We start from the raw sequence: 111,917 nt of genomic DNA on the forward strand, positions 1-111,917 counted from the left end.
CCACCGATTCGGTCAACCCGTCGACCGTCTCGCGCACGCTGGCCGACGCCGCGCCTTGAGTGCCGTGCACCGCGAGAAACGCCTTCATCAGTGCAACCGCGATCTTGTTCGGCTCGAACGACACGACCGCGCCGTTGCGGCGAATGATCTGGTAACCCTGATAGACCGAGGGCACGGGGTTCGCAGCAGCCATCGGACGAAGCGCAGCGGCAGTGGACGAGATCGCGGGAGAAACGGTTTGCATGGATGCCCTCTTGGGTTGGATACACCGCCGTGGTAGCGGGCTTGATCTGTTCTTGTTCTCGCGCCGTGCTTACGGGCGATGTGCAGTGAAATACCGGCCCGCGACCCGAGACTGCGGGCCTCGAACCGGCGCTTCACCGGAGCGCCGAAGGTGGCCGCACCGGGCGCCGCCTCGTGCAACGAAGCAGGGGGTGTCGGGCAGTCCGGGCGCGCTCATGGGATCGGCTTTTGGCACAGCGTTGACGTGCTGAAGCATAACACGGTCACACACTATATCTGGGGTCTCAGAGCGCAACAAGCACTAGCTGTAGCGTATGAACCCTGATGCGAAGCACACCACACTTCGTGAAGAAATTGCCTTGCCGGCACTGACGCGTGCTCAACCCGAAGCACGCACCTCGTCCGGAAAACACCGCTCGGGCCAGGCCAGTGCGGCCTTCAGCCGAGGCCATTCGAAACCCGGCCCGGGGTCCTGTTTGCGGCCCGGTGCGACGTGCTCGTGCCCGGCCAGCGCGCTGATCGGGTAGTGCCGCGCCAGCGCCTTCACCAGTGCCGCCAAGGCCTGGTACTGCGGCACCTCGAAGAGCCCGCCTTCCAGCCCCTCGAGTTCGACACCGATGGAGAAGTCGTTGCAGTCCGTGCGCCCTCTCCAACTCGATGCGCCGGCGTGCCAGGCCCGGTCGTCACATGAAACGAACTGCAACAGTCGGCCGTCGCGGCACACCAGAAAGTGAGAAGACACCTTCAAGCCGCGAATCTGCTCGAAGTAGGGATGAGCGCTCCAGTCGAGCCGGTTCGTGAACAGGCGCTCGATCGCGTCGCCACCGAACTCCCCCGGGGGCAAGCTGATGGAGTGGATCAGCACAAGCTCGACCGCCATGCCTGCCGGCCGCACGCCGAAGTTCGGCGACTCGCAACGCTCTGCTTTCTGCCACCAACCGCCCTGCCACCTCATCAGGCTCAATCGCGTTCGGGGCTGCCGGCGTCGCCGCCCACGTTGACGTTGAGGCGCGCCATGCGGTAGCGCATCTGGCGCAGTGACAGGCCCAGGCCCGCGCCCGCCGCGGTGCGGTTGAAACGGTGCTGCTCGAGCGCTCGCACCAGAATGTCGCGCTCGACGTCGTCGAGATAAGCCGCCAGGTCGTGCGGCAACGGCTCCTCGATCGGCAGCATCGGCGCCAATGCACGGGTGGCCTGCAGCACCTCGGCATCGGTCTGCCCCATGATTCGTTCGAGCTCGAGCGCCGCCGTGTCTGTGAACACCGACTCGGGCAGGCCCAGGTCGAAGACGTCGATCACCTCGCCGCCCGACAACGCCACCGCGCGGTGCAACAGGTTCTCGAGTTCGCGCACATTGCCCGGGAACGAATAACGTTCCAGGTGCACCAGCGCCTCGCGTGTCAGGCGCGCCGGGCTGGCCACACCGGCATCTTTGGCGATGCGCTCGAGCACACGTTCGCTGATCGAGGGCAGGTCTTCGAGGCGCTCGCGCAGCGGCGGCACACGGATCTGGATCACGTTCAGGCGGTAATAGAGATCCTGGCGGAAATTGCCGGACAGCACCTCCGCGCCCAGGTCTTTGTGGGTTGCACTGAGCAGGCGCACATTGACCGGCACTTCACTCACGGCGCCCACCGGCCGCACCGAACGCTCCTGGATCGCACGCAGCAGCTTCGACTGCATCGGCAACGGCAAGTCGCCGATCTCGTCGAGAAACAGCGTGCCGCCGCTGGCCGCCTGGAAGAACCCGGCGCGGTCTTCCATCGCTCCGGTGAACGCACCTTTGCGGTAGCCGAAGAACTCGGCCTCGAGCAGTTGCTCGGGGATCGCGCTGCAGTTGACGGCGATGAAAGGCTGGCCATTGCGCACGCTGACCTCGTGGATCGAGCGCGCCACCAGTTCCTTGCCGGTGCCCGATTCGCCATGCACCAGCACCGGCGCCATGCTGCGCGCCACTTTGTCGACCAGCGAGCGCACCTGTTCCATCGCCGTGGACTGGCCGGCCATGCGCTGCAGTGCCGCGCTGCCTGAAACCACTGCCGGCGCGGCCACCACGGGCCGCGGAGGGCGCGGCGCCACCACGCCGCCTTGCTCTGACGGCAGGGTCGCGGGGTCCATGGTCGGCACCACCACACTGCCGCGGCCGAGAGCCGAGGCGACCACCGCCCGAAACTGCTTCAGGTCGACCGGCTTGGTCAGGTAGTCGTAGGCGCCGGCCTTCAGTGCCTCGACCGCGTTCTCGGCCGAGCCGTAGGCGGTGATGACGATGGCCTTTTCGCGCCTGCCGCTCTCTTCGAGCCAGCGCAGCACGTCGATGCCGGTGCCGTCGGGCAGGCGCATGTCGGTGATGACGGCGCTGTAGGTGCGGTCCTTCAGGTGCAACAGCGCGTCTTGCACTGTGCCCGCCGTCTCGATGTCGTAGCCCTCGCGCAAAAGCGTGAGCTCGTAGAGAGTGCGAAGGTCGGGTTCGTCGTCAACGACCAGCAGACTGAAGTGCGAAGCGGTGGTCATGAGGTGAGGTGTTGGCGGGCTTCGGCGGGGGTGAGCGCTCGGCGCCGCATCTCGACGAAGAACTCGTTGCGCTGCGATTCGCCGGCGGCACGCAGCCGGTAGTCAAGGCTGGCACCGTAGCGTTCGCACAGTTCACGGCAAATATACAGGCCCAACCCGGTGCCACGGCTGCGGGTCGAGAAAAACGGCTCGAAGAGATAAGGCTCCACGTCGGGCGGAATCGGTGCGCCGTCGCTGGCCACGCTGAGAAAGGCCTGCGCTGCGTGCCGCGAGTCGAGCCGCAGGTGAATCGCCCCCGGCGACTGGCTGGCGTAGCGCCGCGCGTTGTCGAGCAGGTTGACGAGCACGCGGCGCAGGTGCTCGGCGTCGAACACCACACCGAGCGGCTCATCGGGCACCTCGATGCGCAGCACGCTGCCCTCACCCAGGCCCACCCCGGCCGCACGCGCCCACTCGGCGCACACCGCCACGACCTGAGCCGTGGCGTCGATGGCGCCGACTTCCTGCACCGCGCCCGGGGCCACCTCCATCACGTCGTCGACGATGCGCTTGAGGCGCTCGACGTTGTCGCTGACCATGCTCATCAGACGCTGCTGCGCCGGGTCGGCCACGTCTTCGAGCAGCAATGCGTTGGCCTGCGAGATGGCGGCCAGCGGGTTGCGGATCTCGTGCGCAATGCCGGCCGACATGCGCCCCATGGCGGCGAGTTTCTCCTGCCGGCTGCGCGCCTGCATGTTGCGAACATCCTCCAGGAAGAGCACGCAGAATTCTTCGGTCGCCTGCGGCTCGCGTTTGCGCGTGAAGCGGATGCGCGCGCGCAAGGTGCGCTGCAGGCCGGCCTCGAAACGCAGCACGACATCGCGCCCCGCTTCGGGCCACGAGGCTTCGACGAAGGCCCGTTCCACGGTACCGACCAGCGAGCCCCAGGCCTGCACCCCACGGAGCTGGAACGGCGCCGGCCGGCTCATGCCGCTGGGCGCGAGCAGCGCGCGCGCGGCCGGGTTGGCGGCGCGCACCCGGCCGCGCCGGTCGACGACAAGCACGCCTTCTTCCATCTCCTCGATCACGAGCCGGTTGAGTTGCGCCTGCTGGCGCGCCAATTCCATGCTGCCGCGGGCTGTCAGTTCTTCGCGGGCCAGGCGGCCAGCGAGTTCCCCGGCCAGCACCGTGATCACGAAAAACCCGCTGCCCGCCAGACCGGCCTGCGTGATCTGCAGCGCGCTGTCGCCGCCCGAGTAACGTGCCAGCCAGGCGGTGACGAGCAGGGCCAGCGTCACCGCCGCCGTGGTGGCCAGCGCCAGGATTCGCGGCGTCAGAACACCGGCCATCAGCACCGGCATCACCAGCAGCGCCAGGTAGTTGAGGCTCGCCACCGGCGCCAGCACGTGCAGCGCCATGAAGCACACCAGGTCGACGCCGATCGTCGCCACCCACTGCGGGCCACGCAGACGCACCAAGGCCGGCGGCCCCGCCGTCGGGCGGTAGCGCGGCAGCAGCCACAGGCTGATAGCCAGCGCGGCATACGCCACGCTGGTGACGATCACCGGGTAAGTGGGCCGTGAACCGAACAGCCCCGCCGCCCCCAACGTGGCGACCAGCGCCACGCCGAGCGCGGCACGCGCGGCAATAAAGGTGCGGTAGATGCGCTCGAACGCACTCGTGCCCGACTTGATGGCACGTGCCGCCTGACGCGAAAGAAAGCGCGAGTCCTTGGGAGGCGAGGCCGCCTGGTGCAGCCCGTTCGTGAAGTGCGATTCGTCGTCGGTCGCAGCTTCGTCATGAAGCTCGGTGTCGGACCCGAAAGCGCCGAACCACGACTCTTCGGCGACCACGGGCTTGCGACCGCTGGGCCGGTCCGAAGAGCGCCGCTCGGCCGTGTTCATGCCTCGGGGTGAGCGCGCTCGAACGCGGCGCGGTGCGCATCGCCGCAGAACACACCGCCTTTGCCGGGCAGCGCTTCATCGCGTGGCAGGTGCACGCCGCAATGGGCGCAGGCCAGCATCGGCTGCGGCTCGGCGGCCGGGTTCTGCGGCCGGGCGCCGGGTGGCGGGCCACGGCGGCCGCCCTGCCCGCGCCGCAACAACCACAGCAGAACGAACGCGGCGATCACGAACAGGAAGATCTTCATATCAGTGCGCGTTTATGCCGCGGACCCACGGTGCAGCAGCACCTCGAGCACGAAGCGCGAGCCAACGTAGGCCAACAACAGCAGCGCCGCGCCCGCATAGACCCAACGCGTGGCGGCCGGCCCACGCCAGCCGAAAGCCCTGCGCCCGGCCAGCAGGCCCGCGAACACGACCCAGCCGAGCATCGAGAACACGCTCTTGTGGTCCCAGCGCCAGGGGTTCGCAAACCACGCACCGAGCAACAGCGCGGCCGACAGCACTACGAAGCCCGCCGCCACGAAACGGAACGTCAATCGCTCGAGCCGCAGCAAGGGCATCCCCTTCATCGGCGTGGCGACAGCACCCGCCGCCGGCCGCATCTGGCGCTCGGCGCGGGCCAGCATCGCCGCATGCAGCACCGCCGCACCGAACAGGCCATAAGACGCGATGCCGAGCACCCAGTGCAAAGGCGCCCAGCGTGAAGCCACCTGCGGCCGAACTTCGCCTGGGAAGACCCACGCCAGCACGACGACGACGATGCCGAGCAGAGCCAGCGTGCGCCGCGCACCCGGCAAGGGCACGAATCGGCTTTCGACGACGTAGACCGCGAGCACGAGCCACAGCGTCATCGACAGCGCCGGGGCGAACCCGAAACGGGCCACCACCACGTCGCTGCCCAGCCCGGCGATGTCGACCACGATGGCGACCGCATGCGCGACCCAGCCCGTCAGCAATGCGCCACGCAATGCGCCACTGAAACGTTCGTTGAGCCCCACCGCCAGGGCATAGGCCAGCGCCGCCAGCAGGCTGGGCAGGCCCAGCGCCAGCGCGGCTGCGCTCGCAGCAGGGGTACCGAACGATAGAATCATGATGACAGTGTACTTTCGTGCCTGCGCTCTCAAGGCTCGTCCAACACCGAATGGCTTCCACCCTCACCGACCGCCTGAGTCGGCTCGTCAAGACGATGCGCGGCCAGGCCCGCATCACCGAAGACAACGTGCAGGACATGCTGCGCGAAGTGCGCATGGCGCTCCTCGAAGCCGACGTGGCGCTGCCGGTCGTGCGCGACTTCATCGCGCGGGTGAAAGACAAGGCGCTCGGCGCCGAGGTGGTGGGCTCGCTCACGCCTGGCCAGGCTCTGGTCGGCATCGTCAACCGCGAACTCGCGGCCACGATGGGCGAAGGCGTCTCCGACATCAACCTCGCCGCACAGCCGCCGGCCGTGATCCTGATGGCCGGGCTGCAAGGCGCCGGCAAGACCACGACGACCGCCAAGCTCGCCAAGCACCTGATCGAGAAGCGCAAGAAGAAGGTGCTGACGGTCTCGGCCGACGTCTACCGCCCGGCCGCGATCGAGCAGTTGAAGATGGTGACGAAGCAGGCCGGCGCCGAATGGTTCGCGTCGAGCGCTGAAGACAAGCCGCTGGCCATCGCGCTGGCCGCGCTCGACTACGCACGCAAGCACTACGTCGACGTGCTGCTCGTCGACACGGCCGGCCGCCTGGCCATCGATGCCGCGCTGATGCAGGAGATCACCGAACTGCACGCCGCCCTGAAGCCTGTCGAGACGCTGTTCGTCGTCGACGCCATGCAGGGGCAGGACGCGATCAACACCGCCAAAGCCTTCAAGGAAGCGCTGCCGCTCACCGGCATCGTGCTGACCAAGATGGACGGCGACTCGCGCGGCGGTGCAGCACTCTCGGTGCGGCAGATCACCGGCGCGCCGATCAAGTTCGCCGGCGTCAGCGAGAAGATCGACGGCCTCGAGGTGTTCGACGCGCAGCGCCACGCCGGCCGCGTGCTCGGCATGGGCGACATCGTCGGCCTCGTCGAAGAGGTGCAAAAAGGCGTCGACATGGCGGCGGCGCAGAAGCTCGTCGAGAAGGTCAAGTCGGGCGACACCTTCGACCTGAACGACTTCCTGTCGCAGATATCGCAGATGAAGAAGATGGGTGGCCTGTCGGGCCTGATGGACAAGCTGCCGAGCCAGATGACCGGCGGCAAGATGCCGGGCCAGGCCGACATGGACCGCGCCGAGCGCGATGTGCGCCGCATGGAAGGCATCATCTGCTCGATGACCCCGCTCGAACGCCGCAAGCCCGACCTGCTGAAAGCCACGCGCAAGCGCCGCATCGCCGTCGGCGCCGGCGTGCAGGTCCAGGACGTGAACCGCCTGCTCAATCAGTACGAGCAGATGCGCGACATGATGAAGAAGATGAAGGGCGGCGGCATGATGAAGATGATGAAACGCATGGGTGGCATGAAAGGCATGGGCGGCCCCGGAGGCATGCGCTGACAGGCGCACGTCGGTCAATGCCCCACAAGGGCAAGGAGAAGTGATGGATTTCTGGCTGATTGGGCTTCTGGTCGTTCTGGCCGCCCTGGTGGGTGTGTGGTGGCTGCGCCGGCGCGAGTCGGGCGGCGTGCGCGAGGCCGCCGCGGAAGATCGCATCGACACGCTGACGGGCTGGCCGCCGCAGGCCACGCGCGTGATGACCACGCCCGAGCGCATCGCTTTCGGCACGCTGGTTCGGGCGCTGCCCGAGTACATGATCCTGGCGCAGGTGCCGCTCTCGCGCTTCTTGAGCGTGCCCAAGCGCAACTCGTATTCCGACTGGCTGCGCCGGCTCGGTTACCAGAGCGTTGACTTCGTGGTATGCGACATGACCTCGCAGGTCATCGCGGTGATCGAGATCCAGGGCGCCGACAACCGCAACAGCGAACGCGCGCGCAAGCGCCTGTCACGCATCGGCCGTTCGCTCAAGGCCGCTGCGATCCCGATGCACGTGTGGACTGAAAACGTGTTGCCCTCGGTCGATGCCGCTCGCGAGGCGATCTTGCCGCGGCCGACCGCCACGGCCACCGATGCGCCGCCGGTGCAGTCGCCGCTCAGCGGCCCGGCATCGATGGCCTTGGGCAAGTCGAACGACCTGTTCCTGGACACCGACCAGAACCCGGTCCGCGACGACCAGATCGAGGCCCCGCCGTCGACCTGGTTCGACGAGTTCGATTCCGGGCCCACACCGCTGCAAAAGCGCTGAACGGGCGCGCGGCCGGGTTCAGGCCAGCAGTGCCTGCGCGAACTCGCGCGCACTGAAAGTCTGCAGGTCTTCGAGCTTCTCGCCCACGCCGATGAAGTAGACCGGCAGCGGCCGGCCACCGCCACGCACCCGCTCGCGCGACCACAGCGCCACCGCTGCGAGCACGCCGCCCTTCGCCGTGCCGTCGAGCTTGGTGATGACCAACCCGGTCAGTTGCAAGGCCTCGTCGAAGGCCTTCACCTGCATCAGCGCGTTCTGCCCGGTGTTGCCGTCGACCACCAGCAGCACCTCGTGCGGCGCATCGTTCTGCGCCTTGGTGATGACGCGGCGAATCTTCTTCAGCTCTTCCATCAGGTGCAACTGGGTCGTGAGCCGGCCGGCCGTGTCGGCGATGACGACGTCACAGCCGCGCGCCTTGCCGGCGACGACCGCGTCGAAGGTCACGGCCGCCGGGTCGCCATCTTCCTGGCTCACGATCTCGACCTGGTTGCGCCCGGCCCACACCGCGAGTTGCTCGCGGGCCGCAGCGCGGAAGGTGTCGGCCGCGGCAAGCAACACTTTCTTGTGGGCATCGGCCAGGTGGCGCGTCAGCTTGCCGATGCTCGTCGTCTTGCCCGCACCGTTGACGCCGACGACCATGATCACCGTCGGCCGGTGTTCGCCCACACGCAGCGCCTGTTCCAGCGGTGCCAGCAAGTCGGCCAGCGCGTCGGCGAGCAGACCCTTCACGGCCTGCGGGTCGGTGACCTTGGCTTCCTTGACACGGCGTTTCAGGTCGATGAGCAAGAACTCGGTGGCCATGACGCCGGCGTCGGCCATCAGCAGCGCCGACTCCAGTTCTTCATAGAGCGAGTCGTCGATCTGCGTGCCGGTGAACACCTGCGCGATGCTGGAGCCGGTCTTGCGCAAGCCACCGCGCAGCTTGTCGATCCAGCTGCGGCGCTCGGGTTCGGGCGCGGCCGCCACCTCGACAACGGGCAAGGGCGCAGCCGCGGAAGGCGCCGCTTCGGGAGCCGGCTTTTTCTTGAAGAAGCTGAACATGCTGGGAGTTTCGATCCGGGCGATGGAGGTCAAGCCACCGGAAACTGCGATGCCGTTTCACGGCGGGCAAAGCGGCGATATAATGGAGGGCTCAGGCGCTTTAGCTCAGTCGGTTAGAGCGACGGAATCATAATCCGCAGGTCCGGGGTTCGAATCCCTGAAGCGCCACCACCGTTCAACGAAGCCCTGCAGGCCACCGTCTGCAGGGCTTTTTGTCGTCTGGGGCATCTCCGTGCCAGGCCTTGCCCTATCCTGATCGAAAACCGGCATCAGGATCCCTCATGAACGCTCCCGCCCGCTTCGAGCTCTATTCGTTCTGGCGCACCTCGGCCACCTACCGCGTGCGGGTGGCCTTCAACCTGAAAGGCGTGCAGCCGCACGAGCGCAACGTCAACATCGACGCCGGCGAGCAGCGCAGCGAGGCGTTCCTGAAGATCAACCCGCTCGGCGCGATTCCGGCCCTGCTCGACAACGAGGCCGGCGCCAACGCCGTGCCCATGACCCAGTCGCTCGCGATCCTCGAGTTCCTCGACGAAACCTACCCGAGCCCCGCGCTCCTGCCCAGCGACCCGCATGGCCGCGCCCGCGTGCGCTCGCTGGCCGCGATGCTCGTGGCCGACACCCACCCGCTGATCACGCCGCGCATCAAGAAATACCTGACGACCACCGGCGGCTTCGACGACGCGGCTTGGCGGGCCTGGCAGATCCAGTGGTTCACCACCGGCCTGCAGGCCTTCGAGCAGCGGCTCGCGAGCGAACCAGGGACCGGAACGTACTGCCACGGCGAATCGGTGACGCTGGCCGACATTTGCCTCGCCAGCATCATCGTCGTGATGCGCGTGTTCAAGATCGAGGTGGCGAACATCCCGACCGTCACCCGCATCATGGCAAGCTGCGAACAGCTCGAAGCCTTCGCGAAGGCCGCGCCCGCGCGTCAGCACGGCGCGCCGCAGCCCTGAGGCGTCGTTCAGCCCAGGCCCTTGTTCGGGTTGATCAGGAACTTCACGCCCGTGGCGCGCTGCCCGTAGACCGCGATCATCTCGGGTTGCAGCACTTCGGCGAGTGACACCTCCTTCGCGTAGTGGCTCGCGAAGGTCGTCTTGAGTTCGGCCGCGACCCGCTGCTTCAGTACCTGAGCAGCAGCCGGCCCGATCTTCTGCAGGAACGGGAACAGCAGCCAGCCACCCATGCCCCAGGTCATGCCGAAATTGCGGTTGAACTCGGTCGGGCCGGTGTCCAGACCGCCGTAGATGTAAACCTGCTTGTGCGTCGTCGAACCGTAGCGGCTGTATTCCTTGGCCGTGCGGTTCAGCGCCGCTTCCATGCAGCCGAGGATCTGCCCGGCGAGCTTGCCGCCGCCGGTGGCGTCGAACGCGATCGTCGCGCCGGTGGCCACGAGGGCATCGGTCAGGTCTTGCAGAAAGGTCGGCGTGCCGGCGATGCACACGTGGGCCGCACCCATCGCCTTCAGCAGATCGGCCTGTTCCTGCTTGCGCACGATGTTGACCAGCGCCACGCCGTCGGCCTGGCAGATGCGGTTGAGCATCTGCCCGAGGTTCGAGGCCGCCGCCGTGTGCACGAGCGCCGTGTGGCCTTCGCGCCGCATCGTCTCGACCATGCCGAGCGCGGTGAGCGGGTTGACGAACGACGAGGCGCCGTCGGCCGGTGTGGCGCCCGCCGGCAGCACGAGGCACTGGTCGGCCGCGATGCAGCGGTACTGCGCGTACATCGCGCCGCCGAGCACGGCCACGGTCTTGCCCAGCAGCGCCCGCGCCGCGTCTGACGAGCCCGCCGCGACCACCACGCCCGCCCCTTCGTTGCCGACCGGCATCGACGCCTCCATGCGGCCGGCCATCGCTTTCATCGCGCCGTCCGGAATGCGTGCGGTGACCACCGGTTGTTCGGGCGAACCCGAGGCTTTCACCGTGTTCATGTCGGCCGCGCCGAACAGCAGGCCCAGATCCGACGGGTTGATCGGCGACGCTTCGATGCGCACGAGCACCTCGTTCGCACTCGGCACGGGCACGGGCACGCTGGCGAGCGACACCTCGAGCTCACCACTTTGTTTGACGAGTGAGCGCAACTGCAGCGCAGTGGCGGGGATGTGGTTCTGGCTCATGCCTTGTCTCCGTAAGTCTGTCGCGCGGAGTGTAGGCCGCACCGGCACAAGCTGCTGTCAAGCGGCCATGCCCGCCCCGCGCCGATGCGACCTACTTGGACAGCGCGAGCTTGATGCCGAAACCGATCAGGAACACGCCCGCCAGCTTTTGCAGCGCGCTCGACACCACCGGGTTCGCGCGCATGCGCTCGGCCAGAAAGTGCGTGAGCGCCACGACGATCAGGCCGTAGGCCAGCGTCAGCACGGCGATCGTGAGCGCCATCGCACCGAAGGTCAGCACGCCCTGGTGCCGAAGCGGGTCGACGAACAGCGGAAAGAACGCCATGTAGAAAACGATCGCCTTCGGGTTCAGCAAGGTGATGAGCAAGGCCTGCCTGAAATAGTGGCGCGGCTGGATGTTGAGCACCGGCGCGTCGCCGGGCTTGGCCAGCAGCATCTTCGCGCCGAGCCAGGCAAGGTAGACGGCACCGAGCCACTGCACGGCGCGGAACGCCGGCGGCCAGGCGCTCAGCAGCGCCGCCACGCCGGCCACGGCCATCCACATCAACACCTGGTCGCCGGCGATCAGGCCCAGCGTGGCGGCCACTCCGCCGCGAACGCCACCTTTGCCGGTGGAGGTGATCAGCGCCAGGTTGCCCGGCCCGGGGATCAAGAGAAAGACGATGACCGCGGCCACGAACGCGGCGTAGTCGGCAATTCCGAACATGAGGCTGCTCCCGTCGAGCCAAAGCGCGATGCTACGCGAGGCACGCTGCGTTAAACTGCGCCGCCTTTCGACCCCCTCTACAGCCACTGGATGAACACCATGTACCGCTGTCTCTTCGCCGCCGTTGCCACGGCCGCCCTGGTGGCGCCTGCCGCTGCGCAGATGCAACGCCACTTCCCTGCCACCGCGCTGCGCGGCGTGATCGTCGTGGGCAGCAGCTCCGACATCAAGCTCAACGGCCGCGCGGCCCAGTTCGCCCCGGGCGTGCGCGTGCGCGACCAGAACAACATGATCCAGCTGACCGGCGCGCTCGCCGGCCAGCGATTGCGCGTGAACTACACCATCGACACCAGCGGCTTGGTGAAAGACGTGTGGGTGCTGCGCCCCGAAGAAGAAGCGATGTGGCCCTGGCCCACCACGCCCGAGCAGGCCCAGAGCTGGTCGTTCGACCACGGCGCGCAAGTCTGGACCAAGCCGTGAGCGCGGCGGACGTCACGGGCCCGAGCGCTCGGCCGCCCGGAGCCGGGCCCGATCCCCTCGGGGCCTCATCAGGCAAGAAGGTCTTCATCAAGACCTTCGGCTGCCAGATGAACGAGTACGACTCCGACAAGATGGCCGACGTGATGCGCGCGGCGCAGGGCTACGAGCCGACCTCGAACGTCGACGACGCCGACCTGATCCTGTTCAACACCTGCTCGGTGCGCGAGAAGGCGCAAGAGAAAGTCTTCAGCGACCTCGGCCGCGTGAAACACCTGAAGGCCAAGGGCGTGCTGATCGGTGTGGGCGGTTGTGTCGCAAGCCAGGAAGGCGACGCGATCATCCAGCGCGCGCCGTATGTCGATGTGGTGTTCGGCCCGCAGACTCTGCACCGCCTGCCCGAGCTGCTGAACCAACGCGCAAAGCAGATGCGCCCGCAGGTCGACATCAGCTTTCCCGAGATCGAGAAGTTCGATCACCTGCCGCCGGCGCGCGTCGAGGGCGCGAGCGCCTTCGTCTCGATCATGGAAGGCTGCTCGAAGTACTGCAGCTACTGCGTCGTGCCGTACACACGCGGTGAAGAAGTGTCGCGGCCGTTCGACGACGTGCTGGTCGAAGTGGCGAACCTCGCGGAACAGGGTGTGCGCGAGGTGACGCTGCTGGGCCAGAACGTGAACGCCTACCGCGGCGCCATGGGTCGCGGCGCCGACATCGCCGACTTTGCCTTGTTGATCGAGGCCGTGGCCGCCATTCCCGGCATCGCCCGCATCCGCTACACCACGAGCCACCCGAACGAGTTCACGCAGCGCCTGATCGACGTCTACGCGCGAGTGCCTCAGCTCGTGAGCCACCTGCACCTGCCGGTGCAGCACGGCAGCGACCGCATCCTGATGGCGATGAAGCGTGGCTACACCGCCATGGAGTACAAGAGCACGATCCGCAAGCTGCGTGCGGTGCGGCCCGACATCTGCCTGTCGAGCGATTTCATCGTCGGCTTCCCCGGCGAAACCGAGGCCGACTTCGGGCAGATGATGAAGCTCATCGACGACGTAGGCTTCGACTACAGCTTCAGCTTCGTGTTCAGCCCGCGGCCCGGCACGCCGGCGGCCAACCTGCGTGACGACACGCCGCAGAGCGACAAGCTCAAGCGCCTGCACCACCTGCAGAAGGTGATCGACGACAGCGCGCGGCGCATCAGCGAATCGCGCCTGGGCACGGTTCAGAAGCTGCTGGTCGAAGGCCCCTCACGCAAGGACCCGAGCGAGCTGACCGGCCGCACCGAGTGCAACCGCATGGTCAACTTTCCCGGTGGGCCGAACGCGGCACGGCTGGTCGGGCAGATGGTCGACGTGACGATCACCGGCCTGAACTCGCATTCGCTGCGAGGTGAAGTGCTGCAACCCGAACCAGAAGCGGCGTTGGCGGTCTGAGCCCGAACCCTCAGCGCCGGCGCGGCCCGAAACCGGCCCACCAGACGCCGAGCGCGCAGGCCAGCACCATCGCGCCGTAGGTCAGCATCTTGCCGTCGCTGCCGAACACGATCAGCCCGGCCAGCAAGGCCAGCGCCGATGCGGCCATGGCCCAGCCGCCCAGCCGCTTCAGGCTCGCGCCCTGGAGGCTCCGACGCCACAGCAGCTTGGCCATCAATGCCGTCAGCAGGCCCACGCCGACCGCCGGCGCGAAGAAGTTCAACAGGTGCCACAAGGCATCGATCGGGCCCACGCGGGAGATCCTTTGATGAGGCGGAATGGGTGGCCGACACAAGGCCTTGATACGGATCAAGCGCCTTGCGAGGCTTTTGACACTCCGACACCCCTGCGGAGCCGACGAATTTTATAATCTGGCAATGAGCGTCTTTGCCCTGGGCCTGAACCACACGACCGCGCCGCTGGACTTGCGCGGCCGGTTTGCGTTCACACCCGAGCAACTCGCGCCCACATTGCAGGGCTTTCGCGAGCGTCTGCAGCGGGCGAGCGAGGTCGCGATCGTCTCGACCTGCAACCGCACCGAGGTGTACGTGGGCGCGGCCCCCGCGCTTGTCACGCCGGCGGTCGACTGGCTCGCCGGGCTGGGCGGCGTGAGTTCGCAGACGCTGCGTGACCATTCCTACGTGCTCGAAGGCGGGGCCGCGGCCCGGCACGCCTTCCGCGTGGCCAGCGGGCTCGACTCGATGGTGCTGGGCGAGCCGCAGATCCTGGGCCAGTTCAAGCAGGCGGTGCGTGAAGCGGAAACCGCCGGCACGCTGGGCGGCAGCCTGCACCAGATGTTCCAGCGTTCTTTCGCCGTGGCGAAAGAAGTGCGCACCTCGACCGAGATCGGCGCGCATTCGATCAGCATGGCCGCCGCGGCCGCGCGCCTGGCTTCGCAGTTGTTCGAAGACCTGAGCGAAACCAAGGTGCTGTTCGTCGGAGCGGGCGAGATGATCGAACTCGTCGCCACCCACTTCGCAGCTCGCACCCCGCGCGCGATGGCGGTGGCCAACCGCACGCTCGAGCGCGGCGAAAAGCTCGCTTCGCGCTTCGGCGCAGAAGCCATGCGCATGGCCGACCTGCCAGCCAGACTGGCCGAGTTCGACATCGTGATCTCGTGCACCGCGAGCTCGCTGCCGATCATCGGCCTGGGCGCGGTCGAGCGCGCGCTGAAGCTGCGCAAGAAGCGCCCGATCTTCATGGTCGACCTGGCCGTTCCACGCGACATCGAACCCGAAGTGGCGCGGCTGCACGACGTGTACCTCTACACCGTCGACGACTTGTCGGGCCTGGTGCAGTCGGCCGGCGAAAAGCGCCAGGCCGCTGTCGAGCAGGCCGAAGCGATCATCGAAACCGGCGTGCAGAGTTTCGTGCACTGGCTCGACCAGCGCGGCTCGGTGCCGCTGATCCAGGCCTTGCACTCGCAGGCCGACGACTGGCGCAGCACCGAGATCGCGCGGGCGCGCAAGATGCTCGCCAAGGGCGAGAACGTCGACGCGGTGCTCGAAGCGCTGTCGCGCGGGCTGATGCAGAAGATGCTGCACGGCACGCTGGCCGAGCTGCACTCGGCTGACGGTGCCCACCGCGCCGAACTGGCTCAGACCGTGTCGCGCCTCTTCCTGCGCCAGAACCCGCGCCCGCCGACCGACGACCAGCGTTAGCGGCGGCGCAGCACTCCGCGTTTCCGCGGAGCCGTTGCGCGCCAGCCCGGCGTGTGGTGCTCCGCTCATCCGATTGCCGAGCACCCGATGAAAGCCTCTCTCCGCCAACAATTCGAGCGCCTCGCGCTGCGCTTGTCAGAGCTTGATGCCACCCTCGGCGACCCGGGCGTGGCCAGCGACATGAAGCGCTACCGCGAGCTGACGCGCGAACATGCCGAAGTGTCGGGCCTGGTCGAACGCTTTCGGCGTTTTGAACAGCGCGAGCGTGACCTCGCCAGTGCACAAGAGATGCTGGCCGACCCCGAGTTCGCCGAGATGGCGCAGCAAGAGATCAACGAGGCGCGCGCCGACACCGAACGCCTGCACTTCGAGCTGCAGGCTGCGCTGCTGCCGCGCGACCCCGACGACGCACGAAACGTGTTCCTCGAAATCCGCGCCGGCACCGGTGGCGACGAGTCGGCCCTGTTCGCCGGCGATCTGGCGCGCATGTACCTGCGCCACTGCGAGCGCCGCGGCTGGCGCAGCGAGCTGATGAGCGAAAGCGTGAGCGACCTCGGTGGCTACAAGGAAGTGGTGTTCCGCATCGAAGGCGACGACGTCTACGCGCGGCTCAAGTTCGAGTCGGGCGGCCACCGCGTGCAGCGCGTGCCGGTCACCGAAACGCAAGGCCGCATCCACACCAGCGCCTGCACCGTGGCCGTGCTGCCCGAACCCGACGCGACCGAAGAAGTCACGCTCAACCCGGCCGAGCTGCGCATCGACACCTTCCGCGCCAGCGGCGCTGGCGGCCAGCACGTGAACAAGACCGACAGCGCGATCCGCATCACGCATCTGCCGACAGGCATCGTCGCCGAATGCCAGGACGACCGCTCGCAGCACCGCAACAAGGCCAAGGCGATGGCCGTGCTCACGGCGCGGCTGCGCGACAAAGACCGCAACGAGCGTGCCGCGAAAGAAGCCGCCACGCGCAAGGGCCTGATCGGCAGCGGCGACCGCAGCGATCGCATCCGCACCTACAACTTTCCGCAGGGCCGCCTGACCGACCACCGCATCAACCTCACGCTCTACAAGCTGCAGTTCATCCTCGACGGTGACCTCGAGGACGTGACGGCGGCATTGCAGGCGGCGCAGGCCGCGGAACAACTGGCGGCGCTGGAAAGCGGCGAAGCATGAGCGACAACGGCCCCGCTTCGCTGACGGTGGCGCAAGCCCTGGTCGAGGCGCGCGCGCTCGGTGTCGACCGGCTCGACACGCTGATGCTGTTGACCGACGTGCTCGGGTGCTCGCGTACGTGGCTGCTGGCGCACGACGACGCGCCTTTGAATACCGAACAAGCAGCCCGCCTGCGGGCCGCGCTCGCCCGGCGCGCCACCGGTGAACCGCTCGCTTACCTGCTGGGCAAGAAGGAATTCCATGGCCTGATGCTCGAGGTCGACCCGAACGTGCTCGTGCCACGCCCCGACACCGAAGTGCTGGTCGACTGGGCGCTCGAGTTGCTGGACGGCATGGCGCGCCCGCAGGTGATCGATCTCGGCACCGGCAGCGGCGCGATCGCCCTGTCGGTGAAACACGCCCACCCCGCCGCCGTGGTGCTCGCGACCGACGTGAGCGCGGCAGCCCTGCAAGTCGCACGGGCCAACGCCTGGCGCCTGGCGCTCGACGTCGACTTCGCCGAAGGCTCGTGGTGGCAGGGCGCGGCACAGCGCCGCTTTCACCTCGTGCTGAGCAACCCCCCGTACATCGCCGGCACCGACGCGCACCTCGCCGCGCTGACCCACGAGCCCACGCTGGCGCTCACGCCCGGCGGCGACGGCCTGGGCGCGCTGCGCAGCATCGTGGCCGGCGCCGCTGCGCACCTCGAACCTGGTGGCTGGGTCCTGCTGGAACACGGTTTCGATCAAGCCGACGCCGTGCGGGCGTTGTTGCAGGCGCACGGCTTTGGCGCGATTCAGACGCGCGCCGACATCGCCGGCCAGCCGCGTTGCAGCGGCGGTCACTGGCCGTAACAGCTGCTACCCGCGCCGCACAACGCAGCGTGTTCAGTCGTGCAAAAGAGCGCGCCTCCTTCATCTGAGGGATCACTTGTGGCGCAAGACGCAACACGCGTCGCAGCCAACGGCGTAGCATGAAATTTCGTCGTCGCATCGGCCGGCAGTTCGGACCGATGCGCCATCCCGGAACCTTTCGAGGAGTCAATCATGCAAAAGCTGTCATGGGTGATTTTCGGGTTGTTTGCTGCCGCGGCGTCTGTTGCGCAAGCGAGCGACGGCGCCGGGATCACTCCCAGCGCAGAGCAAGTCCCGTGGGCACGCTGGCAAGGCCGCATGTCGGTCGGCGCAGAGCCGGCAGGGCTCAAGCTCAACACCGTCGGCCTGATGGGCGACTACTACTTCACCGGGTCGCTGATGGGCTCGCGCCGCGCTGGTGGCTTCCGCGCGACGAGCGGCTTGTTGCTCGGGCCGCGCACCCAGTCATGGCTCGGCCAACCGGGCCTGAACGCCGGCAACAGCTTCAGCATCACCGCCCAGATGTTCGGCCCGGCCGCCGCACCGCCCGCAGCGGGCGAGTTGCCCAGCGACAACGCCACCCTGCCCTACCTGGGCCTGGGCTACACCGGGCTGTCGCTGCGCGGAGGCTGGAGCTTCAATGCCGACCTGGGGCTGGTGGCGCGCAGCCCCGGCAACGTGGTCAAGTTCGGGCGCAACCAGAGCCTGGACGACTCGGTGCGCGAATTGCGCCTGTCGCCGCTGTTGCAGTTCGGGGTCTCGTACTCGTTCTGAGGCCGTCGGGCCGGCGGCCCGCAGGGGTTTGCCCGGCCTCGTGGGCGGGTGAGCGCCGGTTTGCCGTATAAACGGGCCTGTCTCAAATTCTCGCGGCCACACCATCATGAGCGACGTTCAAAAACGCATCGACGACCTCGTCAAAGGCAACCACGTGGTGCTCTTCATGAAGGGCACGGCGCAGTTCCCGCAATGCGGCTTCTCGGGTCGTGCGATCCAGGTGCTGAAAGCCTGCGGCGCGAAAGACCTGACCACCGTCAACGTGCTCGAAGACGAAGGCATTCGCCAGGGCATCAAGGAATACGCCAACTGGCCGACGATCCCGCAGCTCTACGTCGACGGCGAATTCGTCGGCGGCTCCGACATCATGATGGAGATGTACGAAGCCGGCGAACTGCAGCCGCTGATCGGGGCCTGAAGATCGCCACACGCGTCGTCGTCGGCATCACCGGCGCCACCGGCGCGGTGTATGCCGTGCGCCTGCTGGCCCGTTTGAAGGCCGCGGGCCGCGAAACCCACCTCGTGGCCAGCCCGGCCGGTGTGCTCAACGTGCACCACGAGCTCGGGCTCGACCGCAAGTCACTCGAAGCGCTGGCCGACGTGGCCTACAACCCGGCCGACGTGGGCGCGGCGATTGCCAGCGGCTCGTTCGCGGCCGATGCGATGGTGGTGGCGCCGTGTTCGATGAAGACACTGGCCTCGGTGGCGCATGGCCTCTCGGACAACCTGCTGACGCGCGCCGCCGATGTGGCGCTGAAAGAACGCCGCCGCCTCGTGTTGATGGTGCGCGAAACGCCGTTCAACCTGGCGCACCTGCGCAACATGACGGCGGTGACCGAGATGGGCGGCGTGATCTTCCCGCCCTTGCCGGCCTTCTATCACCGACCGCAAAACATCGACGAGATGGTCGACGACACGGTGGAACGGGTGCTGGCCCTGCTCGGCGTGAATGAAGCGGCGCCGAAATCCTGGCGCGGCCTTTGAATCACGCGGCCGGCTTGTAGATCCAGAGCTTCTGCGAAGCGAATACCGCGTTCGGGTATTCGGGCCGCCCGCGGCTTCCGTTGTAGCGGCCGAGCGCCATGTACATGTCGCCCTTTTCGCGGTCGAGGTAGTGACGCAGGATCACGCAGCCGAAGCGCAGGTTGGTCTGCGGGTGGAAGAGCCGGCTGGCGTCGCCGTCGCCGATCAGCCGGGCCCAGAAGGGCATCACCTGCGTGTAGCCCCGAGCGCCCACGCTGCTGATTGCGTACTTGCGGAAGCCGCTCTCGACCTGCACCAGCCCGAGCAGCAGCGAGGGTTCGATGCCGGCGCGCTTGCTCTCGTACCAGAGTGTCTCGAGGAATTCGACGCGCACCGTGTGCTCGGTCTTGCGCTTCTTCAGCCGGTTGCTCATCTCGCCGAGCCAGCGCAGGTAGACCAGCCGTGCGTCGATGTTCTCGAACACGGGCTTGGGTGGCGCGCTGTCGTTGACCGCCGCCGCGAGCGCCGAGCGCACCGAGTCGGCGAGCGGCTCTTCGATCTGGGCGCCCGCCTTCGCGGGCTGCGAAATCAGTGTGAGGCAGGGGCTCAACAGCGCCGCCGCGCAGGCCCGGCGACGCGCTCTCCCGAAGGGGGAGAGATCGAAGCTCATGCGTCGAGCTTGGCCTTCAGCAAGGCCAGCACATCGGCCAGCGGCAGCGAAGTGGCCTGGGCGTCACGACGGCCCTGGTACTCGACCTGGCCTTCTTTCAGGCCACGGTCGGACAGCACCACGCGGTGCGGCACACCGACCAGTTCCCAGTCGGAGAACATCACGCCCGGGCGTTCGCCGCGGTTGTCGAGCATCACATCGACCCCTGCGGCCTGCAACTCGTCGTGCAACTGGTCGGCTGCCGCCTGCACTTGCGGCGAACGGTCGTAGCCGATCGGGCAGATCACCACGCTGAACGGCGCAATCGCCTGCGGCCAGACGATGCCGCGCTCATCGTGGTTCTGCTCGATGGCGGCGCCGAGGATGCGCGTGACGCCGATGCCGTAGCAGCCCATCTGCATCAGCTTCGGCTTTCCGGTCTCGTCGAGGAAGGTGGCCTCCATCGCTTCGCTGTACTTCGTGCCGAGGAAGAACACGTGGCCGACCTCGATGCCACGCTGGATCGCGAGCACACCCTTGCCGTCCGGCGACGGGTCGCCGACAACGACGTTGCGGATGTCGGCCACGAGGTCGGGCTCGGGCAGGTCGCGGCCCCAGTTCACGCCGGTGAAGTGGAAGTCGGCTTCGTTGGCGCCGCAGATGAAATCGCTCATCGCAGCCACGGTGCGGTCGGCCACGACCTTGACGGGCTTGGCCAGCTTGGTCGGCCCGAGGTAGCCCGGCTTGCAGCCGAAGTGCGCGTCGATCTCGGCACCGGTCGCGAAGCGGAAACCATCCTTCAGGCCCGGCACCTTGTTGGCCTTGATCTCGTTGAGCGAATGGTCACCGCGCACCAGCAGCAGCCACACGGTGGTCTTGAGCACATCACCCGATGGGCTCTTCTCGTCGGTGGCGAGCACCAGCGACTTGACGGTGTGGGCCAGCGGCACACCGAGCAACTCGGCCACGTCTTCGCAGGTGCTCTTGCCCGGGGTCGGCGCCTTCACCATCGCGGCCGACGCTGCAGCGCGCTGCGGGATCAGCGGCAGCGCTTCGGCGAGCTCGATGTTGGCGGCGTAGTCAGAGGTCGGGCAATAAACGATCGCGTCTTCGCCGGTGTCGGCAATCACCTGGAACTCGTGTGAACGGTCACCACCGATCGCGCCGGTGTCGGCCGCCACGGCGCGGAAGGTCAACCCCATGCGCTCGAAGATGCGCACGTAGGCCGCGAACATCTGGTCGTAGCTCTTGCCTGCGGCCTCGGGGTCGCGGTCGAAGGAGTACGCGTCCTTCATGGTGAACTCGCGCCCGCGCATCACGCCGAAGCGCGGCCGGCGCTCGTCGCGGAACTTGGTCTGGATGTGATAGAAATTCTTCGGCAGCGCCCGGTAGCTGCGCAGCTCTTGCCGGGCGATGTCGGTGATGACTTCTTCGCTGGTCGGCTGGATGATGAAGTCACGCTCGTGCCGGTCTTTAATGCGCATCAGCTCCGGCCCGTAGGCCTGGAAGCGGCCCGACTCCTGCCACAGCTCGGCCGGCTGCACGACCGGCATCAGCAGCTCGACGGCGCCGGCGCGGTTCATCTCTTCACGGATGATGGCCTCGACCTTGCGGATCACGCGCAGGCCCATCGGCATGTAGCTGTAGATGCCTGCACCGAGCCGCTTGATGAAGCCGGCCCGCATCATGAGCTTGTGGCTCACGACCTCGGCGTCGCCCGGCGCTTCTTTGAGTGTGGAGATGAAGAACTGGGTGGCTTTCATGCGGCAGGCAGTGCGGTGTGAGGCGATCGTGGTGGCGCGCCGCGAGCGGCTGGCGCATCACCGGCAGAGCTTGTCGGGAAACCCAAGGGGTTGTTTCCCGTCATGCCGGTGTAATAATGAATTCAACGAATGAATTGGGGTTGATTATGCTCGACCGTGAAGGGTTCAGACCCAACGTCGGCATCGTCCTGCTCAACCAGAGGAACCAGGTTTTCTGGGGCAAACGCATCCGCACCCATTCCTGGCAGTTCCCGCAAGGGGGCATCAAGTACGGCGAAACGCCCGAGCAGGCGATGTTCCGCGAGCTCCACGAAGAAGTGGGCCTCGTGCCCGACCACGTGCGCATCGTTGCGCGCACGCGCGACTGGTTGCGCTACGAGGTGCCCGACCACTTCATCCGGCGTGATGCGCGCGGCCACTACCGCGGGCAGAAGCAGATCTGGTTCCTGTTGCAACTCGTGGGCCGCGACAGCGACATGAACCTGCGCGCCACCGATCACCCCGAGTTCGACGCCTGGCGCTGGAACGAGTACTGGGTGCCCCTCGAACTCGTGATCGAGTTCAAGCGCGACGTCTATCAGATGGCGCTGACCGAATTGGCGCGCTTTCTGCCGCGGGGCACGCACCACAACCGCTACCTGCGTTCGGGCATGCGGCCACATCATCGCGACGACCTCGAGCCACCGCAGGATTTCGTCGCCGATCAGCCTGTGATGACCGCACCCGCACCGCTGGAGCCGCCCGACGGCAAGGCCGAAGGCTGAGCCTCAGGCCAGCACGAGGTTGTCGCGGTGGATCATCTCGGGCTCGGCGGTGTAGCCCAGCAGTTTTTCGAACTCGGCTGAGGGCTTGCGTGCGATCAGGCGAGCCTCACTGCTGCTGTAGTTCGCCAGCCCGCGGGCAAGCTCGACGCCCTTGAGGCCGCGCACGGCGATCACATCGCCGCGGTGGAATTCGCCCTGCACTTCAGTCACGCCGATCGGCAGCAGGCTCTTGCCTTCGTCGCGCACCTTGCGCGCTGCACCGTCGTCGATGACCACCGCACCGCGCAGTTGCAGGTGGTCGACCATCCACTGCTTGCGGGCCGCGAGCTTCTGCGTCGGCGCGATCAGCGCGGTGCCGATCGACTCGCCGTTGGCCAGGCGCACCAGCACGTCGGCCTCGCGGCCATAGGCGATCACGGTGCTGGTGCCGCTGCTGGCCGCGCGCTTGGCGGCGAGGATCTTGGTGATCATGCCGCCGCGGCCGATGCTGGAGCCGGCTCCGCCGGCCATGACCTCGAGTTCGGGGTCACCGGCACGCGCTTCGTCGATGAAACGCGCGTTCGTGTCCTTGCGCGGGTCGGCCGAGTACAGGCCGCGCTGGTCGGTCAGGATCACGAGCGCATCGGCATCGACGAGGTTGGCCACGAGCGCACCGAGCGTGTCGTTGTCGCCGAACTTGATCTCGTCGACAACGACGGTGTCGTTCTCGTTGATCACCGGGATGACCCGATGCGACAACAGCGTGAGCAAGGTCGAGCGGGCGTTCAGGTAACGCTCGCGATCGGCCAGGTCGGCGTGCGTGAGCAGCACCTGGGCGCTGCCCATGCCGTGCTCGCGCAGCTTGGACTCGTAGATCTGCGCCAGGCCCATCTGCCCTACCGCGGCGGCGGCCTGCAGTTCATGCACTTCTTTCGGCCGAGCGGCCCAGCCGAGGCGCTTCATGCCTTCGGCGATCGCGCCGCTCGAGACCATCACGACCTCACGGCCTTGACCGGCAAGCAGGGCCATCTGGCGGCACCAGTTGCCGACCGCGTCGGCGTCAACACCGCGACCTTCATTGGTCACGAGGCTGGAGCCGACCTTCACGACGATGCGCCGCGCGCGCAGCAGCGCATCGCTCATGGCGAACGGCTGCCACCAGCCTCGTCGAAGCGAGGGTCGGGGTCGTCGGGAATCACGTTCTTCAGCGCCGAGACGTGCTGGTAGATGGCGCGGATCAGCGGGTCGCAGCCTTCGCGCGTGAGCGCCGAGATCTGGAAGACCGGGCCTTTCCACTTGAAACGCTTGACGAAGTCCTTGACGCGCTTTTCGCGCTCTTCCGCCGGCACCATGTCCATCTTGTTGAGCACCAGCCAGCGCGGCTTGTCGTGCAAGGCCTGGTCGTACTTCTTCAGTTCACCGACGATCGCCTTGGCCTGCGCGACCGGGTCGACCGCTTCGTCGAACGGCGCAAAGTCGACAAGATGCAGCAGCAAGTGGGTGCGCTGCAGGTGGCGGAGGAACAGGTGCCCCAGGCCCGCGCCTTCGGACGCGCCTTCGATCAGCCCCGGGATGTCGGCCACGACAAAACTCTGCTCGGGCGCAACCCGCACAACGCCGAGGTTGGGGTGCAGCGTCGTGAACGGGTAGTCGGCAATCTTCGGCCGCGCGTTCGAAATCGCGGTGATGAGCGACGACTTGCCCGCGTTGGGCATGCCGAGCAAGCCGACGTCGGCGAGCACGCGCAGTTCGAGCTTGAGCTTCTTCTGCTCGCCGGGCCAACCCGGGGTCTTCTGGCGTGGCGCGCGGTTGGTGCTGGTCTTGAAGTGCAGGTTGCCGAAGCCGCCGTCGCCACCCTTGACGATCAGCACCTTTTCGTCGGGCACGAGCAGTTCGGCAATGACCTGGTTGGTCTCGGTGTCGGTGATGACCGTGCCCATCGGCATGCGCATCACGATGTCTTCGGCAGCCGCGCCATACTGGTCGGAGCCGCGCCCGTTTTCACCGCGCCGCGCTTCGTGCCGGCGGGCATAGCGAAAGTCGATCAACGTGTTGAGGTTGCGGTCGCCCACCGCGAACACGCTCCCCCCACGGCCGCCGTCGCCTCCGTTCGGCCCGCCGAAAGGCAGGAATTTTTCGCGGCGGAAGCTCATGCATCCGTTGCCGCCATCACCGGCCACCACGTCGATGGTGGCCTCGTCGACGAACTTCATGGTTTTTTGTCAGTGCCCTGTGAAGGGTGCTTGTCGCCGGGCCGGCGATCGATGATCGACCACACGCCCACGGCGATCAGGATCAACGGCCACCACTGGCGCAGCCAACTCCAGTCGAACACACCGAAGTTGTGGGCCAGGAACAGGCAGCCCAGAACGATGAGGATGATGCCGCTCTTGCTCATGTGCTTGTGTCTCGCAGGCCAAGTTGAGCCCACATGGTAAGGCAGCGCCCAAATGCAGAAGCCCCGGCGGGCCGGGGCTTCGGAGATTCTGGCCGCTCACGCAGCCGGAAAATCACGCGCTCTTGACGAACACCGTCTGGCGGTTGCGCGGGCCCTTCACAGCGTAGCTGACTTCGCCGTCGACCAACGCAAACAGGGTGTGGTCCTTGCCGACGCCGACGTTCGTGCCGGCATGGAACTTGGTGCCACGCTGACGCACGATGATCGAACCGGCCGGGACTTGCTGGCCGCCGAACACCTTGACGCCGAGCATCTTCGGTTGTGAGTCGCGGCCGTTCCGTGTGGAACCGCCGCCCTTTTTCTGTGCCATGGTTGTAGCTCCTTGACTGGGGTTGTGGCCCGCTTACGCGTTCACCGCACCGATTTGAATCTCGGTGAAGTTCTGGCGATGACCTTGCCGCTTTTGATAATGCTTGCGACGTCGCATCTTGAAAATGCGCACCTTGTCATGCCTGCCATGAGCCACAACGGTGGCCACCACGCTTGCGCCCGTCACCAAGGGAGTCCCGACCTTCAGTTCGGCGCCGGCACCAATGGCCAACACCTGGTCGATCGTGATCTCTTGGCCAACATCCGCAGCAATCTGTTCTATTTTGATCTTTTCGCCAGCAGCAACCTTGTATTGCTTGCCACCGGTTTTTATGACCGCGTACATATCAGCCCTTTCGTTTGACTTCCCGCGCGGCTGACGAGCAGCACACGCAAGCCCTGCAAAACACGCAGAGCCTGTGATTCTAGCACGGGACCCGTCTGTTGCGGCAGGTCGGCCTTGGCCCGGCGCCGCAAGCGAGGGGCGAAGAGAGGCAACGCTCGCGGCGCGCCCCGCTTTCTATAATCGGCTTCGTTTTCCCGGGCGCAGCGTGCAATCCACTTCCTCTCTTCCTCTCGCAGCCATGTCGGATACCGGCGCCGCGTCGAGCGCCGCAGCCGTCTTGGCCGCCGACATGCGGCAAGTGGATGCGGTGATCCAGCGCAGGCTGGCCTCGGACGTCGCGATGATCAACCAGATCGCGACCTACATCATCAGTGCCGGCGGCAAGCGCATCCGGCCGAAGCTCGTGCTGCTGTTTTCCAACGCCCTCGGTTTCACGGGCAAAGAGCGCTTCGAACTGGCAGCGACCGTCGAGTTCATCCACACCGCGACGCTTCTGCACGATGACGTGGTCGATGAATCGGCGTTGCGCCGTGGCCGGCAGACCGCCAACGCCCTGTTCGGCAACGCCGCCAGTGTGCTGGTCGGCGACTTCGTCTACTCGCGCGCCTTCCAGATGATGGTGTCGGTGAACCGGATGCGTGTGCTCGAAGTGCTGGCCGACGCAACCAACGTGATCGCCGAAGGTGAAGTGCTGCAGTTGATGAACATGCACGACCCCGACATCTCGGTCGAGGACTACCTGCGGGTCATTCGTTTCAAGACGGCGAAGCTCTTCGAGGCGAGCGCGCGGCTGGGTGCCATCTTGGCCGAGGCCGACCCGGCCGTCGAAGAGTCGTGCGCTGCCTACGGCCGCGCGCTCGGCACCTCGTTCCAGTTGGTCGACGACCTGCTCGACTACGAGGGCGCCACCGAGCAACTTGGCAAGAACGTCGGCGACGACCTGCGTGAAGGCAAGCCGACGCTGCCGCTGCTGCTGGCGATGGAGCGGGGGGCCGGGGCGGAGCGTGAGTTGATCCGCCATGCCATCGAACACGGCGAGGTCGCCCGCCTTCCCGACATCGTTGAAATCGTGCGCCGCACCGGCGCCATTGCCGCGACGCGCGACGCTGCCAGAGCCGAAGCCGACAAGGCGGCCGAGTGTCTCGGCGTTCTCGCGCCTTCGGCCTTCAAAGAAGCTCTGCTAGAATTCTGTGTTCGATCTGTCGAGCGCTCTTCTTGAGCCGTTCGCCGGTGGCCTCGCTTCAAGCAGCCAGAAAATCGGGGTGTAGCTTAGCCTGGTAGAGCGCTACGTTCGGGACGTAGAGGCCGGAGGTTCGAATCCTCTCACCCCGACCAGTTTTCCTTCTTCACTTGCCTGCGGTTCCCCGTCGAACCGGCTTTTGGCCACGCGCGCCGTGGTCTGGCAGTGACACAGTTCGCAGGAAAGCAGCTCCCGGTCAATCCGAATCTCGTTTCTCCGAAACGCGTGCTAAGCTGTTGATTCTTCTTGCTACTTCGTTCTCTCGCGACGCACTTCGATCGCCCCCGCCAATCGGCGCTGGCAGTTTTTGCATCCGGCGACTGCCTGGGCGTGAACAAGTGGTTCGGAGCAGCTCATTTCAACCCATCCGGGCCTTGTGCAATCTGTTTCAATGGCTCAGGAACCGAGCGTGAATTGTTGGCGAGTGCTAACGCCGAACACGGTTACAGTGCTTGATGAATCAGGGATGATTAGTCGTTTTCTTGCGGCATGACTTGAACCAGCGATCAGTGGATACATTGGCCGAAGCCCCACAGTCCGCGCTCTCCGGAGTGGCGCGCGTGCTCGTTCACGCCGGCAAGCTGCAAGCCAAGGTCGCCGAAGACCTCGTCCGCAGCGCCAAAGACAAACGCAGCAGCTTCGTCGCCTCTGTCATCGCCGCCGGCGCGGTTTCTCCCGGCGATCTGGCGCACACCTTGTCGACAGCGCTGGCACTGCCGCTGCTCGACCTCACGTCCATCGACCCACAGCGGCTGCCGCGCAACGTCATCGACGGCAAACTGGCCGCGCAGTACCAGGTGGTCGTTCTGGGCAAGCGTGGCAGCCGCTTGTTCATCGGCGGCGCCGACCCGACCGACCAGGAAGCCGTCGAACGCATCAAGTTCGCGACCCAGCTTTCGCCCGAATGGGTCATCGTCGAGCACGACAAGCTCTCCAAGATGCTGGAAAGCAGCGGCGCCAGCGCCAGCGAAACGCTGGAATCGATGTCGTCGGGCGATTTCGAGTTCGACGTCACCGACGACGTCACCACTCCGCAGGAGTCGGCAGAACCGACCTCCGACGTCGAAGACGCGCCGGTCGTGCGCTTCCTGCAGAAGATGCTGATCGACGCGATCAACGCGCGCGCGTCCGACCTGCACTTCGAGCCCTACGAATACCACTACCGCGTGCGCTTCCGCATCGACGGCGAACTGCGTGAAATCACGCAGCCGCCGATCGCGATCAAGGACAAGCTCTCGTCGCGGATCAAGGTGATCTCGCGGCTCGACATCGCCGAAAAACGCGTGCCGCAGGACGGCCGCATGAAGCTCAAGTTCGGCTCGAAGGCGATCGACTTCCGGGTCAGCACCCTGCCCACGCTCTTCGGCGAGAAGATCGTGATCCGGATTCTCGACCCGAGCAGCGCCAAGGTCGGCATCGAAGCGCTCGGCTATGAGAAGGTCGAGAAAGACCGCTTGCTCAAGCTGATCCAGCGGCCCTACGGCATGGTGCTCGTGACCGGCCCGACCGGCAGCGGCAAGACCGTGTCGCTCTACACCTGCCTGAACATCCTGAACCAGCCGGGCGTGAACATCTCGACCGTGGAAGACCCGGCCGAAATCAACCTGCCCGGCGTGAACCAGGTCAACGTGAACGACAAGGCCGGGCTCACGTTTTCGGCCGCGCTCAAGTCGTTCCTGCGCCAGGACCCGGACATCATCATGGTCGGCGAAATCCGCGACCTCGAAACCGCCGACATCGCGATCAAGGCCGCGCAGACCGGCCACATGGTGATGTCCACGCTGCACACGAACGATGCGCCGACCACGCTGACGCGCCTGCTCAACATGGGCGTGGCGCCGTTCAACATCGCGTCCAGCGTGTTGCTCATCACCGCACAGCGGCTGGCCCGCAGGTTATGCGAAACCTGCAAGGCCCAGGCCGACTACCCGCGCGAAGCGATGCTCAAGGCGGGCTTCAGCGCGGCCGACCTCGACGGCACATGGCGCCCCTACCGCGCCGTGGGCTGCTCGGCCTGCAACAACGGCTACAAGGGCCGCGTCGGCATCTACCAGGTGATGCCGATCACCGAGGCCATCCAGAAGATCATCCTGAACGAAGGCACGTCCATGGACATCGCGGCCCAGGCGCAACGCGAAGGCGTGCGTGACCTGCGCCAGTCCGGTCTCGTGAAGGTGCGGGCCGGCTCGACCACGCTCGAAGAAGTGATCTCGGTGACGAACGAATAACCAAACACTATCGAAGGGACGAGGGATCAGCTTCCTCGTAGCGCACCATGGCGACTGCAACCGCGGTAAAAGGCATCAGGGAAATCGTCTTCGAGTGGGAAGGCAAGGACAAGAACGGCAAGACCGTTCGTGGCGAGATGCGCGCCGGCGGCGAAGCCCAGGTGGGTGCGAGCCTGCGTCGCCAGGGCATCCTCGTCAACAAGGTCAAGAAGCGCCGCCTCTCGGGTGGCAAGGCGATCAAGCAGAAAGACATCGCCGTCTTCACGCGTCAGCTCTCCACGATGATGCGCGCCGGCGTGCCGCTGATCCAGTCGTTCGACATCGTGGCCCGTGGCAGCACCAACGCCAAGATGACGCGCCTGCTGGTCGACATCCGCTCAGACGTTGAAACCGGCACGAGCCTGTCTTCGGCTTTCCGCAAGCACCCGCTGTTCTTCGACGCGCTCTACTGCAACCTGGTCGAAGCCGGTGAAGCCGGCGGTATTCTCGAAACGCTGCTCGACCGCCTGGCGATCTACCAGGAAAAGACGATGGCGATCAAGAACAAGATCAAATCGGCGCTGATCTACCCGGTCGCCGTGATGGTGGTCGCGTTCGTGGTGCTGTCGGTCATCATGATCTTCGTGATCCCGGCCTTCAAGGAAGTGTTCTCGTCCTTCGGCGCCGAGCTGCCTGCGCCCACGCTCGTGGTGATGGCGATCTCGGAGTTCTTCGTCAAGTACTGGTACCTGATCTTCGGTGTGATCGGTGGCGGTGTGTACTTCTTCCTGCAGTCGTGGAAGCGCTCGCTGAAGATGCAGAAGGCCATGGACCGCCTGCTGCTGCGCGTGCCGGTGTTCGGTGACCTGGTGAACAAGTCGGCCGTGGCGCGCTGGACGCGCACGCTCTCCACCATGTTCGCAGCGGGTGTGCCGTTGGTCGAAGCGCTCGACTCTGTCGGCGGCGCGTCGGGCAACGCGGTGTTCCTCGAAGCCACCGAGCAGATCCAGAAAGACGTGTCGACCGGCTCGGCGCTCACCACCTCGATGCAGACCACCGGCGTCTTCCCGACCATGGTGATCCAGATGTGCGCCATCGGCGAAGAGTCGGGCTCGCTCGACCAGATGCTCGGCAAGGCCGCCGAATTCTATGAAGACGAGGTCGACGAGGCGGTGAAGGGCCTGTCGAGCCTGATGGAGCCTTTCATCATCGTGATCCTCGGCACCTTGATCGGTGGCATCGTCGTGTCGATGTACCTGCCCATCTTCAAGCTCGGCCAGGTCGTCTAGAAGTTTGTCGATGTTCGCCGACCTGATCGACGAGCAATTCGTCGAGCTGATGCTGTCGCCGTTCGTCCTGGCCTGGCTGGGCCTGATGATCGGCAGCTTCCTGAATGTGGTGATCCACCGCGTGCCGCTGATGATGGAACGCGCGTGGAAGCTCGAGAGCGCCGAAACACTGGGCGTGCCTGTCGAAGCGCCACCGCCCATCACGCTGTCGACGCCACGCTCGCGCTGCCCGTCGTGCGGCCATGCGATCACCTGGTACGAAAACATTCCGGTGCTGAGCTACGCCTGGCTGCGTGGGCGCTGCTCGGCCTGCAAGACCAGCATCTCGGCGCGTTACCCCTTGATCGAGCTGTTCACCGGCGCGTTGTTCGCAGCCATCGGCTGGAAGTTCGGCGCCGTGCCCGCCGCGCTGCTGTGGTGTGGCTTCGCGGCCGTGCTGGTGGCCCTGGCCGGCATCGACTGGGACACCACGCTGCTGCCCGACAGCCTGACCTTGCCCTTGCTCTGGGCCGGCCTCGTGGCCAGCGCGCTGGGCTGGACGATCCCGCTGCACAGCGCGTTGTGGGGCGCAGTGGCCGGTTACTTGTCCTTGTGGTCGGTCTACTGGCTGTTCAAGCTCACGACCGGCAAAGAAGGCATGGGCTTCGGCGACTTCAAGCTGCTGGCCGCGCTCGGCGCCTGGCTCGGGCTGAAGATGATCCTGCCTGTGGTGCTCGCGGCCTCGATCATCGGCGCCATCGTCGGCATCGGCATGAAGTTCGGCGGCCAGTTGCGCGAAGGCCGCTACGTGCCCTTCGGCCCGTTTCTCGCCGGCGCCGGGCTCGTGGTGATGCTCGCGGGCCAGGCCCGCGTGCTGCGCTGGCTCGGCTGGGCCTGAAGGCTCGTCAGATGCTGCTGCGGATCGGCCTGACCGGCGGCATCGGCAGCGGCAAGAGCACGGTCTCGACGCTGCTCGCCAGCCTGGGCGCCACGATCGTCGACACCGACGCCATCGCGCGCCAGATCGCCTTGCCCGGCGGCGCGGCCATGGAAGGCATTCGCCAGACTTTCGGCGCTGGCTTCATCGACGCCGCCGGTGGCCTCGACCGCGAGCGCATGCGGGCGCTGGCGTTTTCCGACGACACGGCGCGGCGCCGCCTCGAAGCGATCCTGCACCCGCTGATCGGCCTCGAAACCGAACGCCAGGCCGCCGCCAGCAGCGCGCCGGTGATCGTGTTCGACGTGCCGCTGCTGGTCGAGTCGGGGCGCTGGCGGGCACGTGTGCACAAAGTGCTCGTGGTCGACTGCCACGAGTCGACGCAGGTGGCCCGCGTGGTCGCACGTTCAGGCTGGTCTGCCGACGCCGTGCAGGCGGTCATCGAGCGGCAGGCGAGCCGCGCGCGGCGGCGTGCCTGCGCCGACGCGGTCATCTTCAACGACGGCATCTCGCCCGCGCAGCTCGGCGACGAGTTGCGTTCCTTGTGGAACCTCTGGACACAGCCCTCTGCGGGCGCGCCATCCTGCTCGTGAGGCCCACTGTGGAACAATCGCGCCTCGGCGGGGTCTGCCCCGGCCCCACTCCTTGCGCACCGCACTGCGCAGCAGGCTGACCGTGATCCTCTACGAATACCCGTTCAACGAAAGCATCCGCACCATGCTGCGGCTCGAACTCCTGTTCGACCGCCTCGGCCAGCTGATCGCCCGCGATGCGGCCGTCGACCACCACTTCGCGCTGGCCACGGTGTTCGAGATCATGGACGTGGCGGCACGTGCCGACCTGAAGTCCGACCTGCTGAAAGAGCTTGAAAAACACAAGCTCCAGTTCAACAGCTACCGCGGCAACCCGTCCATTTCAGAAGGCGCGCTCGACGAGGTCATCACGAAGATCGACCACGCCTTCAACGGCCTGAACCTGCTGCCCGGCAAGGCCGGCGCCGCGCTCACGAGCAACGACTGGCTGATGGGCATCCGCAGCCGCATCAGCATTCCCGGCGGCACCTGCGAGTTCGATCTGCCGGCCTACTACGCCTGGCAAAAGCTCGAACCGGCGCGCCGCCGTGCCGACCTGTTGAACTGGGTCAGCTCGCTGATGCCGCTCGCCGAAGCGCTGCAGGTGCTGCTCGGCCTGCTGCGCGATTCCGGCGTGCCCCACAAGGTGGTGGCGCCCGCCGGCCAGTACCAGCAGAGCCTGCCGCAAGGCCGCGTCTACCAGCTGATGCGGGTGCGCCTCGAGCAGAGCGAACTGCTGGTGCCCGAGATCAGCGGTCACCGGCTGATGGTGTCGGTGCGCCTGATGCGGCAAGACGCCGAAGGCCGGCTCAAGCCGAGCCCGGCCGACACGAGTTTCGAATTGACCCTCTGTTCTTGAGCATGGAGCCGGTCAAGCCACGCGTCATTCGCTGCCCGGGTTGCGGCGGCCCGAGCGTCTACGCCAGCAGCAACGACTTCCGCCCGTTCTGCAGCGCACCCTGCAAGAACCACGACTTCGGCGCTTGGGCGAGCGGCGCCTACGCGGTCGACGCCGACAGCGCGCCGAAAGACCCGCCGGCCGACGCCGGCCCGAGCGACAGCGCGCCCACGACCCACTGAAGCGGCGCAGCGCTCAGAGTTTGAGCCAGTGTTCGGTAAAGCCCGCCAGATCCTGGTGCACCGACTTCGCCAGCACCAGCTCGTTGCCCACGTTCGGGCTGCCGTTCGGCGCCCGCAACACCAGCGCCGTGTGGATGTCGCGCGGCACGCCGCGCATGTAAGGCAGGTAGTCGTCGACGAAGGCGACCGGGCGCAGTTCGGTGATGGCGTCGGCCTTCGGGCTGCGCTCGACGGCTTCGTTGCCGGTCGCGATCACACGCTCGATCGGGAAGCCCAGCGCTTTCAGGTTGCGCAGGCGCGCGGCTTCGAATTCAAGCTCCAGCGCCGAAACGCACACGAGCTCGTAACCCGCGTCGTGCAGCCGGTGGCAGGCTTCGAGCGCACCTTCGATGGCCGGCACCGTGGCCCAGAAGTGCTCGTCGAAAGACGCCCTGAACAGCACACGCTTCTTCTCGTCGAGCCGCTCCACTTTCCAGCGGTCCATCGGCCAGTAGGCCAGCGGGTCGCGCTCGGCCGGCGCCTTGCCGAAGGCACGCTGCCACGCACCGGCGTAGGCAAGGTGAAAGTCGAGCAACACGCCGTCGGCGTCGAGTGCGATCACGGGTTTGGGCATGCAGCGACTTTAGCCGCAGCGCCACGCGGCGGCTGTCACCTGCCCGACGCGCATCGCAGGAATTCACGCGGCCGCGGCGCCACGCCCACGGGCACGCGCCGCGCTACTCGGCTTCGACAGGCTTGACCACCTTGCCCGGCTTGGCCACCTCGGCGCGAAACACCAGCGCCGACTCGAACGAGGCACGCACGAACTTCAGCGCCGCCGCGAACTCGTCGTCGCTGAGCTGCCGCGCCGCGTCGCTCGAACGGTAGATGTTCGCGAACTCGCGCTCGCGACCAGCCTGCACGGCGAGCTTGCCGACACCCAGGCTTTCGAGCGTGGCCCACAACTTCGGGTTGTAGGTGCGGGTGAGTTTCATCGCGACCGGGATCGGGTCGTTGCGGCCCAACACGCCGGCCAGCCGCAGGATGATCTCGAACGGCAGACCGACCTTGCCGCCTTCCACCTGTTCGAGCAGTGTCACATCTTTCAGGTTGATCGCGCCGCCCAGGTCCTGCAGCGTGAGGCCGGCGCTTTCACGCAGGTCGCGGAACACGCTGCCGGCCTTTTCGACGGCCGCCTTGTGCGACGGTTTCGTCAGCTTCGAAGCCGCGACGCGGAACGACAGGTCGGCCGCGTTGTTGGCGATGCCGAGCACGAAATCGGTCCACGAGCGCAGGTCACGCGCCAGGGTCATCAGGCCTTTGCTGGCATCGACCGGCGGCTTGGGCACCATCGCCTTCAAGGCCCGCGCCGGCACGGTGGCGATCGCCTTCTTCGCAGGGGCACGTTTGCGCGCGGTCGTTGCCATCGTGTGCCCCGGTCAGAGTGCGCGTGCCGCGTCGCCGTAGATCAGGCGGCGCACACCATCGCGGTGAAATGGCTGCCACTGCCCTTCGGGCTGCGCCAGCCGGTCGGCCACAGCGTACAGCACGGCCGGGTGTGCGCCCATGCCGACGTGGCTGGCGCGCACTTCGATGTTCTCGGTGCGCGCCGCCGGCTGCTGGATGCTGCATTGCCAGGCCACCACACCGTCGGTGCGGCTGTAGATCGAGGTCGTGGGCACGGCCGGGGCTTCGCTCAGCGGGCCGAAACCTTTCGGGTCGTCGGCCTTGCGCCCGCTCACCCATTCGTAGAAGCGCCAGGCGTTGCTCGCTTTCGGGTGGCCGGTGAACGGCGTGCCGAGCGTGATCGCGCAGCGCACCGCGTCGGGCGCACGCTTGGCCAGTTCGCGCGCGTAGACGCCGCCCAGGCTCCAGCCGATCACGCTGATCTTGCGGCCAGAGCTGCGGTGCAGTTCGTGCACACGCTCCACGCACGCTTCGAACACCCCCGGCCGCGGCCCGAGGTTGCGCCCTTGCGCCCAGCCGTGCGGCACGTAGCCCTTCTGCTTGAGAAAGCGCCGCAGCGCGCCGGTCGAGGTGTCGGACGCGGCCAGGCCCGGCAGCACGAGCACGGTGTGGCCGTCGCCCCGCGGCCCGTGCATCAGCACCGGCCAGAGCGCAGCGCTGCTGAAGGCCTCGAACGGCGCGCGCCATTCAAGCGCGATGAGGTGCGCACCGGGTGGTTTGATCCGGGCGTGGCGGTTCATGGTCTGGGCGTTCGACATCGGGTTCCTTCTCGATCAGTGCGGGCGTGCGGTCGCGGCAGTTTTCGCGGCGCGCTTGCGCGGCACCGCCGTGGCGGGCGTGGCGCGGCGCCGGGCAGAGGCGGTCTTCGTGGCCTTGGCAGCACGCGGTGCGGCCACCTCGGCCAGGGCGACCACAGAAGCCGTTTTCGCCCGTGCAGGCTTCTTCGCGACCGCCACCACCGGCTCGGGCGCAGCCGCCGGCAGCGCAGCCGCCACCGGCTCGCGCGCTTCGATCAGCGCCTTCAGCTTGTGGTGCTCTTCGACCACGTAGTCGGCCAGGTCGGCCACGTCGGGCAGCGCACGCCGGCAGGCCGTGAGGCCGACTTCGAGCGCGCCGTTGTAGCTCTGCACGGTCATGTTCAGCGCAATGCCGTGGCCGGGGATCGACACCGGGTAGAAGCTCGCGAGCTTGGCGCCTGCGAAATACAGCGGGAACTGCGGCCCGGGCACGTTCGAGATCGCCACGTTCACGATCGGCGGCAGCCTGTTGGCCAGGCGCGAACGGCCGTACAACGACACCAGCCCCGACATCAGCCACGGCACACCAAGCGAAGGAAAGTCGGTCGGCATCGCGCCCTTCACGCTGAGCTGCAGCTTCTTGCCGACGTTGGCCGAGGCGTTGATCGCCATCAGCCGTTCCATCGGGTCGTCGATGGTCGTGGCCAGGCTCACCATCATCATCGACACCTGGTTATTCGGGTCGGTGTTGCCGGCTTCGCGCAACGAGACCGGCACGCCGGCGATCAGCGGCTTGTCGGGCACGCAGTCGTAGTCGGCCAGGTAACGCTTGAGCGCGCCGGCGCAGGTGGCCATCACGATGTCGTTCAGGCTCGCGCCGCTGCGCTTGGCCATCGCCTTCACTTCGGCCAGCGGCAGCGAACGCGCCGCGAAAGCGCGCTGGTTCGTGATCGCCACGTTGAGTGGCGTCTTCGGCCCGAGCGCAAAACCTTCGGGCAGACCGAGATGGCGCTTGCCGTCTGTTTCAGACACCGGGTAGACCACGCTCGCGATCGCGCGGCCCACGGCGGGCAGCGACTTGAAGAGCTTCACGTACTGCGTCAACGCGTTGCTGATCGCAGCACCGGCGAGCTCGGCCACACCGAGCTGGTACTGGTTGGTTCGCAGCCGCGGGCGCGGCGGCTTGATCGGCGCTGGCACCGCCGACGGGCTCAGCAGCGCCTTGGCGATCGCCACGCCGGCCTGGCCGTCGATGGCGGCGTGGTGCATCTTGTTGTAGACGGCCACCTGCCCGGTGTTCAGCCCTTCGATCACGTAGATTTCCCAGAGCGGGCGGCTGCGGTCCAGCAGGCTCGAATGCAGCCGCGCGACGTACTTTTCAAGCTGCTCGAGCGTGCCCGGGCGCGGCAGGATCACGTGGCGCACGTGGTAGTCGAGATCCACGTCTTCGTCGTCGACCCACACCGGGTTGGCCAGGTCGAAGGGCATCAGCGCGAGCTTGCGCTGGAACACCGAAGCCAGGTGCATGCGCGTGGCCATCCAGCGCTTCACGTCTTCGTAGTAGTCGCCGGCGTAGCCTTCGGGCAGGTCGGCGATCTGCAGGCTGCCCACGTGCATCGGCATCTCGGGGGTTTCGAGGTGCAGGAACGAAGCGTCCATGCCGCTGAGGTGGATCATGTCGGTGTCTCCTTCAGGCTTTCTGTGCCGCGCGTTTGCGCTCTTCTTCGTCGACCAGGTCTTTCTTCGAGAGTTTGCCCACCGCTGTTTTCGGCAGCTCGGCGCGCAGCTCCAGCGCCTGCACCATCTCATGCTTGCCGATGCGGTCCTTCAGAAAGGCCTTCAGCTCGTCGAGCGTGAACGCGGGCGCGTCTTTCTTCAGCTTGATGAAGGCCTTGGGCGACTGGCCGCGGTATTCGTCGGGAATGCCGATCACGCAGACTTCTTCGACCGAGGCGTGTTCGTAGATCGCTTCTTCGATCACCCGCGGGTAGACGTTGTAGCCGCCGCACAGCAGCATGTCTTTCGTGCGGTCGACGATGAACACAAAGCCGTCGGCGTCCATCTTCGCCACGTCGCCGCTGCGGAAGAAACCGTCTTTCGTCATCGACTTGGCGGTAGCGGCTTCGTTCTTCCAGTAGCCCTTCATCACGTTCGGGCCGCGAATGCAGAGCTCACCCGGCTCGCCCGGTGGGGCGTCGACGTCGGGGTTGCTCAGGCTCTCGAACTTGAGCTCGATGCCAGGCAGCGGCATGCCGCACGAACCGGCCTTGCGCATGCCGTGCACCGGCGTGAAGGTGCCGGTGGGCGATGTTTCGGTCATGCCCCAGCCTTCGTTGAGCTTGCAGCCGGTGAGCTCGACGAAGCGGTTCGCCACCTCGACCGGCAGCGGCGCGCCACCCGAGCCGCAGAACTGGAGCGACTTCAATTCGCCGGCGATCACGCGCGGGTGCGCCGACATCGCCATGTACATCGTCGGCACGCCAGTGAACAGGCTGATCTTCTTGTCGATCAGGTCCTTGATGACCGCGTCGACATCGAAGCGCGGGTGCAACACCAGCAACGCGCCAAGCCGCACGCCGTAGAGCAGGTTCACGGTCAGCGCGTAGATGTGGAACAGCGGCAGCACCACGAGCACGCGCTCGGCGCCTTCGGTCAGCACACGCGGGTTGCCTTGCGACGTGGCCATGTACTGCGCGCAAGCCGCGGTGAGGTTCGCGTGCGTCAGCATCGCGCCCTTGGGCAGGCCGGTCGTGCCGCCGGTGTACTGCAAGGCCACAACGGCCTGCGTCAGGTCGCCCAGCGCGTGCACCACGTGGTCACCCTCGTTGGCGAGCAGCGAGTCGAACGCGACGTGTTTGTCGTCAACGGCCACCGGCGCGAGCTGGCCCGCTGCCTGCAGATGCGCGCGCACGCCGGCCGGCTGCGCCGCGTAGTCACCCATGCTGCCGACGATCAACTTCTTGAGGCGCGACGAGCCGAGCAGCCGCGCCATCTGCGGGTAGAGCACCGCGAGATCGAGCGTGACGAGGATGTCGGTTTCGCTGTCTTCGATCTTGTGCGCCAGCACGCGCTCGGCATCGAGCGGCGAGTAGTTCACGACCGTGCCGCCGGCCTTCAGCGCAGCGAAGAAGGCGATGGGGTAGTGCGGCGTGTTCGGCAGATAAAGCCCAACGTGCACGCCCGGCCCGACGCCGAGCTGCTGCAGCCCCTTGGCGGCACGGCTCACCAGGTGGCCGAACTCGCTGTAGCTGATCACGCGCCCCATGAATTCGAGCGCCGGGTGGTCGGGCCAGCGTTTCACGGCATCGTCGAGCAACTGCTGCACCGGCATCAGCGGCAGTTCGGCGTCCCATCGCACGCCGTCGGGGTAAGACTTGATCCAGGGATGCTCTGCGGCCACGGGGGTTCCTGAGGGTGAATGGGTGGGCGTGCGGCGCGGGCGCCGCACTGACGAAATATCGCGTGGTGCCGAGGCCGGTCAGTTGGGGGTTTGCCCGGAGTCGCCCACGAGCTGCCAGGCCCGTTCGGCCACGCTGCGCGCCTTGCGGCCGGCTTCGAGCGCGTGCACGCTGCTGGCCGAGCCGTCGAGCGCGCGGCGCAAGATGCCCTGCGAGATCGCGGCACCACGGAACAGGTTGTAGACGAGGTAGAAGTTCCACTCGCCCGCAGAAGGCAGCGCCTCGCCGACCCGTTCGCAGTAACGCGCCACGTACTCTGCCGCGGTCGGGATGCCGAGCGCCGGCAGGTCGAGGCCGGCCAGCCCGCGCGTGGCGCCGGGTTCGGTGTGCCAGGCGAGCGCGTGGTACGCGAAGTCGGCCATCGGGTGGCCGAGCGTCGAAAGCTCCCAGTCGAGCACGGCCACCACGCGCGGCTCGGTCGAGTGGAACACCAGGTTGTCGAGGCGAAAGTCGCCGTGCACCAGCGCCGCCGTGTCGCCCGGCGGAATGTGCAGCGGCAGCCACTCGATCAGCCGCTCCATCGCCTCGATGCGTTCGGTTTCGGACGCGCGGTACTGCGCGCTCCAGCGGCCGATCTGGCGCGCGAAGAAGTTGCCGGGCTTGCCGTAGTCGGCCAGGCCGATTTGCGCGGCGTCGAGCCGGTGCAAGGCGGCGATCACGCGGTTCATGTCGTCGAACAAGGCGCTGCGCTCGGCGCCGCTGAAGCCGGGCAGCCGCGGGTCCCAGAGGATGCGGCCCTGCACGTTTTCCATCACGTAGAAGGCACTGCCGATCACCGAGGTGTCTTCGCAAAGGCAGTGCATCTGCGGCACCGGCACGCCCGAGCCACGCAACGCATTCATCACCCGGTATTCACGCTCGATGGCGTGGGCCGAAGGCAGCAGCTTGCCGGGTGGCTTGCGGCGCAACACGTAACTCGCGCCCGGGGTGATCAGCAAGTAGGTGGGGTTCGACTGCCCGCCCTTGAACTGCTCGACCTGCAGCGGCGCCGAGAAGCCCGCCATGTTGGTGGCGAGCCAGGCTTCGAGCGCGGCCACGTCGAAGCGGTGCCGATCCTGCACGGGCATCGTGCCCACGAACTGCTCGCTCATCCCGCCCCCGTCTTTCGATGATCGGGTTCTACACGATCGCCGCCGCGCGGCTGTCACCTGTGCGGCACTGCACGCAGCGCGTGTGTGCAGCACAATGGATCGCACCGCCCCACGCACCGACCGCCGATGAACCCACGAACGCCTCTCAAACGCCGAACCGTGCTCGCCGCCGCGGCCGCGCTGGCGCCTTCCACGGCCTGGTTGAAGACCCGAGGAAACCCGATGAACGCCGTCCAGGTCGAAGAACGCAGCTTGTCCGATCTGCAGGTCGAACTCCGCGCAGGCCGCCTCAGCGCACCGCAGCTCACTGCCGCCTACCTCGCCCGCATCGAGGCCGTCGACCGCGCAGGCCCGCGCTTGCGAAGCGTGATCGAAACCAACCCCGACGCCGCCGACATTGCGCGCGTGCTCGAACTCGGCCGGCGCGCGCGCGGCCCGCTGTTCGGCCTGCCGATCCTCATCAAAGACAACGTCGACACGCGCGACAGGATGCAGACGACCGCGGGCTCGCTCGCCCTGGTCGGCAGCAAACCGCCGGCCGACGCCTTCGTGGTGCAACAACTGCGCTCGGCCGGCGCGGTGATCCTGGGCAAGACGAACCTGAGCGAGTGGGCCAACATCCGCAGCAGCCAGAGCACCAGCGGCTGGAGCGCGCGCGGCGGCCTCACGCGCAACCCGCACGCGCTCGACCGCAACACCTCGGGTTCGAGCTCGGGCTCGGCCGCGGCAGTGGCCGCGAGCCTCTGCGCGGCGGCGGTGGGCAGCGAGACCGACGGCTCGATCCTGAGCCCTTCGTCCATCTGCGGCATCGTCGGCCTGAAGCCCACCGTGGGCCTGGTGAGCCGCAGCGGCGTGATCCCGATCGCGCACAGCCAGGACACGCTCGGCCCGATGGCTCGCAGCGTGCGCGACTGCGCCATCCTGCTCGGCGCGATGACCGGCTTCGACGCCGAAGACGCCGCCATGCAGGGCAGCGCGCCACACAGCCTGAGCGACTACACCGGCGCGCTCGACGCCAACGCACTGAGAGGCGCACGCCTCGGCGTGGCCCGGCAGTTCTTCGGCTTCCACGACCAGACCGAACAAGCCTATGCGCCGGTGCTCGAAGCGCTCAAGCGTGCCGGCGCGGTGCTCGTCGACCCGGTCACGTTGCCGGCGATCGACACCATCGGCGAGGCCGAGCTGACCGTGCTGCTCTACGAATTGAAAGCCGACCTCGCCGCCTACCTGCAGCGCCCGGGTTTCGAAACGCCAGTGAAAAGCCTGGCCGACGTGATTGCGTTCAACCAGAAGAACGCCACGCGCGAGATGGCCTGGTTCGGGCAAGACCTGTTCGAAAAAGCGCAGGCCAAGGGCCCGCTCACCGACGCCGAGTACCTCGACGCGCGCGCAAAATGCCTGCGCATCGCCCGAACCGAAGGCATCGAAGCGGTGATGCGTGAACACCAACTCGACGCGCTGATCGCCCCCACCGGCGGCCCGGCCTGGCGCATCGACACCGTGATCGGCGACCACTTCGTCGGCAGCAGCACCACGCCGGCGGCCGTGGCCGGCACACCGGCGATCACGGTGCCGGCCGCCATGCTGCGCGGCCTGCCACTCGGCCTCACGTTCTTCGGCAACGCCTGGAGCGAAGCGAAGCTGCTCGGCCTGGCCTACGCGTTCGAGCAAGCGACCAAGGCGCGCCGCGCACCGCGCTATGTGGCGAGCGTCGACGCCTGACAAAAACACTCTGCGGGAGACAGACCCCATGACGGAAAAGAACATCGGCGTGATCGGCCTCGGTGCCATGGGCAAGGGCATGGCGGCTTCGCTGCGCCGCGCCGGCTACCACGTGCACGTGTGCGACGTGCGCCCCGAAGGCGCCACCGCCTTCGCGGCAGAAGGCGGCACCGCCTGCGCGAACCCGGCCGAGCTGGCCGCGAAGTGCGGCGTGGTGGTGAGCGTGGTCGTCAACGCCGCGCAGACCGAAGCCGTGCTCTTCGGCGAGCACGGCGCCGCCGACGCACTCGCGCCCGGCAGCGTGTTCGTCATGTGCTCGACCGTCGACCCGAATTGGTCGGTCGCGCTCGAAAAGCGCCTGGCCGAACGTGGCGTGCACTACCTCGACGCGCCGATCTCGGGCGGCGCCGCCAAGGCCGCGAGCGGGCAGATGACGATGATGACTTCGGGCCGGCCCGAGGCGTATGCCAAGGTGGGCGGCGCGCTCGACGCGATGGCCGCCAAGGTCTACAAGCTCGGCGACGCCGCCGGCCCCGGCAGCAAGGTCAAGATCATCAACCAGTTGCTCGCCGGCGTGCACATCGCCGCCGCCGCCGAAGCCATGGCGCTCGGCCTGCGCGAGGGCGTGGCGGCCGAAGCGTTGTACGAGGTCATCACGAACAGCGCCGGCAACAGCTGGATGTTCGAGAACCGCATGGCCCACGTGATCGCGGGCGACTACACGCCGCTCTCGGCCGTCGACATCTTCGTGAAAGACCTCGGCCTCGTGCTCGACACGGCCCGCGCGAGCAAATTCCCGCTGCCGCTTTCGGCCACCGCGCACCAGATGTTCATGCAGGCGTCGAGCGCGGGGTACGGGCGGGAAGATGACTCGGCGGTGATCAAGATTTTTCCGGGGATCGGGTTGCCGGCGAAGAAGTGAAAGGCTGAGCGCTGCTGCGCTGACGCGCGGGCGTGGTGCCGAGCCGCCGGCGCATCAGTTGTGTCATGTGCTGCTGGCTCGCGAAGCCACAGGCCGCGGCGATGTCGGCCAGCGTGTGCGTGGAATGGTGCAGCAGGTGCACCGCGCGCTCGAGCCGGAGCTGCAGCACGAATTGATGCGGCGGCGAGCGGGTCGCGCTGGTGAAAGCCTGCGCGAATCGGTTGGGCGAAAGACCCACCACGGCCGCGAGCTCCGGAACAAGCAGGCGCTGATCGAGCCGGTCGGTGATGTAGTCGGTCAGGCGGGCCAGCAAGGCCGGCGTCAGCGGATTGCTTCTTGTCGGCCCGCCACACACCTGCCGCCGTGCGACACGAGCGAGGATCAGCCGCGCCAGGCTGTCGATGGCCTCGGCGCCGAAGGCCTGCCGGTCGGCAAGCTCGGCTGCCAGCAGGTCGAACAAGGCGCCCGCCCCGGCCAGGTTCACGTTCAGCAAGGGCACGGCGTCTGCAAGCAGCCCGCCCCAGGCCTCGCCGTCGGGGTGGTCGAAGGCCCGGGGGTTGAAATAGATGTTGATGTGCCGGCTGCTGCTGGCCTTGTGCCAGGTTGCACTGGCGCCCGCCGGCGTCAGGAACAACGAATGGCGCCGCGCGACGTAAGTGCGCGAGGTGTCTCCTTCCACATGACCCACGACGCGCGATGGCGACAGGTTGATCGACAGTCGGGCCACATCGAGTGGCGGCACCGTGAATGCATAGGCCGGCGACTCGTACAGCGCGACGGCCAGCGCGTCGGGGTGCACCAGTGATTGCGTCGTGCGGCCGCCGGCGCGTGCAAGCTGACCACCGTAGATGCGCACGCCGTTGCCGATCGCTTCGACCATCTGAGTGAGGCGCTCGCGCGCTGTTGTGAACCCTGCCGCTTTGTCGTGAACAGGCTGGCGCTCTTACGCCTGCGCGATGTCACGAAAAGAACGCCATCTTTCGCAGCGCCCGGTGGCAAACATGCAAGACCCGCGCTCGACTGCATGCGGCAATGCGCACTCCCATCAACATCAGGAGTGAATCCATGAATCGTCGATCATTCAGCCGCAGCGTGGCCGCCGCGGGCATCGGAATCGGGCTGGGCGCCAGCGAAGTTCGCGCGCAGTCGCGTGCAGACGCCACGCTCTTGTCGGGCACATCGCGCGGCGAAGAAGGCGGCATGCGCAGCGGAAAGATATTCACCACGAGCAACAGCGCGGCAGGCAACGAACTTCTCGTGATCGGGGCCGACCCGAACGGAACCCTGGCGCTGCTCGTGCGCTACCAGACCTTCGGCCTGGGCTCCGGGGCCGGGCTGGGTTCGCAGGGCGCCGTCACCCTGAGTGACGACGGCCGCTACCTGTTCGCCGTGAACGCGGGCAGCAACACCGTCTCGACCTTCGCCTTGCGCGCGGGCGCCCTGACACTCGTGTCGCTGCACGATTCCGGCGGCCTGCATCCGATCAGCGTGGCCGAGCGCGATGGGGTCGTCTACGTGCTGAACGACGGCGGTGCCGGCAATGTGGCCGGCTTTCGCAACGAACGCGGTGTGTTGCGCCCCATCGCGGGCAGCCTGCGCCCGCTGTCGGCAGCGGGTGGCACCGGCCCTGCTCAGGTGGGCATCGGCCCGGAAGGCGATGTGCTCGTGGTCACCGAGAAGACCACGAATCGGCTGGTGACCTTCGCGCTCTCGAACAACGGGCGCGCGGGGCCGCCGCAGGTCAGCGCGTCGGCGGGGATCACGCCGTTCGGCTTCGCGTTCGACGGGCGCAACCGCCTGTTCGTCAGCGAAGCGCCGGGCAGTTCGCTGTCGTCGTACCGCTTCGACGACCGTGCTCCGACGGGGCCGGTGCTCGTCAGCGCGGCGGTGCCCAACGGGCAGGGTGCGGCCTGCTGGGCGGCCACCACGCCGAATGGCCGCTTCGTCTACACCGGCAACGCCGGCACCAGTTCGATCAGCCAATACGCGACCGACCGCCGCGGCGGCGTGACGCTGGTCAACGGCGCCGCGGGCAGCACGGTGGGCGGTGGTGCCGGTGATCTTGCGATCGCGTCGCACGGCCGCACGCTGAGCATCCTTGCGCCGCGCACCGCCGCCGTGTTCAGCTTCTCGCTGGGGGCCGACGGCGCGCTCGCTCCGTCCGGCTCGGTCGCGGGCCTGCCGTCGACCGTCGTGGGGCTGGCGGCGAACTGAGTCCCGACCCGCGTCGGTCGCTCGAAGCCGACGCCCGGCTCGCCCCCCGCCGGCGAGCCGACACTTCCTCTTCCTGTTACGCGTAAGCCGCCAGTTCCCGCTTGGCAATCGCGTTCCGGTGCACCTCGTCGGGCCCGTCCGCCACGCGCAAGTGCCGCTCGTAGGCGTAGTAGCCCGTCAGCACCGTGTCCTGGCTCAGGCCCATCGCACCGAACGCCTGCATGGCCCAGTCGACCACCTTCACGCAGTTGTTCGGCGTGAGCACCTTGATCATCGCGATCTCGTTGGCGGCCACCTTGTTGCCCACCGTGTCCATTCGGTACGCGGCGTTCAGCACCATCCAGCGCGACTGATCGATCAGCATGCGCGACTCGGCGATGCGCTCGCGCCAAACGCCCTGGTCGGCCAGCTTCTTGTGGAACGCGGTGCGTGACACGAGCCGCTGGCACATGAGTTCGAGCGCCGCTTCGGCCATGCCGATCGCGCGCATGCAGTGGTGGATGCGCCCCGGCCCGAGCCGGCCCTGCGCGATCTCGAAGCCGCGGCCTTCGCCGAGCAGGATGTTCGAGACCGGCACGCGCACGTTGTCGAACGTGATCTCGGGGTGGCCGAACGGCGGGTCGTACACGCCGAGCAGCGCCATGTCGCGCACGATCGTCACGCCAGGCGTGTTCTTCGGCACCAGGATCATCGACTGCTGTTGGTGGCGATCCGCATTGTCAGGGTCGGTCTTGCCCATCAGCACGAAGATCTCGCAGCGTTCGTTCATCGCGCCGGTGATGTACCACTTGCGGCCGTTGATCACGTATTCGTCGCCTTCGCGGCGGATGCTGCACTCGATGTTGGTGGCGTCGCTCGAAGCCACGTCGGGCTCGGTCATCGCGAACGACGAGCGGATCTCGCCATTGAGCAGCGGCACGAGCCAGCGCTCCTGCTGCGCCTTCGTGCCGTAGCGCGCCAGCACTTCCATGTTGCCGGTGTCAGGCGCAGAACAGTTGAAGATTTCAGAACACCAGTAGCGCCGGCCCATGATCTCGGCGAGCGGCGCGTATTCCAGGTTCGTGAGGCCGGTGGTGGTGTGCGTGTCACCCGGGTGCGGCGGCAGGAACAGGTTCCACAGGCCCTGCTCGCGCGCTTTGGCCTTCAGCTCGGCCATCATCGGCAGCTCGGCATAGGCGCGGCCGGCCTTCGCGTTGGCCGCCAGCTCGGCTTCGTGGCGCGCTTCGTTCGGGTAGACGTGCTCAATCATGAACTTCTGCAGACGCTCGCGCAGCGCGATCACTTTCGGGGGGAAGTCGAATTCCATGGTCCGTCCTTGCTTGTGTGTGGCAGGCAAGATAACCAGTGAAAGCTGCAGGCGCTGTCTTTCGCGCGACAGTCGCGGCCGCGACAGGCCGAGCGTTTGTGCCAGATCAAGCCGCGATGTCGGGCCGCCCCAAACCCCAGTTCCACGGCCGCACTTCGACCGTGGCGTAGACCTGCGCGAGCTGGTACGGGTCTTCGGCCACGAAGCGGCGCACGGCTTCGATGTCGTCGGCTTCGACGACGAGCAAGGAGCCGTTCATCGCGCCGGCGTCTTCGCTCAGCGTCGGGCCGCCGAGCAGAACTTTCACCCGGTGTTCGCCGGGGTTGCGCAGGCGCGCACGGTGCGCTTCACGGACACGCTCGCGCTCGGGCAAGGCGCCGATGCGGTCGGTGGCCCAGACGGCGTAGTACATCGCGTTCAACCCGCCGCGCTGGCCAGCACGAAGGTCTGCGCCAGCGTGTAATACGGGCCGCTCATCGTGCTGCCGTCGGGCGCCGTGCCGCTCTCGTGCCGCACGAAGTCGCCGATCAGCGACGAGCGCACGCCGAACACCACATCGGATTCGAGGTACTCGTCGCCCTCGCGGAAGATGTGCGTCGTCAGCGTTTCGAAGCCCTCGGCCTTGATCAGGAAGTGCACGTGCGCCGGCCGCCATGGGTGCCGGCCGGTGGCGAGCAGCATGCGGCCCACCGGCCCGTCGGTGGGCACCGGGTAGGCCGTCGGCGTGATGCTGCAAAAGCGCACCCTGCCCTGCGCGTCGCTGCGCAGCACGCCGCGCGCGCGGCGTGTGTCACCGAGCTCGGCGCGCTGCACGTCGTACAGGCCGTCGTCATCGGCCTGCCACACGTCGACCTCGGCGTTCGCGATCGGCGTGCCATCTGCCGACACGACCCGCGCGTCCACGAACAAGGGCGTGCCCGGCGCGCCGCCGCTCAGGTCGGCGCCTTGCTCGACCAGCGGCGCATCGGCCACGTGGAACGGCCCGAACACGGTGGCTTCGGTCGCGCCCGCCGGCTTGGCGTTGTTCTGCGCCACCACCAGCATCGACAAGCCGAGCGTGTCCGAGAGCAGGATGAATTCCTGGCGTTTGGCATCGCACATCTGGCCCGTGGTGGTGAGGAACTGAATGCCCTGCATCCATTCTTCTTCGGTCAACGCCACCTCACGCGCAAAGCTGTGCAGGTGGGTCACGAGCGAACTCATGATCTGCTTCAGGCGCGGGTTGTCGCATTCGGAGAGCCGCGCCATGAAGGCCGGCGTGATCGTGTGCTGGTCGATGTTGCGCATGGGCAGTTCCTCAAAGTTTCAGCGTGCGCCGGGTCGGGAACAGCGAGAGCCCGAAGCGTTGCTGTGCCCAGCCCCACAAGCCCTGCTTGAAATAGATGGTGACCACGATGGCGAGCAGCCCCAGGCCCAGCAGGTACCAGGTGCCGTAGTCGCTGAAGAACTTGTTCAGCGCCCAGAAGATCAGCGCGCCGACGATCGGCCCTTCGATGCGGCCGATGCCGCCGATCACGACCATGAAGATCGCGAACGCCGTCCAGTTCACGCTGAACGCGGCGTCGGGGCTGATGCGCAGGTTGCCGACGAAGTAGAGCGCGCCGGCCAGCCCCGCGCCGAAGGCCGCGACCACGTAGACCGCGAGCTTCATGCCCCGCACGTCGATGCCTTGCGACTCGGCCGCCACCTCGTTGTCGCGGATCGCCAGCAGCGCGAGCCCGCGCTTGCTCCGCAGGAACAGGTAGACCAGCGCGATGGAAGCGACCACGCACACCAGCGCCATCCAGAAAGTCGCGTTCTCGCGCGTCGCCTTCTCGATGCCACGCAGCGCCGTGAGGCTGGTGCCAGAACCACCACCCACGGCCGAGACGTTGGCGAAGCTCAGGCGGAACACCTCGGCGATGACCCAGGTGCCGATGGCGAAGTAGCCCCCCTGCAAGCGGAACGCGACGAACGAAACCGGCACCGCGATCAGCCCGGCCGCGATGGCCGCGAGTGGCACGGCGACGAACGGGTTCACGCCGGCGAAGTTGCCCAGCATCAGCATCACATAACCGCCGAAACCGAAGAACGCCTGCTGCCCGATGCTGACCATGCCGCCGTAGCCGGCGAGCAGGTTCCACATCATCGCGAAGATGAAATAACACGCGATCTCGACGAACTCGCGCATCCACGACGAGCCGCTGCCTTCTGGCGCCCACAGCGGCAAGGTGGCGCCCACGAGCACGAGCAGCACGCCAGCGACCAGCGCGGCGCGGCTGCTGCGGTTGTTGCGGATCACCTGCAGCGTCATCGGCTACCTCGTCTTCGGGAACAGGCCTTGCGGGCGGAAGACCAACACGGCCAGGAACACGATGTGGCCGAACCAGATGCCCCAGCCCGGGTCGAGCCGAAAGCCGATCTGCTGCGTGATGCCCAGCAGCAGCGCGCCGAGCAGCGTGCCCCAGAACGAGCCCATGCCACCGATGATCACGGCCTCGAACGCGAACAGCAGCAAGAGCGGGCCGTCGGAGGGCGACACTGTCGTGCGCATCGCCTGCAGTACGCCGGCCACCGCGATCAGCGTGAACGCGATGGCGGTGGCCAGGGCGTAGACCTTGTTCGAGTTCAGGCCCATCAATTCGGCGATCTCCTTGTCGTCGGACACGGCCCGGAATGCGCGGCCGAGCCGCGTGCTGTTGAACAGCCACTGCAGGGCCGCCGTGGCGGCGACCGCCACGCCGAAGATCAGCAGCGGCAGCACGCCGATCGCCAGCCCGCCGGGCAAGGCGAGGCTCTCGGTGTTCAAGCCCGCCGTTTCGATCGAGCGCGGGTCGGCGCTGAACAGTTCGAGCAGCAGGTTCTGGATCACGATCGACAAGCCGAAGGTGACGACGAGCGACGGCAACGGGTCGCGGCCGAGCGTGCCGTTGAGGACGTGGCGCTGCAGCAGGTAGCCGAAACCGAAGGCGAGCGGCAACAACAGCAGCATCACGATGAAGGGCGTGAACATGTTCTGCGGCCCGGTCGAGGCGAACAGGCTCATGCCGGCAATCGCGGCGAAAGAACCGAGGATCACGAAGTCGCCCTGCGCCGTGTTCGTCAAGCGCATCACCCCGAACATCAGCGACTGGCCGAGTGCGAACAGGCAGTACAGGCCGCCGAGCAGCACCCCTTGAAGAAGAGTTTCGACCATGCGGTTCAGACGCCGAAGTAGGCCTGCGAGACCTGCTCGCGGCTGAGTTCGCCCGATGCGCCCTGCAGCGACACGCGGCCTTCCTGGAAGCAGTAGATGCGTTGGCTCACGCGCTGCGCCATCACCACGTCTTGCTCGACGATCACGACCGTCATGCCTTCGGCGCAGATGGCCGGCAGCGCGTCGTAGATCTCCTTGATGACGATGGGTGCCAAGCCCAGGCTGAGTTCGTCGCAGAGCAACAGCGCCGGGTTGCTCATCAGCGCCCGGCCGATCGCGACCATCTGCTGCTGGCCGCCCGAGAGCGAGGTGCCGGGCAGGCGGCGTTTCTGCTCGAGGATCGGGAAAAGCTTGAACAGACGCTCGAGGCTCCAGGGGCCGGGGCGCTTCGCGAAGGCGCCCATCAGAAGGTTCTCTTCAACGCTCAGGCTGGGGAACAGGCGCCGGCCTTCGGGCACGAGCGCGATGCCGCGCTGGACGATCTCGCCCGGCGGCCGGCCACCGATCGCCTCGCCCTTGAACACGATCTGCTCGGCCTTCGTCTTGACGAGGCCCGTGACCGCTTTCATGAAGGTGCTCTTGCCCGCGCCGTTGGCGCCGATGATCGCGACCATCTCGCCTTCGCTCAGCTCGAAGTCGATGCCGAACAGCGCCTGCGCGTCACCGTAGAAGGCGGTGAGGCCGGAGGCACGTAACAACGCGCTCATGCTTCCATGCCCATATACACACGCCGCACTTCGGCGTCGTCCATCACCGCACGCGGTTCGCCCTCGGCGAGCTTTTGCCCGAAGTTGATGACGAACAGGCGGTCGGCGATCGACAGCAGTGCGTGCACCACGTGTTCGATCCAGATCATCGTGACGCCTTGCGCCTTGATGCGCTGCAGCTCTTCGACCAGCTGTTTCGCTTCATGCTCGGTCAGGCCACCGGCGATCTCGTCGAGCAGCAGCAGCTTGGGGCGCGTGGCGAGCGCGCGCGCGAGTTCGAGGCGTTTGCGGTTGAGCAGCGTCAGGCCGCCTGCCGCCTTGTTCGCGTGTGGCATCAACCCCGTCTGCTGCAGCACCTGGTGCGCCGTCTCCCAGGCCTCGTGCTCGGGCTGGCCCCCGCCGAAACAGGCGGCAGTCACGAGGTTCTCGAACACGCTCATGTTGCCGAAGGGCTGCGGCACCTGGTAGCTGCGGCCGATGCCAGCACGACAGCGCTGATGGGCCTTGAGCGGCGTGATGTCGCGCGCTTCGTACTGCACGCTGCCGGCGTCGCAGCGCACATCGCCCGAGATCAGGTTGAAGAGCGTGGTCTTGCCGGCGCCGTTCGGCCCGAGGATGCCGAGCGTCTCGCCCTCGGCCACCGCGAGCGAGATGTCGTCGGTGACCTTGAGCGCGCCGTAGGACTTGCTGACCGATTGCAGCGTGAGCAAGGCCACGGCAGGTCAGATCAGCTTGATCGAGCCGCCGGTCGGGATGTTCTTCGCGGCTTCGTTGTTGACGATGGTCAGCTCGACCTTGTACTTCGTGCCCTTGTTCCACTGGCCGAGCACCAGCGGTGTCTTGCTGACGTTCTTGAACGGCCCGCCGCCGCCCCATTTGACCGGGCCGACGACGGTGTTCATGGCGGTCGCCGCGACCGCGTCGCGCACGTCTTTCGCGCCCACGCCCTTGCTGCGCTTGAGCGCGTCGGCCGCCACTTCGAAGAGTGCGTGGGCGAAGCCGATCGGCTGCGTCCACTGTTTCTTCGTGCTGGTTTCGTACGAGTCGGCCAGGGCCTTCGCGCTCTGTTTCGTGAGCGACGAGGTGAACGGGTGCGACGGGCTCCACCACACCTCGGTCGTCAGGCCGTAGCCCAGATCGCCGAGAGCCTCGATCGCACCGGGGAACAGCAAGGCCTTGCCGAGCGTGATGACCTTGGGCTTGAAGCCCTGCTGCTTGGCCTGCGTGAGAAAGGTCTTCGCGTCGGGCGGGATCACGACGCCGGTGACGATCTCGACGCCGTCTTTCTTGAACGCGGCGATCTGCGCGCTGAAGTCCTGCGTGCCGTTCTGGAAGCGGCCCGGGTCGGTGAGCGTGTAGCCCATGCCGGCGAGCGGCTTCGGGAAGCCGAGCTCCTTGTCGCCCCAGGCGTTGCCGTCACCGTCGTTCGGGAACAGGCCGCCGACCTTCTTGTTCGTGGCGACGCTGTTCCAGCCATTGGTGAAATTGGCGATCACGTCTTCGAGGCCCCAGAACATGTGGTACGTGAAGTTGAAGCCTTTCGCCGGGTCGCCCTTGCGGCCGAAGAACCAGGGCTGCCAGGGCACGACGCTCGAGATGCACGGCACTTCGTTCAGCTCGCACACATCGCTCACCGGGTTCGCGGTCTCCGGCGTGCCGGCGGTGAGCATCAGCGCCACCTTGTCTTTCAGCACCAGGTCGTTGGCCACTTCACCGGCGCGGTTCGGGTTCGACTGGCTGTCTTTCAGAACGATCTGCACCGCGTACTTCTTGCCGCCGATCGTCAGGCCGTCCTTGAACGCCGTTTTCATCTGGTCGATGACCCACTTGTCGGCCTCGCCGAAGGGCGCGAGCGGGCCGGTCTGCGGGGACACGTAGCCGATCTTGATCGTGTCGGCGGCGAAGGCGTTCTTCGATGCGGCCAAGGTCGCGGCAGCGGCGGTCAGGCCTTGCACGAAGCTTCTGCGGTTCAGGGTCATGGCTTGTCTCCTGGGGCTGTTGTTGTGGGGAAGAAATCTTTGCAGCGCGGATCAATCGGGGCGTGTGCCCTCGAACGCGCGCTGCAGCAGTTCACGGATCGCGGCGCGCTCGAGCGGGCGCGGGTTCGGGTAGGGCGTCTGCACCGCGATGTCGGCGGCCTGGTCGAGGCCTTCGGCGGTCATGCCGATGTCTTTCAGCGCGGTCGGTGCGTGGTGTGTCTTGGCCAGATCGAACACGCCCGCCGCGGCGCTCTTGGCGCCGAGCGCACGGGCGATGCGCTGCATGGCTTCAGGCGCAAAGGCCGCGTTGTAGGCCAGCGCGTGCGGCAGTACCACGGTGTGCACTTCGGCATGCGGCAGGTTGAAGCTGCCACCGAGCGTGTGGCACAGCTTGTGGTGCAGGCCGACCGAGACGGCGCCGAGCACGCTGCCGCAGAGCCAAGCGCCGTAGAGCATGTCGGCGCGCGCTGCCAGGTCCTTCGGGTCGAGTGCCAGGCGCGGCAACGCGGCGGCCGTGGCGCGGATGCCCTCTTCGGCCATCATCGAGATGATCGGGTTGCCATCGAACGCGTACAAGCCTTCGGCCGCATGCGCGATCGCGTTCAGGCCGCTCGTGACGGTCATGCCCAGCGGCAAGGTCAGCGTGAGCTCGGGGTCGTAGATCACGGTGCGAGGCAACACGCGCGCGTCGCGCCCGGTCTTCTTCAAACCACCTTCCGTCACGCCGTAGATCGTGGTCATCTCGCTGCCGGCGTAGGTCGTCGGGATCGCCAGGATCGGCAGGCCCGATTCGAGCGCGATCGCCTTGCCCAGGCCTGTGGTCGAGCCGCCGCCGATCGCCACGGCGCAGTCGGCGCCGAGCCGCTTCGCTTCGAGGCGCGCTTCCCGTGCCGATTCGATCGGCACATGCATCACGGCCTGGGCGAAGATGCCGGCAGCGCGGTCGCCGAGCAGCTCGGCCACGTGGCGCGCGCTGGCGGCCTGCTCTGGCGTCGACAGGATCAGCGCGCGCCGCGCGCCGAGCGCGTCGATCTCGCGGGCCAGGTGCTGCAGGGCGCCGGCGCCGAAAACGACGCGTGACGGGTTGGATTGGTAGGTGAAGGCGTTCATGCCACGATCATGCACGCGGATACCAGGGCGGGATCTGCGCGTCCACATTGACCCACACGCTCTTGACCTGCGTGTACTCGCGCATCGCCTCGAAGCCCATCTCGCGGCCGTAGCCGCTCTGGCCCACGCCGCCGAACGGCGAGCCGGGGTTCACGCGCTTGTAGCTGTTGACCCAGACCATGCCGGCGTGCATGTCACGCGCCATTCTGTGGGCTCGCTGCAGGTCGCGTGTCCAGAGGCCGCTGCCCAGGCCGTAGTCGGTGCTGTTGGCGATCGCCATCGCCTCGGCATCGTCCTTGAAGGTGAGCACGGTGACGAAGGGGCCGAAGACTTCTTCCTGCGCGATGCGGTCCTTGAAGCCACGCGCTTTCACGATCGTCGGCTCGACATAACAGCCGTCCGCCAGTTCGCTGGCCGCAGGCCCCTTGCCACCGGCCAGCACCTCGCCGCCCTGCTCTCGCGCCACGTCCACGTACGCGAGCACGCGGTCTCGGTGCATGCGGCTGGTGAGCGGGCCCATCTCGGTGCTCGCGTCGAGCGGGTTGCCGAGCTTGATCGACTTCGCGAGGGTGATGAACTTGTCGAGGAATTCGTCGGCGATCTTCTCCTGAAGAATGAGCCGCGAGCCGGCGATGCAGGCCTGGCCCTGGTTGTGGAAGATCGCCCAGGCCGAGCCGTTGACGGCGGCCACAAGGTTCGCATCGTCGAAGACGATGTTGGCGCCCTTGCCGCCGAGCTCGAGCTGCACCTTCTTCAGGTTGCCGGCGCTCGCCTGCACGATGCGCCGGCCCGTGGCGGTGCTGCCGGTGAACGCGATCTTCGCCACGCCCGGGTGTTCGGCAAGGTACTGGCCCGCCACCGACCCGAGGCCCGGAACGATGTTGACCACGCCGTCGGGCATGCCGGCTTCGCTCATCAGCTCGGCGATCTTCAGTGTCGACAGCGGCGTGATCTCGGCGGGCTTGAGCACAATGGTGTTGCCGGCCGCGAGCGCCGGCCCCATCTTCCAGCTCGTGAACATCAGCGGAAAGTTCCACGGCACCACTTGCCCGACGACGCCCAGCGGCTCACGCATCAGGTAGTTCAGGAAGCCGGCCTCGACCGGCACCACGTCGCCCTGCAGCTTGTCGGCCATGCCGCCGAAATAACGGAAGCACGCTGCGGTGCGCGGCACGTCGAGGTTGCGCGAATCGCGCAGCGGGTGGCCGGTGTCGAGCGACTCGAGGCGGGCCAGTTCTTCGGCGTTGGCTTCGATCAGGTCTGCGAGTTTGAGCAGGATGCGGCCGCGGTCGGCGGCCGCCATGCGGCTCCACGCGGGGAAGGCTTTCGTGGCAGCGGCCACGGCCTTGTCGACATCGGCGTGGCCCGCCATCGCGACCTCGGCGATCACCGAGTTGTCGTGCGGGTTCAGCGTGGCCTGCGTCTCGCCCGATTCGGCGTCGACGAATCGCCCGCCGATGAAAAGCTGGTGCCGTATCGGTGTGCGCAAGCCCACCGCGGCCTGGATGTCCGCGAGATTCATGTCGGTTCGCTCCGGGGTGGCCGCGCGGTGCGCGGCGCAGTGTGTGTGTGCGGTCAGCGCGTCAGAACTGCACCGGCACTTCGGGGCTTTCACCCTTCTGGATCTCGTAGACCAGCGAAGGTGAGCCGTTCTCCCACACCAGCAGCATCGAGCGCTTCGGGCTGTAGCCCTGGTGGCGGCAATAGGCCGGCATGGCGGCCATGTCGCCGGCCTTCATGATCACGCGGGCCAGCGGCTTGCCGGTGGTCTTGTCGGCGCAGTCCCAGTGGATCTCGTCGCACATCTGGAAGAACCATTCGACGCGGTCGTTGGCGTGGATGATCGGCAGGATGTGCTCTTCGGTCGTCGGGCACATGAAGCTGTACTTCACGACCGAGGTGAAGCTCGGGTTCCAGGTGACCTGCGAGCGCGACAGGAACGCGAACAGGTTGAAAGCGTGCACCTCGTTCTCGAAGCCCGGCTCCGGGTGCAGCTCGGGCTGGTCTTGCGGCACGTCGGCAAAAGCGCGGTTGATCGGCGCGCCGCGCGCGTCGCTGCGCAGGTTCAGGTCGTCTTTCAAGCCGACGCAGCGGGTGGCGAGCTCGCGCGCGCGGGTCAGCTTCGGCGTGTTGCTGCCGTTCTTGCGGCCGTAGGGCGAGCCGGTTTCCTGCGGGGCCGAGAACGGGTCGAAGGTCTCGTTGGTCCAGTCGTCGAGCATCGCCGCGAAGGTGGCGGCGATCTGCGGGGTGGGAAAGTTCTCGAGCAGGTCGACGCCGGCGGTTTTCATCGTCGCGTTGAAAGTGCCGGCGTACATGTCGACGGTGCTGTAGTGGTTGGTGGTGCCGAACACATGGTCGAAGTTGACACCGCCGTAGAAGAAGCCCCAGGCCACGTCGCGCATCAGGGCGCGCAGGAAGTTGGCGGCGTCCATCGTGTGGCTGAGCGGCCGGCCGTCGCGCGTTTTCCAGCTGATGTGCGCGAAGTATTCGTCGCGGCGGAAGTTGAAGCTGCCGAGCGTGAAGCTGCGGTAGCCGAGCGCCGCGTCGGGTTCGCTCTGGATCACTTCGACGAGTTTTTCGGGTGCGTTCATGGTGTTGTCTCCGGTGAGCGTGGCAAGTCAGACCGTTTGGCAGATGTCTGCCCAACGCTCGATCGACAACTCGCCCTTGCAGGTCTGCTGCACCAGCACCGCAGGCCTCGCAGCGCGGAACTGGTAGGCCGTGTTCTTCGGCAGCATGGCCTGGTGGCCGCGCTTGATCTTCATCCAGCCCATCTTCTGGCCACGCGGTTCGCCTTTCACCAGCACCGCGCCGTTGTGGTTCTCGTCGGGCACGGTCTGCTCGGCGTCGAGCTTGATCAGGTGGATCTCGACATCGCCGTCCATGCTCAGCGTGAACTCGTCGTGCGCGCACGTGTACCAGGGCGAGTGGCCTTCGGCGCGAATCGTTTCCAGCACATAGATCTGGTTCTGGCCGAAAACCACCTTCTCGTAAGGTTTGGCCTTTGAGGCGATCTCGAAGCAGTTCGAGAAGGCGTAGTTCTTGACGTTGTCGTCGATCATCTGCACGCCGCCTTTTTCAAAGCGGTCGATCGATCCGAACACGGTCTTGTAGGCGGCTTGTGTCATTCGATATCTCCTGCTGAAGCGCGTGAAGCGAAGTCTAGAAAGCCACCCGCCATGCGGGTAGAGGCCGAAGATCGACAGGATTGTTCGGAATTTCAGAACAACGTGCGGGAATACCCGAGCCCCGCGGCGCGGCCCGGTCTACGCGATCACGCCCTCGGCCAGCAGGCCACGCCCGATCAGCGCCTGGTCCCATGGCGGCACGCCCGAGAAACTGGCCGTCAGCACCTCGAGAAACAGCTTGAGCTTGAGCGAACTGCGCACGGTGGTCGGGTAGAACACCGAGAGCCAGAACGAGCTCAGCAGGTACTCGGGCAGCACCAGAAGCAGCTCGCCCGACAGCACCGACTCCGAAGCCACCAGCGTGGGCACACACACGATGCCGGCGTGTTCGAGCGCGTATTCGCGCAGCAAGTGAACGCTGTTGGTCAGCAGCACCGGCTTCAGTTCGAGTGCGACCTGTTCGCTGCGGCCGTGAAAGACGAGCCGCTCGCGTGTGGGGTAGCCGGAATACCAGCCGATGCGGTGGCCGGCCAGATCGCTCGGGTGGCGCGGTGCGCCGAAACGCGCGATGTAGTCGGGCGAGGCGCAGAACACACGCCGCACCGGGAACAGCTTTCGTGCGATCAGCTCTTCGGAGCCGGGCGGAAAAATCTGCAATGCGCAGTCGAAGCCTTCTTTCACCGGGTCGATCACCGCGTCGCTGACGACCAGTTCGAGCACGATCTGCGGGTAGCGTGCCTGGAATTCCTGCAGCAGCCGCGCCAGATGGCCGAGCACGAAACCCGGCAAGGCGTGAACCCGCAGCCGGCCGACCGGCGAGGTGCCCACTTCGCGCATCTGGTCGACCACCTCGTTCGTGCGGCCGACCAGCTCGGAGCAGTCACGCAGAAAGGCCTGGCCGAGCTCGGACAAGCGCACGCTGCGCGTGTTGCGGTGGAGCAGCGGCGCGCCGACGAACTCTTCGAGCTGCTGGATGCGCGCGGTGACGACCGAGCGCGAGACCCGCATCTGGCGGGCCGCTTCGGCGAAGCTTTGCGATTCGGCGACGCGCACGAAAGCGTCGATGGCGAGAAAGCGGTCCATGGGTGCGAAAAGACTCCCGGGCGATGCACTGGCAGCGCATTGTGCGCATGTCTTGAAACTTGGAGGCGCGACCCTATAATCTGCTTGCTAGCACTCGCAATTGCTGAGTGCTAACGGCCTTGGCGGCGGTTGATACCGCCGCTTTCGCTTCAAGTGATTGGGTGCTTACATCGCATCCATCCAAAGCCAAAGCTCAATTCGAGTTCATTTCAAGGAGATGCTATGAAACTTCGTCCTTTGCACGATCGCGTGATCGTCAAGCGCCTGGAACAAGAAACCAAGACCGCTTCGGGCATCGTGATCCCCGACAACGCCGCCGAAAAGCCCGACCAGGGTGAAGTTCTGGCCGTCGGCCCGGGCAAGCGCAGCGACAAGGGCGACTTCATCGTTCTGAACATCAAGGTCGGCGACCGCGTTCTGTTCGGCAAGTACAGCGGCCAGACCGTCAAGGTCGATGGCGAAGAACTGCTGGTGATGAAAGAGGATGACCTCTTCGCCGTGGTCGAGAAGTAATCAGGAGAACACAAAATGGCAGCAAAAGACGTAATTTTCGGCGGCGAAGCCCGCGCACGCATGGTCGAGGGTGTGAACATCCTGGCCAACGCCGTCAAGGTGACCCTGGGCCCGAAGGGCCGCAACGTGGTGCTCGAGCGTTCGTTCGGCGGCCCGACCGTGACCAAGGACGGCGTGTCGGTGGCCAAGGAAATCGAGCTGAAGGACAAGCTCCAGAACATGGGCGCGCAGATGGTCAAGGAAGTTGCTTCCAAGACCAGCGACATCGCCGGTGACGGCACCACCACCGCCACGGTGCTGGCCCAGGCCATCGTTCGCGAAGGCATGAAGTACGTGGCCGCGGGCATGAACCCGATGGACCTGAAGCGTGGCATCGACAAGGCCGTGTCGGCCCTGGTCGAGCAGCTCAAGAAGCAGTCGAAGCCCACCACCACGAGCAAGGAAATCGCTCAGGTCGGCACGATCTCGGCCAACAGCGACGAAGAAGTCGGCAAGATCATCGCCGAAGCGATGGACAAGGTCGGCAAGGAAGGCGTGATCACCGTCGAAGACGGCAAGAGCCTGAACAGCGAACTCGAAGTCGTCGAAGGCATGCAGTTCGACCGCGGCTACCTGTCGCCCTACTTCATCAACAACCCGGAAAAGCAGACCGCCGTTCTGGACAACCCGTTCGTGCTGCTGTTCGACAAGAAGATCAGCAACATCCGCGACCTGCTGCCCACGCTGGAGCAAGTGGCCAAGAGCGGCCGCCCGCTGCTGATCATCGCCGAAGAAGTCGAAGGCGAAGCGCTGGCCACGCTGGTCGTGAACACGATCCGCGGCATCCTGAAGGTCGTGGCCGTCAAGGCGCCGGGCTTCGGTGACCGCCGCAAGGCCATGCTGGAAGACATCGCCATCCTGACCGGCGGCAAGGTCATCGCCGAAGAAGTCGGCCTGACGCTCGAGAAGGTCACGCTGGCCGATCTGGGCCAGGCCAAGCGCGTCGAAGTGGGCAAGGAAAACACCACGATCATCGACGGTTCGGGCGCTGCAGGCGACATCGAAGCACGCGTCAAGCAAGTGCGTGTGCAGATCGAAGAAGCCACCAGCGACTACGACCGTGAAAAGCTCCAGGAACGCGTGGCGAAGCTGGCCGGCGGCGTGGCGCTGATCAAGGTCGGTGCCGCCACTGAAGTCGAAATGAAAGAGAAGAAGGCCCGCGTCGAAGATGCGCTCCACGCAACCCGTGCTGCCGTCGAAGAAGGCATCGTGGCCGGTGGTGGCGTGGCGCTGCTGCGCGCCAAGCAAGCGGCCGGTGCGATCAAGGGCGACAACGCCGACCAGGAAGCCGGCATCAAGCTGGTGCTGAAGGCCATCGAAGCGCCGCTGCGCGAGATCGTCTACAACGCCGGCGGCGAAGCCAGCGTGGTCGTGAACGCGGTGTTGGCCGGCAAGGGCAACTACGGCTTCAATGCAGCCAACGACACCTATGGCGACATGATCGAAATGGGCATTCTCGACCCGACCAAGGTGACGCGCACTGCCCTGCAGAACGCGGCCTCGGTCGCTTCGCTGATGCTCACGACCGAAGCCATGATCGCCGAGGCCCCGAAGGAAGAAGCCGCTGGCGGCGCCGGCGGCATGCCCGGTGGCATGGGCGGCATGGGTGGCATGGGCGGTATGGACATGTGATGTTATTCAGGCAGTTCGCTGCCTGAACAACTCGGGGCGTTCGAACATCAGCCGCTGGCGGCCGATGTTCAACTTCCCGGGAACTCGAAAAGGGCCACCTTCGGTGGCCCTTTTTTCGTTCGGCTCGTAACCTTGTTGTCGCTGCTCCCCGGAGTTTCCCGCGTGCGTGCGGCACGGGCTCCCGATAGATTCGCTGCTCCGAACAACAAGCAGCCGCGTCACGCGGCGCGAGGAGACACCGAATGAAACTCAAGCTTCAACTGACCGTCGCTGCGCTCGGCATGAGCGCGCTCGGCGCCTTTGCACAAACCGTCGTCGGCGTGAGCTGGTCCAACTTCCAGGAAGAACGCTGGAAGACCGACGAGGCCGCCATCAAGGCGCAGTTGGAGAAGGCCGGCGCCAAGTACATCAGCGCCGACGCTGCCGGCTCGCCCGAGAAGCAGCTCGGCGACATCGACGGCCTGATCTCCAAGGGCGCGAAAGTGCTGATCGTGCTCGCGATGGACAAGGACGCGATCCTGCCGGCGGTGAACAAGGCCAACAAGCAGAAGATCCCGGTCGTCGCCTACGACCGCCTGATCGAAGCGCCCGGCGTTTTCTACATCACCTTCGACAACAAGGAAGTCGGCCGCATGCAGGCGCGCGCCGTGTTCGCCGCGCAGCCCAAGGGCAACTACGTGATGATCAAGGGCTCGCCGACCGACCCGAACGCCAACTTCCTGCGTGAAGGCCAGCAGGAAGTGATCGACGCGGCGGTGAAGAGCGGCGCCATCAAGATCGTGGGCGAGGAATACACCGAAGGCTGGAAGCCCGAGGTGGCGCAGAAGAACATGGAGCAGATCATCACCAAGAACGGCGGCAAGATCGACGCCGTGGTGGCGTCGAACGACGGCACGGCCGGTGGTGTGGTGGCGGCGCTCAGCGCCAAGGGCATCAAGGGCATTCCGGTGTCGGGGCAAGACGGCGACCACGCCGCGTTGAACCGCGTGGCCATGGGCTTGCAGACCGTGTCGGTCTGGAAAGACGCGCGCGACCTCGGCCGCGAAGCCGCTGCGGCGGCGGTGGCGCTTGCCGCGGGCAAGAAGCCCGAAGGCTCGGCCTCGTGGAACGGCGGCGAGAAGAAGATCGCGCTCGACTCGCGCTTCCTGAAGCCCGTGCCGATCACGCGCGACAACCTCGACCTGGTCGTGAAGGCCGGCTGGATCAAGAAGGAAGCGCTCTGCAAGGGCGCCACGGGCGACAAGGTGCCGGCCGCCTGCAAGTGAAGCGCTGAGCAGCACGCCCATGCGCCACGCCGTCGACTGGCGCCTGATGCTGATGGGCGCGGTGCTCGTCGGCATCGGCATCGTCTTTCACGTGCTCTCGGGCGGCATCTTCCTGTCGCCCGAGAACCTCTACAACATCGCGCAGCAGACGGCCGTGGTCGGCATCGTCTCGACCGTTGTCGTGCTCGTGATCGTGGCGCGCCACATCGACCTCTCGGTCGGTTCGGTGATGGGCTTCGTCGGCGTGTTGGTCGCCTACCTGCAGTACACCTCGGGCTGGTCGTGGCCGGCGGCGTGCCTCGCGGGGCTGGCGGTCGCGATCCTCGTTTCGCTCTACCAAGGTTCGCTCACGGCGGTATTGGGCGTGCCTTCGTTCGTGGTCACGCTCGGCGGGCTGATGTCGTTCCGCGGCGCGGCTTTTCTGGTCGCCGACGGCAAGACGCAACCGGTCTCGGACGACTTCTTCCTGAGCCTGGGCGGCGGTTACGACGGCGCGATCGGCGTCGGCCCGAGCTGGGTTCTGGCGGCGGTCGTGAGTGTCGCGCTCGTGCTGATGGTCGCGAACAAGCGCCGCGTGCAGCGCAGCTACGGCGTGCCGGGCAACGCGCTGTGGATCGATGCGCTGCTGGTGGCCTTGCCGATCGTGATCGTGGTCGGTTTCGTCGCGGCGATGAACGCGTACCAGATCCCGAACAAGAGCGCGCCACAGGGTGTGCCGATCCCGGTCTTGATCTGGGCCGCGGTCGCGCTCGTGCTGTCTTTCATCGTCAAGCGCACGCGCTTCGGGCGTTATGTCTTCGCGATGGGCGGCAACCCGGACGCCGCCGCGCTCGTCGGCATCCCGGTGCGGCGCGTCACGCTGATGCTGTTCGTGCTGCTGGCGGTATTGATCACGATCGCGGCCATCGTTTCGGTGGCGCGGCTGAATGCCGGCACCAACTCGCTCGGCACGGGCATGGAGCTCTACGTGATCGCGGCGGCCGTGATCGGCGGCACGGCGCTGGCCGGTGGCAGCGGCTCGATCCTCGGTTCGGTGCTGGGGGCGCTGATCATGCAGTCGCTCGACAGCGGCATGCTGCTGCTCGACGTGTCGATCGGCAAGCGCATGGTCATCATCGGCCAGGTGCTGATCGCGGCCGTGGTGTTCGACGTGCTCTACCGGCGCTGGACCGGCGAAACACAATGAAGGTCGGCACCTCATGACCGCGCCGCTGGTCGCGCTGAAGAACATCCGCAAGGCCTTCGGCGGCGTCGTCGCGGTCGACGACGTGAGCGTGAACCTGCATCCGGGCGAGGTGGTCGCATTGCTCGGCCACAACGGCGCCGGCAAGTCGACGCTGATGAAGATGCTCGCCGGCGCTTACCCGATCGACTCGGGCGACGTGATGATCCGCGGCGAGAAGGTGCACATCCGCACGCCGTCGGATGCGCAGGCCCAGGGCATCGAGACGATCTACCAGACGCTGGCGCTCGCCGACAACCTCGACTCGGTCGCCAACCTGTTTCTCGGCCGCGAGATCGTGACCCCGTGGCGCACGCTCGACGACCACCGCATGGACGCCGAAGCGCGCAAGGTCTTCGCGCGCCTGAACAAGAACTTCACCAACATCCGCGTGCCGGTGCGGCGGCTTTCCGGCGGCCAGCGCCAGGTGGTCGCCATCTCGCGCGCGCTCTACTTCAACGCCCGCATCCTGATCATGGACGAGCCCTGTGCCGCGCTCGGGCCTGAAGAAACGCGGATGGTTGGCGAACTGGTCAAGCACCTGAAAGCCGAAGGCGTGGGCATCTTCCTGATCAGCCACGACATGCCCGATGTGTTCGGCCTCAGCGACCGGCTCGCGGTGATGAAGAACGGCAAGATGGTCGGCACCTACAACACCGCCGACGTGAACGAAGACGAAGTGCTGGGCATGATCATTCTCGGCAAGCGCCCGGAAGGCAAAGCCCAGTCGGAACGGGCCTGACGGGGCCGTGCCCCGTGCCGCCTAAAATGCGGCTCACTTACTGCACGGGCCTCCCATGCCGATCGCACCCTTGCTGCAGCGTTTTGTCGACGATGAACTGGCGCGCGCGCCGGCCTTGATCGAGCGCACGCTGGCGGGCACGCTGCAACTGCTGCGCAATTCCAACGACAACACGCTGCACGCCAGCGAGCGCGGCCTGTACTTCGCGCTGGTCGAAGCGCTGCAACGCTCGTCAATGGCCTACCAGAGCGGGTTCGTGGAATCGCTGCGCCTGCTCGTGCAAGACGCGCTCAGCGAACAGCAAGGCGGCTGGGCGCCCGGCGCGGCCGGTGGGCTGGGCACGCTGGAGCTGATGGACGAGTCGCGGGTCGAGGTCGACATCGAGATCTCACGCGCGATGCAGCTGATCGACGGCACCGCCGAGTGGGAACTGCGTGAACTGCAGACCTTCACCTCGACTTTGCTCGGGCAAACGCACGTCAGCGCCGACTCCAACCCGCTGCGCCCGCTGCTCTATGCCACCGCGCTGTGGGACGCGGCCTGCCTCGTGGTGCCGACGCAGGTGCACCGGGCCACGTTGTTGCGCGTGTCGGCAGGCGTGACCGCCGGGCTGCTGAAGAACGCGTGGGCTGCCGCGTGCACGCGGCTCGAAGCGCAGGGCGTGGTGCCGAGCATCTACCGCACCGTGCTGCTGGCGCCGGGCGACGTGCCCGAGCGGCGGCCCGACTTCGCCGGCGTGCCGCAGCCCGGCGCCATGGCGGCGCTGCTGGCCAGCATGCCGACCGGCTCGGCCGGCGAACGCCCGGGTGCAAGCGGCGCGCCGGCCTCGTCGGGCCGCACCGCGCCCGCCACCGCCGGCAGCCTGGGTGCTGAATTCGAACAGGCCCTGTCACGCCTCGACGAACTGCTGCGCCACCTGCCCGCACAACCCGCGGCCGCGTCGAGCGAAAGCGCGGCCGGGCTTTCCAAACGGCTGACCATGCACCGCGCGGCGCTGGTGGCCAGCGCGTCGGCCAGCACCGACCGCCAGATCATCGAGCTGATGTCGCGCGTGTTCGACGCGCTCGTCGCCGACCCGCTGCTGCGCCCGGAATACCGCAATGTGCTGGTGCGGCTCCAGGTGCCCGCCCTGCGGGCAGCGTTGAGCGACCCGCAGGTGCTCGGCACGAACGACCATGCGCTGTGGATCTTCATCGACCGCGTCGGCCAGGCCTGCGCGCTGTTTCCACAGCCGGCCGATCCGCGCGCGCAGGCGCTGCTCGACTGCTGCGAAGGGCTTGCCGAAGAGCTGGCGCAGGCCGGCGCGGCCAGCGCCGAGGCCTGGCGCGGCGCCTGGGGCAGGCTGGGGCTCTTCCTCAGCGAACAACTGCAGTCGCAGCTCCACGCGGCGCAACCTGCGCTCGAAGCGCTGCAGCGTTCCGAACGGCGCGAGCTGCTCGAGCAGACACTCTCGAAGCGGCTCGTCGACCAGATGGTGCCGATGCGCACCAGCCCACCCGTGCGGCGCTTCGTCACCGGCGCCTGGGCCAAGGTGATCGCCGAAGCGATGCTGCGCTTCGGCGAGCAGGCCGAGCCGACACGGGGCTACATCAAGCTCGTCGACGAGCTCTTGTGGAGCGTGCAGTTGCCCGACCACCCGCAGAGCCGGCAGCGTCTGCTGACGCTGCTGCCCACGCTGCTTCAGCGCCTGCGCACCGGCATGGCGCTGATCTCGCTGCCTGCCGCCGAACAGCAGGCCGTGCTCGACGAACTGATGAACATCCACACCGAGGCCCTGCGCCCGGGCACCCGCGGCGGCGCCGCCGCACTCACACCCGAAGAAATCGTGCAGCGCATGCGCGACGAAGTATTGCCGCCGACCACCGGCCACGGTGCGTTCAGCGATTCGGTGATCGACCTGTCGTCGATGGAAACCGTGCCGGCCGAGATGCTGCCGACACAGCCCCACGAAGACGAGGCCGACGACCCGGGCAAACGGGTCGAAGCCTTGCGCGCCGGCGACACGCTGCGCTTGTTCCTGCGGGGCCGCTGGACGCGGGTCCAGCTGCTCTGGCGCAGCGACCGCAGCCTGTTTTTCCTGTTCGCCGACGAGGTGCCCGAGCGCACCCACTCGATCACTCGGCGCGCACTTGAGCGGCTGGGGTCGGCCGGTTTGCTGCAGCCGATGGAAACCAGGTCGCTGGTGCAGCGTGCGACCGACAGCCTGATGCGCGAGCTGTCGCTGAACGACTGAAGGGGGCGCCTCAGGCGCCGAGCGACTTCTCGATCTGCGCTGCGATGAACGCCGGCCGCTCGTGCACGATCCAGTGCGTGGCGCCGGGCACCCGCACGAGGCGCATGTTCGGCACGAAGGCCTCGAGCCCGTCGAGCAGCGCCACCGGCAGCGCCATGTCGTCTTCGGCCCAGACCACGTGGGTCGGCACCTTCACGGTCACGAAGTCGGGCTCGAAGGCCAGCTGCATCAGCGAGGTGTCCTGCGGCGTTGGTGGCCGCAGAGGCGTGGCGCGGTAGTAGTTGCAGCCGCCGGTGAGGCCGGCCGACCAGACGGCGCGGTACTGGTCACGCACCGCCTCGGTGAGCCAGCCGCCGCCTTCGTGGCCCGTGTCGGCCGCGCCCATGTTCGTGAACATCGGCCACATGCGGGCGAAATCGTTCTCGGCCAGCAGCTGCTCGGCGTCGGGCCGGCACAGGAAATTCATGTAGGCGCTGGCTCGCTGTTGTTCCGGGCTGTGCTGCAGCTCGCGCAGGAAGGTGGCCGGGTGTGGCGAGTTGATGATCACCAGGCGCTTGAGCATCTGCGGGCGCTGCACCGCGAAAGTCCAGGCCACGGCGCCGCCCCAGTCGTGCGCGATCAACGCTTCGAGCGGGCCGCCCGCAGGCGAGACGACCTGCGCGATCAGCGCGTCGAGATCGCTGGTCAGGTGCTTGACGCGGTAAGCCTCGGGCTCGACCGGCGCCGACGACTTCTCGAACCCACGCAGGTTCGGCGCGATGCAGCGGTAGCGGTCGCCGAAGTGTTCGAGCATCGCATCCCACACGAAAGCCGCTTCCGGAAAACCGTGCAGAAAGATCAATACCGGCGCACCCGGGCGGCCGCTGGCGCGGCAGCTCAGCGTCACGCCACTTGGCAGCTCGGCAAAAAAGGTTTCGATCATCGAGGGGCTCCTTCGCGCGCAGTATCGAGGCGGGAAAGGCAGCGCCGCGTCACCCGCGAGACAGCGGGCCTGGTGCGGCTCAGGCCGGGTGAACCCAGTCGTGCAGCACCTGCGCCGCGTCGCCGACACCCGACTTCTTCAAGGCCGAGAACAGCGCGACCCGCACGTCGGCCTCGTCGGTCGTGGTCTCGGCCAGCGCCGCCTGTGCCGCGGCGAGCGCGGCGTTCGACTCGCTGCGGTTGAGCTTGTCGGCCTTGGTCAGCAGCACCAGCAGCCTGACCGAGCCGCTGCCCACGCGCGGGCCGACGAAGCTCATCAACTGGCGGTCGAGGTCGGTGAAGCCGAGCCGCGAATCGATCATCAGCACCACGCCGACAAGGCTGCGGCGCACGTTCAGGTAGTCGGCCATCACCTTCTGCCAGCGCAGCTTGGCGCCGCGTGCCACGGCCGCGTAGCCGTAACCCGGCAGGTCGGCGAACAGCGAGTTCGCGGCCAGCTTGGGCCCGAGCTCGAACAGGTTGATGTGCTGGGTGCGGCCCGGCGTCTTCGACGCGAAGGCAAGGCGCTTCTGCTGCGTGAGCGTGTTGATCGCGGTCGATTTGCCGGCGTTCGAACGGCCAACGAAAGCGATCTCGGGCAGCTCGGTCGGTGGCAGCTGGCCGAGCTGGCTGGCGGTGGTGAGGAATCGGGCCGTGTGCGCCCAGCCCAAGGCGCGTTTTTCGGCGGCCAGGCGGTCTGCGGGCGTTGTTTCGGCCGCTGGATTCGTATTGTTTTGCTCGGCCATGGAGACGCCCAAAGCGCTCATTGTAAAATCTCGCGGTTTTGCACTGGAAAATGCGCCACGTCATGAAGTCTGCTGCCCTGATGCTCGTCTGTTTGCTGACCGCCGCCTCGGCGGGCCCGGGCTTTGCCGCCGAGGCCCAAGCCAGCGCGAAGCCCGATCTGGCCAAGGGCCAGACGACCGTGACCAACGTGTGCGGCGCCTGCCACACCGCCGACGGCTCGCGCGGCAGCCCGGCCAACCCGATCCTGCAAGGCCAGCACCCGGAATACCTGGCCAAGCAGTTGGCCGAGTTCAAGGCTGGCAAGCGCGTCAACGCCATCATGCAGGGCATGTCGGCCACGCTGAGCGAAGCCGACATGAAAAACGTCGCCGCTTTTTATGCCAGCAAGGAAGCCAAACCCGGCTTCGCGAAGAACAAGGATCTGGTCTCGCTCGGCGAGAAGATCTACCGCGGCGGCATCGCCGACCGCAGCATCCCGGCCTGCGCCGGCTGCCACAGCCCGAGCGGCGCCGGCCTGCCGGCCCAGTATCCGCGCCTGGCCGGCCAACACGCCGACTACACCGAAGCCCAACTGGTCGCTTTCCGCGGCGGTGCACGCAAGAACAGCCTGCCGATGACCGGCGTGGCAGCCAAGATGAACGACAAGGAAATCAAGGCCGTGTCGGACTACATCGCCGGCCTGCACTGACGGGCGGCTCCGGCCGATCGCCAAAAAGGGCCGGTCTTGACCGGCCCTTTTCACGAGCGCGCCCACCGGCCGGTCGGTATAGTGCGCCGCATGCCCTACGTTCGTCGCGACGCCTCCGGCCAGATCGAAAGCCTGCACCGCAGCCCCGGCGAAGCGCACGAGTTTCTGGCCGACGGGCACCAGGACGTGCTGGCTTTCGTCGGCAGCCCCGGCCACGACGCTCCGCAGGCCTTCGACCGCCTCGATGCCGACTTCGTGCGCGTGATCGAAGACCTGATCGACACGCTGATCGTGCGCAACGTGATCAACATCACCGACCTGCCCGACCAGGCCCAGGCCAAGTTGTTCGCACGCAAGAGCTTTCGCGAACGAGTCTCGAAAAGTTCGCTCCAACTTTTCGAGCCCACCGACTTCGGCGACGTGATCTGAGCCCCGGCCGCGCTGTAAGAAGCGCGGCGGCCGTGGCGACGTAATTTCGACTACTCACACCGGACAGCACCATGCATTTCCTGAAGGACCGAGGTTTCGTCCACCCCCAGAGCTCCGAGATCACCCCGCCTGCGGCCTATGCCGGCCGGCGCGACATGCTCAAGCTGCTCGCCACCGGCGCTGCCGGCGCCACGCTGGCGGCCTGGGCGGGGCGTGATGCGCTGGCCCAGACCGCGCGCGCCAACAAGCTCGCGGCACTGCCCGCGGCGCGCAGCGCGGTGCCCGGCGCTGTCACGATGGAAAAACTCACCCCGTACGTGGACGTGACCGGCTACAACAACTTCTACGAGTTCGGCACCGACAAGGGCGACCCGGCGCAGAACGCGCACACGCTCAAGACCCGGCCGTGGACGGTGGCCATCGAAGGCGAAGTCAAGAAGCCCAAGGTCTTCGACCTCGACGAGCTGCTGAAGCTGGCGCCGATGGAAGAGCGCATCTACCGGCTGCGCTGCGTCGAAGGCTGGTCGATGGTGATTCCGTGGATCGGCTATTCGCTGTCGGAATTGATCAAAAAGGTCGAGCCGACCGGCAATGCCAAGTACGTGGAATTCGTGACGCTGGCCGACCCGAAGACGATGCCCTTCGTGGGCTCGCGCGTGCTCGACTGGCCCTATGTGGAAGGGCTGCGCATGGACGAAGCCATGCACCCCTTGTCGCTGCTGAGCTTCGGCCTGTATGGCGAGGTGCTGCCCAACCAGAGCGGCGCGCCGGTGCGCATGGTGCTGCCGTGGAAATACGGCTTCAAGAGCGGCAAGTCGATCGTCAAGATCCGCTTCGTCGAAAAAGAACCCGGCACGGCCTGGAACAAGGCGGCGAAGAACGAGTACGGCTTCTATTCCAACGTGAACCCAACGGTTGACCACCCGCGCTGGAGCCAGGCGACCGAGCGCCGCATTGCCGAAGACGGGCTGTTCGCGAAGAAGCGGCCGACGCTGATGTTCAACGGCTACGAAGCCCAGGTGGGCCAGTTGTACGCTGGCATGGACCTGAAGAAGTTCTACTGACCGGCGCACCTTCGCGATGAACCAGAGCACGGTGCTGACCCCGAACGCCGCCCCGCTGCCCGCGCGCAGCAAGCCGGTGCTGCTGCGGCCGGTGGCCAAGGTGTTGCTTTTCGTGCTGTGCCTGCTGCCGCTGGCCTGGCTCGTCTACGGCGCGTTCGCCGACGCGCTCGGCGCCAACCCGGCCGAAGCGCTGATCCGCTCGACGGGCGACTGGACACTGCGTTTCCTGTGCATCACGCTGGCTGTGACGCCGCTGCGCCAGATCACGAAGCAGCCCGCGCTGGCGCGCTTTCGCCGCATGCTGGGCCTGTTCGCGTTCTTCTACGGCTGCCTTCATTTCCTGTGCTACGGCTGGCTCGACATGGGCTTCGTCTGGAGCGACATCGTGCGTGACATCGCCAAGCGCCCGTTCATCCTGGTCGGCAGCAGCGCGCTGCTGTTGATGTCGCCTCTGGCATTGACCTCGTTCAACCGTGCCATCAAGGCGCTGGGCGCGCCCCGCTGGCAGCGCTTGCACCGGCTGGTCTACGCGGTCGTTCTGCTCGGGTTGCTGCACTTCTTCTGGATGCGCTCGGCCAAGCACAACTATGCCGAGGTGGCGGTCTACGCTGCGGTGATCACGGCGCTGCTGGGCTGGCGGCTGTGGGCGCGCTTCAAGGCGAAGCGCGCCTGACGCGCGCCCGCTAGCGCGCCCGATAGCGCGGTTCAGGCCGCCGGTGCGGCCTCTCGCAGCAACAGCACGTCTACCCCGTACAGCTTGGCCAGTGCCGCCAGCTTCGGCGGCGCATTGCGCACCGCGAAGGGCTTGCCGAAGGCTTTCGAGAGGCGCTGGCATTCGAGCAGCACCGCCAGCGCCGAAGAGTCGAACTGCTGCAGGTTGCCCGCATCGACCACGACACCGCTCGCGGGCTCGTTCTGCAGCGCCTGTGCGAGCAGGCGCTGCGTGTCGCGCGCTTCGCGTGCGGTGATGGTGGCGGGCAACAGCAGCATCGCGCTTCAGCTCTTGGCGCCGCCGGCCGAGGCCTTGGCGTTGCGCTCGGCGAGCTTGGCGATCAGGCCGTCGATGCCGTTGGCACCGATCTCCTGCGAGAAGGTGTTGCGGTAGTTCTCGACCAGCCAGATGCCGAGCACGTTCACGTCGTAGATCTTCCAGCCGCCGGCCACCTGTTCGAGCCGGTAGTCGAGCTGGATCGGATCGCCGCGGCCGCGGATCTCGGTGCGCACCACCACTTCCTTGTCTTCAGGGCTCGCGCGCATCGGCTTGAGCTGCACGGTCTGGTCACGCACCTGCGCGAGGGCGCCGGAATACGTGCGCACCAGCAGCACCTTGAACTCGTCCTGCAGCTTCTTCTGCTGCTCGGGCGTGGCCTGGCGCCAGTAGCGGCCCACGGCAGAAGCCGTCATGCGCTGGAAGTTGACGTGCGGCATGACCTTGGCATCGACCAGCGCGATGACCTTCTGCACGTCGCCGTCCTTGATCGACTTGTCGTCGCGCACCGAATCGAGCACGTCGGTCGAGACTTCCTTGATGAGCGCGTCAGGGGCTTTGGTGGCCTGGGCTTGCGCGAAGGCACACCCCAGGCTGAGCGCGGCCACAGACAGCCAGGCAGTGATTCGGTTCGTGGTCATCCAACAATTCCTTTCGTTTCGCGGGCCGCACGCGGCCCCACGTTTCTCAGAGCCCGCGCCGCACTTTTGGTTCAGCACGGGGCGAGATCATCAACGCGGCAAGCAGCTTCTTCGTTCACAGGGAAACAGACGCGACCCATGTTGCGAATTGTCACTTCGGCGCCGAAGCGGCAGAGGCGGCCGGCGCGGCGGCGGCTGCGGAAGCGGCCGGCGTCGGTGCCGATGCAGCCGCGGCCGGCATGGGCACATCGGCATCGTCGGCCGGGTTGGGCGATGCCGGCTCGTCGCCGTCGAACACCAGGCTGCGGCGGCGCTGCAGATAGGCGTCACGCAGGAACGCGTATTTGTCGAGCGCGATGTCGTCGAGCAGCTGGCTGGCGCCGAGCAGGTTGGCGCGCGTGTTGATCACTTGCAAGGCCGTGATGCTCCATTGCGCGCCGCCGTTGTCGATGACCAAGGCCGGCGAGACCGAACGGTCGAGCGGCAAGGCGATCGAGTCGCGCACCGACGAGGGCCCGAACAGCGGCCACACCACGTAGGCCCCGGCGCCGAAGCCCCAGGTGCCCAGCGTCTGCCCGAAGTCTTCGTAGCGGTGGTCGAGCCCGAACTCGGTGGCGATGTCGAGCAAGCCCGCAAAGCCGAACACGCTGTTGGTCGTGAAGCGCACCGTGTCTTCCATCGCGTAGCGCAACTTGCCCTGCAGCAGGTTGTTGATGGCCGACCAGGCGTCGGCGGCGTTGCCGAAGAAGTTGTCGACACCGCGGCGTACGAACTGCGGCACGACCTTGGCATAGACCGTGGCCACGGGCTTGAGGAAGTTCTCGTCGAGCCCTTCGTTGAACGCGAAGACCTTGCGGTTCCAGTTTTCCCACGGGTCGAGCTTCTGGCCGGCGCCGTGTGCGTCGGGGATCGTGGCACAGGCGCTGAACAGCAGGCTCAAGGCCAGCAACAACACGGAGGCGAACCGCAAGGGCCCGCGGTGTCGGGTCACTTCTTCGCTCCCGCCCCGGCCGGTGCAGCAGCCGCGCCAGCATCGTCGGCCTTGCTGAACAGGAACTGGCTGATCAGGCTTTCGAGCACGACCGCCGACTGCGTGGACTTGATCGTGTCGCCCGCGACGAAGACCTTTTCTTCGGCACCGGCCTCGAGGCCGACGTACTGGTCACCGAGCAGGCCCGAGGTGAGGATGCGCGCCGACGAGTCGCTCGGGAACTGCACCGAGCGTTCCATCTCGAGCCGCACCACGCCCTGGTAGGTCTTGGCGTCGAGCGTGATCGACGCGACCCGGCCCACGGTGACACCGGCGCTGCGCACCGGCGCGCGCACCTTCAGGCCGCCGATGTTGTCGAACTTGGCCATCAGCGTGTAGGTGTCGCCGCCGCTGAAGCTGCCGAGGTTCGCGGCCTTCAACGCCAGGAACACGAGCCCCGCCATGCCGAGCAGCACGAACACGCCCACCATGGTTTCAATGCCTTTTTTGCCCATCGTCTTTTCCCTTCAAACCTGGTTCTACGGCGTCGAGAACATCAACGCCGTGAGCACGAAGTCCATCGCCAGCACGCCGAGCGATGCGATCACGACCGTGCGTGTGGTGGCGTGTGCCACGCCTTCGGGCGTGGCCTTCGCTTCATAGCCCTGATACACCGCCACGAAAGTGCAGATCACGCCGAACACCATGCTCTTGATGATGCCGTTGCCGACGTCACGCTTCACGTCGACGCTGCTCTGCATGATCGACCAGAAGTTGCCGGAGTCGACGCCGATCAGCAGCACGGCCACCACGTACGCGCCGAGAATGCCGACCGCAGAAAACAGGATCGCCAGGATCGGCATGGAGATGATGCCGCCGAGAAAACGCGGCGTGAGCACGCGGCTCTTCGGGTCGATGGCCATCATCTCCATCGCGGCGAGCTGCTCGCCGGCTTTCATCAGGCCGATCTCGGCCGTGAGCGAGGTGCCGGCGCGGCCTGCGAACAGGAGCGCGGTGACGACCGGACCGAGCTCGCGCACCAGTGAGAGGTTGACGATCAAGCCGAGCGATTCCGACGCGCCGTAGGTCACCAGCGCGTAGTACATCTGCAGCGCCAGCACGAAGCCGACCGCCAGGCCCGACGACATGATGATCACGAGCGACAGGTTGCCGATCGAGTGGATCTGCGCCACCACGAGGAACGGCCGGCGCAGCGCAGCCGGGATGTTGCGCAGCAGGTCGTAGAAGAAAAAGGCGTGGTGGCCGAGCGACTCGAGCACATCGAGCGTCTTGCGGCCGACGGCGCTCACGAGCCCGCTCATGCCGCCACCCCGAAGTCTTCGGCCAGCGGTTTGGCAGGGTAGTGAAAGCGCACCGGGCCGTCGGGTTCGCCGCGAATGAACTGGCGCACTTCCGGGTCTTCCGACGCGTTCAGTTCGGCCGGTTTGCCATGGGCCACCACGCGGCCTTGCGACGACATCAGGTAGGCGTAGTCGCAGATCGCAAAACACTCCTGAACGTCGTGCGAGACGATCAGCGAGGTGGCGCGCGTGGTGTCGTTGAGCGTGCGGATCAGGTTCGCGGCCACGCCCATCGAGATCGGGTCAAGGCCGGCGAAAGGCTCGTCGTACATGATCACTTCGGGGTCGAGCGCCACCGCTCGCGCGAGTGCGACCCGGCGCGCCATGCCACCCGAAATCTCGGAGATGCGCAGTGGCGCCGCGCCGCGCAGGCCGACCGCGTTCAGCTTCATCAATACGATGTCGCGGATCATCGGTTCGGCCAGGTCGGTGTGTTCGCGGAGGGGAAAGGCCACGTTCTCGAACACCGACAGGTCGGTGAACAGCGCGCCGAACTGGAACAGCATGCCCAGGCGGCGGCGCAGCTTGAAGAGTTGTTCCTTGTTGCGCGTATCGACCACTTCGCCATCGAAACGCACGACACCTTTGGTGGCTGGATGCACACCGCCGATCAGCCGCAACAAGGTGGTCTTGCCACAACCCGAACCGCCGAGGATCGCGGTGACCTTGCCACGCTCGAACTCGAGCGACACATCGTTGAGGATGCTGCGGCTGGCGTCGTACCCGAAGCTGACGTGGTCGATCTCGATCAGCTTGTCGGGTGTCAAGTGATCGGCGTTCGGCGTGGGAGTTTCACTCGGCATTCGTGAGATGTTCTTGTCGCGGGTGAGAGGCCCGGAACGCCCGTGAGGCAGGGCGTCGGCATCGCTCGAAACATTGTCGCATGGGCCCTGCGCACGCGCAGGACTGCCGCAAACACCTTAACGCGCAGTTACAGAGCGGCGCTCAGCGCGGCAAGTCGCTCGCGCCCATCAGGAATTCATCGACCGCGCGCGCCGCCTGGCGGCCTTCGCGGATCGCCCAGACGACGAGCGACTGGCCGCGCCGCATGTCGCCGGCGGCAAATACCTTGGCCACGTTGGTGGCGTAGCCGCCGCTGAAGTCCATGCTCGCCTTGGCGTTGCCACGCGCGTCTTTCTCGACCCCGAACGCTTCGAGCACGCTGGCCACCGGGCTCACGAAACCCATCGCCAGCAGCACCAGGTCGGCCGGAAGCACTTGTTCGCTGCCCGGCACTTCAACCATCTTGCCGCCTTGCCATTCGACCCGAACCGCCTTCAGCGCCTTGACCTTGCCTTTGTCCTTGCCTTCGCCGCCGATGAATTCCTTGGTGGCGATCGCGAACTCGCGCTCGCAGCCTTCTTCGTGGCTCGACGAGGTGCGCAGCTTGATCGGCCAATAGGGCCACACGAGCGGCTTGTTCTCCTGCTCGGGTGGCATCGGCATCAGCTCGAACTGCGTGACGCTGACCGCGCCATGGCGGTTGCTCGTGCCCACGCAGTCGCTGCCGGTGTCGCCACCGCCGATCACGACGACGTGCTTGCCGTCGGCACGCAGCTGGCCCTTGATCTTGCCGCCGGCATTGATCTTGTTCTGCTGCGGCAGGAATTCCATCGCGAAGTGGATGCCTTCGAGATCACGCCCCGGCACCGGCAGGTCACGCGAGGCTTCGGCGCCACCGGTCAGCAGCACCGCGTCGAACTCGGCCTTCAGCTGTTCGGGCGTGATCGTTTCCTTGGCCCAGTTGGTGACCTTGCTGCCTTCGGGCATCTTGCCGACGAGCACGCCGGTGCGCATGGTCACGCCTTCGGCCTGCATCTGCGCGACGCGCCGGTCGATGTGGCTCTTTTCCATCTTGAAATCGGGGATGCCGTAGCGCAGCAGGCCGCCGATGGCGTCGTTCTTCTCGAACAGCGTCACGTCGTGGCCCGCGCGCGCGAGTTGCTGCGCCGCCGCCATGCCGGCCGGGCCCGAGCCGACGACGGCGATCTTCTTGCCCGTCTTCTGCTTCGCCTTGCGCGGCACGACCCAGCCTTCGGCCCAAGCGCGGTCGATGATCGCGTGCTCGATGCTCTTGATGCCGACCGCGTCGTCGTTCACGTTCAGCGTGCACGCCGCTTCGCACGGCGCCGGGCAAATGCGGCCGGTGAACTCGGGGAAGTTGTTGGTCGAGTCGAGCACGGCGAACGCGTTCTTCCAGTCGCCGCGGTACACGAGGTCGTTGAAGTCCGGGATGATGTTGTTGACCGGGCAACCGTTGTTGCAGAACGGCGTGCCGCAGTCCATGCAGCGTGCGCTCTGCACTTTGGCATCGGCGTCTTTCAGGCCGATCACGAACTCGCTGTAGTTCTTCAGGCGCTGGGCGACGGGCGCGTAGCCCTCTTCCAGGCGCTCGTATTCCATGAAGCCGGTGACTTTGCCCATGATGTCTCGTGTGGTCGTGTTGCTGGTAACTGCGCGGCTTACTTCGCCGGAACGGTCTTGCTCTTCGGCTCGGCGCCCTTCGCCTTGGCGATGGTGTTGCCAGCCTCCTGCACCGCTTTCGACTCGCTGCCAAGCAGCGCGGCCTTCGCCGCCTGCTCGCCGAGCGCCCGCTTGTATTCGTTCGGGAACACCTTGACGAACTTGCTGCGCGACTCGACCCAGTGGTCCATGATGTGGCGCGCACGCAGGCTGCCGGTCCACTTGTGGTGGTCTTCGACCATCTTCTTCAGTAGCGATTCGTCGGTCTGCGACTGGTGCCACAGGCCCTGATTGCCGCCCGCTTCCTGTTCGGCCGCGCCCAGCACCTTGTCGAGCGACACCATCGAGGTGTTGCAGCGCGACGCGAACGTGCCGTCTTCGTCGTACACGTAGGCCACGCCGCCGCTCATGCCGGCTGCGAAGTTGCGCCCGGTCTTGCCGAGCACGACCACGGTGCCGCCGGTCATGTATTCGCAACCGTGGTCGCCGGTGCCTTCGACGACAGCCGACGCACCCGACAAACGCACCGCGAAACGCTCGCCGGCCACGCCGCGGAAGAAAGCTTCACCGCTGGTGGCACCGTACAACACGGTGTTGCCGACGATGATGTTCTGCGTGGCGTCACCACGGAACTCGATGCTCGGGCGGATCGCGATGCGGCCGCCGCTCATGCCCTTGCCGGTGTAGTCGTTGGCGTCACCGATCAGGTAGATCGTGATGCCCTTGGCCAGGAAAGCACCGAAGCTCTGGCCGCCCGTGCCTTCCATCTGCATGAAGATGCTCTGGTCGGGCAGGCCTTCGGGGTGGCGGCGGATCAGCTCGCCCGAGAGCATGGCGCCGACCGTGCGGTTGACGTTGCGCACTTCTTCGATGAACTGCACCTTCTCGCCACGCTCCAGCGCCGGCATCGCTTTCTGGATCAGCTTCACGTCGAGCGCGCGAGCCAGGCCATGGTCTTGTTCTTCGGTCTGGCGGCGCGCCACGTCGGCGGGTGCCGAAGGCAACTGGAAGATGCGGCTGAAGTCGAGGCCACGCGCTTTCCAGTGCGCCACGCCCTTCTTGGTGTCGAGCAGGTCGGCGCGGCCGATCAGGTCGTCGAACTTCGCGATGCCGAGCTGCGCCATGATCTGGCGCGCTTCTTCAGCGACGAAGAAGAAGAAGTTCACCACGTGCTCGGGCCGGCCCTGGAACTTGGCGCGAAGCACCGGGTCTTGCGTGGCCACGCCGACCGGGCAGGTGTTGAGGTGGCACTTGCGCATCATGATGCAGCCTTCGGCCACCAGCGGTGCGGTCGCGAAGCCGAACTCGTCGGCCCCGAGCAGCGCTCCGATCACCACGTCGCGCCCGGTTTTCATCTGGCCGTCGGCCTGCACGCGGATGCGCGAGCGCAGGCGGTTGAGCACCAGGGTCTGCTGCGTTTCGGCCAGGCCCAGTTCCCAGGGCGTGCCGGCGTGCTTGATCGAACTCCACGGCGACGCGCCCGTGCCGCCGTCGTGGCCGGCGATCACCACGTGGTCGGCCTTGGCCTTGGCCACGCCGGTGGCAATCGTGCCCACGCCCACCTCGCTGACGAGCTTGACGCTGATGCTGGCGCGCTGGTTCGCGTTCTTCAGGTCGTGGATCAGCTGCGCCAGGTCTTCGATCGAGTAGATGTCGTGGTGCGGCGGCGGCGAGATGAGGCCGACGCCGGGCACCGAGTAACGCAGCTTGCCGATGTAGTCGGTCACCTTGCCGCCTGGCAGCTGACCGCCCTCGCCCGGCTTGGCGCCCTGCGCCATCTTGATCTGCAACTGGTCGGCCGACACGAGGTACTCGGTCGTGACGCCGAAGCGCCCCGACGCGACCTGCTTGATCTTCGAGCGCAGCGAATCACCTTCGTTGAGCGCGAAGTCGACCTGGATGTTGCCCGGCCCGATCACGTCGCTGAACTTGGTGCCCTGCTTGATCGGGATGCCCTTCAGCTCGTTGCGGTAACGCGCCGGGTCTTCGCCACCTTCGCCGGTGTTCGACTTGCCGCCGATGCGGTTCATCGCCACCGCGAGGTTGGCGTGCGCCTCGGTGCTGATCGAGCCGAGCGACATCGCGCCGGTGGCGAAACGCTTGACGATCTCGGCCGCCGGTTCCACGTCGGCGAGCGGGATCGATCGGGCCGGGTCGAACTTGAACTCGAACAGACCGCGCAGCGTCATGTGCCGATGCGACTGGTCGTTGATGATCTGCGCGTATTCCTTGTAGGTCTCGAACTTGTTGGCACGCGCGCTGTGCTGCAGCTTGGCGATCGCGTCGGGCGTCCACATGTGTTCTTCGCCGCGCACGCGCCAGGCGTATTCGCCGCCGGCGTCGAGCATGTCGGCCAAGACCGGGTCGTCGCCGAAGGCCGCCTTGTGCATGCGGATCGCCTCTTCGGCCACCTCGAACACACCGATGCCACCGACCTGGCTCGCGGTGCCGCGAAAGTACTTCTCGACCATCGGCTTGTCGAGGCCGATGGCTTCGAACAATTGCGCGCCGCAGTAAGACATGTAGGTCGACACGCCCATCTTGGACATGATCTTCGACAAGCCCTTGCCGACCGCCTTCACGTAGTTGTAGATCGCCTTCTCGGCCGAGAGGTCGCCGCTCAGATCCTTGTGGATGTCGACGAGCGTTTCCATCGCCAGGTACGGGTGCACGGCTTCGGCGCCATAGCCTGCGAGCACGCCGAAGTGATGCACTTCGCGCGCCGAGCCGGTCTCGACCACGAGGCCGGCGGTGGTGCGCAGGCCTTCGCGCACCAGATGCTGGTGGATCGCCGACAGCGCCAGCACGGCAGGGATGGCGACGGCGTCGCGGTCCATGTGGCGGTCGCTGATGATCAGGATGTTGTGGCCGCTCCTGATCGCGTCCACGCTCTCGGCGCACAGCGATGCGAGCTTGGCTTCCACGCCTTCGTCACCCCAGACGAGCGGGTAGGTGATGTTCAGCTCGTAGCTCTTGAACTTGGCGCCGGTGTGCTTTTCGATCTCGCGCAGCCGCGCCATGTCGTCGAAGTCGAGGATCGGCTGCGGCACTTCGAGCCGCATCGGCGGGTTGATCGCGTTGATGTCGAGCAGGTTCGGCTTCGGTCCGATGAATGACACGAGCGACATCACGATCGCCTCGCGGATCGGGTCGATCGGCGGGTTCGTGACCTGCGCGAACAACTGCTTGAAGTAGTTGTAGAGCGGCTTGTTCTTGTCCGACAGCACCGCCAGCGGCGAGTCGTTGCCCATCGAGCCAATGCCTTCTTCGCCGGCTTGCGCCATCGGGCTGAGCAGGAACTTGATGTCTTCCTGGGTGTAGCCGAAGGCCTGCTGACGATCGAGCAGCGGCTCCTTTGGCGCGGCCGGGCGCACACCAGCCGGCACGTCTTCCAGCTTGACGCGCACGCTCTCGATCCACTGGCGATAAGGCTTGGCCGAGGCGAACTGGTTCTTCAGTTCTTCGTCTTCGATGATGCGGCCTTGCTCCAGGTCGATCAGCAGCATCTTGCCGGGCTGCAGGCGCCACTTCTTGACGATGCGGTTCTCGGCGATCATGGGCAGCACGCCGGATTCGGAGGCGCCGACCACCAGGTCGTCGTCGGTCACGATGTAGCGCGTGGGGCGCAGGCCGTTGCGGTCGAGCGTGGCGCCGATCTGGCGGCCGTCGGTAAAGACCATCGCGGCCGGGCCGTCCCAGGGCTCCATCATCGCGGCGTGGTACTCGTAGAACGCGCGGCGGCGCTCGTCCATCGTCGAGTGCTGTTCCCAGGCCTCGGGGATCATCATCATTGCGGCGTGGGCGAGCGAGTAGCCGCTCATCACCAGCAGCTCGAGTGCGTTGTCGAAAGTGGCGGTGTCGCTCTGGTGCTCGAAGCTGATCGGGTAGAGCTTCTTCAGGTCGTCGCCGAGCACCGGCGACTTCATCACGCCTTCGCGCGCACGCATCCAGTTGAAGTTGCCCTTGACGGTGTTGATCTCGCCGTTGTGCGCCACCATGCGGTAGGGGTGCGCGAGCGGCCACTCGGGGAAGGTGTTGGTCGAGAAGCGCTGGTGCACCAGCGCGAGCGCCGAGGTCACACGCTGGTCCTGCAGGTCCTTGTAGTACTTGCCCACCTGGTCGGCGAGCAGCAGGCCCTTGTAGATGACGGTGCGGCAGCTCATGCTGGGCACGTAGTACTCGCGGCTGTGCGTGAGCTTGAGCGCCTGGATGGCCGCCGACGCAGTCTTGCGGATCACGTAGAGCTTGCGTTCCAGCGCGTCGGGCACGATCACGTCGGGGCCGCGGCCGATGAAGATCATCTTCAGGATCGGCTCTTTCAGCCGCACCGTCGGCGACATCGGCATCTCGGCGTCGACCGGCACGTCGCGCCAGCCGAGCAGGATCTGGCCTTCGGCCTTCACCGCGCGTTCGAGTTCCTGCACACAGGCCAGGCGCGAAGCGTGTTCCTTGGGCAGAAAGATCATGCCCACGCCGTACTCGCCGGGCGGCGGCAGCTCGATGCCGAGCGCGGCCATCTCGGCGCGGTAGTACTCGTCGGGGATCTGGATCAGGATGCCGGCGCCGTCGCCCATCAGCTTGTCGGCACCGACCGCGCCGCGGTGGTCGAGGTTCTCGAGGATCTTCAGGCCCTGCTCGACGATGCTGTGCGCCTTGCGGCCCTTGATGTGCGCCACGAAGCCCACGCCGCAGGCGTCGTGTTCCTGGCGCGGGTCGTACAGGCCGCCGAGGGCCGCGGTCTCGATTTCGGCAGCGGTTGCAGAAGCCACTGAACTGAGGTCGGAAGGGTTCGTGCGCATGGCGTTCTCGCAGGCTGGCTTTCTCGGGGAAAGGAGAATACTGCAGTGCAGCAATGGCATCAATTGCTATTAAATGGGGTCAGACACTATTAATGTGGGTTTTGCATTCGCAGCCCATTAAATAGGGACACTACATTTCGCAGCTCATCGGCGCGAGCGCTCGTGGGCTCAGACCGCCTTGCGCGGCCGGCCACGCGCCCGGGCGACGGGCCGCCTCGGAGTTTCTGAACCCAGGCTAGCAATAAACTCGCCAGACCCCATCGCCCAGCCTTTCATGGTGCTGGCCTCGACGCGGGCGAGTTGTTCGGCGGGCAGTGGCACTTCCAGCAGTGCAGCGTAGGCCGCCTCACGCTCGAAAGGCGTGTTTCCGAGCAGCCAGTAGCCAGAAGCAGGCGGCACACCGGCCAGCATGGGATCGTGCCGAATGCCGGCGTGGTGGGCAGCACTCGACCACATGAAGTCCACGACCGGGCCGGAAGCGCCGTAGCGGCGCGGCGCCTGTTCGATGTAGAGCATGCAGTTCAGCAATTCGGCCGCTCCACCGACCGGCGCGGCGCGAAAACGCCCTTGCCACAGCGCGCCGCTGCGCCCGTGCCGCCGATTGAAGGCGCCCACATAGAAGCGCGCCAGCGCCTGCATCGTGCGGCCGAGGTCTTCGGCGGCCACCGGCGTGGCCAGCAACTGCACCTCGTCTGCCCACAGTGTGCAGGCGTGGACCGCGACATGGTTCTCCGAGGCACTGCGCCGCAAAGCTTCGAGAAACAGCAGGTGGTCGGCAGCATCGATGAATGCCTGGCCACCGGCCACGGCACGCAGGCCCACATGGTGAGCCTGCCCGGCAACAACGAAGCGGCTGAGACGCGCCATGCGAAGGATCGAGGCTTGGAGCTGTGGGCGGGAGCCCGAGACCGCGACTGTAGCGAACACGCCCGGGCAGCCGCCCGGCGCGCTTCAGTATCCCCGGCCCGAGACCTTGCCGCGGTTGATGGGTGTGAACATCACTTCGATCGTGATCTGGCTCTTCACCGCCACGCCGAGCATGCGGCCCGGCGAGAACCTGGCCTTGCCGAAGGCTTCGAGCGCCGAGCTCTCGAACAAGCCCGCGGGGAAGGCGCGCACGACGGCAACGTTGTCGACCGTGCCCGCCTCGTTGATGAGCAGGCGCAGCACGACCGAGCCCTGCTGCTGTTTGGCCTCTTCGGGGTACAGCGGCTCCACGTCCTCGAGAGGGCGTGGCCCGGGGTCGAGGCGCCCCCCGGCGAAATAGTCGGGCGCGGGCGGCAGCCCAATGGGGGCGGGCGGCGCAGGGACAGCGCCACCAGCCGGTGCGAGCTTCGCGCCCGCTGCAGGCGCTTCGGCCATCGATGCCGTGGCCGCCCCGGCTCCCTTCGCGCTGGCGCGCACGGCAGTCGGTGGCGGTGGCAATGCTGGCGCGGCGTCCTGCACCGCCGGCACGACCGGCACCAAGGCCTCTGCCGCAAGAACAGGTGCGGCGGGCGCAACGGCTTCGCGTGTCAGCAGCCTCACGGCCATCACCGGCGGCGGTTCGTTCAGCGCGCTGCCGACCAGGGTCGGCCGCTGCGGCATCAGCAAGACGGCGTGCAAGGCGATCGCCAGCACACCGGCCACCAGCACCCGCAGCCGCCCCGCCGACCCGGCGGCAGGGCCACCCCCGAAAGGCGGCCGGGGCGCGAGCCAGGTCGCCAAGGCCCCTCGCCGCTTACTGCGCGATCTCGCGCCAGCTGATGCGGTTGCCACGCGGTGCGGCCGGCCCGATCGGCGGCGTGCCGACCGCGTTCGTGCCGTCGCCCTTGCGGATTTCGGTCTTGAACTGGCCGCCCGGCAACTGGATCGTCTTGATACCTGCGATCAGGCCGCCGTCCTGGATCACCGACACGCTCTGGTTCGGGCTGCCGGTGACGGCCAGGCCGGTGGCGAAGTCGAGGTAGTTGATCCAGCCGTAGCCGCCCGAGCTGCAGGCCGTGCTCTGCGGCACGTTGCTGCCGACGATGAGCGTGCCCAGCACGAGCTCCATGTTGACGTTCACGCGCTCACCCGAGTCGGGCAGGTTCACGACCCAGCCGTTGCTCGTGCCGCACTGCGCCGTGGTGCCGGTGCAAGCCACGGTGCGGTAGGCCGACGGGCCTGCGCCCACTTGTGTCATGGCCAGCGGCTTGAGCACCGAGCGCAGGTTCGTGTAGGCCGGGCTGCCGGCGAGCGGATCGATGATCCCGTAGATCGACTGCACCTGCAGGTCGCTCACGTCGCTCGCTCCGAGCAGGCGCCCGGTCGACACGAAGACCATCGGCTTGCCGTCGACTTCGGCGAGTTCGGGGCGCACGGTGATCGGCTCGGGCGCGCCGCCGGGGTCGGTGGCGGTGCCCACCAGCGAAGCTTCGAGGCCGCTCGGCGCCAGGTTGTTGTTGACGTCGAAGCGCCACACGTTGCCCAGCATGTCGCCGCCGTAGACCCGCACGGTCGTGTTGTTGACGATCGTGTTGTCGACGAAGTTGTTGATCTGGCCCAGGCCGCTCGGCGTGGTGGAGTCGCCCACGCCGGTCGAGATCTTGTGGATGATCCGGCCGGTCACTGCGTTCAGCACGTAGAGATAACCGACACCGTCACCAGCCGCAGGCGGCGAGCTGATGTTGTTGTAGCCCGACGTGAACATCACGACCCACTGGCCGCTGCTCAGCTTGGTGATGACGGGCCGGCCGAACGAGTAGCCCAGGTGGCAATCGGAGCCTGCGGTGGCCGGCGTACCGTCATAGCAGGTGCTGCTCCACTTGAATTCCCACAGCGCGTGTGGTGTGGCGGGGTTGGTCACGTCGAGCGCGTAGTAGCTCTTGCCGCCGGCGTTGAGGCCGGCCACGAGGAGCGTCTTCCACGACGAGGTGGCGGTGTCGAAGACATCGCCCACCGTCGGCGTGCCGTCGACCGAGTACTGGTGCGTGTTCTTGTAGTTCGCGTCGGCGAGCTTGTACAAGTTGGGCAACACGGCGCTCGGGATGATGGCCCACGCCTCGCGGCCGCCGTCGGGGTCGGTCACGCTGGTGCCGGCGTAGAAGGCGTGCAGCATGCCGTCGTTCGCGGCCGAATAGACCATCGGCGTGCGCGACGCGTTGGCGGTCTTGAAGGCCTGGTACCCGGCGTCGCCGTAGTCGGCGAACGGGCCCTTCACGTAGACCGGCTGCGCGTTGACCATGTCGCCGAGCACGTGCTCGCGGTCGCGGTACAACTTGTTGGCCGTGCCCGACTCGAAGCCTTCGTTGCCACGCTGGCCACGCAGGAAGTTGACGAGGTTGGCACCAGACGCAGCACTGCGCTGGTCGACGGTCGATGAAGAGCCGTCGGTCATGCTCGGGTACTGGCTCAGCACGGTGATGTTGGCGCCGGTGAAGTAGGCCCGTTCAGTCGAGTTCAACCCGGTGTCGGCGGCGCCGGTCGGTGCCATCGCACCGTCGCAGGCCTGCGTGTTCCAGCTGAAGTTGACCTTGTTGTCGGGAGCTCCGGCGCGCATCAGGAAGATCTGCCGGTTGTCGCACTGCAAGCCCGTCAGCGCGTCGAGCCGCGTCTGCGCCGACCAGACCGGCGCGCCAGGCACAGTCGCCCCCGTACCGTCGATCGTGGTCGTGCCGATCACGCCGGTGACCAAGTCGATCAGTTCGGCCCGCACGTCACCGGTCCACTTCGAGGTGACATAGCTCGCGACGAACGCGAAGTTGTCGCCCGCGGTCGGTTGCAGGCTCGAAGCACCCGCACTCGAACCCGAGGCCACCCGGGCCGTGATGCCGGCCAGGGCACCGCTCAGGCCGGCGATCACCGAGGTCGGGTTGCCGGCACTGAAGTACTGGCCGCGGCCGTTGACGGCGGTGTGCCAGTAGTCATCGATCGAGCGGGCGTTGTTCCAGTTGTCCTGATTGCTGTAGTCGATGGCCGGGTCGGGCCAGATCGGCCAGCTCTTGGTGCCGGTGCGAAGGTCGGCGAAGTCGCCGGTGGTCGCGGCCGAGCTGCGGTAGTCGGAGCGGTAGTTCAGCGTGCCCGACACACCGAGCGCGATCGTGAACGTGGTCATGTGCTGCCAGGTGGCGCGGTCGTCTTCGGGCCCGCCACCGATCGCGGGAACGCTGCCCGGGCCGGTGTTCGGCCAGGCGGCGCCCGGCCGCAGGTCGGTCACGTAGTAGTACTGCGCCACGTCGGCCAGCGAATTGGTGCTGCCACCGGCCACCGACACGCTGGTCACGCATGGCCAGCCGCTGGTGCACGACGCCGCGGAGGCGGTCGCGAGCGGCGGCTCGGCTGGCGCCGGGCGGTACGGGTTGGGCACCGGCAGCGCAGGCGGCGTGCTCAGGCCGGTGATGTAGCAGATGCCATCGGTCGGCTGGTTGGTGAGCGTGGACGTCGGGCCCGGTGTCGGCGACCCGATCGGAATGCTGCCGCTGAAGTTCTGCAGCACGCTCGTGATGGTCGAGTCGTACACACGCCGCAGGCCGGGCGCCGTGCCGGTCGCGCACGAGGTGGTGATGTAGTCGGGCGCACCGCTGTTGCCGTTGGTGCAGGCCAACACCGGCGTCGGGCCGGTGCCCGGGCCGTCGGTGCACACCGTGTTGACGTAGGCCGGGGCCGGTCCGACGCCTGCGGTGCAGGTGGCGACCGGCGTGGGTGGTGTGCCTGGCACTTCAACGCAGGTCGTGTTCACGTAGTTCGGCGCGCCGGTGGTGCTGAAGCCCGGTGTGCACGAAGCGACGAATGCAGCCGGTACCGTGGTGGTGTTGCAGGCCGTGTCGACGTAGTTGTTCGCCGCTGTCGGCGGGTCGACGACGCAAGCCCCGGGGTTCGCGCGGTACACGCTGGTCACACTCAGCGCGCACGTGGTCTGGATGAAGTTCGGGCCCGGGCCGGTCGTGGTGCCAGGTGTGCACGAGGCCACGCCCACGGCCGCCGTCGTCACCGGGGCCGGGCAGGTCGTCACGAGGTAACTCGGCGCGGCAGCAGTGCCGGCCGTGCAGCTCGCCACCGGCACGTTGGACGTGAGGTTGTTCTGCGTGCAGGTGGTGTAGACATAGCTGCCGTTGACCGTCACGCCCGGCGTGCAGGCCGGCGCGTTGACGGTCGGCGTGGTGATGGTCGTGCAGCCGATGGTCGTGTACTGGTTGCCAGGCGCCGCGGTCTGGTTGGTACAGGCCGGAACGGCCGGCACCGGCACCGTCACGTTGTTGTACGTGCAGGTCGAGGTGAGGTAGTTCGGCGCCGGGCCCGTGGTGGTGCCCGGCACGCAGGTCAGCACACCGACCGCGGGGGTGACGACTGGCGTGCAGGTGGTGACGATGTAGTTCGGCGGGCCGCTGTTGCCGGCCACGCAGGCAGCCACCGGCACGGCCGGCGTGGTGACCTGCGTGCAGGTGGTATAGACCCAGTTCGGCGCGCCGTTGTTGGTGGTGCCCAGCGTGCACGACGCCACCGGCGTCGGCGGGGTGGTCGCGGTGTTGCACTGAACGCTCAGGTAGCCATTGCCCGACGTCGGCAGCACCGGCGTGCAGGTCGTGGCGGCGGCCAGGAACACGGTGTTGTTGGTGTAGGCGCACGTGGTGCGCACGTAGTTCGGCGCCGCGCCGATCGTCGTGCCCGGCGTGCACGAGGCCACTCCGGCAGGCGTGGTGGCCGTGGTTGGCGAGCACTGCGTGTAGTAGTAGTTGGGTGCAGCACCGAAGCCGGCCGTGCACGTCGCCACGTTCGTCGGCGCGCTGGCCGCGATGGTGTTGATGGCGCAGGTGGTGTACAGATACGCGGCGTTGTTGGTCGTGCCGGCCGTGCAGGTCGAGTTGATCGGCGTGGCCGGCGTCGTGGTCGTGTTGCAGCTGATGCTGGTCCAGGCATTGCCCGAACCGGCGGTCTGGTCGGTACAGGCCGGGCTGCTCGGCACGTTGACGTTGACCTGGTTGATCGTGAGCGAGCAGATCGTGCGAATGAACGGTGAGGTCGAGCCGCCGGTGGTGCCCACCGTGCACGCCGGCCCCGGCGTGGCGGTCGACGTGTTGGTCGTGCACGACGTGGTCACGTAGTTGGGCGCGGCCGTGGTGCCGTTGGTGCAACTCGCCACCGCCACGTTCGTGGTGATCGGGATGTTGGTGCAGGTCGAGGTCACGTAGTTCGGCGCACCGCTGTTCGAGGTGCCCGGCGTGCACGAGGCCACCAGCGTGGCAGCGGTCGAAGACGTCGTGCAGGTGGTGGTCACGTAGTTCGGCGCGGCGCTGGTCGTGGTGCCCGGCGTGCAAGAAGCGATCGGCGCAACCGCAGCCACGGTGGTCGTGGTGCAGGTGGTCACGATGAAGTTCGGCGAGCCCGTGGTGCCGGGGGTGCAGCTCGCGACCGGCGTCAGCGGCGTCACTTCGCGGGTGCTGCAGCTGATGCTGCCACCGGGGGTGCAAGACGCCACGGGGGTGTCGCGCTCGGTGAGGCCGTCGTACGACAGGATCTGGTACTGACGCATCTTCAGTTGCGTCTGCCCTTGCTGGTACTGCTGCGTGGCCAGGCTGCGCTGGTAGGTGGTTGCGAAAGTCTGCGAAGTCTGTGTGCTGTATTGCAGCGTCGTGCGCTTCGTTTGCGATGTGGCACGCGTGTACTGCAGCGTCGCCGAATAGATCTGCTGCGTGCTCGTGGTGTACTGCTGCGTCACCCGGCTGCGCTGGGTGGTGCTGGCCAGAAGCTGGTTCGTGCCCTGCAGCGTCTGCACCGTGCTGAGCGTGTACTGCTGCGTGGTGCGGTTGGTCTGTACCGTGCTCGTCGTGTATTGCGTGGTGCTCTGCAGCGCCTGCAAGGTGCTGGTGGTGTACTGCGTGCGCGTGCGCTGGGTCTGCTCGGTGCTGGAAGTGAACTGCTTGGTGGCGGCCAGGCGCTGCGAGGTCGTGCGCAACAGCGCGGGGCCGTTGCAGTTCGCGTCGTAGTAGAAGTTGGACGCGTCACGCGTGGTCTGCACCGACGTGAGCGAGCCGTCCCACAGCGGGCGCGGTGTCAGGCCCGAAGCATCGGTGAGCGACCCGTCTTGTTGGCCCACCAGTGTGGTGCCATCGATCTGCACTGCACCACGGCTCGGGGTTTCTGCGCCGGCGTTCCAGTAGCCGTCGGTCGTCATGATCGTGAAATTCTGCTGACACGAGTACTGAACCGGGTCTTCGGGCATGCCGGAATTGATGCCGTCGGTCATGCCGGCGAAATGGCGGCCGACTCGCGCCAGGCCTTCACGCGCAGGTGAAGAACCGCCCGGCGACTGCGAGAACAGCTTGCTGAACCAGGCCGTGCGCTGGGTCGAATTGAAGTCGTTGATCGCGAGGTACTTGCTCGAGTTGATCGATGCGCTGCTGGGCGTGTCTTTCGGGTTGACCGTGACGAAGCCGACGCGGAAGCTGTCGGTCAGCGGCGTGAACGCCAGGCTCGCGGCGCTCTTGGTCAGGCTCATCCGCGTGCGGTAGTACGAATACCAGATCGCGAAGTTGGTGCGCTCGTCGGCGCCTGAGGGGCCGCTGGAGGCGCCCACGACCACACGGATCCAGTTGCCGCCGCCAGTCGCACCCTTCGATGCATTGCCCGTGAGGTTGTCGGTGTCGGTACAGGGAGCCGCCGCGTACGACAGCGTCTGCGAGCCGGTGTAGTAGTAGTAGTAGGCCGCGCCCGGCGTCGCGGGGCCACCGACCGGCGGCGCGCGCAGGGTCTTGGACTCGTACGGGATGAACGAGGTCGACAGGTTGACCGTGGACAGGTCCGACACATCGGGCGCGACGTAGTAGCTCACGTAGCCGGCGTAGGCTGCGCCAGTGAAGCTGGGCGTGGGGAACAGCGTGCCGTCGGGGCGCTTGGGCACCAGGTAGGTCTGGTTGCGGTTGTAGTACAGCACATTGCACTGCGCCGCCTTGTAGCCCACGCTGCCGGTGCCGGTGGCCACTTCAACCTCGTCAGGCATGTGGGTGCGGGCCATGGACTCGGAGGTGTCCATCAGCAGCATGATGTTCGGCTTGGCCTGCGCCGAGGTGGTGCTCGAGAACGGCGTGCTCGAGATGTCGGTTTGCGCCGCCAGCGCGGAGCCCGCGCCGAGCGTGGCCACGGCCAGTGCCAGCACGCTGCGAAGCGCGAGGCAAGTTCGGCCCGGGCCGAGGAGTTGTAGGATGCTGTTCATTGTTTTCTCCCTGAATCCGACGTCTTCAGTTCAAGACGACCTGGGTGTAGCTGACGGTGTTGCGCGGCCCGACGACACGGGCCGTGACACGGTAGAACGGGGTGGGCATCAGGATCGACGGGGCATCGCCGTAAGAACCGCCACCCTTGCTGCCACCGCCACCCGAAGAAGGAATGGAATCGGAGCACTGCTGGGCACCACCGAAAGACGGGCCGGGCAAGGCGCACAGGCGCTGCACGATCCAGCGCACGCTGCCGCTGTTGGTGACCAATGCGTCGGGCACGGCATTCCACATGGGTGCCCAGTCGGCCGAAGTGGGGTCGACATTGCCGGCCCAGGTGGCGTAGTAGCCGTTGGCCGGGGCGTCGGCGCCGAGCAGGCCCGAATTCACCGTCAACCAGTTGCGGCCGGCTTCGATGCCGGCATCGGCGACCGCCGTGGCCCCCTGCTTGAAAGCGATATTGCCGGCGATCGACACGCCCGAGCTCATCTGGCGCAGCATGGCCAGGCCGGCGAGCGTCATCACGATCAGCACGACGAGTGCCACGAACATCACCACACCGCGCTCGCTGCGCCGTGCCGCGAGGCGGGCGCGCAAGCGCGTGCCAACAATCTGGATTCGGGAATTCATGGTGTCATGCCCCAGATGACGTTGCGCAAGGGAATCTCTTTTTCGTAGACGCGATAGCGGTAAAAGCGCCAGTTGAGCGGGTTCGGATCGTTGGGGCCGAAGGAGTCGGGCGAGCCGTCGACGTTGGTCATCACGAAGGCGCTGTTGGGCACGCCGAGCGCGTCGCCCGACCAGTTGGGCACATTCGGCGTGACCGCGGCCGGCACGCCCGAAGCGCTCTGGTCGGCCGTTCTTTCGAACTGGCGGCTCCGCACCAGCATGCCCACGCGCACCGAGAGCACTTGGGCCCAGGCAGCGGGGGTGGCCGGGGTGGTGTTGCTCCAGGTGTCGACGCGGCGGTCACCGTCGGTGTCGAGGCCGTAGAGCGCTTTCATGTTGACCACGCCTTCGCCGACGACGAAGGCCGGCGCGCCACCGATGAGCTCGGTGCTGGTGAGGTTGCCGGCGGCCGTGTCGACCACCCACGAGGCGCGGCGCGGCGCCGGCCCGAGGCTGTAGATGTTGCCCAGGGCGCCCAGCGCCGGCAATGCCGCCGAGTTGTAGCGTGCCGTGAGCGTGCCGGCCGGGGTGGCGTAGAAGTTAGGGAAGGTCACGCCGTCGGCGTGCGTGATGGTGCGCCCGTCGGGGTTGGTGTCGTCGGTCACCTGCAGCAGGTTGCAGTTGGCACCGACCGCCGCGATCGCCAGGTCGCCGGTCTTGAACCCGTTGCGGCGCGCGAGCGTCTTGCTCGTGCCCGTGGATGCGGTGAACTGCTCTTCGGAGACGAAGAACGGCGAGTTGCCGTAGAGCACGTTGATGGTGTCGGGTTGGCCACCGGCGAGAACGATCTCGACCGGCACCATGTTGAAGGCCAGGTTGCGGCCGGTCAGCGTGTCGACGCCAGTCACGGCACAACCCAGCGAGTTGGGCGGCGCCGTGGGAAGCGACGGGCCGATGCCCATGAAGCCGAGGCCGGCCTGCTTCACGTCGCGCTCGAGATTGAACATCGCCAGCGCACCGGCGCTTTGTGCGTCGCTGCCGGCGGTGGTGGAGCGGGAGTGCGTGTCCCAGGTGGCGATGGTCTTGAAGATCACCAGCATGCCGACCACGCCGATCGCCACGCCGACCAGGATCTCGACCAGGCTGAAGCCGCGCGCGTGGCGCGGGCTGGCCGTGTGTGAGCGAAGCTGCTTCATGGTGCGCATCAGTTGATGTAGGTCACTAGCGTGTGGCGCCGCATGGCCTGATCGTTCGGGGCCTGCCAGCACACGGTGATGTCGACCCGGTTGAAGTTCGCGGTGTCGACCAGGATCTGCTGGCTGGTGGCCGTGGCACCGGGCAGCCGGCGCGGGCCGGCGAGCACGCCAGCAGCCCAGGCCAGCACGACCGGGTTGGTCGAGGCGGCGCCGCCGAACGGGCACCCCGCCGGGCCGGCGGCACCGGTCGGCAGGTGCGCGAAGGTGTTGAGCGAAGCCACCAGCACCGGGTCGGCGCCGGTGACCGGGGTTGTGCTGCGCGCGACCGTCACGGCGATCTGGTTGGCGATTTCGTCGGCGAGCGCAGCGGCATCGGTGCGAAACCGTGCGTCGGACTGCGCGCCGATGGCCGTGCTGCCCATCGCCACCAGGCCGAGGATGCCGAGCGAGAAGATCAGGATCGCGATCAGGGCCTCGATGACCAGAAAGCCGCGTTGCTGTTTTTGAGTGCGCATGCTCGTTGCTCTTTCAGAACCGCGTCAGAGGCACGAACGGCTGTCGCCGATCGGCAATTGCGGGTCGCACACCCGCACCAGGCCGCCCGGCGCGGCCCGCACGCGCAGGCAGCGCATCGGGCCCGCCGGGCCGCACGCGCCACCGGCGAGGTTGTTGATGTTGAGCTGGATTTCGCTGGTGGTCGTGGTGCCACCGAAGCCGTTGAACGCGACCATGCCGCCGAACGCCGCCGGTGGGAGCACGGCGCTGCCGGTGACGGCCACCGTCGGCACGCTGCCGGCGATCTGACCCGAGCCCTCCAGAGCCGACTTGGCGTCGACGAATGTGCAGGTTCCGGCAACCGCATCGCACTCGCGCACAACCCAATTGCGCCCGGTTGCCGAGGGAGCAGCGGCGTTGGCGATGTCGGCCGTGGCGATGTCGGTGTCGGTCAGCAGGAACTGGACTTGCGTGTTGCGGCGGATCGCTTCGGTGCGGGCGATCTGCAGGCCGGCCGCGTAAGACTGCGCGGCCGTGCTGATCTTCGAGTTCTGGAAATAGGTCGTCATCGAGGGCAGGCTCACCATCACCATGAGGGCGACGATGACGAGCGCCACCAGCACCTCGACGAGGGTGAAGCCCCGGGCGACGCGCTGCTTCAGCATGCGCCGTCTTTCTTCAGCACCCAGCAGTCGGTGCGGGTGGTCCAGCCGGTGGGCAGCGCCGGTGTGGACATCACCACGCCCGTGAGCGGCGCCATGGCCATCTGGTAGGTGAAGCCGGCCATGCTGGAGCCGGCCACGCCGGTGGCACGGATGGTGTAGTTGGTGGCGTTCAGCACCGGGCAGGTGAACGCGAAATTGACCGTGTCGACCGGCCGCATCGCGACCGAGACCGCCGGCGCCACGGTGCAGGCGCCCGCGTAGGTGCGGTTGTCCTGGAAGAACTGCTCGAACTTGACCCGCATGGCGCCGAGCGCCGAGGTGGCCTCGGTGATGCGGGCGCGGCGGATGTAGTCGGTGTAGCTCGGAATCGCGATGGCACTCAGGATCGCGACCACGGCGACCGCGATCATGACTTCGATGAGGGTGAAACCTTTTTGGACGCGCATTCGGGACCTTCCCAGTACTTGACGGCAGTTTATGGAGGCCGATGCGCTCAGGCACGCGCCGGCCGACGAACGGAAGAGCTGACTCGCCAGACGGCAAGCGGCCGTGTGGCGGCCGTGCCGCAGTTCACGGTCATGGCCGGGCCGCCACGGCTGGCGGACGGGCCTCGGCCGTCAGGCGGTGTGTTGTTCGATCACCTGCGCCACCACGGCACGCGGCGCGCGGCTCAGGCGCGCACTGCCCTGGCCGTCGATCAGAACGAACCTCGTTTCACCGGCTTCGGCCTTCTTGTCGACGCGCATGAGCTCCATGTAACGCTCCACGCCGAGGGCCGGGCCGCGCACCGGCAGGCCCGCACGCTCGATCAGCAGGGCTATGCGCGAAGCGTAGGACGCGTCGATCAGCCCGAGCCGGGCCGACAGATCGGCCGCCATCACCATGCCGCAGCCGACGGCCTCGCCGTGCAGCCAGGCGCCGTAGCCGAGGCCCGCCTCGATCGCGTGGCCGAAGGTGTGCCCGAAGTTGAGGATCGCGCGCAGGCCGGCTTCGCGCTCGTCCTGCCCCACGACCCAGGCCTTGATTTCGCACGAGCGCCGGATCGCTCGGGCCAGCGTCGGCCGATCGCGTGCGACCAAAGCCGGCAGGTGCTCTTCGAGCCATTCGAAGAACGCGTGGTCGGCGATCGGGCCGTACTTGATGACCTCGGCCAGGCCGGCGGCAAGTTCGCGCGCCGGCAGCGAGTCGAGCGTGTCGATGTCGGCCACCACCAGCAGCGGCTGGTTGAACACGCCGATCATGTTCTTGCCCATCGGGTGGTTGATGGCGGTCTTGCCACCGACCGACGAGTCGACCTGCGCCAGCAAGGTGGTGGGCACTTGCACGTAGGCCACACCGCGCATGTAACACGCTGCCGCGAAACCGGTCATGTCGCCCACCACGCCGCCGCCGAGCGCGAACAGCGTGGTCGAGCGGTCGCAGGCCGCGCCGAGCAGCGCGTCGAAGATGGTGTTGAGCGTCGCCCAGTCCTTGTACGACTCGCCGTCGGGCAAGGTCACGAGGTGCGTACTGGCGAACTTGCCTTGCAGCGCACGCGCGAGGCGGTCGGCGAAGAGCGGCGCCACCGTGCCGTTGGTGACGATCACGGCCGCACTGGCAGCAGGCAAGGCTTCGAAGGTTTCGGGGCGGTCGAGCAGGCCCGAGCCGATGAGGATCGGGTAGCTGCGGCCTTCGAGCTCGATCGTGACGCGGGCGGGTGCGGAAGTCATGGCGGGGGTGGTTGAAGGCAGATGGCGCGTCGACCGGCCATCAATGGGGCAGCAGCGGGTCGACGACCGAAGGCACGCTGTAGGGGTCGATGACCCCGCCGAGCTCGAGCTGGGTCAGGATCGTGGACACCAGCGTCGGGATCGACGAGCGCCCGGTAGCTACCACGAAGTGTGCCGTTTCCTGGTAGAGCGGGTCACGTACCGCATGCAGGTCGCGCAGGCGCTGCAGCGGGTCGTCGACGCGCAGCAGCGGCCGCTTGGTGTCGAAACGCAAGCGCCGGAACAGCGCTTCTGGCGAGGTGTTGAGGTAGAGCACGGTGGTGCGCTCGCGCAGCATCGCGCGGTTGGCGGCGCGCAGCACGCTGCCACCACCGGTGGCCAGCACACCGTCGAAGCGGCTGGTGATGTCGGCGAGCACGCCCTGCTCGACATCGCGAAAGCTCTCTTCGCCTTCGCGTTCGAAGAAGCTGCGGATCGACTCGCCGAGCCGCTCTTCGATGACCTGGTCTGAATCGGCCATCGACAGGTTCAGCCGCTTCGCGAGATGCCGCGCGACGGTGGACTTGCCACCGCCGGGCATCCCGATGAGGCTGAGGATCACCGCGGTTTAGTTCGGGTCCGAGCAGGAAGGGCTGCCGCCGAGCGGGCCGGAGCCGAAGGGGCTGACCACGCCGGCTGGTGGGTTCGTCGCACTGCTGAAGTCTTCGGAAGAACCGCTGACGAAGAACACCGCTTCCTTGAACGACTCGGTTCCGGACACGATGGCCTCGGCACGCAACTTCACCTGCACCCACGGCGCGTAGCTCTCGGCGTAGATCAGCGAAATGGTGCCGCGCCCCGTGGCGTCAGTGGTCAGCACACCGGTGGAGCCGACGCTCGTCGAGTTGGACGTGGTCACTGAGATCACGTTGCCAGGTTCGAGCACCAGGCTTCCGTTCGAGTCCTCGCCGGCATCGAGCACGCCGTTGTAGTTGATATCTTCGTTGGCGCAGGTCACGACGTCGGCCGCGTAACCCCAGGTCGACGTACCGTAGATCAGCCGGCCCTTGCGATAGAGCGTCGGCAGCACCTTGATCGTCAGGGTGATGTTCGGCACGGCCACGCCGTTGGCATCGGTCACGTAGACCGTCCAGTCTTTCTTGTAGGTCTGCGGGTCGATGTTGGAGATCACGTTGCCGGTGCCCAGCGCGATGAACAGCGCGCTCTGGTTCACCGTCAGTGAAGCCGTACCGGTCACGGTCGAGTCGGTGGCCACGGTGGCGGACAACACCACGCCGTTGCTCGCCGTCGTGTTCGGCCCGGCAATGAATTGCACCGAGGCTTGACCGCTGGTGTCAGTGGTCGCCGAAGCCAGGCTCAGGTTGCCACCGCTCGGGTCGGCGATGCGGTTGAAGTTGACGGCGACGCCACTGACCGGGTTGCCTGCGGAATCGGTCACCGTCGCGAGGATGCGTGCTTGTTGGGCCGTCGCGCCGCCCGGGTTGGGGCCGACGGCTGTCGGCGTGGTTTGCAAGACCAGCCTGGCTGGCGCGCCCGCCACGAACAAGATCGGCAACGTGGCCTGCGCCGAGACGCCCGTTCCGGTGTTCGTGAAGGTAGCCTGCACGGTGGCCGGACTTGCGGTGGTCGAGGTCACTGACACGGTCACTTGACCGTTGGAGCCGGTCACGGCACTCGGTGTAACGCTGCCGGCCGTGATGGCGAAGAGGATCGTGGCGTTCGCCACCGGCGCGCCATTCGAGAGGTACTGCAGCGTGACCTGCGAGGTTGTGCCAACCGCGATGCGCGTACCCGCGGCGGGGTTGATGAAGCTGAACGCTTCGGCACTGATCTGGATCGTGCTCGTCACCGTGGCGCCGGCTGCGTCGAACTTGAGGTTGTCGCTGCCGGCGTTGGTGGCGGTGTAAGTCAGTGTTGCGGTGCCCTGCGAGTCGGTGGTGATCGAGTTCGCCGAGAGGCCGTTGTTCAGGCTGCTGGTCACAGCGACGGCCAGGCCGGAAATCACCGCGCCTTTCGAATCGACCGCCTTGACGCCAATACTGGCTGTCCCGCCCAGCGTCACCGTGGTCACACCCGCATAAGTCAGCACGGTGCCGACCACGGGAATGACGATCTGGCCGCGAGCTCCGCCCGACGTGGCAGTGACAGTGATGTTGCGGTTGCTTTTGTTCGAGCCGGCAGCCAATGTGGCCGTGGCCACGCCAGCCTTGTCGGCGACGGTAGCCGCCGAAGTCAGCGTGCCGGAATCGGTCGAGAAAGTGACCGGCGCGTCGGCCAAGGCCACGTTGCCGGCGCCCTTGACGATGGCCGAGATCGTGACCTGGTCACCACCGCTGCCGATCTGCACGGCACTGGCGATCACGTCGACCGCTGTCGCAGCCGAGGCCGGGGGCGTGGTTCCGCCGCCGCCACCGAAGGGCGAGCTGCCCTCATTGCCACCACCGCCGCTGCAAGCCGCCAGGCCCAGCGAAACCAGCCATACCAAGGTGTGTCGAAGCATCTTCATTGTGAAGCTCACTCTTTATGTCGCGTCAGGTGCGCTGGCGTTCAGCGCACGGCGGTTTTGTCCGACACGACTTTCGGTGTCAGGAAGATCAGCAACTCGGTCTTGGTCGCAGCCTTGGTCTTCGTCTTGAACAGGTTGCCGAGGTAGGGGATGTCGCCCAGCAGCGGCACCTTCGACACGTCTTCGCGCTCGAGCTGCTCGAAGATGCCGCCGATCACGACAGTGCCGCCGTTCTCGACCAGCACCTGCGTCTTCACGTGCTTGGTGTTGATGGCGAAACCGGCGCTGCCGGCCAGCGCACCGCGGCTGTCCTTGGTGATGTCGACGTCGAGGATCACGTTGCCCTCGGGCGTGATCTGCGGCGTGACTTCGAGCTTGAGATTGGCCTTGCGGAACACGATCGACGTGGCACCGCTCGAGGTGGCCACCTGGTACGGAATTTCTTCACCCTGTTCGATGATGGCCTTCTGCTGGTCGGCCGTGATCACGCGCGGGCTCGACACGACCTTGCCCTTGCCTTCGGCTTCGAGCGCCGAAATCTCGAGGTTCAGGAAGCGGTTCGCGGTGGCGCTGAACAGCGACAGCGCGAACGTGGCAGCGTCAAAACCGCCTTGGCCGGTGGCCGGCAGGTTCACGAAGTTGGTGTCGCTGAAGTTGACGGTGCTGCCGTTCTGCAGCGTCTGGCCACCCACCGCGTTGAGATTGGCCCCTGGCGAGATGCGGGTGCCGCCGCCGACGCTGTAGCCGGGAACACCACCGCGCACACCGCGCAGGTCCGAGGCGCCGAGCTTCACGCCGAGCGATCGGCCGAAGGTGTCGTCGGCCTCGACGATGCGCGACTCGATCAGCACCTGCCGCACCGGCACGTCGATCTTGGCGATGAGCGTCTGGACCTCTTCGAGCTTGGACGGAATGTCGTTCACGAACAGCTGGTTGGTTCGCGATTCCGAGATCACAGACCCGCGCGGCGAGAGGATGCGCGTGTTGCTGCCGCCACCGCCGCCGCCCGCACCCTGACCGGTGAGGCCCTTGGCCACGTCTTCGGCCTTCGCGTAGTTGAGCTGGAACGACTGCGTGCGCACCGGCTCCAGCGACGCGACCTGCGCTTTCGCTTCGAGCTCGATCTTCTCTTTGGCGTTGAGCTCGTCTTTCGGCGCGATCAGGATCACGTTGCCCGACTTGCGCAGGCCGAGTGCCTTGGCTTGCAGGATGATGTCGAGCGCCTGGTCCCAGGGCACGTCTTTCAGGCGCAAGGTCACGTTGCCGGTGACGGTGTCGCTCGTGACAACGTTAAAGTTGGTGAAGTCGGCGATCACTTGCAACAGCGCGCGCACTTCGATGTTCTGGAAGTTCAGCGAGAGCTTCTCGCCGGCGTAACCCACGCCCTGCGTCAGCTTGTTCGGGTCGACCTTCTGCGGCCGAACTTCGAGCACGAACTGGTTGTCGCTCTGGTAGGCACTGTGCTCCCAGTTGCCTTTGGGCTCGATCAACATGCGCACGCGGTCACCGCTCTGCGTGGTGGTCACGGTGTTGATCGGCGTGCCGAAGTCGGTCACGTCGAGCCGCTTGCGCAGGTTGTCGGGCACGGTCGAGCGCAGGAACTCGACGACCAGGCTCTGGCCTTGTTGACGAATGTCGACACCCACCTGGTTGTTCGGCAGGTCGACGATGACGCGGCCGGCGCCATCGCTGCCGCGGCGGAAGTCGATGTCTTTCAGCGCCAGCGGGTTGCGGTTCAGGCTTTCGGCGAAGCGCACCGGCTCGGACGAAGCAGGCGCTGTGGCGGTGGTGCTCGCTGCCGGTGCGGCCGTGCCGTCGAGAACCAGGAGCAGCACCTTGCCTTGCAGTTCGGCACGGTAGCTCGCGGCCTTCTTGAGGTTCAACACCAGGCGGGTGCGTTCACCGGCCTGGGCCACGTTGACGGAGCGCAGGTTGCCTTGGTTCACTTCGACGCTGGGCTTGCCCAGGCCGTTGCTCACGCCGGGCAGGTCGATCGCGATGCGCGGCGGCGTCTGGATCGTGAAGCCGGCCGGTACCGCAGCGAGCGCTTCCGAGAGCTCGATGCGAACGACCTCGGAGCCCGCTTGCTGGGTGGTGTTGATCGACTGGATCGCGTTCTGCGCCATCGCAGGTGCGCAAGCGCCGACGAACAACGCAAGCGCCAAGGCACGGGAGCGCCACTTAGCTGTCATCTGATTCTCCTGATTGCTCTTCATCGCGCCTTCTCCTGGAGCTGGAGGGCGCTGCTGCGCTCGATCCATTCGCCCGCTGCATCCTGAACAATTTCCCTGAGCGACAACTCGGTCTCGGAAATCTTGGTGATCTTTCCGTAGTTCTGCCCGAGGTAGTCACCCTGCTTCACTTGGTAGAGCAGGTTGTCGACCCGCAGCAAGGCATAAGGGCGGCCCGACTTGGAAACGCTGCCCACCATGCTCATGCTGTCGAGCGGGTAGGCCTCGAGCGGCTCCTTGCGGCGGTTGATTTCTGCGGCGAGCAGCGAGTTGGGCTGACGTGCTTCCTGCTTGAGCGCCACGCTCAGCTTCTGGCTGCTGAATGGCTCGACACCGGTCAGCGCCACGTAGGCCTGCGGAATGAACTTCTTGGGCGGCGACAAGGGTTGCACGCTGGGCTTGACCTCGCGTTGCTGCTGGTCCATCCACTGGGTGAGTTCGTCCTGCTCACCACCGCAGCCGGCCGCGGCGAACGCCACGACACCGATCGACAGCAGCAACCTGGCTCGTGCTGAAGTGGCCATCATTTCTTCGCCCCTGGCGCCGCAGCGGCTTTCGCCTTGGCCGCGTTTTTCCTGATCTCTTCGAGCTCGTTGGGGTCGAGGTAGCGGTAGGTGCGCGCCGTGGCTTCCATCGACAGCGCACCGCCCGTGTCCTTCGGCGACGTGATCACGAGGTTGTGCAGGGTGACGATGCGCGACAGGTTGGCGATGTCACCCGCGAAAGCCCCGATGTCGTGATACCGGCCCGACACCTTGATCGAGATCGGCAGTTCGGCGTAGTAGTCCTTCACGACCACCGAACCCGGCCGGAACAGTTCGAACTGCAGCCCTCGCCCCAGGCCGGCCTGGTTGATGTCTGAGAGCAGCGCGTCCATTTCGGCTTTGCCGGGCAGCTGCTTCTCGAGCTGGGTCACGTATTCCTCGACCTGCAGCTTCTGCTTGCGCAACTCGGCCAGGTTCACGGCCTGGCCCAACTTCGAGCGGTAGTCGGCCTTGAGCGCCGGCTCGCGAGCGCGCTCGGAGTCGAGGCCTTCGTGCGCAGGCGAGAGCAGGAAGAACCAGCCGAGCACCACCATGAACAGGGCCACGGCCACCCAGGCCAGCACCTTGGGAAGAATGGGCCATTGGCCGGGCTGCTGCGGGTTGAGCGCGCGGAACTGTGACGCCGCGCCCTCGAACACCGAGTTCAGGTCGACGTTGATCGCTTTTGCTTTGGTCGCCATGTCGGTCTCAGCCCTTCTTCGCGGCAGGGGCGCTGGCCGGCTTCGGTGCCGCACCACTGGCCGGCTTGCCGGGTACCGGCGCCGCCACGGGCACCAGCGCCGGCTTGTCCTGCGGGCGGTTCACGCTCAGGCGCAGGCTGAAGTCAAACAGGCGCTTCTGCTCCTTGTTCGCCGCGGTCAGCGTCATCGCCTTGCTTTCGACGAGCTCCGGGCGCACCAGCCACTCGGAGCTGTAGGCGGTGTTGCGCAGCAACTCAGACACGCGCTCTTGCGTCTGCGCGATGCCGTTCAGCGCCAGCACCTGGCCGTCTTGTTTCACGGTCGTGAAGTAGATGCCTTCCGGGGTCTGCTTGACGAGTTCGTTGAGCAGGTGCACCGGCAGATTGCGGTCGATCTGCAGGTCTTCGACCGCCTTCTGGCGCGCCGTCAGCGAGGCGATCTCAGCACGCAGCGCCGCGATGTCCTTGATCTGCTCGTCGAGCTTGGCGATTTCGGTCGTCAGGAACTGGTTGCGCTCTTGCTGCGAGGTGGTCAGTTGCTGAACGATCAGGTACCAGCCCCCCACGATGGCCAGGCCGGCGACCGCGGCAACGCCCAGACCGGCGAAGAAAGCGATCTTGCGGCGCTGGCGGCGCTCCTCCCGGTGCGGGAGCAGGTTGATCAGGATCACTGCACGAACCTCCGCATGGCCAGACCACAGGCCGTGAGATACGACGGGGCCTCCCGGCGCAGCTTGCTTTCACGCACGGCCGAGCCGAGCTTCATGTTCTCGAACGGGTTGACCACCATCGAGGCGAAGCCGGTCAACTCGGTCACACGGTCCTTCAGCCCCGGCAGCGTGGCGGTGCCGCCGGCGAGCATCACGTAGTGCACCTTGTGGTGCGGCGTGCTGGTGAAGAAGTACTGCAACGCGCGGCCGATTTCCTGCGACAGGCTGTCGACGAAGGGCGCGAGCAACGAGGTTTCGTAGTCATCGGGCAGGTCGGCGGCGAGCTTCTTCTGTTCGGCTTCTTCATACGAAAAACCGTACTGGCGCGAGATCAGCTGGGTGAGCTGCGAACCGCCGAAGGCCTGGTCGCGGTCGTACAGCATCTCGTCGTCGCGCAGCACTTTCAGGCTGGTGGTGTCGGCACCGATCTCGAACAACGCGACGAGCGCGTCCTTGCCTTCGTTGGGCAAGCCGGAAACGATGCGGCTCATGGCCAGGCGCGAGGCATGCGACTCGATGTCGAGCACGGCCGGCTTCAGGCCGGCAGCCTCGGCCAGACCCTGGCGGTCCTGCACGCGGTCCTTGCGCGAGGCGGCGATCAGCACCTCGACGTCGCCGACCGACGTGGCGCTCGGGCCGATCACACAGAAGTCGAGGCTCACTTCGTCGAGCGAGAAGGGGATGTACTGGTTGGCTTCGGTCTCGACCTGAAGTTCGAGTTCTTCCTCGCGCAGGCCGGCCGGCAGCATGATCTTCTTGGTGATGACCGCCGATTGCGGCATGGCCATCACGACCTGGCGTGTCTTCGTGCCACTCTTGGAGACGACGCGCTTGACGGCTTCTGCCACTTCGTCGAACTTCTCGATCTGACCATCGGCGATCCAGCCTTTTTCGAAGCTTTCGACGCCAAAACGCTCCAGAACGTACTCACCCGTGGCGGTCTGTGCGAGTTCGACGAGCTTGACGCTGGACGAGCTGATATCCAGGCCGATCATCGGTGGATGCTTGCGACCCAACAACGTGTCTAGAAAGCTCACGACGCCTTTCCCCCAGCGGTCGAACTAGCGTGCTGGATTGTTAATAAGTTACTTCAATGCTAGCAGTAAAGCCCTTGAGTCCCAAAGCATTTTCCGGATTCGGGGGCCTGATCTCGTTGCAAAACTCACACGCCGCGCGGGCTTCAAACAGCCTCTCGGGGACAACCCTGCGAAGCCGCTCCAGACGCCTTCGGGCACGCTTGCGGGTGCCCTTGCATCACTATCGGCCGGCGCGGCGGTTTCTATAATGCGGACGCAAATCGATGGAGTCTCATGAGTGAATCCGAGCGCGCGGCCGAACAGCCTGCGGAGGCCCCTTCGGGGCGGAGCCAGGGGTCGGCGCTGTCGACCCTGAGTCGCTGGCTGACACGCAGCGTCGTCTGGTTGCTCGGGCTCACGGCCGCCGCCGCGGTGTCGATCCTGCTGCTGGTGGCCATTGCGCTGGCCGTGGCCTACCCCAACCTGCCCGAGATCAGCGGCCTGACCGACTACCGCCCGAAGCTGCCGATGCGCATTTTTTCGGCCGACGGCGTTCAGCTCGGCGAATACGGCGAAGAGCGCCGCACCTTCACGCCGCTGGCGCAGATCCCGAAAGTGATGCAGGAGGCCGTGCTCGCTTCCGAGGACGCCCGTTTCTACCAGCACAGCGGCGTCGACATCAAAGGCGTGCTGCGGGCTGGCCTCGCGCAGTTCAACCGCTCTCGCAGCCAGGGCGCCTCGACGATCACGATGCAGGTGGCGCGCAACTTCTACCTGTCGACCGAGAAGACCTACACCCGCAAGATCTACGAGATGCTGCTGGCTTTCAAGATGGAAAGCCTGCTCAGCAAGGACCAGATCCTCGAGGTCTACATGAACCAGATCTTCCTCGGCCAGCGCGCCTACGGGTTCGCGGCGGCGAGCGAGATCTACTTCGGCAAGCCGCTGAAGGACATCACCGTCGCCGAAGCGGCGATGCTGGCCGGCCTGCCGCAGGCACCTTCGGCCTACAACCCGATCAACAACCCGAAGCGCGCCACCGACGGTCAGATCCGCATTCTCGAGCGCATGCTCGACAACAACTTCATCACCGAAGCGCAGCGTGACGCGGCGCGGGCCGAGACCTTGCGCTACCGCACACCGTCTGAAGTGCCGGTGCACGCCGAGTACGTGGCCGAGGCAGCGCGCCAGCTGATCTTCACGCAATACGGTGAAGAGGCCTACACCCGCGGTCTGAATGTCTACCTCACGCTCAAGTCGGACGACCAGATGGTGGCCTACCGCGCTTTGCGAAAAGGCATCATGGACTACGAGCGGCGGCAGGTCTACCGCGGCCCCGAAGACTATGTCGACCTGCCCGCGAACCCGAAGGAACTCGACGCGCGCGTGGCCGAGGCGCTGCAGGACCACCCCGACAACGACGAGTTGAAAGCCGCGGTCGCGATCGAGGCCAACCCGAAGAAGGTGGTCGCGATGCTGCAAAGCGGCGAGCTGATCACGGTCACCGGAGACGGGCTCAAACCGGTCACCTCGGGCCTGGCGGTGAAGGGCAACCCGAAGACGCAGATTCGCCCCGGTGCCGTGATCCGCATGATTCGCGGTGTGGGCAAGGACGGCAAGCCCGGCGACTGGAGCGTGACGCAGCTGCCCGAAGTCGAAGGCGCCTTCGTTGCGATCGACCCGCGGACGGGCGCAGTGCGCGCGATGGTCGGCGGCTTCGACTACGCCAAGAGCAAGTTCAACCACGTGACGCAGGCCTGGCGGCAGCCGGGCTCGAGCTTCAAGCCGTTCATCTATTCGGCTGCGCTCGAAAAGGGCTTCACGCCGGCCACCGTGATCAATGACGCGCCCTTGTTCTTCGATGCCGGTGCCACCGGCAGCCAGCCCTGGGAGCCGAAGAACTACGACGGCAAGTTCGAAGGGCCGATGTCGCTGCGCCGCGGCCTGGAACGCTCGAAGAACATGATCTCGATCCGCATCCTGCAGGCGATCGGGCCGCCCTATGCGCAGGAGTGGATCACCCGCTTCGGCTTCGAGGCAGACAAGCACCCGGCCTACCTGACCATGGCGCTCGGCGCAGGCTCGGTCACACCGATGCAGATGGCCACTGCGTACAGCGTGTTCGCCAACACCGGCTACCGCGTCAACCCGATGCTGATCAGCCGGATCACCGACAGCAAGGGCAAGTTGCTGAGCGAGTCCACGCCAGCCGTTCTGGGCGAATCGGTGCGGGGCATCGACGCGCGCAACGCGTTCGTGATGTCCAGCCTGATGCAGTCGGTGGCCGCGCGCGGCACAGCGGCCCTGGCGCAGAAGTCGTTGGGGCGCACCGATCTGTACGGCAAGACCGGCACCACCAACGACTCGATCGACACCTGGTTCGCCGGCTGGCAGCGCAACCTGGTGGCGATCGTCTGGATCGGCTACGACAACCCGCGCAAGCTGGGCGACAACGAAACCGGCGGCGGCCTGGCCTTGCCGATCTGGATCGACTACATGCGCCACGCGCTCAAGGGCGTGCCGGTCGAGCAGTACAGCGCGCCCGAAGGGGTGCTCAACGTCAACGACGAGTGGTACTACGAAGAGTACACACGCGGTGCCGGCGTGAGCAGCCTCGGCCTCGAAGACCAGCTGCCCGTGCCACCCAACGAAGACGAGCGCAAAGGCATCCTCGATCTCTTCAGGCGCTAGGTCTGAGAGACGAAGCTCAGCGAGCGACCCGCCTGCTCGCTGGCGCAGGTCGACAGCACTTCAAAGAAATCCCGGCCATCACGCGTGTCGGCCCAGACGCCGTCGACGTACTTGTAGTGATAGCCGCCGGAACGCGCCGCCATCCACAGTTCGTGCAGCGGCGGCTGGGTGTTGACGACGATCTTGCTGCCGTTCGGAAACCCCAGTTCGAGCAAGCCGCCGGTGCGCATCGCGTCGATGTCGACCACGTCGTCCTGCAACCACGCATCGACACGCGCTTCGATGCTGGCGAGCACCGCGCTGGTTCTGGCGTGGTACTCGCCGTCGGTCATCGGCGTGGGGCGAAGGTCGGCGGTCATGGTCGATAGAATCCCGGCATGTTGCAGCGCAAGAAGAGTGTAGCGGCGGGCGTCAAGGCCGCAGGGATGGTGGGCGTTTGCCTCGCCACAGTGTGCTTGCTCGTCGCATGCGGCCAGAAAGGCGCGCTGTTCCTGCCGAAAGCGCCCGCCCCGGCGGCTTCGGCCACCGCTCCTGCTTCCTCACCCGCTTCTGCCCCATGACCTTGCCCGGCCATCCCCACATCGCCTACCGCGACAACGCACTGTTCATCGAAGGTTGCGAAGCCGCTGCGCTCGCGCGCGAATTCGGCACGCCGCTCTATGCCTACTCGCGCACGTCACTGCTCGACGCGCTGGCGGCCTACCAGCGTGCGCTGGCCGGTCGCGACCACCTGATCTGCTACGCGATGAAGGCCAACTCCAGCCTCGCGGTGCTGCAGACTTTCGCGCAAGCCGGCTGCGGCTTCGACATCGTCTCGGGTGGTGAACTCGAGCGGGTGCTGGCGGCCGGCATCGAAGCGTCGAAGGTCGTGTTCTCCGGCGTCGGCAAGAGCCGCGCCGAGATGCGGCGCGCACTCGAAGCGGGCGTGATGTGCTTCAACGTCGAGAGCGAGGCCGAACTCGAAGTGCTGTCAGCCGTCGCGGTCGACTGCCGCAAGACGGCACGCGTGAGCCTGCGCGTGAACCCCGACGTGGACGCCGGCACGCACCCCTACATCTCGACCGGCTTGAAAGGCAACAAGTTCGGCGTGGCGCACGAGCGCGCCCTCGCCTGCTACCAGCGTGCCGCTGCCTTGCCAGGCCTGCAGGTCGTCGGCATCGATTGCCACATCGGCTCGCAGATCACCGACGCCGGGCCCTACCTCGACGCGCTCGATCGTGTGCTCGATCTGGTCGAGCGAGTCGAAGCGGCGGGCATCCCGATCCATCACCTCGACCTCGGCGGCGGCCTGGGCATCACCTACACCGACGAAGCACCGCCCTCGGCCGAGGTGCTGGTGCGCGGCCTGCTGACGCGCATCGACGAACGTGGCCACGGCCACCGCAAGATCATGTTCGAGCCCGGCCGTTCGCTGGTCGGCAACGGCGGTGTGCTGGTGAGCGAGGTGCTCTACCTGAAGCCAGGCACCGAGAAAAACTTCTGCATCGTGGACGCGGCGATGAACGACCTGATGCGCCCGGCGATGTACGAAGCCTGGATGAAGATCGTGGCCTGCGAGCCACGCCCCGCGGCGCCGGAAACCTTCGACGTGGTCGGCCCGATCTGCGAATCGGGCGACTGGCTCGGCCGCGACCGGCCGCTCGCGGTGCAGGCCGGCGACTTCATCGCCGTGCTCTCGGCGGGCGCCTACAGCATGAGCATGGCGAGCAACTACAACACGCGCGGCCGCGCCGCCGAGGTGATGGTCTCGGGCGACAAGGCCTGGTTGATCCGCGACCGCGAAGCGCCCGCCGATCTGTTCCGCGGCGAACACCTGCTGCCGCCGCTCTGAAGCATCGCCGCCGCGGCGGCGGCGGTCAGATCCGGCCTTCTTCGACGCCGTGGCAGGCGATCAGCACGCCCTTGAGGCGCTGCAGCGCCGGCCGCTCCTGCTTGCAGCGCTCGTTGGCGTGCGGGCAGCGTGGGTGGAAGGAACAACCGCTCGGCGGGTTCAGCGGGTTCGGCACCTCGCCCTGCACCGGTGTGCGCGAGCGGCCGCTCATGTGGATGTCGGGGATCGCGTCTAGCAACATGCGCGTGTACGGGTGGCGCGGCGTTGAGAACAGCGCCAGCTTGTCGGCCAGTTCGACCAGCCGCCCGAGGTACATCACGCCGACCTGGTCGCTCACGTGCCGCACCACCGCCAGGTTGTGCGAGATGAAGAGATACGTGAGCCCCTGCTTGCGCTGCAGGTCTTTCATGATGTTGAGCACCTGCGCCTGCACGGACACGTCGAGTGCTGACGTGGGTTCGTCGCAGACGAGGAACTCTGGCTGCGTGGCGAGCGCGCGCGCGATCGAGATGCGCTGACGCTGGCCGCCCGAGAACTGGTGCGGAAATTTCTCGACGTCGGCACCGGCCATGCCGACCGACTGCAGCAGCTCGGATACGCGCGCCTTCAACGCCTCTTCGCGCGCCTTCGACGACACCCCGCCGGCGCCGACGACCAGCCCGTGCTCGCGCAGCGGCTCGCCCACGATGTCGGCCACCTTCCAGCGTGGGTTCAGGCTCGCATACGGGTCCTGAAAGATCATCTGCATGCGGCGCCGCAAGGCTTGTGCATCGCCGGACTTGAACGTGGCCGCGGTGTCGACCCCGTCGAAACTGACCCGGCCCCGGGTCGGCGCATACAAGCCGACGAGCAGGCGCGCGACCGTGCTCTTGCCACAGCCCGACTCGCCCACCAGCGCGAGCGTCTTGCCGCGCTCGATGGCGAAACTCACGCCGTCGACCGCGTGCACGAACTGGCGCGGTTGGCGCTCGACCACCCTGTTGAGCCAGGGCGCCGACACGTCGAAGGTCTTCGACAGGTCATGCACTTCGACCAGCGGCTTCACGGCCACGATGCTTTCCGCGTTCATGTTCATGCCGCGGCCCTGACGGTGTCGGCATGCAACCAGCAGGCAGCGCGGGTGTTGCCGGCGCTGATCAGTTCTGGCCGTTCGACGCGGCAGCGTTCGAAGACACGCGGGCAACGCGGATTGAACGCGCAGCCTTTCGGGATGGCGGTGAGGCGCGGCATCGCACCGTCGATCTGCAACAGGCGCTCGCGGTCGTCGTCCATCGCCGGGATCGAACCCATCAGGCCGGCGGTGTAGGGGTGCGCCGGGGCATGGATCACGTCATGCACCGGCCCGATCTCGGCGATGCGCCCGGCGTACATCACCGCCACCCGGTCGCAGGTTTCGGCGATCACGCCCATGTCGTGGGTGACGAGCATCACCGCCGCGCCGTGCTCCTTGCACAGGCGCTTGAGCAGCGAAATGATCTGCGCCTGGATCGACACGTCGAGCGCCGTGGTCGGCTCGTCGGCGACGATCAACTTCGGCTCGGCGGCCAGTGCGAGCGCGATCACGACCCGCTGGCGCATGCCACCCGAGAACTGGTGCGGGTATTGATCGATGCGCGCGGCGGCGGCCGGAATGCCGGTTTCTTCGAGCAGCCGGATGGCACGCTTGTGCGCTTCTGCCGCGCTGACCGGCAGGTGCGTCTGGATCGTCTCGACCAGTTGCCGGCCGATCGTGTACAGCGGATTCAGCGAGGTGAGAGGGTCCTGGAAGATCGCGCCGATTTGTCGGCCGCGCACCTTGCGCATCTCTTCGTAGGGCAGGTTGTCGATGCGCCGGCCGTCGAAGCGGATCTCGCCCGACGCCACGCGCCCGGGCGGGTCGAGCAGGCCGATGATCGCCGAGCCGGTGAGCGACTTGCCGGCGCCGGATTCGCCGACCACGCCGAGAATCTCGCCGGGCGCGATCTCGAACGAAATGTCGTCGAGCGCGACCAGCGTGCCGCGCCGCGTCGGGAACTCGACCCGCAGGTTCTTGACTTCAAGAAGGGGAGAAGGCATCGGGTTTCAGCGCAGGCGCGGGTTCGTGGCATCACGCAGCCAGTCGCCGAACAGGTTCATGCTGAGCGCGATCAGCACCAGCATCGAGCCGGGAAAGATCACCAGCCACCAGGCGCCGCTGAAGAGTTGCTTGTTGCCTTCATTGATGAAGGTGCCGAGAGACGGCGACGTCGGCGACACGCCGACACCCAGGAACGAGAGCGTCGCCTCGGTCTGGATCGCCGTGGCGACGTGGATGGTGGCGAGCACCAGCACCGGCCCGAGCACATTGGGCAGCACATGCCTGCGCATGATGCGCAAGGGCGACACGCCGACCACACGCGCCGCCTGCACATATTCCTTGTTGCGCTCGACCATGGTCGAGCCGCGCACCGTGCGCGCGTATTGCACCCAGCCGGGCAGCGCGATCGCGAGGATCAACACGCCGAACGCGAGCGAGTCGTGCGCCTGCGGGAACAGCGCGCGGCCGACCCCGGCGATGAGCAACGCGATCAGGATCGACGGGAACGACAGCATCACGTCGCAAACCCGCATGATGAAGGCATCGATGCGGCCGCCCGCGTAGCCCGCGAGCAGGCCGAGCGACACGCCGATCAGCACCGAGACGATCACCGAGGCGCCGCCGATCAGCAGCGAAATTCGGGCGCCGTACATGAGGGCCGAGAAGACATCGCGGCCCTGCTCGTCGGTGCCGAGCAGGTACTTGGCCTGGCCGCCGTCCATCCAGGCCGGCGGCAGCATCGAGTCGCTCAGCTCGAGCGTGGCCAGATCGAACGGGCTGTGCGGCGCGACGAGCGGCGCGAAGAGTGCGCAGAACACGCACACCAGCGCGACCACCGCCGACCCGATCGCCATCGGTGAGCTGCGAAAGGAATGCCAGACATCACCGTCGAAAAAACGCGCCCAGGCGCCGGGCGCGGCCGGCATGGCAGTGGTACTCATCTTCAGCGGACCGCGCGAAACTGGTGGATCACTTCGACTTCAGCGTGATCCACTTGAAGTTCATGTAGTTGTTGGGCAACTGCGTCAGGCTCACCTTGTTGCTGTAGGCCCAGGCGAGCGCCTGCTGGTGCAGCGGAATGTGGCCGACGTCGTCCTGGTGGATCTTGAAGGCTTCACGGATCATCTCGTTGCGCTTCTTGTCGTCGGTCTCCGACTGGATCTTGGCCGTGAGCTCGTCGAGCTTGGGGTTGCTGTAGGCGCCGAGGTTGAACTGGCCCTGGCCCTTGTCGTTCGGCGTACCCATGATGGCCACGAGCACGTCGTGCGAGTCGACCGTGCTGGGTGTCCAGCCGAGCAGGTAGAAGCTCGTGTCGCGGCGCAGGATCTTCGGGAAGTAGCTGACCTTGGTCTCGGCTTGCAGGTTCACCTTCACGCCGATGCGCGCCAGGTTGGCGGCCACGGCCTGGCAGATGGCCGAGTCGTTCACGTAACGGTCGTTCGGGCAGTTCATGCCGACCTCGAAGCCGTTCGGGTAGCCCGCTTCGGCGAGCAGCTTCTTGGCCGCTTCGGTGTCGTACGGCAGGCGCTTGTTCATATCAGCCTGGTAGCCGCGAACCGCAGCGCCGACCATCAATGCACTGGGCACTGCGGCACCGCGCATCACGCGGCTCTTGATGGTCTCGATGTCGATCGCCTGGTAGAAGGCACGGCGTACGCGCACGTCCTTGAACGGGTTCTTGCCCTTGACGTTGCTGAACAGCAACTCGTCACGCTTCTGGTCCATGCCCAGGAAGATCGTGCGCAGCTCGGGGCCCTGCAGCACGGTGATGTTGCCGGCGCCCTTGATGCGCTCGACGTCCTGCAGCGGCACAGGCTCCATCACGTCGGTCTCGCCCGACAGCAACGCGGCCACGCGCGTGGCGTCGTTGCCGATCGGGGTGAAGACAATCTCGTCGACGTTGCTCTCGACCTTGCTGCGGTAGTTGAAGTTGCGCACCAGCACCGTGCGCACCGACGGCTGGCGCTCTTTCAGCCGAAACGGGCCGGTGCCATTGGCCTTGAAGCTGGCCGTGTTCTCGATGCCCTTGCGCCGGTCGACCGGCTGCTCGGCCTTGTTTTCTTCGCACCACTTCTTGCTCATCATGCCGAGCGTCGTCAAGGTGTCTGGAAGGATCGGGTACGGCGACGTGGTCTCGATGTCGACGACGAAGTCACTGACCTTGCGCACCGCCTTGATCGGGTTGGTGTAGCCCTTCATGTCGGAGCCCTCGCCGGCCGCGCGCTTGAAGGTGAACACCACGTCGTCGGCATTGAAGGGCGATCCGTCGTGGAAGGTCACGCCCTGGCGCAGCTCGAAGCGCCACACGGTCGGGCTTTGCTGGGTCCACTTGGTCGCCAGCAGCGGCGTGAGCGCCATGTTCTTGTCACGCTCGATCAGCGACTCGTAGACGTTGCCCGTGAAACTGAGCTGCAGGCTCTCGTTCAGCGAGTGAGGGTCCATCGACTGCACGTCACCCTGGTTGGAGACACGCAGTGTCACGGCTTGAGCGAGGCCACAGGCCAGAGCCAAGGCCAGGCTCAGAAGAGTCGGTTTCAGTTTCATGGGCTACTCCGGAAAATGCAGGGTGAGAAAAAGGGGGAGCTGTCAGTGGCCGGCGGCGGACTTCTCGATCCGCAGCCGCGGGTCGACGGCGAAGTACAGAAGATCGACGACAAGATTGATCACGACGAAGATCAGCGCGATCAGGCACAGGTAGGCGGCCATCACCGGGATGTCGGCGAAGGTGACGGCCTGGATGAACAGCAGCCCCATGCCGGGCCACTGGAACACGGTTTCGGTGATGATCGCGAATGCGATCAGCGAGCCGAGTTGCAGGCCCACGATCGTGATCACCGGCACCAGCGTGTTGCGCAAGGCGTGGCCGAAGTACACGGCACGGTTCGGCAACCCGCGGGCGCGCGCGAACTTGATGTAGTCGGCGCGCAGCACCTCGAGCATTTCAGAGCGAACCAGCCGCATGATCAGCGTGAGCTGGAACACCGCGAGCGTGATCGCGGGCAGGATCAGGTGCTTCCAGCCATCGACGGTGAGAAAACCGCTGGTCCAGCTACCGAAGGCCACGACCTCGCCACGCCCGAAGCTGGGAAACCATTTCAACGTCACCGCGAAGAAGAGGATCAGCAGGATGCCGATCAGGAAGACGGGCAGAGAGACTCCCAGCAAAGAAACCGTCATCAGCAGTTGAGACAAGAAACTGCCGCGGCGTAAAGCCGCATACACGCCCATCGGAATGCCGAAGACGAGCGCGATGAAGGCCGCAGAAAAGGCCAATTCCAGCGTCGCGGGCAAACGTTCGGCGATCAGGGAGGAAACCTTGCGGCCCTGGCGCAGGCTCAAGCCGAACTCACCTTGCACCGCCTTGCCCACGAAGTGCGCAAACTGGATCGGAAAGGCCTTGTCGAGCCCCAGGTCGGCTCGCAGTTGCTGGCGTTGGGCAGGCGTCGCGTCCTGGCCGAGGATGTTGGTCACGGGGTCGCCGACGTACTGAAAGAGCATGAATGCGATGAATGCAACCGTGAGCATCACGATCACGGCCTGCACGAGTCGGCGAAGGACAAAAACGAGCATCGGTCTATTGGTTGGGGGTTCGCCCTGCCCTTTGGCACGCGGCGCATCGGACTCGGGGATCGGACCGCATGCGCTGTCCCATCGACAGCGCGATCAGAGCAAAACGCGAGCCATGCGTCAAAGGGGAATGCCCGATAAGGGCTTGCCCCCGGGGCTTTCTTGTCGGTGGCCGGCGGCTGCAGACCGGCTATCGACAAACATGAAAAAGGCCGCCCGGAGGCGGCCTTCAAGGTCTGCCGAAACGCTTGCGCTAGGCAAGCATCCGATCAGAAGAAGTGGCGAACGCCGACTTCCACACCCTTCGACTTGCCGTTGGCGATCGGGCCAGCGGTTTGAGCCGTGCCAGACGTCACCGAGGCGGCCGCGCCACCCTTGTTCGAGATCTGCGAGATCGTCGAGTAGAGAGCGGTGCGCTTCGACAGGTTGTACACGTAGCCGAGAGCCACTTGCTGAGCCTTCGGGTCGCCGGCGGTGTCCAGCTTGCCTTGGGTGTAGCTGGCGTGGATTTCGCCTTGACCCAGCGGCACCAGCACGCTGCCGTTGATGCGGGTTTGCTTGACCGTCAGTTGCTTGGTCTGGTCGAAGTAACCCGACAGCTTCACGACGCCGAGGTTGTACGACGCGCCGATGTTGGCGGTCTTGGCCTTCTCGGTCGAGCCGGCGATGCCGGACGTGGCGTAGGCGCCAGCGATGTCGAACGGGCCAGCAGCGAAGCCGATGCGGCCGCCGATGTACTTGCCCGGGACCACGCCTTCAGCGGCGGCGACCATGAACTGGCCGTACAGACCACCGATGTTCGACGGCAGGAAGTAGCCGATCGAGTTGTCAGCGCGAACAAACGTCGGCTGCAGCAGGCCGAGGCCGACGTGCGACGAATCGCCCAGGCCGTTGGTGCCGAACACGTCGAAAACGGTGTTGTTCCAGAAGGTCGGGGTGTAATCGCGGCCGAGGCGGATTTCACCGAAACCGCCCATCAGGGACACGGTAGCACGGCGGTTGAACAGCTTGGCGCCGTTCTGGGTGCCGGTGTCGGCGCTGACGCCTTGCAGCAGGATGAAGCTGGCCTTCAAGCCGCCGCCGAGGTCTTCAACCCCACGGAAGCCGAGCTGGCTGCTGTTGATGCCGTCTTGGCTCAACGAGACGCGACGCGTAGAGCCGTCATTCTTGACGTACTTGGCGCTCAGGTCGATGGTACCGAACAGGGTGACCGACGATTGAGCCGATGCCACACCAGCGAAGGCGCCCAGAACTGCGAGAGCGAGCAGAGATTTTTTCATTGCAACTATCTCCTAGGTTGAACAAGAGGTCCCGATCACACATCACCCTCGTTGGGCAGATCAGGCGCAACCCCCTCACGGGAAGTTGTGCGTATTGCACCAGAGGGGCAGGGTGGTGGAAAGCCTTGCAGGTCAAAAAAGGACTTTATGTTGTCTGAGCACAACGAGGGATCACACCGAGGTCGCGGAGCCAGAACCGCGCCGATGCACCGGCAAAGTCAGCATCTGCCAACGCGCCGGCGCCGGTGAGTTGTCGATCGATGCTGCGTTATTCTCGGCAGACATCGTTCACCGGCAGTACGGTTTTGTCTTCACTCGATTCCCTGTTGATCGCCGCCGACGGCGCGCTGCGCACCTTGTCGGGCGCCAGCCACGCCACGCGACCGTTTCCACGAGCCCCAGACAACGCGCCCGAGCTGGAAGCCGCCGAACGACGCC

The 111,917-nt window shown here is 66.5% G+C and carries 106 protein-coding genes and 2 tRNA genes (1 of these 108 running past the window's edge); 38 read left to right on the forward strand and 70 right to left on the reverse strand.

Annotation, left to right across the window (positions count from 1 at the left end; all coding sequences use genetic code 11):
- From AC30PD_RS03605 to AC30PD_RS03630, 6 genes are all read right to left on the reverse strand, one after another.
- On the reverse strand, window positions 1-244 hold a 244-nt coding region (locus tag AC30PD_RS03605; RefSeq protein WP_489534276.1), incomplete at its 3' end, for an ATP cone domain-containing protein.
- Between the two features lie 378 nt (window positions 245-622).
- Window positions 623-1,198, reverse strand: a complete 576-nt coding sequence (gene ampD, locus AC30PD_RS03610) for a 1,6-anhydro-N-acetylmuramyl-L-alanine amidase AmpD (RefSeq protein WP_489534277.1) — start codon at window positions 1,196-1,198, stop codon at window positions 623-625.
- A gap of 5 nt (window positions 1,199-1,203) precedes the next feature.
- Window positions 1,204-2,754, reverse strand: a complete 1,551-nt coding sequence (locus AC30PD_RS03615; protein ID WP_489534278.1) for a sigma-54-dependent transcriptional regulator — start codon at window positions 2,752-2,754, stop codon at window positions 1,204-1,206.
- Entirely contained in the window at window positions 2,751-4,637 is a 1,887-nt protein-coding gene (locus tag AC30PD_RS03620) for a sensor histidine kinase (protein WP_489534279.1), read from the reverse strand. Before AC30PD_RS03620 ends, AC30PD_RS03615 begins: the two co-directional genes overlap by 4 nt.
- Window positions 4,634-4,882, reverse strand: coding sequence for a PP0621 family protein (locus AC30PD_RS03625; RefSeq protein ID WP_489534280.1), 249 nt, complete (start codon window positions 4,880-4,882; stop codon window positions 4,634-4,636). Before AC30PD_RS03625 ends, AC30PD_RS03620 begins: the two co-directional genes overlap by 4 nt.
- 12 nt (window positions 4,883-4,894) lie before the next feature.
- Complete coding sequence (locus tag AC30PD_RS03630) at window positions 4,895-5,728, reverse strand: cytochrome C assembly family protein (RefSeq protein WP_489534281.1); 834 nt, start codon at window positions 5,726-5,728, stop codon at window positions 4,895-4,897.
- A gap of 50 nt (window positions 5,729-5,778) precedes the next feature.
- Between AC30PD_RS03630 and ffh the strand changes: the two genes are divergently transcribed.
- Both ffh and AC30PD_RS03640 read left to right on the forward strand, forming a co-directional pair.
- Window positions 5,779-7,155: a signal recognition particle protein gene (gene ffh / locus AC30PD_RS03635; protein ID WP_489534282.1), complete on the forward strand. Its 1,377-nt coding sequence runs from the start codon at window positions 5,779-5,781 to the stop codon at window positions 7,153-7,155.
- 43 nt (window positions 7,156-7,198) lie between these two features.
- A complete protein-coding gene (locus AC30PD_RS03640; RefSeq protein WP_489534283.1) occupies window positions 7,199-7,900 on the forward strand; it encodes a DUF2726 domain-containing protein in 702 nt (233 codons plus the stop codon).
- 18 nt (window positions 7,901-7,918) lie between these two features.
- Here the strand turns inward: AC30PD_RS03640 and ftsY are convergent, their stop codons facing one another.
- Entirely contained in the window at window positions 7,919-8,941 is a 1,023-nt protein-coding gene (gene ftsY / locus AC30PD_RS03645; protein ID WP_489534284.1) for a signal recognition particle-docking protein FtsY, read from the reverse strand.
- Between the two features lie 94 nt (window positions 8,942-9,035).
- Here ftsY and AC30PD_RS03650 point away from each other — a divergent pair.
- Window positions 9,036-9,112: transfer RNA gene (locus AC30PD_RS03650), tRNA-Met, on the forward strand.
- 110 nt (window positions 9,113-9,222) lie between these two features.
- Window positions 9,223-9,900, forward strand: a complete 678-nt coding sequence (maiA, locus tag AC30PD_RS03655; protein WP_489534285.1) for a maleylacetoacetate isomerase — start codon at window positions 9,223-9,225, stop codon at window positions 9,898-9,900.
- Window positions 9,901-9,908: 8 nt separating this feature from the next.
- Here maiA and AC30PD_RS03660 read toward each other — a convergent pair whose 3' ends face one another.
- Window positions 9,909-11,060, reverse strand: a complete 1,152-nt coding sequence (locus tag AC30PD_RS03660; RefSeq protein WP_489534286.1) for a zinc-binding dehydrogenase — start codon at window positions 11,058-11,060, stop codon at window positions 9,909-9,911.
- Window positions 11,061-11,151: 91 nt separating this feature from the next.
- On the reverse strand, window positions 11,152-11,766 hold the full coding sequence (locus AC30PD_RS03665; protein ID WP_489534287.1) for a LysE family transporter: 615 nt from the start codon (window positions 11,764-11,766) through the stop codon (window positions 11,152-11,154).
- Between the two features lie 99 nt (window positions 11,767-11,865).
- On the opposite strand from AC30PD_RS03665, the gene AC30PD_RS03670 reads away from it, so the two are divergent.
- Both AC30PD_RS03670 and miaB read left to right on the forward strand, forming a co-directional pair.
- Window positions 11,866-12,246 (forward strand): hypothetical protein, encoded by a 381-nt coding sequence (locus AC30PD_RS03670; RefSeq protein WP_489534288.1) that lies wholly within the window; start codon window positions 11,866-11,868, stop codon window positions 12,244-12,246.
- 86 nt (window positions 12,247-12,332) lie between these two features.
- A complete protein-coding gene (gene miaB / locus AC30PD_RS03675) occupies window positions 12,333-13,673 on the forward strand; it encodes a tRNA (N6-isopentenyl adenosine(37)-C2)-methylthiotransferase MiaB (RefSeq protein WP_489534573.1) in 1,341 nt (446 codons plus the stop codon).
- Between the two features lie 10 nt (window positions 13,674-13,683).
- Here miaB and AC30PD_RS03680 read toward each other — a convergent pair whose 3' ends face one another.
- On the reverse strand, window positions 13,684-13,965 hold the full coding sequence (locus AC30PD_RS03680; protein ID WP_489534289.1) for a hypothetical protein: 282 nt from the start codon (window positions 13,963-13,965) through the stop codon (window positions 13,684-13,686).
- Window positions 13,966-14,089: 124 nt separating this feature from the next.
- Here AC30PD_RS03680 and hemA point away from each other — a divergent pair, with 124 nt between their 5' ends.
- The 6 genes from hemA to AC30PD_RS03710 all read left to right on the forward strand — a co-directional run bounded on the left by hemA (window position 14,090) and on the right by AC30PD_RS03710 (window position 19,137).
- Complete coding sequence (gene hemA / locus AC30PD_RS03685) at window positions 14,090-15,373, forward strand: glutamyl-tRNA reductase (protein ID WP_489534290.1); 1,284 nt, start codon at window positions 14,090-14,092, stop codon at window positions 15,371-15,373.
- Between the two features lie 87 nt (window positions 15,374-15,460).
- Window positions 15,461-16,546: a peptide chain release factor 1 gene (gene prfA, locus AC30PD_RS03690; protein WP_489534291.1), complete on the forward strand. Its 1,086-nt coding sequence runs from the start codon at window positions 15,461-15,463 to the stop codon at window positions 16,544-16,546.
- Window positions 16,543-17,379, forward strand: a complete 837-nt coding sequence (gene prmC / locus AC30PD_RS03695; protein WP_489534292.1) for a peptide chain release factor N(5)-glutamine methyltransferase — start codon at window positions 16,543-16,545, stop codon at window positions 17,377-17,379. The genes prfA and prmC overlap by 4 nt, the downstream gene beginning before the upstream one ends.
- Before the next feature lie 192 nt (window positions 17,380-17,571).
- Entirely contained in the window at window positions 17,572-18,153 is a 582-nt protein-coding gene (locus AC30PD_RS03700) for a hypothetical protein (protein WP_489534293.1), read from the forward strand.
- Between the two features lie 106 nt (window positions 18,154-18,259).
- Entirely contained in the window at window positions 18,260-18,571 is a 312-nt protein-coding gene (grxD, locus tag AC30PD_RS03705; RefSeq protein ID WP_489534294.1) for a Grx4 family monothiol glutaredoxin, read from the forward strand.
- Window positions 18,572-18,573: 2 nt separating this feature from the next.
- Window positions 18,574-19,137, forward strand: coding sequence for a UbiX family flavin prenyltransferase (locus AC30PD_RS03710; RefSeq protein ID WP_489534574.1), 564 nt, complete (start codon window positions 18,574-18,576; stop codon window positions 19,135-19,137).
- Between the two features lies 1 nt (window position 19,138).
- On the opposite strand, the gene AC30PD_RS03715 is transcribed toward AC30PD_RS03710, so the two are convergent.
- Together AC30PD_RS03715 and AC30PD_RS03720 are read right to left on the reverse strand one after the other, a co-directional pair.
- The gene (locus AC30PD_RS03715) at window positions 19,139-19,786 is read right to left on the reverse strand and encodes a lytic transglycosylase domain-containing protein (RefSeq protein WP_489534295.1); all 648 of its coding nucleotides are present in this window, start codon (window positions 19,784-19,786) and stop codon (window positions 19,139-19,141) included.
- Entirely contained in the window at window positions 19,783-21,528 is a 1,746-nt protein-coding gene (locus AC30PD_RS03720) for a proline--tRNA ligase (RefSeq protein ID WP_489534296.1), read from the reverse strand. Before AC30PD_RS03720 ends, AC30PD_RS03715 begins: the two co-directional genes overlap by 4 nt.
- 146 nt (window positions 21,529-21,674) lie before the next feature.
- On the opposite strand from AC30PD_RS03720, the gene AC30PD_RS03725 reads away from it, so the two are divergent.
- The gene (locus AC30PD_RS03725; protein ID WP_489534297.1) at window positions 21,675-22,292 is read left to right on the forward strand and encodes an RNA pyrophosphohydrolase; all 618 of its coding nucleotides are present in this window, start codon (window positions 21,675-21,677) and stop codon (window positions 22,290-22,292) included.
- Window positions 22,293-22,295: 3 nt separating this feature from the next.
- Here the strand turns inward: AC30PD_RS03725 and proB are convergent, their stop codons facing one another.
- The 5 genes from proB to rplU form a co-directional block, all read right to left on the reverse strand.
- Window positions 22,296-23,414 (reverse strand): glutamate 5-kinase, encoded by a 1,119-nt coding sequence (proB, locus tag AC30PD_RS03730; protein WP_489534298.1) that lies wholly within the window; start codon window positions 23,412-23,414, stop codon window positions 22,296-22,298.
- A complete protein-coding gene (gene cgtA / locus AC30PD_RS03735; protein WP_489534299.1) occupies window positions 23,411-24,484 on the reverse strand; it encodes an Obg family GTPase CgtA in 1,074 nt (357 codons plus the stop codon). Before cgtA ends, proB begins: the two co-directional genes overlap by 4 nt.
- The gene (locus AC30PD_RS03740) at window positions 24,481-24,669 is read right to left on the reverse strand and encodes a LiaI-LiaF-like domain-containing protein (protein WP_489534300.1); all 189 of its coding nucleotides are present in this window, start codon (window positions 24,667-24,669) and stop codon (window positions 24,481-24,483) included. The genes cgtA and AC30PD_RS03740 overlap by 4 nt, the downstream gene beginning before the upstream one ends.
- Before the next feature lie 112 nt (window positions 24,670-24,781).
- Window positions 24,782-25,039, reverse strand: a complete 258-nt coding sequence (gene rpmA / locus AC30PD_RS03745; protein ID WP_489534301.1) for a 50S ribosomal protein L27 — start codon at window positions 25,037-25,039, stop codon at window positions 24,782-24,784.
- Between the two features lie 33 nt (window positions 25,040-25,072).
- Window positions 25,073-25,384, reverse strand: a complete 312-nt coding sequence (gene rplU, locus AC30PD_RS03750; RefSeq protein WP_489534302.1) for a 50S ribosomal protein L21 — start codon at window positions 25,382-25,384, stop codon at window positions 25,073-25,075.
- A gap of 238 nt (window positions 25,385-25,622) precedes the next feature.
- Here rplU and AC30PD_RS03755 point away from each other — a divergent pair, with 238 nt between their 5' ends.
- The 8 genes from AC30PD_RS03755 to AC30PD_RS03790 all read left to right on the forward strand — a co-directional run bounded on the left by AC30PD_RS03755 (window position 25,623) and on the right by AC30PD_RS03790 (window position 32,688).
- Window positions 25,623-26,603 (forward strand): polyprenyl synthetase family protein, encoded by a 981-nt coding sequence (locus AC30PD_RS03755; protein WP_489534575.1) that lies wholly within the window; start codon window positions 25,623-25,625, stop codon window positions 26,601-26,603.
- 39 nt (window positions 26,604-26,642) lie between these two features.
- Window positions 26,643-26,719: transfer RNA gene (locus AC30PD_RS03760), tRNA-Pro, on the forward strand.
- Window positions 26,720-27,133: 414 nt separating this feature from the next.
- On the forward strand, window positions 27,134-28,852 hold the full coding sequence (gene pilB / locus AC30PD_RS03765) for a type IV-A pilus assembly ATPase PilB (RefSeq protein WP_489534303.1): 1,719 nt from the start codon (window positions 27,134-27,136) through the stop codon (window positions 28,850-28,852).
- 47 nt (window positions 28,853-28,899) lie between these two features.
- Window positions 28,900-30,120, forward strand: coding sequence for a type II secretion system F family protein (locus tag AC30PD_RS03770; RefSeq protein ID WP_489534304.1), 1,221 nt, complete (start codon window positions 28,900-28,902; stop codon window positions 30,118-30,120).
- Window positions 30,121-30,130: 10 nt separating this feature from the next.
- Window positions 30,131-30,997, forward strand: a complete 867-nt coding sequence (locus AC30PD_RS03775; protein WP_489534305.1) for a prepilin peptidase — start codon at window positions 30,131-30,133, stop codon at window positions 30,995-30,997.
- Between the two features lie 11 nt (window positions 30,998-31,008).
- The gene (gene coaE, locus AC30PD_RS03780; protein ID WP_489534306.1) at window positions 31,009-31,629 is read left to right on the forward strand and encodes a dephospho-CoA kinase; all 621 of its coding nucleotides are present in this window, start codon (window positions 31,009-31,011) and stop codon (window positions 31,627-31,629) included.
- Between the two features lie 82 nt (window positions 31,630-31,711).
- Window positions 31,712-32,467, forward strand: a complete 756-nt coding sequence (zapD, locus tag AC30PD_RS03785) for a cell division protein ZapD (RefSeq protein WP_489534576.1) — start codon at window positions 31,712-31,714, stop codon at window positions 32,465-32,467.
- 2 nt (window positions 32,468-32,469) lie between these two features.
- Window positions 32,470-32,688, forward strand: coding sequence for a DNA gyrase inhibitor YacG (locus AC30PD_RS03790; protein ID WP_489534577.1), 219 nt, complete (start codon window positions 32,470-32,472; stop codon window positions 32,686-32,688).
- 13 nt (window positions 32,689-32,701) lie between these two features.
- On the opposite strand, the gene AC30PD_RS03795 is transcribed toward AC30PD_RS03790, so the two are convergent.
- The 6 genes from AC30PD_RS03795 to AC30PD_RS03820 all read right to left on the reverse strand — a co-directional run bounded on the left by AC30PD_RS03795 (window position 32,702) and on the right by AC30PD_RS03820 (window position 39,420).
- Window positions 32,702-33,301: an HAD family hydrolase gene (locus tag AC30PD_RS03795; RefSeq protein ID WP_489534307.1), complete on the reverse strand. Its 600-nt coding sequence runs from the start codon at window positions 33,299-33,301 to the stop codon at window positions 32,702-32,704.
- 103 nt (window positions 33,302-33,404) lie between these two features.
- On the reverse strand, window positions 33,405-34,094 hold the full coding sequence (locus tag AC30PD_RS03800) for a helix-turn-helix domain-containing protein (RefSeq protein WP_489534308.1): 690 nt from the start codon (window positions 34,092-34,094) through the stop codon (window positions 33,405-33,407).
- A 12-nt stretch (window positions 34,095-34,106) separates the two neighbouring features.
- Window positions 34,107-34,892, reverse strand: coding sequence for an esterase/lipase family protein (locus tag AC30PD_RS03805; RefSeq protein ID WP_489534309.1), 786 nt, complete (start codon window positions 34,890-34,892; stop codon window positions 34,107-34,109).
- 15 nt (window positions 34,893-34,907) lie between these two features.
- A complete protein-coding gene (locus AC30PD_RS03810) occupies window positions 34,908-36,548 on the reverse strand; it encodes a WS/DGAT/MGAT family O-acyltransferase (protein WP_489534310.1) in 1,641 nt (546 codons plus the stop codon).
- A gap of 13 nt (window positions 36,549-36,561) precedes the next feature.
- A complete protein-coding gene (locus AC30PD_RS03815) occupies window positions 36,562-38,271 on the reverse strand; it encodes an AMP-binding protein (protein WP_489534311.1) in 1,710 nt (569 codons plus the stop codon).
- A 78-nt stretch (window positions 38,272-38,349) separates the two neighbouring features.
- Window positions 38,350-39,420 carry a phosphotransferase gene (locus tag AC30PD_RS03820; RefSeq protein ID WP_489534312.1) on the reverse strand — a complete coding sequence of 357 codons (1,071 nt, stop codon included), beginning with the start codon at window positions 39,418-39,420 and terminating at the stop codon, window positions 38,350-38,352.
- Window positions 39,421-39,546: 126 nt separating this feature from the next.
- On the opposite strand from AC30PD_RS03820, the gene AC30PD_RS03825 reads away from it, so the two are divergent.
- Window positions 39,547-41,142 carry an amidase gene (locus tag AC30PD_RS03825; protein WP_489534313.1) on the forward strand — a complete coding sequence of 532 codons (1,596 nt, stop codon included), beginning with the start codon at window positions 39,547-39,549 and terminating at the stop codon, window positions 41,140-41,142.
- Between the two features lie 28 nt (window positions 41,143-41,170).
- Window positions 41,171-42,064 (forward strand): L-threonate dehydrogenase, encoded by an 894-nt coding sequence (ltnD, locus tag AC30PD_RS03830; RefSeq protein WP_489534314.1) that lies wholly within the window; start codon window positions 41,171-41,173, stop codon window positions 42,062-42,064.
- On the opposite strand, the gene AC30PD_RS03835 is transcribed toward ltnD, so the two are convergent.
- Window positions 42,024-42,944: a helix-turn-helix domain-containing protein gene (locus AC30PD_RS03835; protein ID WP_489534315.1), complete on the reverse strand. Its 921-nt coding sequence runs from the start codon at window positions 42,942-42,944 to the stop codon at window positions 42,024-42,026. The two genes, ltnD and AC30PD_RS03835, sit on opposite strands and share 41 nt — an antisense overlap.
- 185 nt (window positions 42,945-43,129) lie before the next feature.
- On the opposite strand from AC30PD_RS03835, the gene AC30PD_RS03840 reads away from it, so the two are divergent.
- Window positions 43,130-44,278, forward strand: a complete 1,149-nt coding sequence (locus AC30PD_RS03840; protein WP_489534316.1) for a lactonase family protein — start codon at window positions 43,130-43,132, stop codon at window positions 44,276-44,278.
- Window positions 44,279-44,354: 76 nt separating this feature from the next.
- Here AC30PD_RS03840 and AC30PD_RS03845 read toward each other — a convergent pair whose 3' ends face one another.
- The 13 genes from AC30PD_RS03845 to AC30PD_RS03905 all read right to left on the reverse strand — a co-directional run bounded on the left by AC30PD_RS03845 (window position 44,355) and on the right by AC30PD_RS03905 (window position 56,766).
- Entirely contained in the window at window positions 44,355-45,584 is a 1,230-nt protein-coding gene (locus tag AC30PD_RS03845; protein ID WP_489534317.1) for an acyl-CoA dehydrogenase family protein, read from the reverse strand.
- Window positions 45,585-45,690: 106 nt separating this feature from the next.
- Complete coding sequence (locus AC30PD_RS03850) at window positions 45,691-45,996, reverse strand: YciI family protein (protein ID WP_489534318.1); 306 nt, start codon at window positions 45,994-45,996, stop codon at window positions 45,691-45,693.
- 5 nt (window positions 45,997-46,001) lie between these two features.
- Complete coding sequence (locus tag AC30PD_RS03855; protein ID WP_489534319.1) at window positions 46,002-46,871, reverse strand: intradiol ring-cleavage dioxygenase; 870 nt, start codon at window positions 46,869-46,871, stop codon at window positions 46,002-46,004.
- A 10-nt stretch (window positions 46,872-46,881) separates the two neighbouring features.
- A complete protein-coding gene (locus AC30PD_RS03860; RefSeq protein ID WP_489534320.1) occupies window positions 46,882-47,877 on the reverse strand; it encodes a branched-chain amino acid ABC transporter permease in 996 nt (331 codons plus the stop codon).
- 3 nt (window positions 47,878-47,880) lie between these two features.
- Complete coding sequence (locus AC30PD_RS03865) at window positions 47,881-48,759, reverse strand: branched-chain amino acid ABC transporter permease (RefSeq protein WP_489534321.1); 879 nt, start codon at window positions 48,757-48,759, stop codon at window positions 47,881-47,883.
- A 5-nt stretch (window positions 48,760-48,764) separates the two neighbouring features.
- On the reverse strand, window positions 48,765-49,466 hold the full coding sequence (locus tag AC30PD_RS03870) for an ABC transporter ATP-binding protein (protein WP_489534322.1): 702 nt from the start codon (window positions 49,464-49,466) through the stop codon (window positions 48,765-48,767).
- The gene (locus tag AC30PD_RS03875) at window positions 49,463-50,182 is read right to left on the reverse strand and encodes an ABC transporter ATP-binding protein (RefSeq protein ID WP_489534323.1); all 720 of its coding nucleotides are present in this window, start codon (window positions 50,180-50,182) and stop codon (window positions 49,463-49,465) included. Before AC30PD_RS03875 ends, AC30PD_RS03870 begins: the two co-directional genes overlap by 4 nt.
- Window positions 50,183-50,188: 6 nt before the next feature.
- Complete coding sequence (locus AC30PD_RS03880) at window positions 50,189-51,445, reverse strand: ABC transporter substrate-binding protein (RefSeq protein WP_489534324.1); 1,257 nt, start codon at window positions 51,443-51,445, stop codon at window positions 50,189-50,191.
- 51 nt (window positions 51,446-51,496) lie between these two features.
- The gene (locus AC30PD_RS03885; RefSeq protein WP_489534325.1) at window positions 51,497-52,555 is read right to left on the reverse strand and encodes a maleylacetate reductase; all 1,059 of its coding nucleotides are present in this window, start codon (window positions 52,553-52,555) and stop codon (window positions 51,497-51,499) included.
- A gap of 7 nt (window positions 52,556-52,562) precedes the next feature.
- Complete coding sequence (locus AC30PD_RS03890; protein WP_489534578.1) at window positions 52,563-54,032, reverse strand: aldehyde dehydrogenase family protein; 1,470 nt, start codon at window positions 54,030-54,032, stop codon at window positions 52,563-52,565.
- 106 nt (window positions 54,033-54,138) lie between these two features.
- On the reverse strand, window positions 54,139-55,146 hold the full coding sequence (locus AC30PD_RS03895; RefSeq protein WP_489534326.1) for a hydroxyquinol 1,2-dioxygenase: 1,008 nt from the start codon (window positions 55,144-55,146) through the stop codon (window positions 54,139-54,141).
- 27 nt (window positions 55,147-55,173) lie between these two features.
- On the reverse strand, window positions 55,174-55,683 hold the full coding sequence (locus AC30PD_RS03900; protein WP_489534327.1) for a cupin domain-containing protein: 510 nt from the start codon (window positions 55,681-55,683) through the stop codon (window positions 55,174-55,176).
- A 138-nt stretch (window positions 55,684-55,821) separates the two neighbouring features.
- Window positions 55,822-56,766 (reverse strand): LysR family transcriptional regulator, encoded by a 945-nt coding sequence (locus tag AC30PD_RS03905; RefSeq protein ID WP_489534328.1) that lies wholly within the window; start codon window positions 56,764-56,766, stop codon window positions 55,822-55,824.
- A gap of 222 nt (window positions 56,767-56,988) precedes the next feature.
- Between AC30PD_RS03905 and AC30PD_RS03910 the strand changes: the two genes are divergently transcribed.
- The 6 genes from AC30PD_RS03910 (at window position 56,989) to AC30PD_RS03935 (ending at window position 64,412) form a co-directional block, all read left to right on the forward strand.
- Complete coding sequence (locus AC30PD_RS03910; protein ID WP_322342648.1) at window positions 56,989-57,279, forward strand: co-chaperone GroES; 291 nt, start codon at window positions 56,989-56,991, stop codon at window positions 57,277-57,279.
- Window positions 57,280-57,294: 15 nt separating this feature from the next.
- Window positions 57,295-58,950: a chaperonin GroEL gene (groL, locus tag AC30PD_RS03915; protein ID WP_489534329.1), complete on the forward strand. Its 1,656-nt coding sequence runs from the start codon at window positions 57,295-57,297 to the stop codon at window positions 58,948-58,950.
- A gap of 242 nt (window positions 58,951-59,192) precedes the next feature.
- A complete protein-coding gene (gene xylF, locus AC30PD_RS03920; protein WP_489534330.1) occupies window positions 59,193-60,215 on the forward strand; it encodes a D-xylose ABC transporter substrate-binding protein in 1,023 nt (340 codons plus the stop codon).
- Between the two features lie 19 nt (window positions 60,216-60,234).
- Window positions 60,235-61,401 carry a sugar ABC transporter permease gene (locus AC30PD_RS03925; protein WP_489534331.1) on the forward strand — a complete coding sequence of 389 codons (1,167 nt, stop codon included), beginning with the start codon at window positions 60,235-60,237 and terminating at the stop codon, window positions 61,399-61,401.
- 13 nt (window positions 61,402-61,414) lie between these two features.
- Window positions 61,415-62,179 carry an ATP-binding cassette domain-containing protein gene (locus tag AC30PD_RS03930; RefSeq protein ID WP_489534332.1) on the forward strand — a complete coding sequence of 255 codons (765 nt, stop codon included), beginning with the start codon at window positions 61,415-61,417 and terminating at the stop codon, window positions 62,177-62,179.
- A gap of 55 nt (window positions 62,180-62,234) precedes the next feature.
- Window positions 62,235-64,412, forward strand: coding sequence for a DUF1631 family protein (locus tag AC30PD_RS03935; protein ID WP_489534333.1), 2,178 nt, complete (start codon window positions 62,235-62,237; stop codon window positions 64,410-64,412).
- A gap of 10 nt (window positions 64,413-64,422) precedes the next feature.
- On the opposite strand, the gene AC30PD_RS03940 is transcribed toward AC30PD_RS03935, so the two are convergent.
- Window positions 64,423-65,334, reverse strand: a complete 912-nt coding sequence (locus tag AC30PD_RS03940) for an alpha/beta fold hydrolase (protein ID WP_489534334.1) — start codon at window positions 65,332-65,334, stop codon at window positions 64,423-64,425.
- Window positions 65,335-65,413: 79 nt separating this feature from the next.
- The gene (gene yihA / locus AC30PD_RS03945; protein WP_489534335.1) at window positions 65,414-66,118 is read right to left on the reverse strand and encodes a ribosome biogenesis GTP-binding protein YihA/YsxC; all 705 of its coding nucleotides are present in this window, start codon (window positions 66,116-66,118) and stop codon (window positions 65,414-65,416) included.
- A 62-nt stretch (window positions 66,119-66,180) separates the two neighbouring features.
- Here yihA and AC30PD_RS03950 point away from each other — a divergent pair, with 62 nt between their 5' ends.
- From AC30PD_RS03950 to msrQ, 4 genes are all read left to right on the forward strand, one after another.
- Window positions 66,181-66,807 carry a c-type cytochrome gene (locus AC30PD_RS03950; protein ID WP_489534336.1) on the forward strand — a complete coding sequence of 209 codons (627 nt, stop codon included), beginning with the start codon at window positions 66,181-66,183 and terminating at the stop codon, window positions 66,805-66,807.
- A gap of 90 nt (window positions 66,808-66,897) precedes the next feature.
- Complete coding sequence (locus AC30PD_RS03955) at window positions 66,898-67,236, forward strand: hypothetical protein (protein WP_489534337.1); 339 nt, start codon at window positions 66,898-66,900, stop codon at window positions 67,234-67,236.
- A gap of 71 nt (window positions 67,237-67,307) precedes the next feature.
- Window positions 67,308-68,300, forward strand: coding sequence for a protein-methionine-sulfoxide reductase catalytic subunit MsrP (gene msrP / locus AC30PD_RS03960; RefSeq protein WP_489534338.1), 993 nt, complete (start codon window positions 67,308-67,310; stop codon window positions 68,298-68,300).
- A gap of 16 nt (window positions 68,301-68,316) precedes the next feature.
- The gene (gene msrQ / locus AC30PD_RS03965; RefSeq protein ID WP_489534339.1) at window positions 68,317-68,973 is read left to right on the forward strand and encodes a protein-methionine-sulfoxide reductase heme-binding subunit MsrQ; all 657 of its coding nucleotides are present in this window, start codon (window positions 68,317-68,319) and stop codon (window positions 68,971-68,973) included.
- A gap of 32 nt (window positions 68,974-69,005) precedes the next feature.
- Here the strand turns inward: msrQ and AC30PD_RS03970 are convergent, their stop codons facing one another.
- The 24 genes from AC30PD_RS03970 to AC30PD_RS04085 form a co-directional block, all read right to left on the reverse strand.
- Window positions 69,006-69,290, reverse strand: coding sequence for an STAS domain-containing protein (locus AC30PD_RS03970; protein ID WP_489534340.1), 285 nt, complete (start codon window positions 69,288-69,290; stop codon window positions 69,006-69,008).
- Between the two features lie 6 nt (window positions 69,291-69,296).
- Window positions 69,297-69,929: an MlaC/ttg2D family ABC transporter substrate-binding protein gene (locus tag AC30PD_RS03975; protein ID WP_489534341.1), complete on the reverse strand. Its 633-nt coding sequence runs from the start codon at window positions 69,927-69,929 to the stop codon at window positions 69,297-69,299.
- A 151-nt stretch (window positions 69,930-70,080) separates the two neighbouring features.
- Complete coding sequence (locus AC30PD_RS03980) at window positions 70,081-70,899, reverse strand: MlaA family lipoprotein (RefSeq protein ID WP_489534342.1); 819 nt, start codon at window positions 70,897-70,899, stop codon at window positions 70,081-70,083.
- Between the two features lie 17 nt (window positions 70,900-70,916).
- Entirely contained in the window at window positions 70,917-71,414 is a 498-nt protein-coding gene (mlaD, locus tag AC30PD_RS03985) for an outer membrane lipid asymmetry maintenance protein MlaD (protein WP_489534343.1), read from the reverse strand.
- 24 nt (window positions 71,415-71,438) lie between these two features.
- Entirely contained in the window at window positions 71,439-72,221 is a 783-nt protein-coding gene (gene mlaE, locus AC30PD_RS03990; protein WP_489534344.1) for a lipid asymmetry maintenance ABC transporter permease subunit MlaE, read from the reverse strand.
- The gene (locus AC30PD_RS03995) at window positions 72,218-73,063 is read right to left on the reverse strand and encodes an ABC transporter ATP-binding protein (RefSeq protein ID WP_489534345.1); all 846 of its coding nucleotides are present in this window, start codon (window positions 73,061-73,063) and stop codon (window positions 72,218-72,220) included. The genes mlaE and AC30PD_RS03995 overlap by 4 nt, the downstream gene beginning before the upstream one ends.
- 142 nt (window positions 73,064-73,205) lie before the next feature.
- Window positions 73,206-74,684 carry a glutamate synthase subunit beta gene (locus tag AC30PD_RS04000; RefSeq protein ID WP_489534346.1) on the reverse strand — a complete coding sequence of 493 codons (1,479 nt, stop codon included), beginning with the start codon at window positions 74,682-74,684 and terminating at the stop codon, window positions 73,206-73,208.
- Between the two features lie 38 nt (window positions 74,685-74,722).
- Window positions 74,723-79,522, reverse strand: coding sequence for a glutamate synthase-related protein (locus AC30PD_RS04005; RefSeq protein ID WP_489534347.1), 4,800 nt, complete (start codon window positions 79,520-79,522; stop codon window positions 74,723-74,725).
- Window positions 79,523-79,690: 168 nt separating this feature from the next.
- Window positions 79,691-80,389 (reverse strand): transposase, encoded by a 699-nt coding sequence (locus AC30PD_RS04010; RefSeq protein ID WP_489534348.1) that lies wholly within the window; start codon window positions 80,387-80,389, stop codon window positions 79,691-79,693.
- A gap of 84 nt (window positions 80,390-80,473) precedes the next feature.
- On the reverse strand, window positions 80,474-81,229 hold the full coding sequence (locus tag AC30PD_RS04015) for an energy transducer TonB (protein ID WP_489534349.1): 756 nt from the start codon (window positions 81,227-81,229) through the stop codon (window positions 80,474-80,476).
- Window positions 81,230-81,242: 13 nt separating this feature from the next.
- Window positions 81,243-87,692, reverse strand: a complete 6,450-nt coding sequence (locus AC30PD_RS04020; RefSeq protein WP_489534350.1) for a PilC/PilY family type IV pilus protein — start codon at window positions 87,690-87,692, stop codon at window positions 81,243-81,245.
- Window positions 87,693-87,717: 25 nt separating this feature from the next.
- The gene (locus tag AC30PD_RS04025) at window positions 87,718-88,323 is read right to left on the reverse strand and encodes a pilus assembly PilX family protein (RefSeq protein ID WP_489534351.1); all 606 of its coding nucleotides are present in this window, start codon (window positions 88,321-88,323) and stop codon (window positions 87,718-87,720) included.
- Entirely contained in the window at window positions 88,320-89,498 is a 1,179-nt protein-coding gene (locus AC30PD_RS04030; RefSeq protein WP_489534352.1) for a PilW family protein, read from the reverse strand. The genes AC30PD_RS04025 and AC30PD_RS04030 overlap by 4 nt, the downstream gene beginning before the upstream one ends.
- An 8-nt stretch (window positions 89,499-89,506) precedes the next feature.
- Window positions 89,507-90,013, reverse strand: coding sequence for a hypothetical protein (locus AC30PD_RS04035; RefSeq protein WP_489534353.1), 507 nt, complete (start codon window positions 90,011-90,013; stop codon window positions 89,507-89,509).
- A gap of 24 nt (window positions 90,014-90,037) precedes the next feature.
- Window positions 90,038-90,658 carry a GspH/FimT family pseudopilin gene (locus AC30PD_RS04040; RefSeq protein ID WP_489534354.1) on the reverse strand — a complete coding sequence of 207 codons (621 nt, stop codon included), beginning with the start codon at window positions 90,656-90,658 and terminating at the stop codon, window positions 90,038-90,040.
- Window positions 90,652-91,104 carry a type IV pilin protein gene (locus AC30PD_RS04045; protein ID WP_489534355.1) on the reverse strand — a complete coding sequence of 151 codons (453 nt, stop codon included), beginning with the start codon at window positions 91,102-91,104 and terminating at the stop codon, window positions 90,652-90,654. The genes AC30PD_RS04040 and AC30PD_RS04045 overlap by 7 nt, the downstream gene beginning before the upstream one ends.
- 171 nt (window positions 91,105-91,275) lie before the next feature.
- On the reverse strand, window positions 91,276-92,367 hold the full coding sequence (gene aroB, locus AC30PD_RS04050; RefSeq protein ID WP_489534356.1) for a 3-dehydroquinate synthase: 1,092 nt from the start codon (window positions 92,365-92,367) through the stop codon (window positions 91,276-91,278).
- Window positions 92,368-92,407: 40 nt separating this feature from the next.
- On the reverse strand, window positions 92,408-92,968 hold the full coding sequence (locus AC30PD_RS04055) for a shikimate kinase (protein ID WP_489534357.1): 561 nt from the start codon (window positions 92,966-92,968) through the stop codon (window positions 92,408-92,410).
- A 6-nt stretch (window positions 92,969-92,974) separates the two neighbouring features.
- Window positions 92,975-94,873 carry a beta strand repeat-containing protein gene (locus AC30PD_RS04060; RefSeq protein ID WP_489534358.1) on the reverse strand — a complete coding sequence of 633 codons (1,899 nt, stop codon included), beginning with the start codon at window positions 94,871-94,873 and terminating at the stop codon, window positions 92,975-92,977.
- Window positions 94,874-94,914: 41 nt separating this feature from the next.
- Entirely contained in the window at window positions 94,915-97,089 is a 2,175-nt protein-coding gene (locus AC30PD_RS04065; RefSeq protein ID WP_489534359.1) for a type IV pilus secretin PilQ, read from the reverse strand.
- Window positions 97,086-97,628: a pilus assembly protein PilP gene (locus AC30PD_RS04070; protein WP_489534579.1), complete on the reverse strand. Its 543-nt coding sequence runs from the start codon at window positions 97,626-97,628 to the stop codon at window positions 97,086-97,088. The genes AC30PD_RS04065 and AC30PD_RS04070 overlap by 4 nt, the downstream gene beginning before the upstream one ends.
- Window positions 97,628-98,329: a type IV pilus inner membrane component PilO gene (locus AC30PD_RS04075; protein ID WP_489534360.1), complete on the reverse strand. Its 702-nt coding sequence runs from the start codon at window positions 98,327-98,329 to the stop codon at window positions 97,628-97,630. The genes AC30PD_RS04070 and AC30PD_RS04075 overlap by 1 nt, the downstream gene beginning before the upstream one ends.
- Window positions 98,330-98,336: 7 nt before the next feature.
- Window positions 98,337-98,999 carry a PilN domain-containing protein gene (locus tag AC30PD_RS04080; RefSeq protein WP_489534361.1) on the reverse strand — a complete coding sequence of 221 codons (663 nt, stop codon included), beginning with the start codon at window positions 98,997-98,999 and terminating at the stop codon, window positions 98,337-98,339.
- Window positions 98,996-100,075, reverse strand: a complete 1,080-nt coding sequence (locus tag AC30PD_RS04085) for a pilus assembly protein PilM (RefSeq protein ID WP_489534362.1) — start codon at window positions 100,073-100,075, stop codon at window positions 98,996-98,998. Before AC30PD_RS04085 ends, AC30PD_RS04080 begins: the two co-directional genes overlap by 4 nt.
- Window positions 100,076-100,348: 273 nt before the next feature.
- Between AC30PD_RS04085 and AC30PD_RS04090 the strand changes: the two genes are divergently transcribed.
- Complete coding sequence (locus tag AC30PD_RS04090; RefSeq protein ID WP_489534363.1) at window positions 100,349-102,745, forward strand: penicillin-binding protein 1A; 2,397 nt, start codon at window positions 100,349-100,351, stop codon at window positions 102,743-102,745.
- On the opposite strand, the gene cyaY is transcribed toward AC30PD_RS04090, so the two are convergent.
- Complete coding sequence (gene cyaY / locus AC30PD_RS04095; RefSeq protein ID WP_489534580.1) at window positions 102,742-103,077, reverse strand: iron donor protein CyaY; 336 nt, start codon at window positions 103,075-103,077, stop codon at window positions 102,742-102,744. The two genes, AC30PD_RS04090 and cyaY, sit on opposite strands and share 4 nt — an antisense overlap.
- 93 nt (window positions 103,078-103,170) lie before the next feature.
- On the opposite strand from cyaY, the gene lptM reads away from it, so the two are divergent.
- Window positions 103,171-103,305, forward strand: coding sequence for an LPS translocon maturation chaperone LptM (gene lptM, locus AC30PD_RS04100; RefSeq protein ID WP_489534581.1), 135 nt, complete (start codon window positions 103,171-103,173; stop codon window positions 103,303-103,305).
- Complete coding sequence (gene lysA / locus AC30PD_RS04105; RefSeq protein ID WP_489534364.1) at window positions 103,302-104,576, forward strand: diaminopimelate decarboxylase; 1,275 nt, start codon at window positions 103,302-103,304, stop codon at window positions 104,574-104,576. Before lptM ends, lysA begins: the two co-directional genes overlap by 4 nt.
- A gap of 25 nt (window positions 104,577-104,601) precedes the next feature.
- Here lysA and AC30PD_RS04110 read toward each other — a convergent pair whose 3' ends face one another.
- The 6 genes from AC30PD_RS04110 to AC30PD_RS04135 form a co-directional block, all read right to left on the reverse strand.
- On the reverse strand, window positions 104,602-105,651 hold the full coding sequence (locus AC30PD_RS04110) for an ABC transporter ATP-binding protein (RefSeq protein ID WP_489534365.1): 1,050 nt from the start codon (window positions 105,649-105,651) through the stop codon (window positions 104,602-104,604).
- Window positions 105,648-106,631 carry an ABC transporter ATP-binding protein gene (locus AC30PD_RS04115; protein WP_489534366.1) on the reverse strand — a complete coding sequence of 328 codons (984 nt, stop codon included), beginning with the start codon at window positions 106,629-106,631 and terminating at the stop codon, window positions 105,648-105,650. The genes AC30PD_RS04110 and AC30PD_RS04115 overlap by 4 nt, the downstream gene beginning before the upstream one ends.
- A 6-nt stretch (window positions 106,632-106,637) precedes the next feature.
- The gene (locus AC30PD_RS04120) at window positions 106,638-107,573 is read right to left on the reverse strand and encodes an ABC transporter permease (RefSeq protein WP_489534367.1); all 936 of its coding nucleotides are present in this window, start codon (window positions 107,571-107,573) and stop codon (window positions 106,638-106,640) included.
- Between the two features lie 28 nt (window positions 107,574-107,601).
- Window positions 107,602-109,176 carry an ABC transporter substrate-binding protein gene (locus AC30PD_RS04125; protein WP_489534368.1) on the reverse strand — a complete coding sequence of 525 codons (1,575 nt, stop codon included), beginning with the start codon at window positions 109,174-109,176 and terminating at the stop codon, window positions 107,602-107,604.
- 42 nt (window positions 109,177-109,218) lie between these two features.
- Entirely contained in the window at window positions 109,219-110,202 is a 984-nt protein-coding gene (locus AC30PD_RS04130; RefSeq protein WP_489534369.1) for an ABC transporter permease, read from the reverse strand.
- 266 nt (window positions 110,203-110,468) lie between these two features.
- The gene (locus AC30PD_RS04135) at window positions 110,469-111,479 is read right to left on the reverse strand and encodes a porin (RefSeq protein WP_489534370.1); all 1,011 of its coding nucleotides are present in this window, start codon (window positions 111,477-111,479) and stop codon (window positions 110,469-110,471) included.
- A gap of 260 nt (window positions 111,480-111,739) precedes the next feature.
- On the opposite strand from AC30PD_RS04135, the gene coq7 reads away from it, so the two are divergent.
- Window positions 111,740-111,917, forward strand: the 5' end (the start) of a protein-coding gene (gene coq7, locus AC30PD_RS04140) for a 2-polyprenyl-3-methyl-6-methoxy-1,4-benzoquinone monooxygenase (protein ID WP_489534371.1). The gene runs 494 nt beyond the window's last position; 178 of the gene's 672 nt are visible here — the first part of the coding sequence; it begins with the start codon at window positions 111,740-111,742; its stop codon lies off the right edge, out of view.

Source organism: Rhizobacter sp., from assembly GCF_032229685.1.
Classification (GTDB): Bacteria; Pseudomonadota; Gammaproteobacteria; order Burkholderiales; family Burkholderiaceae_C; genus LMDS01.

Excerpts from the sequence above, each read along its gene's own strand:
- ampD (WP_489534277.1), bottom strand. The coding sequence starts at position 1,198 with ATGAGGTGGCAGGGCGGTTGGTGGCAGAAAGCAGAGCGTTGCGAGTCG.
- AC30PD_RS03615 (WP_489534278.1), bottom strand. The coding sequence starts at position 2,754 with ATGACCACCGCTTCGCACTTCAGTCTGCTGGTCGTTGACGACGAACCC.
- AC30PD_RS03620 (WP_489534279.1), bottom strand. The coding sequence starts at position 4,637 with ATGAACACGGCCGAGCGGCGCTCTTCGGACCGGCCCAGCGGTCGCAAG.
- AC30PD_RS03625 (WP_489534280.1), bottom strand. The coding sequence starts at position 4,882 with ATGAAGATCTTCCTGTTCGTGATCGCCGCGTTCGTTCTGCTGTGGTTG.
- AC30PD_RS03630 (WP_489534281.1), bottom strand. The coding sequence starts at position 5,728 with ATGATTCTATCGTTCGGTACCCCTGCTGCGAGCGCAGCCGCGCTGGCG.
- ffh (WP_489534282.1), top strand. The coding sequence starts at position 5,779 with ATGGCTTCCACCCTCACCGACCGCCTGAGTCGGCTCGTCAAGACGATG.
- AC30PD_RS03640 (WP_489534283.1), top strand. The coding sequence starts at position 7,199 with ATGGATTTCTGGCTGATTGGGCTTCTGGTCGTTCTGGCCGCCCTGGTG.
- ftsY (WP_489534284.1), bottom strand. The coding sequence starts at position 8,941 with ATGTTCAGCTTCTTCAAGAAAAAGCCGGCTCCCGAAGCGGCGCCTTCC.
- maiA (WP_489534285.1), top strand. The coding sequence starts at position 9,223 with ATGAACGCTCCCGCCCGCTTCGAGCTCTATTCGTTCTGGCGCACCTCG.
- AC30PD_RS03660 (WP_489534286.1), bottom strand. The coding sequence starts at position 11,060 with ATGAGCCAGAACCACATCCCCGCCACTGCGCTGCAGTTGCGCTCACTC.
- AC30PD_RS03665 (WP_489534287.1), bottom strand. The coding sequence starts at position 11,766 with ATGTTCGGAATTGCCGACTACGCCGCGTTCGTGGCCGCGGTCATCGTC.
- AC30PD_RS03670 (WP_489534288.1), top strand. The coding sequence starts at position 11,866 with ATGTACCGCTGTCTCTTCGCCGCCGTTGCCACGGCCGCCCTGGTGGCG.
- hemA (WP_489534290.1), top strand. The coding sequence starts at position 14,090 with ATGAGCGTCTTTGCCCTGGGCCTGAACCACACGACCGCGCCGCTGGAC.
- prfA (WP_489534291.1), top strand. The coding sequence starts at position 15,461 with ATGAAAGCCTCTCTCCGCCAACAATTCGAGCGCCTCGCGCTGCGCTTG.
- prmC (WP_489534292.1), top strand. The coding sequence starts at position 16,543 with ATGAGCGACAACGGCCCCGCTTCGCTGACGGTGGCGCAAGCCCTGGTC.
- AC30PD_RS03700 (WP_489534293.1), top strand. The coding sequence starts at position 17,572 with ATGCAAAAGCTGTCATGGGTGATTTTCGGGTTGTTTGCTGCCGCGGCG.
- grxD (WP_489534294.1), top strand. The coding sequence starts at position 18,260 with ATGAGCGACGTTCAAAAACGCATCGACGACCTCGTCAAAGGCAACCAC.
- AC30PD_RS03715 (WP_489534295.1), bottom strand. The coding sequence starts at position 19,786 with ATGAGCTTCGATCTCTCCCCCTTCGGGAGAGCGCGTCGCCGGGCCTGC.
- AC30PD_RS03720 (WP_489534296.1), bottom strand. The coding sequence starts at position 21,528 with ATGAAAGCCACCCAGTTCTTCATCTCCACACTCAAAGAAGCGCCGGGC.
- AC30PD_RS03725 (WP_489534297.1), top strand. The coding sequence starts at position 21,675 with ATGCTCGACCGTGAAGGGTTCAGACCCAACGTCGGCATCGTCCTGCTC.
- proB (WP_489534298.1), bottom strand. The coding sequence starts at position 23,414 with ATGAGCGATGCGCTGCTGCGCGCGCGGCGCATCGTCGTGAAGGTCGGC.
- cgtA (WP_489534299.1), bottom strand. The coding sequence starts at position 24,484 with ATGAAGTTCGTCGACGAGGCCACCATCGACGTGGTGGCCGGTGATGGC.
- AC30PD_RS03740 (WP_489534300.1), bottom strand. The coding sequence starts at position 24,669 with ATGAGCAAGAGCGGCATCATCCTCATCGTTCTGGGCTGCCTGTTCCTG.
- rpmA (WP_489534301.1), bottom strand. The coding sequence starts at position 25,039 with ATGGCACAGAAAAAGGGCGGCGGTTCCACACGGAACGGCCGCGACTCA.
- rplU (WP_489534302.1), bottom strand. The coding sequence starts at position 25,384 with ATGTACGCGGTCATAAAAACCGGTGGCAAGCAATACAAGGTTGCTGCT.
- AC30PD_RS03755 (WP_489534575.1), top strand. The coding sequence starts at position 25,623 with ATGTCGGATACCGGCGCCGCGTCGAGCGCCGCAGCCGTCTTGGCCGCC.
- AC30PD_RS03770 (WP_489534304.1), top strand. The coding sequence starts at position 28,900 with ATGGCGACTGCAACCGCGGTAAAAGGCATCAGGGAAATCGTCTTCGAG.
- AC30PD_RS03775 (WP_489534305.1), top strand. The coding sequence starts at position 30,131 with ATGTTCGCCGACCTGATCGACGAGCAATTCGTCGAGCTGATGCTGTCG.
- coaE (WP_489534306.1), top strand. The coding sequence starts at position 31,009 with ATGCTGCTGCGGATCGGCCTGACCGGCGGCATCGGCAGCGGCAAGAGC.
- AC30PD_RS03790 (WP_489534577.1), top strand. The coding sequence starts at position 32,470 with ATGGAGCCGGTCAAGCCACGCGTCATTCGCTGCCCGGGTTGCGGCGGC.
- AC30PD_RS03795 (WP_489534307.1), bottom strand. The coding sequence starts at position 33,301 with ATGCCCAAACCCGTGATCGCACTCGACGCCGACGGCGTGTTGCTCGAC.
- AC30PD_RS03800 (WP_489534308.1), bottom strand. The coding sequence starts at position 34,094 with ATGGCAACGACCGCGCGCAAACGTGCCCCTGCGAAGAAGGCGATCGCC.
- AC30PD_RS03805 (WP_489534309.1), bottom strand. The coding sequence starts at position 34,892 with ATGTCGAACGCCCAGACCATGAACCGCCACGCCCGGATCAAACCACCC.
- AC30PD_RS03810 (WP_489534310.1), bottom strand. The coding sequence starts at position 36,548 with ATGATCCACCTCAGCGGCATGGACGCTTCGTTCCTGCACCTCGAAACC.
- AC30PD_RS03820 (WP_489534312.1), bottom strand. The coding sequence starts at position 39,420 with ATGAGCGAGCAGTTCGTGGGCACGATGCCCGTGCAGGATCGGCACCGC.
- AC30PD_RS03825 (WP_489534313.1), top strand. The coding sequence starts at position 39,547 with ATGAACCCACGAACGCCTCTCAAACGCCGAACCGTGCTCGCCGCCGCG.
- ltnD (WP_489534314.1), top strand. The coding sequence starts at position 41,171 with ATGACGGAAAAGAACATCGGCGTGATCGGCCTCGGTGCCATGGGCAAG.
- AC30PD_RS03835 (WP_489534315.1), bottom strand. The coding sequence starts at position 42,944 with ATGGTCGAAGCGATCGGCAACGGCGTGCGCATCTACGGTGGTCAGCTT.
- AC30PD_RS03840 (WP_489534316.1), top strand. The coding sequence starts at position 43,130 with ATGAATCGTCGATCATTCAGCCGCAGCGTGGCCGCCGCGGGCATCGGA.
- AC30PD_RS03845 (WP_489534317.1), bottom strand. The coding sequence starts at position 45,584 with ATGGAATTCGACTTCCCCCCGAAAGTGATCGCGCTGCGCGAGCGTCTG.
- AC30PD_RS03850 (WP_489534318.1), bottom strand. The coding sequence starts at position 45,996 with ATGTACTACGCCGTCTGGGCCACCGACCGCATCGGCGCCTTGCCCGAG.
- AC30PD_RS03855 (WP_489534319.1), bottom strand. The coding sequence starts at position 46,871 with ATGCGCAACATCGACCAGCACACGATCACGCCGGCCTTCATGGCGCGG.
- AC30PD_RS03860 (WP_489534320.1), bottom strand. The coding sequence starts at position 47,877 with ATGACGCTGCAGGTGATCCGCAACAACCGCAGCAGCCGCGCCGCGCTG.
- AC30PD_RS03865 (WP_489534321.1), bottom strand. The coding sequence starts at position 48,759 with ATGGTCGAAACTCTTCTTCAAGGGGTGCTGCTCGGCGGCCTGTACTGC.
- AC30PD_RS03870 (WP_489534322.1), bottom strand. The coding sequence starts at position 49,466 with ATGAGCGCGTTGTTACGTGCCTCCGGCCTCACCGCCTTCTACGGTGAC.
- AC30PD_RS03880 (WP_489534324.1), bottom strand. The coding sequence starts at position 51,445 with ATGACCCTGAACCGCAGAAGCTTCGTGCAAGGCCTGACCGCCGCTGCC.
- AC30PD_RS03885 (WP_489534325.1), bottom strand. The coding sequence starts at position 52,555 with ATGAACGCCTTCACCTACCAATCCAACCCGTCACGCGTCGTTTTCGGC.
- AC30PD_RS03895 (WP_489534326.1), bottom strand. The coding sequence starts at position 55,146 with ATGAACGCACCCGAAAAACTCGTCGAAGTGATCCAGAGCGAACCCGAC.
- AC30PD_RS03900 (WP_489534327.1), bottom strand. The coding sequence starts at position 55,683 with ATGACACAAGCCGCCTACAAGACCGTGTTCGGATCGATCGACCGCTTT.
- AC30PD_RS03905 (WP_489534328.1), bottom strand. The coding sequence starts at position 56,766 with ATGGACCGCTTTCTCGCCATCGACGCTTTCGTGCGCGTCGCCGAATCG.
- AC30PD_RS03910 (WP_322342648.1), top strand. The coding sequence starts at position 56,989 with ATGAAACTTCGTCCTTTGCACGATCGCGTGATCGTCAAGCGCCTGGAA.
- groL (WP_489534329.1), top strand. The coding sequence starts at position 57,295 with ATGGCAGCAAAAGACGTAATTTTCGGCGGCGAAGCCCGCGCACGCATG.
- xylF (WP_489534330.1), top strand. The coding sequence starts at position 59,193 with ATGAAACTCAAGCTTCAACTGACCGTCGCTGCGCTCGGCATGAGCGCG.
- AC30PD_RS03925 (WP_489534331.1), top strand. The coding sequence starts at position 60,235 with ATGCGCCACGCCGTCGACTGGCGCCTGATGCTGATGGGCGCGGTGCTC.
- AC30PD_RS03930 (WP_489534332.1), top strand. The coding sequence starts at position 61,415 with ATGACCGCGCCGCTGGTCGCGCTGAAGAACATCCGCAAGGCCTTCGGC.
- AC30PD_RS03935 (WP_489534333.1), top strand. The coding sequence starts at position 62,235 with ATGCCGATCGCACCCTTGCTGCAGCGTTTTGTCGACGATGAACTGGCG.
- AC30PD_RS03940 (WP_489534334.1), bottom strand. The coding sequence starts at position 65,334 with ATGATCGAAACCTTTTTTGCCGAGCTGCCAAGTGGCGTGACGCTGAGC.
- yihA (WP_489534335.1), bottom strand. The coding sequence starts at position 66,118 with ATGGCCGAGCAAAACAATACGAATCCAGCGGCCGAAACAACGCCCGCA.
- AC30PD_RS03950 (WP_489534336.1), top strand. The coding sequence starts at position 66,181 with ATGAAGTCTGCTGCCCTGATGCTCGTCTGTTTGCTGACCGCCGCCTCG.
- AC30PD_RS03955 (WP_489534337.1), top strand. The coding sequence starts at position 66,898 with ATGCCCTACGTTCGTCGCGACGCCTCCGGCCAGATCGAAAGCCTGCAC.
- msrP (WP_489534338.1), top strand. The coding sequence starts at position 67,308 with ATGCATTTCCTGAAGGACCGAGGTTTCGTCCACCCCCAGAGCTCCGAG.
- msrQ (WP_489534339.1), top strand. The coding sequence starts at position 68,317 with ATGAACCAGAGCACGGTGCTGACCCCGAACGCCGCCCCGCTGCCCGCG.
- AC30PD_RS03970 (WP_489534340.1), bottom strand. The coding sequence starts at position 69,290 with ATGCTGCTGTTGCCCGCCACCATCACCGCACGCGAAGCGCGCGACACG.
- AC30PD_RS03975 (WP_489534341.1), bottom strand. The coding sequence starts at position 69,929 with ATGACCACGAACCGAATCACTGCCTGGCTGTCTGTGGCCGCGCTCAGC.
- mlaD (WP_489534343.1), bottom strand. The coding sequence starts at position 71,414 with ATGGGCAAAAAAGGCATTGAAACCATGGTGGGCGTGTTCGTGCTGCTC.
- mlaE (WP_489534344.1), bottom strand. The coding sequence starts at position 72,221 with ATGAGCGGGCTCGTGAGCGCCGTCGGCCGCAAGACGCTCGATGTGCTC.
- AC30PD_RS03995 (WP_489534345.1), bottom strand. The coding sequence starts at position 73,063 with ATGCCGAGTGAAACTCCCACGCCGAACGCCGATCACTTGACACCCGAC.
- AC30PD_RS04000 (WP_489534346.1), bottom strand. The coding sequence starts at position 74,684 with ATGGGCAAAGTCACCGGCTTCATGGAATACGAGCGCCTGGAAGAGGGC.
- AC30PD_RS04005 (WP_489534347.1), bottom strand. The coding sequence starts at position 79,522 with ATGCGCACGAACCCTTCCGACCTCAGTTCAGTGGCTTCTGCAACCGCT.
- AC30PD_RS04010 (WP_489534348.1), bottom strand. The coding sequence starts at position 80,389 with ATGGCGCGTCTCAGCCGCTTCGTTGTTGCCGGGCAGGCTCACCATGTG.
- AC30PD_RS04020 (WP_489534350.1), bottom strand. The coding sequence starts at position 87,692 with ATGAACAGCATCCTACAACTCCTCGGCCCGGGCCGAACTTGCCTCGCG.
- AC30PD_RS04025 (WP_489534351.1), bottom strand. The coding sequence starts at position 88,323 with ATGAATTCCCGAATCCAGATTGTTGGCACGCGCTTGCGCGCCCGCCTC.
- AC30PD_RS04030 (WP_489534352.1), bottom strand. The coding sequence starts at position 89,498 with ATGAAGCAGCTTCGCTCACACACGGCCAGCCCGCGCCACGCGCGCGGC.
- AC30PD_RS04035 (WP_489534353.1), bottom strand. The coding sequence starts at position 90,013 with ATGCGCACTCAAAAACAGCAACGCGGCTTTCTGGTCATCGAGGCCCTG.
- AC30PD_RS04040 (WP_489534354.1), bottom strand. The coding sequence starts at position 90,658 with ATGCTGAAGCAGCGCGTCGCCCGGGGCTTCACCCTCGTCGAGGTGCTG.
- AC30PD_RS04045 (WP_489534355.1), bottom strand. The coding sequence starts at position 91,104 with ATGCGCGTCCAAAAAGGTTTCACCCTCATCGAAGTCATGATCGCGGTC.
- aroB (WP_489534356.1), bottom strand. The coding sequence starts at position 92,367 with ATGACTTCCGCACCCGCCCGCGTCACGATCGAGCTCGAAGGCCGCAGC.
- AC30PD_RS04060 (WP_489534358.1), bottom strand. The coding sequence starts at position 94,873 with ATGAAGATGCTTCGACACACCTTGGTATGGCTGGTTTCGCTGGGCCTG.
- AC30PD_RS04065 (WP_489534359.1), bottom strand. The coding sequence starts at position 97,089 with ATGAAGAGCAATCAGGAGAATCAGATGACAGCTAAGTGGCGCTCCCGT.
- AC30PD_RS04070 (WP_489534579.1), bottom strand. The coding sequence starts at position 97,628 with ATGGCCACTTCAGCACGAGCCAGGTTGCTGCTGTCGATCGGTGTCGTG.
- AC30PD_RS04075 (WP_489534360.1), bottom strand. The coding sequence starts at position 98,329 with ATGGCGACCAAAGCAAAAGCGATCAACGTCGACCTGAACTCGGTGTTC.
- AC30PD_RS04090 (WP_489534363.1), top strand. The coding sequence starts at position 100,349 with ATGAGTGAATCCGAGCGCGCGGCCGAACAGCCTGCGGAGGCCCCTTCG.
- cyaY (WP_489534580.1), bottom strand. The coding sequence starts at position 103,077 with ATGACCGACGGCGAGTACCACGCCAGAACCAGCGCGGTGCTCGCCAGC.
- lptM (WP_489534581.1), top strand. The coding sequence starts at position 103,171 with ATGGTGGGCGTTTGCCTCGCCACAGTGTGCTTGCTCGTCGCATGCGGC.
- lysA (WP_489534364.1), top strand. The coding sequence starts at position 103,302 with ATGACCTTGCCCGGCCATCCCCACATCGCCTACCGCGACAACGCACTG.
- AC30PD_RS04110 (WP_489534365.1), bottom strand. The coding sequence starts at position 105,651 with ATGAACATGAACGCGGAAAGCATCGTGGCCGTGAAGCCGCTGGTCGAA.
- AC30PD_RS04115 (WP_489534366.1), bottom strand. The coding sequence starts at position 106,631 with ATGCCTTCTCCCCTTCTTGAAGTCAAGAACCTGCGGGTCGAGTTCCCG.
- AC30PD_RS04120 (WP_489534367.1), bottom strand. The coding sequence starts at position 107,573 with ATGAGTACCACTGCCATGCCGGCCGCGCCCGGCGCCTGGGCGCGTTTT.
- AC30PD_RS04125 (WP_489534368.1), bottom strand. The coding sequence starts at position 109,176 with ATGAAACTGAAACCGACTCTTCTGAGCCTGGCCTTGGCTCTGGCCTGT.
- AC30PD_RS04130 (WP_489534369.1), bottom strand. The coding sequence starts at position 110,202 with ATGCTCGTTTTTGTCCTTCGCCGACTCGTGCAGGCCGTGATCGTGATG.
- AC30PD_RS04135 (WP_489534370.1), bottom strand. The coding sequence starts at position 111,479 with ATGAAAAAATCTCTGCTCGCTCTCGCAGTTCTGGGCGCCTTCGCTGGT.